General features: G+C 69.3%; 99 protein-coding genes and 2 tRNA genes (2 of these 101 cut by a window edge). 44 read left to right on the top strand and 57 right to left on the bottom strand.

The features are described from left to right. Together ACGFSB_RS24645 and ACGFSB_RS24650 are read right to left on the bottom strand one after the other, a co-directional pair. Positions 1-310: the beginning of an ABC transporter permease gene (locus ACGFSB_RS24645; protein ID WP_393403087.1), read on the bottom strand. The gene continues 2,276 nt to the left of window position 1, outside the view; only the first 310 of its 2,586 coding nucleotides appear in the window; the start codon lies at positions 308-310; the stop codon falls past the left edge of the window. Further along, on the bottom strand, positions 307-1,095 hold the full coding sequence (locus tag ACGFSB_RS24650; RefSeq protein ID WP_393403090.1) for an ABC transporter ATP-binding protein: 789 nt from the start codon (positions 1,093-1,095) through the stop codon (positions 307-309). The genes ACGFSB_RS24645 and ACGFSB_RS24650 overlap by 4 nt, the downstream gene beginning before the upstream one ends. A gap of 416 nt (positions 1,096-1,511) precedes the next feature. Here ACGFSB_RS24650 and ACGFSB_RS24655 point away from each other — a divergent pair, with 416 nt between their 5' ends. From ACGFSB_RS24655 to ACGFSB_RS24665, 3 genes are all read left to right on the top strand, one after another. Beyond that, on the top strand, positions 1,512-3,173 hold the full coding sequence (locus ACGFSB_RS24655) for an MFS transporter (protein ID WP_393403093.1): 1,662 nt from the start codon (positions 1,512-1,514) through the stop codon (positions 3,171-3,173). A 122-nt stretch (positions 3,174-3,295) separates the two neighbouring features. Continuing rightward, positions 3,296-3,793 (top strand): DUF485 domain-containing protein, encoded by a 498-nt coding sequence (locus ACGFSB_RS24660; protein WP_393403096.1) that lies wholly within the window; start codon positions 3,296-3,298, stop codon positions 3,791-3,793. Further along, the gene (locus ACGFSB_RS24665) at positions 3,775-5,412 is read left to right on the top strand and encodes a cation acetate symporter (protein WP_393403099.1); all 1,638 of its coding nucleotides are present in this window, start codon (positions 3,775-3,777) and stop codon (positions 5,410-5,412) included. Before ACGFSB_RS24660 ends, ACGFSB_RS24665 begins: the two co-directional genes overlap by 19 nt. Before the next feature lie 27 nt (positions 5,413-5,439). Here ACGFSB_RS24665 and ACGFSB_RS24670 read toward each other — a convergent pair whose 3' ends face one another. The 3 genes from ACGFSB_RS24670 to ACGFSB_RS24680 all read right to left on the bottom strand — a co-directional run bounded on the left by ACGFSB_RS24670 (position 5,440) and on the right by ACGFSB_RS24680 (position 10,083). Beyond that, positions 5,440-6,330, bottom strand: coding sequence for a cellulose-binding protein (locus ACGFSB_RS24670; RefSeq protein WP_393403102.1), 891 nt, complete (start codon positions 6,328-6,330; stop codon positions 5,440-5,442). Between the two features lie 239 nt (positions 6,331-6,569). Then, positions 6,570-9,089: an SUKH-4 family immunity protein gene (locus ACGFSB_RS24675; protein WP_393403105.1), complete on the bottom strand. Its 2,520-nt coding sequence runs from the start codon at positions 9,087-9,089 to the stop codon at positions 6,570-6,572. A gap of 7 nt (positions 9,090-9,096) precedes the next feature. Then, positions 9,097-10,083: an SMI1/KNR4 family protein gene (locus tag ACGFSB_RS24680; RefSeq protein WP_393403108.1), complete on the bottom strand. Its 987-nt coding sequence runs from the start codon at positions 10,081-10,083 to the stop codon at positions 9,097-9,099. A 249-nt stretch (positions 10,084-10,332) separates the two neighbouring features. Here ACGFSB_RS24680 and ACGFSB_RS24685 point away from each other — a divergent pair, with 249 nt between their 5' ends. Then, complete coding sequence (locus tag ACGFSB_RS24685) at positions 10,333-10,911, top strand: YwqJ-related putative deaminase (RefSeq protein WP_393403110.1); 579 nt, start codon at positions 10,333-10,335, stop codon at positions 10,909-10,911. A gap of 64 nt (positions 10,912-10,975) precedes the next feature. Further along, positions 10,976-11,500, top strand: a complete 525-nt coding sequence (locus ACGFSB_RS24690) for an SUKH-3 domain-containing protein (RefSeq protein ID WP_393403113.1) — start codon at positions 10,976-10,978, stop codon at positions 11,498-11,500. Positions 11,501-11,591: 91 nt separating this feature from the next. On the opposite strand, the gene ACGFSB_RS24695 is transcribed toward ACGFSB_RS24690, so the two are convergent. After that, a complete protein-coding gene (locus ACGFSB_RS24695; RefSeq protein WP_393403116.1) occupies positions 11,592-12,932 on the bottom strand; it encodes a sensor histidine kinase in 1,341 nt (446 codons plus the stop codon). A 391-nt stretch (positions 12,933-13,323) separates the two neighbouring features. Here ACGFSB_RS24695 and ACGFSB_RS24700 point away from each other — a divergent pair. The 6 genes from ACGFSB_RS24700 (at position 13,324) to ACGFSB_RS24725 (ending at position 18,091) form a co-directional block, all read left to right on the top strand. Continuing rightward, positions 13,324-13,395, top strand: a tRNA-Gln gene (locus ACGFSB_RS24700). A gap of 114 nt (positions 13,396-13,509) precedes the next feature. Beyond that, a complete protein-coding gene (gene glmU / locus ACGFSB_RS24705; RefSeq protein ID WP_393403119.1) occupies positions 13,510-14,967 on the top strand; it encodes a bifunctional UDP-N-acetylglucosamine diphosphorylase/glucosamine-1-phosphate N-acetyltransferase GlmU in 1,458 nt (485 codons plus the stop codon). Between the two features lie 136 nt (positions 14,968-15,103). After that, positions 15,104-16,081 (top strand): ribose-phosphate diphosphokinase, encoded by a 978-nt coding sequence (locus tag ACGFSB_RS24710; RefSeq protein ID WP_393403122.1) that lies wholly within the window; start codon positions 15,104-15,106, stop codon positions 16,079-16,081. Positions 16,082-16,271: 190 nt separating this feature from the next. Beyond that, the gene (locus ACGFSB_RS24715) at positions 16,272-16,862 is read left to right on the top strand and encodes a 50S ribosomal protein L25/general stress protein Ctc (protein ID WP_393403125.1); all 591 of its coding nucleotides are present in this window, start codon (positions 16,272-16,274) and stop codon (positions 16,860-16,862) included. A gap of 84 nt (positions 16,863-16,946) precedes the next feature. Then, positions 16,947-17,552 (top strand): aminoacyl-tRNA hydrolase, encoded by a 606-nt coding sequence (gene pth / locus ACGFSB_RS24720; RefSeq protein WP_393403128.1) that lies wholly within the window; start codon positions 16,947-16,949, stop codon positions 17,550-17,552. A 65-nt stretch (positions 17,553-17,617) separates the two neighbouring features. Beyond that, on the top strand, positions 17,618-18,091 hold the full coding sequence (locus ACGFSB_RS24725) for a hypothetical protein (protein WP_393403131.1): 474 nt from the start codon (positions 17,618-17,620) through the stop codon (positions 18,089-18,091). A 193-nt stretch (positions 18,092-18,284) separates the two neighbouring features. On the opposite strand, the gene ppc is transcribed toward ACGFSB_RS24725, so the two are convergent. Then, complete coding sequence (gene ppc, locus ACGFSB_RS24730; RefSeq protein ID WP_393403134.1) at positions 18,285-21,029, bottom strand: phosphoenolpyruvate carboxylase; 2,745 nt, start codon at positions 21,027-21,029, stop codon at positions 18,285-18,287. A gap of 300 nt (positions 21,030-21,329) precedes the next feature. Here ppc and ACGFSB_RS24735 point away from each other — a divergent pair, with 300 nt between their 5' ends. Continuing rightward, the gene (locus ACGFSB_RS24735; RefSeq protein ID WP_393403137.1) at positions 21,330-22,352 is read left to right on the top strand and encodes an acyl-CoA desaturase; all 1,023 of its coding nucleotides are present in this window, start codon (positions 21,330-21,332) and stop codon (positions 22,350-22,352) included. Beyond that, positions 22,349-23,035 (top strand): TetR/AcrR family transcriptional regulator, encoded by a 687-nt coding sequence (locus ACGFSB_RS24740; protein WP_393403139.1) that lies wholly within the window; start codon positions 22,349-22,351, stop codon positions 23,033-23,035. Before ACGFSB_RS24735 ends, ACGFSB_RS24740 begins: the two co-directional genes overlap by 4 nt. A 28-nt stretch (positions 23,036-23,063) precedes the next feature. On the opposite strand, the gene ACGFSB_RS24745 is transcribed toward ACGFSB_RS24740, so the two are convergent. The 3 genes from ACGFSB_RS24745 to ACGFSB_RS24755 form a co-directional block, all read right to left on the bottom strand. Next, positions 23,064-23,687: a Uma2 family endonuclease gene (locus ACGFSB_RS24745; protein WP_393403142.1), complete on the bottom strand. Its 624-nt coding sequence runs from the start codon at positions 23,685-23,687 to the stop codon at positions 23,064-23,066. A gap of 123 nt (positions 23,688-23,810) precedes the next feature. Next, a complete protein-coding gene (locus ACGFSB_RS24750) occupies positions 23,811-24,176 on the bottom strand; it encodes a VOC family protein (RefSeq protein ID WP_393403145.1) in 366 nt (121 codons plus the stop codon). Next, positions 24,173-25,033, bottom strand: coding sequence for a trans-aconitate 2-methyltransferase (locus ACGFSB_RS24755; RefSeq protein ID WP_393403147.1), 861 nt, complete (start codon positions 25,031-25,033; stop codon positions 24,173-24,175). Before ACGFSB_RS24755 ends, ACGFSB_RS24750 begins: the two co-directional genes overlap by 4 nt. Before the next feature lie 195 nt (positions 25,034-25,228). Between ACGFSB_RS24755 and ACGFSB_RS24760 the strand changes: the two genes are divergently transcribed. Continuing rightward, positions 25,229-25,726, top strand: a complete 498-nt coding sequence (locus ACGFSB_RS24760; RefSeq protein WP_393403150.1) for a MarR family winged helix-turn-helix transcriptional regulator — start codon at positions 25,229-25,231, stop codon at positions 25,724-25,726. Here the strand turns inward: ACGFSB_RS24760 and ACGFSB_RS24765 are convergent. Then, entirely contained in the window at positions 25,685-26,461 is a 777-nt protein-coding gene (locus ACGFSB_RS24765) for a LuxR C-terminal-related transcriptional regulator (RefSeq protein ID WP_393403153.1), read from the bottom strand. The two genes, ACGFSB_RS24760 and ACGFSB_RS24765, sit on opposite strands and share 42 nt — an antisense overlap. 276 nt (positions 26,462-26,737) lie before the next feature. On the opposite strand from ACGFSB_RS24765, the gene ACGFSB_RS24770 reads away from it, so the two are divergent. Further along, on the top strand, positions 26,738-27,181 hold the full coding sequence (locus tag ACGFSB_RS24770; protein ID WP_393403156.1) for a GNAT family N-acetyltransferase: 444 nt from the start codon (positions 26,738-26,740) through the stop codon (positions 27,179-27,181). A 19-nt stretch (positions 27,182-27,200) separates the two neighbouring features. Here ACGFSB_RS24770 and galK read toward each other — a convergent pair whose 3' ends face one another. Genes galK through galT form a run of 3 tightly spaced genes read right to left on the bottom strand, consistent with a single transcriptional unit; the run spans position 27,201 to position 30,393 of the window. Continuing rightward, positions 27,201-28,355: a galactokinase gene (gene galK, locus ACGFSB_RS24775; protein WP_393403158.1), complete on the bottom strand. Its 1,155-nt coding sequence runs from the start codon at positions 28,353-28,355 to the stop codon at positions 27,201-27,203. Positions 28,356-28,375: 20 nt separating this feature from the next. Continuing rightward, positions 28,376-29,329 carry a UDP-glucose 4-epimerase GalE gene (galE, locus tag ACGFSB_RS24780; protein WP_393403161.1) on the bottom strand — a complete coding sequence of 318 codons (954 nt, stop codon included), beginning with the start codon at positions 29,327-29,329 and terminating at the stop codon, positions 28,376-28,378. Next, positions 29,326-30,393 carry a galactose-1-phosphate uridylyltransferase gene (gene galT / locus ACGFSB_RS24785; protein ID WP_393403164.1) on the bottom strand — a complete coding sequence of 356 codons (1,068 nt, stop codon included), beginning with the start codon at positions 30,391-30,393 and terminating at the stop codon, positions 29,326-29,328. Before galT ends, galE begins: the two co-directional genes overlap by 4 nt. 238 nt (positions 30,394-30,631) lie before the next feature. Here galT and ACGFSB_RS24790 point away from each other — a divergent pair, with 238 nt between their 5' ends. Then, complete coding sequence (locus tag ACGFSB_RS24790) at positions 30,632-32,314, top strand: sodium:solute symporter family protein (RefSeq protein ID WP_393403166.1); 1,683 nt, start codon at positions 30,632-30,634, stop codon at positions 32,312-32,314. Positions 32,315-32,338: 24 nt separating this feature from the next. Beyond that, the gene (locus ACGFSB_RS24795) at positions 32,339-32,620 is read left to right on the top strand and encodes a hypothetical protein (RefSeq protein ID WP_393403169.1); all 282 of its coding nucleotides are present in this window, start codon (positions 32,339-32,341) and stop codon (positions 32,618-32,620) included. A 39-nt stretch (positions 32,621-32,659) separates the two neighbouring features. Here the strand turns inward: ACGFSB_RS24795 and ACGFSB_RS24800 are convergent, their stop codons facing one another. The 11 genes from ACGFSB_RS24800 to rsmI form a co-directional block, all read right to left on the bottom strand. Next, on the bottom strand, positions 32,660-33,415 hold the full coding sequence (locus ACGFSB_RS24800; RefSeq protein WP_393403172.1) for a LuxR C-terminal-related transcriptional regulator: 756 nt from the start codon (positions 33,413-33,415) through the stop codon (positions 32,660-32,662). Positions 33,416-33,656: 241 nt separating this feature from the next. Then, a complete protein-coding gene (locus tag ACGFSB_RS24805; protein WP_393403174.1) occupies positions 33,657-35,540 on the bottom strand; it encodes a PQQ-binding-like beta-propeller repeat protein in 1,884 nt (627 codons plus the stop codon). A 67-nt stretch (positions 35,541-35,607) separates the two neighbouring features. Continuing rightward, positions 35,608-37,428, bottom strand: coding sequence for a PQQ-binding-like beta-propeller repeat protein (locus tag ACGFSB_RS24810; protein ID WP_393403177.1), 1,821 nt, complete (start codon positions 37,426-37,428; stop codon positions 35,608-35,610). Positions 37,429-37,574: 146 nt separating this feature from the next. After that, positions 37,575-39,404 carry an ABC-F family ATP-binding cassette domain-containing protein gene (locus ACGFSB_RS24815; protein WP_393403180.1) on the bottom strand — a complete coding sequence of 610 codons (1,830 nt, stop codon included), beginning with the start codon at positions 39,402-39,404 and terminating at the stop codon, positions 37,575-37,577. Positions 39,405-39,487: 83 nt separating this feature from the next. Further along, positions 39,488-40,822, bottom strand: coding sequence for an acyltransferase (locus ACGFSB_RS24820; RefSeq protein ID WP_393403183.1), 1,335 nt, complete (start codon positions 40,820-40,822; stop codon positions 39,488-39,490). Between the two features lie 67 nt (positions 40,823-40,889). Further along, positions 40,890-41,777 carry a 4-(cytidine 5'-diphospho)-2-C-methyl-D-erythritol kinase gene (locus ACGFSB_RS24825; RefSeq protein WP_393403186.1) on the bottom strand — a complete coding sequence of 296 codons (888 nt, stop codon included), beginning with the start codon at positions 41,775-41,777 and terminating at the stop codon, positions 40,890-40,892. Then, a complete protein-coding gene (gene rsmA / locus ACGFSB_RS24830) occupies positions 41,774-42,649 on the bottom strand; it encodes a 16S rRNA (adenine(1518)-N(6)/adenine(1519)-N(6))-dimethyltransferase RsmA (RefSeq protein ID WP_393403189.1) in 876 nt (291 codons plus the stop codon). The genes ACGFSB_RS24825 and rsmA overlap by 4 nt, the downstream gene beginning before the upstream one ends. A 110-nt stretch (positions 42,650-42,759) precedes the next feature. Further along, complete coding sequence (locus ACGFSB_RS24835) at positions 42,760-44,040, bottom strand: ubiquitin-like domain-containing protein (RefSeq protein ID WP_393403192.1); 1,281 nt, start codon at positions 44,038-44,040, stop codon at positions 42,760-42,762. A gap of 131 nt (positions 44,041-44,171) precedes the next feature. Next, entirely contained in the window at positions 44,172-45,047 is an 876-nt protein-coding gene (locus ACGFSB_RS24840) for a TatD family hydrolase (protein WP_393403195.1), read from the bottom strand. Positions 45,048-45,071: 24 nt separating this feature from the next. After that, on the bottom strand, positions 45,072-45,566 hold the full coding sequence (locus ACGFSB_RS24845; RefSeq protein ID WP_393403198.1) for a hypothetical protein: 495 nt from the start codon (positions 45,564-45,566) through the stop codon (positions 45,072-45,074). A 194-nt stretch (positions 45,567-45,760) separates the two neighbouring features. Continuing rightward, entirely contained in the window at positions 45,761-46,687 is a 927-nt protein-coding gene (gene rsmI, locus ACGFSB_RS24850; protein WP_393403201.1) for a 16S rRNA (cytidine(1402)-2'-O)-methyltransferase, read from the bottom strand. 63 nt (positions 46,688-46,750) lie between these two features. Between rsmI and ACGFSB_RS24855 the strand changes: the two genes are divergently transcribed. The 5 genes from ACGFSB_RS24855 (at position 46,751) to ACGFSB_RS24875 (ending at position 53,504) form a co-directional block, all read left to right on the top strand. Then, complete coding sequence (locus ACGFSB_RS24855; protein WP_393403204.1) at positions 46,751-48,490, top strand: dolichyl-phosphate-mannose--protein mannosyltransferase; 1,740 nt, start codon at positions 46,751-46,753, stop codon at positions 48,488-48,490. A gap of 81 nt (positions 48,491-48,571) precedes the next feature. Then, a complete protein-coding gene (locus tag ACGFSB_RS24860) occupies positions 48,572-50,212 on the top strand; it encodes a penicillin-binding transpeptidase domain-containing protein (RefSeq protein WP_393403207.1) in 1,641 nt (546 codons plus the stop codon). 88 nt (positions 50,213-50,300) lie between these two features. Further along, the gene (locus tag ACGFSB_RS24865) at positions 50,301-52,067 is read left to right on the top strand and encodes a penicillin-binding transpeptidase domain-containing protein (RefSeq protein ID WP_393403517.1); all 1,767 of its coding nucleotides are present in this window, start codon (positions 50,301-50,303) and stop codon (positions 52,065-52,067) included. Between the two features lie 79 nt (positions 52,068-52,146). After that, a complete protein-coding gene (locus tag ACGFSB_RS24870; protein ID WP_393403209.1) occupies positions 52,147-52,656 on the top strand; it encodes a YbaK/EbsC family protein in 510 nt (169 codons plus the stop codon). Continuing rightward, complete coding sequence (locus tag ACGFSB_RS24875; RefSeq protein WP_393403212.1) at positions 52,653-53,504, top strand: EamA family transporter; 852 nt, start codon at positions 52,653-52,655, stop codon at positions 53,502-53,504. Before ACGFSB_RS24870 ends, ACGFSB_RS24875 begins: the two co-directional genes overlap by 4 nt. Positions 53,505-53,564: 60 nt before the next feature. On the opposite strand, the gene ACGFSB_RS24880 is transcribed toward ACGFSB_RS24875, so the two are convergent. The 4 genes from ACGFSB_RS24880 to ACGFSB_RS24895 are packed head-to-tail and all read right to left on the bottom strand — an operon-like array spanning position 53,565 to position 57,361. After that, positions 53,565-54,731 (bottom strand): serine hydrolase domain-containing protein, encoded by a 1,167-nt coding sequence (locus tag ACGFSB_RS24880; RefSeq protein WP_393403215.1) that lies wholly within the window; start codon positions 54,729-54,731, stop codon positions 53,565-53,567. Between the two features lie 35 nt (positions 54,732-54,766). Continuing rightward, positions 54,767-55,543: an energy-coupling factor ABC transporter ATP-binding protein gene (locus ACGFSB_RS24885; protein ID WP_393403218.1), complete on the bottom strand. Its 777-nt coding sequence runs from the start codon at positions 55,541-55,543 to the stop codon at positions 54,767-54,769. Then, positions 55,531-56,292: a cobalt ECF transporter T component CbiQ gene (cbiQ, locus tag ACGFSB_RS24890; protein ID WP_393403221.1), complete on the bottom strand. Its 762-nt coding sequence runs from the start codon at positions 56,290-56,292 to the stop codon at positions 55,531-55,533. The genes ACGFSB_RS24885 and cbiQ overlap by 13 nt, the downstream gene beginning before the upstream one ends. Before the next feature lies 1 nt (position 56,293). Then, the gene (locus ACGFSB_RS24895) at positions 56,294-57,361 is read right to left on the bottom strand and encodes an energy-coupling factor ABC transporter permease (RefSeq protein WP_393403224.1); all 1,068 of its coding nucleotides are present in this window, start codon (positions 57,359-57,361) and stop codon (positions 56,294-56,296) included. Positions 57,362-57,572: 211 nt separating this feature from the next. Here ACGFSB_RS24895 and ACGFSB_RS24900 point away from each other — a divergent pair, with 211 nt between their 5' ends. Beyond that, positions 57,573-57,914, top strand: a complete 342-nt coding sequence (locus ACGFSB_RS24900) for an SsgA family sporulation/cell division regulator (protein ID WP_393403227.1) — start codon at positions 57,573-57,575, stop codon at positions 57,912-57,914. Positions 57,915-57,929: 15 nt separating this feature from the next. Here the strand turns inward: ACGFSB_RS24900 and ACGFSB_RS24905 are convergent, their stop codons facing one another. After that, positions 57,930-60,185: an MMPL family transporter gene (locus tag ACGFSB_RS24905; protein ID WP_393403229.1), complete on the bottom strand. Its 2,256-nt coding sequence runs from the start codon at positions 60,183-60,185 to the stop codon at positions 57,930-57,932. A gap of 114 nt (positions 60,186-60,299) precedes the next feature. Beyond that, positions 60,300-60,890 carry a TetR/AcrR family transcriptional regulator gene (locus ACGFSB_RS24910; RefSeq protein ID WP_393403232.1) on the bottom strand — a complete coding sequence of 197 codons (591 nt, stop codon included), beginning with the start codon at positions 60,888-60,890 and terminating at the stop codon, positions 60,300-60,302. Positions 60,891-61,075: 185 nt separating this feature from the next. Here ACGFSB_RS24910 and ACGFSB_RS24915 point away from each other — a divergent pair, with 185 nt between their 5' ends. Together ACGFSB_RS24915 and ACGFSB_RS24920 are read left to right on the top strand one after the other, a co-directional pair. Continuing rightward, a complete protein-coding gene (locus tag ACGFSB_RS24915; RefSeq protein WP_393403235.1) occupies positions 61,076-64,387 on the top strand; it encodes a S41 family peptidase in 3,312 nt (1,103 codons plus the stop codon). A 98-nt stretch (positions 64,388-64,485) separates the two neighbouring features. After that, positions 64,486-64,725, top strand: coding sequence for a hypothetical protein (locus ACGFSB_RS24920; RefSeq protein WP_393403237.1), 240 nt, complete (start codon positions 64,486-64,488; stop codon positions 64,723-64,725). 306 nt (positions 64,726-65,031) lie between these two features. Here ACGFSB_RS24920 and ACGFSB_RS24925 read toward each other — a convergent pair whose 3' ends face one another. Genes ACGFSB_RS24925 through ACGFSB_RS24935 form a run of 3 tightly spaced genes read right to left on the bottom strand, consistent with a single transcriptional unit; the run spans position 65,032 to position 68,509 of the window. Further along, positions 65,032-65,910, bottom strand: a complete 879-nt coding sequence (locus ACGFSB_RS24925) for an SDR family oxidoreductase (protein ID WP_393403239.1) — start codon at positions 65,908-65,910, stop codon at positions 65,032-65,034. Continuing rightward, positions 65,907-66,887 (bottom strand): alpha/beta fold hydrolase, encoded by a 981-nt coding sequence (locus tag ACGFSB_RS24930; protein ID WP_393403242.1) that lies wholly within the window; start codon positions 66,885-66,887, stop codon positions 65,907-65,909. The genes ACGFSB_RS24925 and ACGFSB_RS24930 overlap by 4 nt, the downstream gene beginning before the upstream one ends. Next, positions 66,884-68,509 (bottom strand): flavin-containing monooxygenase, encoded by a 1,626-nt coding sequence (locus tag ACGFSB_RS24935; protein ID WP_393403244.1) that lies wholly within the window; start codon positions 68,507-68,509, stop codon positions 66,884-66,886. Before ACGFSB_RS24935 ends, ACGFSB_RS24930 begins: the two co-directional genes overlap by 4 nt. 188 nt (positions 68,510-68,697) lie before the next feature. On the opposite strand from ACGFSB_RS24935, the gene ACGFSB_RS24940 reads away from it, so the two are divergent. Continuing rightward, on the top strand, positions 68,698-69,342 hold the full coding sequence (locus tag ACGFSB_RS24940) for a MerR family transcriptional regulator (RefSeq protein WP_393403520.1): 645 nt from the start codon (positions 68,698-68,700) through the stop codon (positions 69,340-69,342). 208 nt (positions 69,343-69,550) lie between these two features. Here the strand turns inward: ACGFSB_RS24940 and ACGFSB_RS24945 are convergent, their stop codons facing one another. Both ACGFSB_RS24945 and ACGFSB_RS24950 read right to left on the bottom strand, forming a co-directional pair. Next, the gene (locus ACGFSB_RS24945; protein WP_393403247.1) at positions 69,551-70,588 is read right to left on the bottom strand and encodes a DUF6528 family protein; all 1,038 of its coding nucleotides are present in this window, start codon (positions 70,586-70,588) and stop codon (positions 69,551-69,553) included. 133 nt (positions 70,589-70,721) lie between these two features. Continuing rightward, the gene (locus ACGFSB_RS24950; RefSeq protein WP_393403250.1) at positions 70,722-71,537 is read right to left on the bottom strand and encodes an exodeoxyribonuclease III; all 816 of its coding nucleotides are present in this window, start codon (positions 71,535-71,537) and stop codon (positions 70,722-70,724) included. Between the two features lie 82 nt (positions 71,538-71,619). On the opposite strand from ACGFSB_RS24950, the gene ACGFSB_RS24955 reads away from it, so the two are divergent. From ACGFSB_RS24955 to ACGFSB_RS24965, 3 genes are all read left to right on the top strand, one after another. After that, entirely contained in the window at positions 71,620-72,123 is a 504-nt protein-coding gene (locus ACGFSB_RS24955) for a GNAT family N-acetyltransferase (protein ID WP_393403253.1), read from the top strand. A gap of 119 nt (positions 72,124-72,242) precedes the next feature. Next, positions 72,243-73,196 carry a DNA adenine methylase gene (locus ACGFSB_RS24960; protein WP_393403256.1) on the top strand — a complete coding sequence of 318 codons (954 nt, stop codon included), beginning with the start codon at positions 72,243-72,245 and terminating at the stop codon, positions 73,194-73,196. Between the two features lie 54 nt (positions 73,197-73,250). Beyond that, on the top strand, positions 73,251-73,955 hold the full coding sequence (locus ACGFSB_RS24965; RefSeq protein ID WP_393403259.1) for a hypothetical protein: 705 nt from the start codon (positions 73,251-73,253) through the stop codon (positions 73,953-73,955). A gap of 364 nt (positions 73,956-74,319) precedes the next feature. Here the strand turns inward: ACGFSB_RS24965 and ACGFSB_RS24970 are convergent, their stop codons facing one another. The 8 genes from ACGFSB_RS24970 to galU all read right to left on the bottom strand — a co-directional run bounded on the left by ACGFSB_RS24970 (position 74,320) and on the right by galU (position 80,309). Continuing rightward, positions 74,320-74,496 (bottom strand): hypothetical protein, encoded by a 177-nt coding sequence (locus ACGFSB_RS24970; protein ID WP_393403262.1) that lies wholly within the window; start codon positions 74,494-74,496, stop codon positions 74,320-74,322. 138 nt (positions 74,497-74,634) lie between these two features. Beyond that, a tRNA-Ala gene (locus ACGFSB_RS24975) sits at positions 74,635-74,708 on the bottom strand. Between the two features lie 91 nt (positions 74,709-74,799). Further along, positions 74,800-76,125, bottom strand: coding sequence for a gephyrin-like molybdotransferase receptor GlpR (gene glpR / locus ACGFSB_RS24980; RefSeq protein WP_393403265.1), 1,326 nt, complete (start codon positions 76,123-76,125; stop codon positions 74,800-74,802). A 197-nt stretch (positions 76,126-76,322) separates the two neighbouring features. Next, entirely contained in the window at positions 76,323-76,946 is a 624-nt protein-coding gene (locus ACGFSB_RS24985) for a GNAT family N-acetyltransferase (RefSeq protein WP_393403523.1), read from the bottom strand. Further along, positions 76,943-77,458: a molybdenum cofactor biosynthesis protein B gene (locus ACGFSB_RS24990; RefSeq protein WP_393403268.1), complete on the bottom strand. Its 516-nt coding sequence runs from the start codon at positions 77,456-77,458 to the stop codon at positions 76,943-76,945. The genes ACGFSB_RS24985 and ACGFSB_RS24990 overlap by 4 nt, the downstream gene beginning before the upstream one ends. Then, a complete protein-coding gene (gene moaC, locus ACGFSB_RS24995; RefSeq protein ID WP_393403271.1) occupies positions 77,455-77,946 on the bottom strand; it encodes a cyclic pyranopterin monophosphate synthase MoaC in 492 nt (163 codons plus the stop codon). The genes ACGFSB_RS24990 and moaC overlap by 4 nt, the downstream gene beginning before the upstream one ends. 88 nt (positions 77,947-78,034) lie before the next feature. Beyond that, the gene (gene glp / locus ACGFSB_RS25000; protein WP_393403274.1) at positions 78,035-79,399 is read right to left on the bottom strand and encodes a gephyrin-like molybdotransferase Glp; all 1,365 of its coding nucleotides are present in this window, start codon (positions 79,397-79,399) and stop codon (positions 78,035-78,037) included. Positions 79,400-79,403: 4 nt separating this feature from the next. Beyond that, complete coding sequence (galU, locus tag ACGFSB_RS25005; RefSeq protein WP_393403277.1) at positions 79,404-80,309, bottom strand: UTP--glucose-1-phosphate uridylyltransferase GalU; 906 nt, start codon at positions 80,307-80,309, stop codon at positions 79,404-79,406. 94 nt (positions 80,310-80,403) lie between these two features. On the opposite strand from galU, the gene ACGFSB_RS25010 reads away from it, so the two are divergent. After that, positions 80,404-81,015 (top strand): 5-formyltetrahydrofolate cyclo-ligase, encoded by a 612-nt coding sequence (locus tag ACGFSB_RS25010; RefSeq protein ID WP_393403281.1) that lies wholly within the window; start codon positions 80,404-80,406, stop codon positions 81,013-81,015. A gap of 105 nt (positions 81,016-81,120) precedes the next feature. Here ACGFSB_RS25010 and ACGFSB_RS25015 read toward each other — a convergent pair whose 3' ends face one another. After that, on the bottom strand, positions 81,121-83,883 hold the full coding sequence (locus ACGFSB_RS25015) for a penicillin acylase family protein (protein WP_393403284.1): 2,763 nt from the start codon (positions 83,881-83,883) through the stop codon (positions 81,121-81,123). A gap of 213 nt (positions 83,884-84,096) precedes the next feature. Here ACGFSB_RS25015 and ACGFSB_RS25020 point away from each other — a divergent pair, with 213 nt between their 5' ends. The 6 genes from ACGFSB_RS25020 to mscL all read left to right on the top strand — a co-directional run bounded on the left by ACGFSB_RS25020 (position 84,097) and on the right by mscL (position 89,924). Next, the gene (locus ACGFSB_RS25020) at positions 84,097-85,617 is read left to right on the top strand and encodes a potassium/proton antiporter (protein ID WP_393403525.1); all 1,521 of its coding nucleotides are present in this window, start codon (positions 84,097-84,099) and stop codon (positions 85,615-85,617) included. A gap of 293 nt (positions 85,618-85,910) precedes the next feature. Beyond that, positions 85,911-87,176 carry an MFS transporter gene (locus ACGFSB_RS25025; protein ID WP_393403287.1) on the top strand — a complete coding sequence of 422 codons (1,266 nt, stop codon included), beginning with the start codon at positions 85,911-85,913 and terminating at the stop codon, positions 87,174-87,176. A gap of 67 nt (positions 87,177-87,243) precedes the next feature. Continuing rightward, a complete protein-coding gene (locus ACGFSB_RS25030; protein ID WP_393403290.1) occupies positions 87,244-87,588 on the top strand; it encodes an FmdB family zinc ribbon protein in 345 nt (114 codons plus the stop codon). A gap of 96 nt (positions 87,589-87,684) precedes the next feature. Continuing rightward, positions 87,685-88,536: an S-methyl-5'-thioadenosine phosphorylase gene (locus ACGFSB_RS25035; protein ID WP_393403293.1), complete on the top strand. Its 852-nt coding sequence runs from the start codon at positions 87,685-87,687 to the stop codon at positions 88,534-88,536. Positions 88,537-88,745: 209 nt separating this feature from the next. Further along, positions 88,746-89,309 carry a hypothetical protein gene (locus tag ACGFSB_RS25040; RefSeq protein ID WP_393403296.1) on the top strand — a complete coding sequence of 188 codons (564 nt, stop codon included), beginning with the start codon at positions 88,746-88,748 and terminating at the stop codon, positions 89,307-89,309. A gap of 138 nt (positions 89,310-89,447) precedes the next feature. After that, entirely contained in the window at positions 89,448-89,924 is a 477-nt protein-coding gene (gene mscL, locus ACGFSB_RS25045; RefSeq protein WP_393403299.1) for a large conductance mechanosensitive channel protein MscL, read from the top strand. A gap of 7 nt (positions 89,925-89,931) precedes the next feature. On the opposite strand, the gene ACGFSB_RS25050 is transcribed toward mscL, so the two are convergent. The 4 genes from ACGFSB_RS25050 to ACGFSB_RS25065 all read right to left on the bottom strand — a co-directional run bounded on the left by ACGFSB_RS25050 (position 89,932) and on the right by ACGFSB_RS25065 (position 94,840). Beyond that, positions 89,932-90,159: a hypothetical protein gene (locus tag ACGFSB_RS25050; protein ID WP_393403302.1), complete on the bottom strand. Its 228-nt coding sequence runs from the start codon at positions 90,157-90,159 to the stop codon at positions 89,932-89,934. Between the two features lie 37 nt (positions 90,160-90,196). Continuing rightward, positions 90,197-90,997, bottom strand: coding sequence for a pyruvate formate-lyase-activating protein (gene pflA / locus ACGFSB_RS25055; RefSeq protein ID WP_393403305.1), 801 nt, complete (start codon positions 90,995-90,997; stop codon positions 90,197-90,199). Positions 90,998-91,015: 18 nt separating this feature from the next. Beyond that, positions 91,016-93,274, bottom strand: coding sequence for a formate C-acetyltransferase (pflB, locus tag ACGFSB_RS25060; protein WP_393403308.1), 2,259 nt, complete (start codon positions 93,272-93,274; stop codon positions 91,016-91,018). A 120-nt stretch (positions 93,275-93,394) separates the two neighbouring features. After that, a complete protein-coding gene (locus ACGFSB_RS25065) occupies positions 93,395-94,840 on the bottom strand; it encodes a NarK family nitrate/nitrite MFS transporter (RefSeq protein ID WP_393403311.1) in 1,446 nt (481 codons plus the stop codon). Between the two features lie 237 nt (positions 94,841-95,077). Here ACGFSB_RS25065 and ACGFSB_RS25070 point away from each other — a divergent pair, with 237 nt between their 5' ends. From ACGFSB_RS25070 to ACGFSB_RS25085, 4 genes are all read left to right on the top strand, one after another. Further along, positions 95,078-96,280 carry a low temperature requirement protein A gene (locus ACGFSB_RS25070; protein WP_393403314.1) on the top strand — a complete coding sequence of 401 codons (1,203 nt, stop codon included), beginning with the start codon at positions 95,078-95,080 and terminating at the stop codon, positions 96,278-96,280. Between the two features lie 131 nt (positions 96,281-96,411). Further along, on the top strand, positions 96,412-97,467 hold the full coding sequence (locus ACGFSB_RS25075; protein WP_393403316.1) for a P1 family peptidase: 1,056 nt from the start codon (positions 96,412-96,414) through the stop codon (positions 97,465-97,467). Positions 97,468-97,578: 111 nt separating this feature from the next. Then, a complete protein-coding gene (locus ACGFSB_RS25080; RefSeq protein WP_393403319.1) occupies positions 97,579-98,808 on the top strand; it encodes an Ig-like domain-containing protein in 1,230 nt (409 codons plus the stop codon). A gap of 140 nt (positions 98,809-98,948) precedes the next feature. Continuing rightward, a complete protein-coding gene (locus ACGFSB_RS25085) occupies positions 98,949-99,743 on the top strand; it encodes a DUF6227 family protein (protein WP_393403322.1) in 795 nt (264 codons plus the stop codon). A gap of 63 nt (positions 99,744-99,806) precedes the next feature. Here the strand turns inward: ACGFSB_RS25085 and ACGFSB_RS25090 are convergent, their stop codons facing one another. The 5 genes from ACGFSB_RS25090 to ACGFSB_RS25110 form a co-directional block, all read right to left on the bottom strand. Further along, on the bottom strand, positions 99,807-100,058 hold the full coding sequence (locus ACGFSB_RS25090) for a hypothetical protein (RefSeq protein ID WP_393403325.1): 252 nt from the start codon (positions 100,056-100,058) through the stop codon (positions 99,807-99,809). A 142-nt stretch (positions 100,059-100,200) separates the two neighbouring features. After that, entirely contained in the window at positions 100,201-102,201 is a 2,001-nt protein-coding gene (locus ACGFSB_RS25095; RefSeq protein ID WP_393403328.1) for a fructose-specific PTS transporter subunit EIIC, read from the bottom strand. Between the two features lie 73 nt (positions 102,202-102,274). Beyond that, positions 102,275-103,222, bottom strand: a complete 948-nt coding sequence (pfkB, locus tag ACGFSB_RS25100; RefSeq protein ID WP_393403527.1) for a 1-phosphofructokinase — start codon at positions 103,220-103,222, stop codon at positions 102,275-102,277. Between the two features lie 38 nt (positions 103,223-103,260). After that, positions 103,261-104,022, bottom strand: coding sequence for a DeoR/GlpR family DNA-binding transcription regulator (locus ACGFSB_RS25105; RefSeq protein WP_393403330.1), 762 nt, complete (start codon positions 104,020-104,022; stop codon positions 103,261-103,263). Between the two features lie 453 nt (positions 104,023-104,475). Next, positions 104,476-105,111: a TetR/AcrR family transcriptional regulator gene (locus tag ACGFSB_RS25110; RefSeq protein ID WP_393403333.1), complete on the bottom strand. Its 636-nt coding sequence runs from the start codon at positions 105,109-105,111 to the stop codon at positions 104,476-104,478. 158 nt (positions 105,112-105,269) lie between these two features. Between ACGFSB_RS25110 and ACGFSB_RS25115 the strand changes: the two genes are divergently transcribed. Continuing rightward, complete coding sequence (locus ACGFSB_RS25115) at positions 105,270-106,541, top strand: extracellular solute-binding protein (protein WP_393403336.1); 1,272 nt, start codon at positions 105,270-105,272, stop codon at positions 106,539-106,541. A gap of 36 nt (positions 106,542-106,577) precedes the next feature. On the opposite strand, the gene ACGFSB_RS25120 is transcribed toward ACGFSB_RS25115, so the two are convergent. Next, entirely contained in the window at positions 106,578-108,119 is a 1,542-nt protein-coding gene (locus tag ACGFSB_RS25120) for an MFS transporter (protein WP_393403339.1), read from the bottom strand. A gap of 62 nt (positions 108,120-108,181) precedes the next feature. On the opposite strand from ACGFSB_RS25120, the gene ACGFSB_RS25125 reads away from it, so the two are divergent. Continuing rightward, positions 108,182-109,204: a helix-turn-helix transcriptional regulator gene (locus ACGFSB_RS25125; protein WP_393403530.1), complete on the top strand. Its 1,023-nt coding sequence runs from the start codon at positions 108,182-108,184 to the stop codon at positions 109,202-109,204. A 283-nt stretch (positions 109,205-109,487) separates the two neighbouring features. Here the strand turns inward: ACGFSB_RS25125 and ACGFSB_RS25130 are convergent, their stop codons facing one another. Beyond that, positions 109,488-110,495, bottom strand: coding sequence for an RNA polymerase sigma factor RpoD/SigA (locus tag ACGFSB_RS25130; protein WP_393403342.1), 1,008 nt, complete (start codon positions 110,493-110,495; stop codon positions 109,488-109,490). A gap of 188 nt (positions 110,496-110,683) precedes the next feature. Between ACGFSB_RS25130 and ACGFSB_RS25135 the strand changes: the two genes are divergently transcribed. Further along, positions 110,684-111,226, top strand: coding sequence for a GNAT family N-acetyltransferase (locus ACGFSB_RS25135; RefSeq protein ID WP_393403344.1), 543 nt, complete (start codon positions 110,684-110,686; stop codon positions 111,224-111,226). A gap of 91 nt (positions 111,227-111,317) precedes the next feature. Continuing rightward, positions 111,318-112,409, top strand: a complete 1,092-nt coding sequence (locus tag ACGFSB_RS25140; protein ID WP_393403346.1) for a questin oxidase family protein — start codon at positions 111,318-111,320, stop codon at positions 112,407-112,409. Positions 112,410-112,423: 14 nt separating this feature from the next. On the opposite strand, the gene ACGFSB_RS25145 is transcribed toward ACGFSB_RS25140, so the two are convergent. Continuing rightward, positions 112,424-113,167: the 3' portion of a dioxygenase gene (locus ACGFSB_RS25145; protein WP_393403349.1), read on the bottom strand. It continues 39 nt past the right edge of the window; 744 of the gene's 783 nt are visible here — the last part of the coding sequence; the start codon falls outside the window, past its right edge — the gene reads right to left on this strand; the stop codon is at positions 112,424-112,426.

Below are 113,167 nucleotides of genomic sequence, written 5' to 3' on the forward strand. Positions count from 1 at the left end.
CGGTGCTGCTGACCGCGCCCTCGGCGGACTTCACGCCGTCCGCCTTCTTGGCCTGGCCGACGACCGAAGCCGGTATCGACTCGGGCCTGCCGCTCTCGGGGGTCTCGCCGCTGTCCTTCGCGTCCTTGGAGGTGACGGTCACATCGGCGGACGTCGCGGCGAAGAGCTTGTCGAACGTCGTGTTCATCGTGTCGGAGAAGACGAGCGTGCCGCACACGAACGCCACCGAAAGGACCACGGCCACGGCGGAGAGCGCCATGCGGCCCTTGTGCGCGAGGAAGTTGCGCATCGAGGTCTTGAGGACAGTCATGACGTACGCCCCCGCGCGTCGAAGTCCTTCATGCGGTCGAGGACGGACTCGGCGGTCGGCGCGTACATCTCGTCGACGATCCGGCCGTCCGCGAGATACAGGACGCGGTCCGCGTACGAGGCCGCCACCGGGTCGTGCGTGACCATCACCATGGTCTGGCCGAGCTCGGTCACCGACTTGCGCAGGAAGCCCAGGACCTCGGCGCCCGCACGGGAGTCGAGGTTTCCGGTCGGCTCGTCACCGAAGATGATCTCGGGGCGCGCGGCCAGGGCGCGGGCCACGGCCACACGCTGTTGCTGGCCACCGGACAGCTCGGTCGGGCGGTGCTTGAGCCGGCCCGCGAGACCGACGGTCTCCACGACCTGGTCCAGCCAGCCGCGGTCGGGCTTGCGGCCCGCGATGTCCATCGGGAGCGTGATGTTCTCGATGGCGTTCAGCGTCGGCAGGAGGTTGAAAGCCTGGAAGATGAAGCCGATCCGGTCCCGGCGGAGCTGCGTGAGCTTCTTGTCCTTCAGGCCGGTGATCTCGGTCTCGTCGAGGTAGATCTGCCCGGACGAGACGGTGTCGAGGCCCGCGAGGCAGTGCATCAGGGTCGACTTGCCGGAGCCGGAGGGGCCCATGATCGCGGTGAACTGCCCGCGGGCGATGTCCACATCGATCTCGTCGAGCGCGACGACCCGGGTCTCCCCGGATCCGTACGCCTTCACGACCTGGCGCGCCCGTGCCGCCACGGCCGTACGCCCTCCAGTGCCCCCGTGCCTGGGAATGGTTACAGCCGATGTCACGGTAAGTCTCCTAAGTCGGTTACGCGGTGGGTCAGGCGTGTTCGCTACGCATAAAGAGTCTGGTCGTCCGACGGCTCCGGCGCCCTGGTGCCCAGCGCAGTCTTTTACTGGGGAAAACCCCACCCCCGAAGGTGTGGCCGGTCCGACCCTCGAGGTGCGAGGCCCGAGGTGCGAGGCCCGACCTCGTCGGCATAAAGCCAATCTAAGAAGCGCCTGGAGCCTTCTCGTCCTCCAGCAGTACGAACAGCACCCTGTCCGTAGTACGGAGGTTCCCCTAGGGGATCTCCACCCGCCGGTGGAGCCGTTCTCGGGGTCACTCCACCCTCCTGTTGAGCGGACACCGGCCCACCTGCCGAGATGCTCTCCACCCCTGCCCCCGGCGCGCACCGGGTGAGAAGGTGACCGGAAGCAACTAGATGCAGGGGGAAGGAATCTCGGTGGGCGCGGACGGAGCGGGCGGCGCGACTGGTTCGGGCACGGATGGCATACCTTCGGGCTCGAACCACGGACGGCGGCGCGGCCCCGTCGTCGCCGCGCTCATGCTCGCCATGGCGCTCGCCGCCCTTGACTCCACCATCGTCTCGACCGCCATCCCGCAGATCGTCGGCGACCTCGGCGGCTTCTCCGTCTTCTCCTGGCTCTTCTCCGGCTATCTGCTCGCCGTCACCGTCACCCTGCCCATCTACGGCAAGCTCTCCGACACCTTCGGCCGCAAGCCCGTCCTCATCGCGGGCAGCATCCTCTTCCTGATCGGCTCGGCCCTGTGCGCCGTGGCCTGGAACATGGGGGCGCTCATCGCCTTCCGTGTCGTCCAGGGCCTGGGCGGCGGCGCACTCCAGGGAACGGTGCAGACCCTGGCCGCCGACCTCTATCCGCTCAAGGAACGCCCCAAGATCCAGGCCAAGTTGTCGACCGTATGGGCCGCTTCGTCGATCGCGGGCCCGGCCCTCGGCGGCCTCATCGCCGCGTACGCCGACTGGCGCTGGATCTTCCTCATCAATCTGCCCATCGGGGCGGTGGCCCTGTGGCTGATCGTGCGCCACCTCCACGAACCGCGGCGCGAGGCGGCGGCGCGTGGACGTACCGACTGGGCAGGCGCGTTCGCCGTCTTCGCCTGCGGCGGCGTCCTGCTCACCGCGCTCGTGCAGGGCGGCGTCGCCTGGAGCTGGCTGTCGGCGCCCTCGCTCGCGCTCTTCGCGGGCGGGCTGCTCCTCGCGGGAGCCGTCGTGGTCATCGAACGACGGGCGGCGGAGCCGATCATCCCCGGCTGGGTGTGGCGGCGGCGCACCATCGCAGCCGTCAACCTCGCCCTCGGCTCGCTCGGCCTCCTGATGGTCGCGCCCACCGTCTTCCTGCCGACGTACGCCCAGTCAGTGCTCGGCCTCGCGCCGATCGCCGCCGGATTCGTGCTCTCCGTCATGACGCTGAGCTGGCCGGTGTCGGCCGCCCTGAGCCAGCACGTCTACCGCAGGCTCGGCTTCCGCGACACGGCGCTCATCGGCATCGGCGGCGCCGCGCTCTTCCTGTTCGCCTTCCCGTTCCTGCCCTATCCGGGCCAGGCCTGGCAGCCCGCCCTGATCATGCTCCTGCTCGGCGCGGCGCTCGGCCTCTTCCAACTCCCGCTGATCATCGGCGTCCAGTCCACCGTCGGCTGGTCCGAGCGCGGCACGGCCACGGCGTCCATCCTCTTCTGCCGCCAGATAGGCCAGACCCTGGGCGCCGCCCTCTTCGGCGCGGTAGCCAACGGAGTCCTCACCTCACGGCTCGGCGGCGCGGGCTCCCTGGACTCGGTGGCACACGCCCTGGAGGACCCGGCGTCGATCGCCGACCCTGAACAACTGCGCAGGGCCGTCGACTCGGCGGTCGACACGGTGTACGTGGGGGCGGGGTGCGCGGCGGTGATCTCTTTCCTCGTACTGCTGTTTCTCGCACCCCGGAGATTTCCGGTAATCGGCGCGGGCGGACCGGAAAACGGAGCGGAAGTCGGGGTGGAAATCGCGGTGGAGGGAGCCTCGGTGAGCAGGGAGAACGCCGAACAGACCCGGCATGAACGCCACTTGAATAGACCATCCGAATAAACCGACCGAGCAGTATGTGCAAAACCCTTCGCGACTCCACTACTTACAAGTAACGTGCTCGGCTCTCACCTCTCGCTCCCTGCGGTCCCGCACCGGACCGACGCCGCGCAAGGAGAACCGGGATGTCCTACCCTCCGCACCCTCAACAACCCCATCAGCCCCATCACCCTCCGCATCCACACCGCTCCCCCTCAACCACTCCCCACGAGTCGTCCCCCTCCTACCCCACCTACCCCTGGCAGCCCGTCGCGCCCCCGCCTCCCCCACCCCCGAGGCTCCCCCGCCACCCGGCACTCGGCCGCCACAGCGATCTGCGCTACCTCCGCAGCGCCTACCGTTGGCAGCGCCGCGTCGCCACCCTCACCGCGCTCGGCTACTTCACTCTCTTCCTGGCCCTCTCCGCCTTCGCCCCGTCCCTGATGACGGGCACGGTCTCGGGCGGCCTCTCCACCGGCCTGCTGCTCGGCCTGTGCCAGGTGCCCGTCACCCTGCTCGCCATAGCGCTGTACGAGTTCACGGCGCGCCGCAGGCTCGACCCGATGGCCGAACGCCTGCGCAAGCTGGCCGAGTTGGAGGCGAACCGCGTGGAGGCGGCGAACCGATGGGAGCCGAACCGATGAACCGGGACCTCACACTCGCCACCGACTCCGCGCAGGCCATGTCCCTGGTGGCGTTCACCGCCGTCGTCACCCTCACGCTGCTCCTGTGCGTGCTGACCGGACCCGACCGCGACGACCTGGGCGAGTTCTACACGGGCTACGGCGCGCTCTCGCCGATGCGCAACGGCCTCGCCATCGCGGGCGACTACATCTCGGCGGCGAGCGTGCTCGGCACGGGGGGAGTGATCGCACTCCTCGGATACGACGGAGTGGTCCTGGCCCTGAGCACGGCACTGTCCCTGATGCTCCTGATGTTCCTGCTCGCCGAACCCCTGCGCAACGCGGGGCAGTTCACCATGGGCGACGTACTGGCCCGCCGGATGCCGGGCCGTGCCGTACGCATCACCGCGTGCGCCGCGACACTGGCCGCGCTGCTCCCCCTCATGCTGGTGCAGCTCGCGGGCGCGGGCGATCTGCTCGCCTTCATCCTCGGGTTCTCCGGCGAGGGCGTGAAGACGGGCTGCGTCGTCGCGCTCGGCGCCCTCATGATCAGCTACGCGGCGATCGGCGGCATGAAGGGCACCGCCCTCATCCAGATCCTGAAGATCGTGATGCTGCTCGGCTCCGGGGTGGTCATCGCCGCCCTGATCCTGCGCCGCTTCGACTGGGACCCGGGCGCGCTGCTCGCCGCCGCCGAGAAGGGGAGCGGGGTCGGCCCGGCCTTCCTCCGGTCAGGACTTCAGTTCTCGGGCGGACCCAACCCCCGTCTGGACATGATCAGTTCAGAACTGACGGTGGTCATCGGCGGGGCGTGCCTGCCGCACGTCACGATGCGGATGTATACGGCGCGCAGCGCACGCGAGGTGCGCCGGTCGCTGTCGTGGGCGGTGTCGTCGATCTCGCTCTTCGTCGTCATCGTCGCGATCGTCGGCTTCGGCGCGACGGCGATGATCGGCCGGGCGGCGATCGCGAAGGCGCATCCGCAGGGCAACACGGCCTACCTGATGAGCTCCAGAGCGGTGTTCGGCGTGGACGCGTCGACGGCGGAGACCCTCATCTTCACGACGGTCACCACAGCGATCTTCCTCACCCTGCTCGCCTCGGTCGCCGGAATGATCCTGGCCTGCGCCAACTCCCTGGCCCACGACGTCTTCGCGCACCTCCGCCTCCGCAAGGAGCTCACTCCGCGCCGCGAGATGACACTGGCCCGCGTCTCGGCCCTCGCCATAGGAGGCATGTCGATCGCCCTGGCGGTCATGGTCCAGCACCGCAATCTGCAACCGCTCGTCACACTCTCCTTCTGCCTGGGCGCATCGGCCCTGGCCCCGGCCCTGGTCTACAGCCTCTTCTGGCGCCGCTACACCCGCAGAGGCCTCCTCTGGACCCTGATCGGCGGCACCCTGGGCTCCGTCATCCTCATGACAGGCACCAACCTGGTCTCGGGCGCCCCCACTTCGGCGTTCCCGAACCACGACTTCAACTGGTTCCCGTTCACGACGACGGGCCTGGCCTCCATCCCGCTGGGCTTCCTCCTCGGCTGGCTCGGCACGGTGTCGTCGGGCCCGAGGGAGTCCGAGGAGCAGCGCAAGCGGTACGAGGCGGTGGAGGGCTGGATCCTGGCGGGGGTGACGAGGAAGTAGGGTTTCCCAGGCCTTTTCTTCAGCCGGTCACTCCGCGGTGGCCCGGCCGGTCAGTGCGGCGAGGCTGCTGCGGACGTGTTCCATGTGCGCCCGCACCTCGTCCCACTCCTCCCCGTGCTCCCGCAGCAACCGCTCGGTCTCTCCTGTGACGCCGTCCTCGCGGAGGCGTGCGGCGGCGAGCAGCTCCGCGGCCCGTGCCTCCGCGTCCTCCTGCCCGTGCCGTGCGGACTCCTCCGCCTCGACGGAAGCCCGCTTCGCCTCCGAGAGGCGTGCCTCGGCGGCGGCCACCAGTGAGGCCTCGTGAGCCTCTGCCTCCGCTTCCCCCGAGGCGATCTCCCGCTCGGCGGCCTCCCAGCGCTCGGCGTGCTCCTTCTCCTGCTCCTCGATGAGCGCGGCGCTCCGCTCCCGCGTCTCGCGCAGGGCGGCAAGGGCCTCGCCCCGCCACTCCTTCACGTCACGCCGGGCCGCGATCCGCGACTCGTCCGCCGTCGCACGGCAGGCGAGCAGCCGCTGCCGGGCCCGCTCCTCCGTCTCGGCGAGGAGCTCGTCGGCGTACGCGCGAGCGGCCGCACGGAGCTCCCGCGCCTCCGTGTCGGCGGCCTCCGTCACGCGCCGGACGTCGGCCTCAGCCGTCGCCCGCACGGCGGCGGCCTCCTCCTCGCTCAGGGCGAGGACGCTCCGCGCGCGCTCGCTCAGCGTCTCGTACGTCTGAGGGGCGAGCCGCGACACCACGTCCCGCAGCCGCTCCGCCTCCGCCTCCATCTCCTTGGCGAGGACGGTGAGCCGGGCGGCGCGTTCCCACGCGCCGTCGCGGTCCTGGGACAGACCGAGGGCGTACGCGTCCACCTGCTCGGGACGGTAGCCACGTCCGCGCACGGCGACGAAACCGTGCTCCGACGCCGTTGCACCGCTGCTCATCCTTGAATCCCTCCTCCGACGCACCACGCGCGTACTTACGCGATTGGCGCACATCTTGATGGATCAACCGGAAGTGCTCATAACGCGACACTCCACGTATCTCATCCGCTCAAGGATGCGCTATTTGTTGCCAGAAGTCGGAATCGGGGGTGCCACCCCTCCAGGTGCTACCCCTCCGGGAACGCACGAGGCGCCCACCCCCCGCAGGGGCAGGCGCCTCGTTCAGCAACTACCGGGGACTACAGCAAGCCGTCCCACATCTGCTCGAGCAGCACCGACCACCAGCTCTCCGGCGAAGCCAACGCCGCCGGATCGAGCGCCGCCAGCTGGCCCTGGAAGTCGACCGTCCAGCGGCCCGCCTGCTCCTGGTTCAGACCGAACCGCAACCGCCACATACGGCCGAGCAGCGCCAGACAGCGCGCGAACTCGGGCAGACCCGTGTTCACGAACTGCGGCGGCACCGGGGCGCCACCGGGACCGGCCTCCACAGGCACGGCGACAATGTTCGCCGTGCCGTACTGGACACAGATCGCGCGGCCGAAGTCACTGCCCATGACGAGATACGAACCCGCGTCCGCCGCAGGCTGCACCCCGCGCTCCTGCGCCGTCTCGGCGAGGGTCGGCACCGGGCGTCCCGGCTGGGCCTGCGCCCAGAAGAACGGTCCGAAGTCGACGGGCAGGCCCGCCACGACGAGCGTGTGCGCGACGAGGTCAGGCACACCCTGCCGGGACACCGCACGCTGATCGAAACGGAAGATGCCGGGACCGAACGCGGCCACCAGCTCCTGCGCCACACCCTCCGGCGGGACCGGCGGCGCGGGCTGCACCTGCGGCAGCGGCGCACGCACCGGCGCGGGGCGCGCGGGGCCGTCGGCGACCTGGTGCAACTCGCCCTGGTGGGCGATGAGTTGCTGCATACCGCCCTGGCGGGACGCGTGATCCCTGCCGTACGGGGCGATGCTCGTGATCCGCGCCTGCGGCCAGGTCTCGCGGATCATGCGGGCGCAGTACGCGCCGGGCAGCTCGCAGGACTCCAGCTCCGTGTGGAGTTCGAGCACCTGCTGCGGCGGCACGTTCATGCCGCGCAGCTCGTGCAGGATCTGCCACTCCGGGTGCGGAGTACCGGGCGCCGAGCGGCGGATGAGCTGCTGCTCGGAGCCGTCCTGCGCGCGATAGCGGAGTACGGCTTGGTAGCCGGGCCCGACGGTCGGCTGACCGGTGGGGGGCTGCGGGTAGCCGTAGGGCTGACCCGGAACAGGCTGACCAGGAGCAGGCTGGCCCTGGGCGGGTGGCGGCGGCAGGGGCGCGCCGGGGCCGCCGACCGCGGGACCGGCCAGCATCGTCGCGGCGTGGTGCACACCACCGGGAGGCGTACCGGGAGGAGTACCGGGAGGAGTACCCCCCGGAACTCCGGGCGGGCCGGGAGGCTGGGGCGCACCAGGCGCACCCGGCGGCTTCAGTCCGCCAGGGCCACCCAGGCTGGGGTCGGCCAGCATCGTCGCCGCATGGTGGACACCACCGGGAGGCGCACCCGGAGCACCGGGCGGCGCGGGAGGCTGCGGCCCCTCAGGGCCGAGCGCCGAGACGAGCTGTGTCGGGACGTAGCCGCCCGCCGGGGTACCCGGAGCACCGGGGCCGGACGGCGGCGTACCCGGCGGCACACCCGGAGTCCCCGGAGCACTGGGAGGCGGCGGCGTACCCGCACCGCCCCCACGAGCGCCACGGGCGCCACGCGGCGGCGACTGCGCCTTGCTGGTCGCGGCATCGGCGATGTCCCCGGCACCCTGCGGCACACCCGGCGCCGGGGCCGCGGGAGCGGAAGCGGCCGGGGCGGCCGGAGCCGCCGGGCCGCCCTGCGGATAGCCGTACGCGGAAGGGTCCGGAGCGCTCACGCCCGGAGGCGGCGGCATGTGCACCGCGGCGCCAGCGGGCGGCGGCGGCATGTTCGGGCCGGGAGCGGGCGGGGCCTGCGGCGCAGGGGCACCCGGCGGCGGCATGTTCGAGCCGTCGTACGCGGGGGCCACCGCCGTCGACGGCAGGCTGCTGCCACCCCGCATCAACGCGGTCTTGGCCTCCGGCGCCACACCGGGCGGCGGGGTGCTGCCATCGCCGCCGTCGACCAGCGGCGGCGCGAACACCGTCGCGGGCGCAGGCACCGAACGGTCGTCGCCGGACTCCGCGTTGGTGTCCCTGCCGGCCCACGGAGTGGCCCCGGCGGGCGCACCCGACGCCCCGGCCGCGGGCCACGGCGTACCGCCACCGGGCGCTTCGGGAGCAGCCGCGGCCACGGGGGCCGGAGCAGGGGCGGGGGCAGGAGCCGGAGCGGCAGGCTCCGCACTCGCCGAACCCGCGGAACCCGCCGACCCCGCCCTGCGGTCCGGAATCCCCAGCTTGTCCGCCGCCTCCTGGAGCCACTCCGGAGGGCTCAACAGGAACGACGTCTGATTCAGGTCGACACGCTCCGACGGGGCCGGAGCCGAATCCTCCGGCACCGCGTCCGGAGCGCCGTACTCCTCCTCGTACCGGCGAATCACCTCACCCACCGGCAGGCCCGGCCAGAGCGTGGCGTCGCCGCTGTCCCGCGCGATGACGAGCCGCTGACAGCCGCCGTCGGACACCGGACCGGACTCCCGGTCCTCCGCCCATACGACGAAACCCAGCTCGAACTCCCGCACCCGCACCTCACGATGCTGGTAGCCGGGCACATCGCCGTTGATCCACTCCTCGGCGCGCTCCTGCGCCTGTGCGAAGGTCACCATCGACAAGTCACTCCCCCACCGGGACGGCGCGCGCGAAGCCGCCGTCCACCATCAGGTTCGCCACGGTCTCCAGCTCCGGCGGATTCCCCGCGAGCCGGGACAAGAACGCGTCGAAGTCGTCACCGCACGGCAGCAGAAGACGCTGCACGCGCTCGGCGGGCTGCCAGGCGGCCGTTTCCGAGACATCCCGTGCGTCGTCGTACGCGCAGAACCACACCGAACCGATCCGGTCGCCCTTGACCTTCACGGCGAGAATGCCACCCTGCACGAAACCGACCGCCAAGTAGTCCTTGGTCAGATGGTCGCGCAGGCATTTGTTCACGTACACCAGGTCGTTGACCGCGGCCTCGTCCCGCACCGTGAAGAACGGCTGGTCGATCAGAAGACCGAGCTCCGCGTCGAGCGCCGTGCCGACCGGCGCGCAACCGCCCGCGGCCTTCAAGAAAGAACGGTAGGCGCCGGGCAGCCGATAGCCAAGGTCCTCCTCCGCACCGAGGATCTCCTGCTCGCTCACCGAGACCGCCGACTTCGGCAGCGCGAGATGCGCGGGGCGGGTCTCCTGGAGCGGACGCGTACCCCTCTTGTTCTGGTCCACGGGAGTCGTGGCGAGCCCGCCGTGATGCCGGAGCAGCGCCTTCACGTCGACTGGAACCAGTTCGAGACGCCTGCCGCCCGGCACGTGGTGCCAGGTCCAGCCGTGCGGGGTCGCCACCGGCGGGATCGTGTCCCACAGATCGTGATCCGCCGCGGCCAGCGCCGCGTTCGCGGAGACGTAATCCGTCAGACGCAGCTCGTCGACGCCGAAACCCTCCGGGGGCTCGGCGATCTCGGCGGCGGCACGCGCGTACGCCGAGAAGTCCGGATAGCCGTGCTCATCCATGCGCACACCTCTGGGGTGGCGCGTGGCCCGGACCGGATCCGGGAAATGCACGGTCTGCCCGGCGTAGGCCGCGTTCGGCGGCGCGGCTTGCTGCCCCAGCCGACCTGTCGTCATGGCGGTTGCCCCCTGCGGCACTGTTAACGGTTCTGCGGATATCGACAGCCTATGCGTAAGCACGACACCGGTCACCGGGCCTCCGGTTCCATGACCAGCAGCCACCGGACCGTCACCGTGCGACGAAAGCCGGGCGTGTCGCGGCGCCCCAGCTTCCGCACCACCCGCCCCATTTGGCAGGCTGTCCCCGCAACGCGGGGGCGTGGCACACGCGGTCACACCGCGAGTTGCGGGGAGGGAAGCACCACCATGCACACGGCACAGACCGGCAGGTCCGGCCAGACACCGGCAGCGACAGGGGCCTCGGCAACCTCGACGAGCCCGGCGACCGGCGAAAGCCTCGCCGATACGGGGGACCCGCGCGTCGGCTGGAGCAGCGCCTCCGCGCACGCACCCACGCTGCGTCAACGCCGCGACGGCATCCTGCCCACCGTCGCCGCCGCGCTCTCCGTACGTGACGCAACGCTCACCTGTACCGCCGGCCGCAGCGAAGAACCACCGGCCCTCCACCCACTCGTACAAGACTTCCTCGACACCCTCACCAGCGGCCAGCGCGAACGCTTCACCGGACGGTGCGCCGAAGCCATCCTCATCTCACGCCACCTCACGGCGACCGACGGAAGCCGCTCCAAACGGGCGGCGCGAAAACCGATGACCAACAGCGAAGCCCGCAAAGCCCTCAAGCACTCCAAGCTCACCACCCGCCGCATCCGCGAGGACGGCGACCCCCTGCACGGCGGCTTCGCCCGCCCCTGCCGCTCCTGCACGGCCCTCACCGCGCACTTCGGCGTACGCATCGTGGACCCGACCACCGCTCCGGAAGCCTGACCCCCTTCCCGTCGCCCACCGAGTCCCTTCCCCCACCGAGCCGCGAACCGCAACGAGGGCCGCCATGCACACGGAACAGCACGCCGACCACCACCCCGCCACCCCGGCAGCCGCGTCACCCCGCTTCCCCGTCCCCGTCGACGCCGCCCTGCGCGGGGCCGGCTGGCGCCCCGGACGCTGGGACATAAAGCAGGCCGAGATCTGGGCCGACGTCCTGCGCCGCCACACCTCACCGGCAGGCCACCAGCACGCCGTCTTCCCCGCCGCCGTGGAAGCCTGGGCCGAATTCGGCGGACTGCACATCACCCCGCAGGGCCCCGGCCGCCACATAGCACCCGCCACCGTGCACCTGGACCCCCTCTACGGCCTCCACCTGGCCCGCACACTCGGCGACCTGGGCCGCGCCCTCGACACCGAGGTCTGCCCCATAGGCGAAGAGACGGAGACCCAGTCACTCCTGGCCATCGACGCGGAGGGCCGCGTCTACAGCCTCGACCACAGCGGCGACTGGTACCTGGGCCCCCACATCGACGAAGCCCTGGCCACACTGGTCTCGGGCACCCAGCCGGAACGGCTCACGGCGGGCTGAAAGGGCGCGTACCAAAAACCATGCGCAGGAGGCTTCGCCAGACCTCCTAGGCCTCCTAGGCCCACTAGGTCTCCTAGGCCCCCTAGGTCTCCTAGGCCCCCGCGACCGCAGCCGCCGGCAGCACCGCCGACACCCGGAAACCACCCGCGTCCGTCGGCCCCGACACAAAAACACCACCCAACGCCATGACCCGCTCTTTCATCCCCACAAGCCCGTTCCCACCACTCGGCAGCCGCGCGTCCGCGGGGCCCGCCTCCGGCGGCGGCTCGTTCTCCACCTGCATCGCGATCTCCGCACCGCGATGCGCGAGCCGGACGTACGTCTTCGCGCCCGCGGCGTGCTTGTGCACATTGGTCAACGCCTCCTGCACCACGCGATAAGCCGTCTGCTCGACATCGGCCTCATAAGCACGCGACTCCCCCTGCACGGACAGATCCACCGCCATCCCCGCCGCACGGGACTGATCCACCAGCTCGTCGAGCTCGGCCAGGCACGGCCCGTCCTCATCCACCGCACGCGAGGCCGCGGCAGCGGCCGCGAACCCCACAGCGGCCAACGGCACAGCGGCCGGAGACGCCGGCACAGACCTGCCGATGCCACCTCCAGAACCCGTCTCCCCGGTCCGCAGCACCCCCAGCATCTCGCGCAGCTCCGTCAACGCCTGCCGGCCCATGTCACCGACGAGCGCGGCATTCTTGACCGCCTTCTCCGGATCCTTACGAGCCACCGCCTGCAACGCGGCCGCATGTACCACCATCAGACTCACCCGATGCGCGACGACATCATGCATATCCCGCGCGATCCGAGTCCGCTCCTCATTACGTGCCCACTCCGCCCGCTCCTCCGCCCGCTCGGCGAGAAGCTGCAACTCCCGCTCCAAGCTGTCGGCACGCTCCCGCAGGCTCTCCATCAGCCGCCGCCGCGCCCCGACATAGAGCCCGAGCAGAATCGGCGGCGCGGTGAGACCGATGGAGGTGGTGATCGCGATGAACGGTATGAACCCCTCCGCGAAACTGAGCTCCCCGCTCGCCATGTCCTGCCGCGTCCGCACCAACGTGACGATGAGCGTCCCGAGCAACGACATGCCCGCGAGCGACCCGATGATCCGCCGGGGCAGCTCCGACGCGGCAAGCGAGTACAGCCCGACGACCGTCAGGAAGATCCCCATCTGCGCAGGCGTGATCGCGATCGAGATCAGCACCACGGCGATCGGCCACCGCCGCCGCAACACCAGCGAGGACCCGGCAAGCACCCCGAATGCGACCCCCACCCCCGTGGGAATCCCCGTGTCCCGCGAAAACGCGATCCCCTCAGCCCCGCACTCCGCCGCCGAAGCCAACGCGAGCCCCACATCCAGCACGGCACTGCGCCGCCGCTCCCACCACCACGGCCCGGTCACGGCCGCCCTGTGGCTCTCCCCCGTCGTGGTCATACCGTCCAGCCTACGGGCGCGAAGCCATCCTTTTCCGGTGAGTTTCGGGCTCCGTGATCCAGCACACGAACTGTTCGACGGAAAGCGAAACCTGCCGGTATCCCTCGAACTGTTGAACCGCTCACCGTTTCCGGCCGGACGTCCGCATTCCGGACGAGTGTCGTCACATGACGGAAATCACGAGCAAGTACGCCGACTTCGAGGGGCTGCGGGAGCGGGCGGTCGCGTCGCGGCGCGAGGCAAGAACACCGGGGACGGGTACCACGGGTGCCTGATGATCTACGTACGCCAAAGCGCTGATCTTTACCGTCGCGTCGAAGGGGCTTGGTACGGCATAGTGTTGGGTGCTCACTCGGCGACCTGACCGAATGTCCGGTTTGGGTTGTTTTAATCCCCCGTGGTGTAATTGGCAGCACTGTGGCTTTTGGTGCCATCTGTCCGGGTTCAAGTCCTGGCGGGGGAGCTTCGCTCGGGTCCTGACCGCAAGGTCAGGACCCGCACTCATTTCCGCCCCACAACGCCCCGGTATCCTGCGGATGTCCACTCCCCGCACAATCCGAAGCCGAAGGGCATCCCCGTGAGCGCCAACTGCCCGGCAGCCGTCGTCGTCCTCGCAGCGGGTGAGGGCACCCGTATGAAGTCGTCCACTCCCAAGGTCCTGCATGAGATCTGTGGCCGTTCCCTCATCGGGCACGTCCTCCAGGCCGCGTACGCGCTGAGCCCGGAACGGCTCGTCACCGTCGTCGGGTTCGCCCGCGAGCAGGTCATCGCGCACCTGGGGACCATCGCCCCCGACGTACGCACCGCCTATCAGAGTGAGCAGAAGGGCACCGGGCACGCCGTCCGCATCGGCCTCGAGGAACTCGGCGGGTCCGTGGACGGGACCGTCATCGTGGTCTGCGGCGACACCCCGCTGCTCACCGGCGACACGCTGCGGGAGCTGGCCGCGACGCACAGCGGTGACGGGAACGCCGTCACGGTGCTGACCGCCGAGGTTCCGGACGCGACGGGCTACGGCCGCATCGTGCGGGACGGCGAGAGCGGCGCGGTGACCGGCATCGTCGAGCACAAGGACGCCACCGCGGCGCAGCGCGCGGTCCGTGAGATCAACTCCGGGGTCTTCGCCTTCGACGGTCAGCTGCTCGCGGACGCGCTGGGCAAGGTGCGTACGGACAACAGTCAGGGTGAGGAGTATCTGACTGATGTGCTTGGCATTCTGCGTGAGGCCGGGCATCGGGTCGGTGCGTCCGTGGCTCGTGATCACCAGGAGATCGCCGGGATCAACAACCGGGTTCAACTGGCTGAGGCCCGTCGGACGTTGAACGACCGGCTCCTGACGGAGGCCATGCTGGCCGGTGTCACGGTCGTGGACCCGGCGTCGACGTGGTTCGACGCGACGGTGACGTACGAGCAGGACGCCCTCGTGCACCCGGGTACGCAGTTGCAGGGGGCCACGCATCTCGGTGCGGGCGCGGAGGTCGGGCCCAACTGCCGACTGAGGGACACCAAGGTGGGCGCGGGGGCCCGGGTGGACAACACGGTCGCCAATGACGCCGAGGTCGGGGAGCAGGCGAGCGTCGGTCCGTACGCGTATCTGCGGCCGGGCACGCGGCTCGGTGTGAAGGCCAAGGCCGGTACGTACGTGGAGATGAAGAACGCGAAGATCGGCGAGGGCACGAAGGTCCCGCATCTGTCGTACGTGGGTGACGCGACGATCGGTGACTACACCAACATCGGTGCCGCGAGTGTCTTTGTGAACTACGACGGTGAGGCCAAGCACCACACGACGATCGGGTCGCACTGCAAGACCGGTTCGGACAACATGTTTGTGGCTCCTGTCACGGTCGGGGACGGCGCCTACACGGCGGCGGGTTCGGTCATCACGAAGGATGTTCCGGCGGGTTCGTTGGCTGTGGCCCGTGGGCAGCAACGGAATATCGACGGTTGGGTGGCCCGTAAGCGTCCCGGGTCCGCTGCCGCGAGGGCGGCGGACGCGGCGTCAGGGGACTCCAGGAATTCGGCAAGCGGAAGCTGACCGGAAACAGGTGCGTCGGACACGGCGTACCGTGATAGATGCACACCATTTCGGCCGACTCAGCGCGACGGACTGCTTTTTCCGGGCGGCGCGCGGGGGCGGCAGCGGGAAGAACTCGTCCGAGGAGACAAGTGCTGTGACCGGGATCAAGACGACCGGCGAGAAGAAGTTGATGCTCTTCTCCGGCCGCGCCCACCCCGAGTTGGCCGAGGAGGTCGCACACAGGCTGGGTGTCGGCATCGTGCCGACGAAGGCTTTCGATTTCGCCAATGGCGAGATCTATGTGCGGTATCAGGAGTCGGCTCGTGGCGCGGACTGCTTCTTGATCCAGAGCCACACGGCTCCGATCAACAAGTGGATCATGGAGCAGTTGATCATGATCGACGCGCTGAAGCGCGCGTCGGCCCGCTCCATCACCGTGATCGTGCCGTTCTACGGCTACGCACGCCAGGACAAGAAGCACCGCGGCCGTGAGCCGATCTCGGCCCGTATGGTCGCCGACCTGATGAAGACCGCGGGCGCGGACCGCATCCTCACGGTCGACCTGCACACGGACCAGATCCAGGGCTTCTTCGACGGCCCGGTGGACCACTTGTTCGCGCTGCCGATCCTCGCGGACTACGTGGGCGCGAAGGTCGACCGTTCGAAGCTGACGGTGGTCTCCCCCGACGCCGGCCGGGTGCGTGTCGCCGACCGCTGGTGCGACCGTCTGGGCGCCCCGCTGGCGATCGTGCACAAGCGCCGCGACAAGGACGTCGCCAACCAGGTCACCGTCCACGAGGTCGTGGGTGAGGTGAAGGGCCGCGTCTGCGTCCTGGTCGACGACATGATCGACACCGGTGGCACGATCTGTGCCGCCGCCGACGCCCTGTTCGCGCACGGCGCGGAGGACGTCATCGTGACGGCGACGCACGGTGTGCTCTCGGGCCCCGCCGCGGACCGTCTGAAGAACTCCAAGGTGAGCGAGTTCGTGTTCACGGACACGCTGCCCGACCCGGGTGACCTGGAGCTCGACAAGATCACGGTGCTCTCGATCGCGCCGACCATCGCGAACGCGGTGCGTGAGGTCTTCGAGGACGGTTCGGTCACGAGCCTCTTCGACGAGCAGGCGTAGCGGCTTAAAGATCCACTTTGGGCTGCGGCCTCCCCGCCGGGTAGACTCACTGAGTTGCTCGGCGAGGGAGGCCGTACTCATTGCAGTACGGCAGTCCGTTATCGACGCGCTCTTCGTAGCAGGCCAGTAGTCGCATGGCCGGGTAACCGACACCGACCCATCCGACGTTTCTGTCATACGAGGAGTGCACATGTCCGAGGTCAAGCTCGCCGCCGAGACCCGTACCGAGTTCGGCAAGGGCGCCGCCCGCCGCATCCGCCGTGAGCTCAAGGTTCCGGCCGTTGTCTACGGCCACGGTGGCGACCCCCTCCACATCACGCTTCCGGGCCACGAGCTGCACCTCGCGCTCCGTGCGTCCAACGTCCTTCTCGCTCTCGAGATCGACGGCAAGAAGCACCTGGCGATCCCGAAGGCCGTCCAGCGTGACGCCATCAAGGGCTTCCTCAAGCACGTCGACCTGCTCCTCGTCCGTCAGGGCGAGAAGGTCAACGTCGACATCTACGTCCACACCGAGGGCGAGCTCGCCCCGGGCGGCAACCTGCTCGAGTACGTCCTGAACGCGCTGCCCGTCGAGGCCGAGGCCACGCACATCCCCGAGTCGGTGACCGTCTCCATCGCCGGTCTCGAGGCCGGTGCGACCATCCTCGCCAAGGACATCCCGCTGCCCGCCGGCACGACCCTGAACGTCGAGGAAGACGTCGTCGTCCTTCAGGTCCTGGCCGCGCAGGCCGAAGAGGCCGAGGCCACCGAGGGCGAGGCCGCCCCCGCCGTCGAGGCCTGAGCCTCCGACTGAGTTCGACTCTGCCAACCGCCGCTCCGCGCTCCGTGCGCGGGGCGGCGGTTGAGCTATGAAGGAGACATGCAGATGACGACGGACCCCAGCGACCCCAGCGCGCCCTGGCTGATCGTGGGTCTGGGCAATCCGGGCCCTGGGTACGCCATGAACCGGCACAACGTGGGCTTCATGGTGGCCGATCTCCTGGCCGAGCGGATCGGGGGCTCGTTCAAGCGCAGCGGTCGTACGCAGGCGCAGGTGCTCGAGGGCCGGATCGGTCCGGTGGGTCCTGCGAACCGCCGGGTGGTCCTGGCGAAGCCGATGTCGTACATGAACGTGTCGGGTGGCCCGGTGACGGCGCTGCGCGACTTCTACAAAGTCCCGACGGCCAACATCGTCGCGGTCCACGACGAGCTGGACATCGACTACGGGACGCTGCGCCTGAAGCTGGGCGGCGGCGACAACGGCCACAACGGTCTGAAGTCGATGACGAAGGCGATGGGCCCGGACTACCACCGGGTGCGGTTCGGGATCGGGCGTCCGCCGGGGCGTATGCAGGTGGCGGACTTCGTACTGAAGGACTTCGCTTCGGTGGAGCGCAAGGAGCTCGGCTACTTCGTGGACCGGGCGGCGGACGCTGCCGAGGCGCTGGTCATCGAGGGCCTGGAGCGGGCGCAGAGCGCGTACAACTCCTGAGGTGGCTGCCGCCCGCCGCCTCCGCCTGTTGACTGAGCGCATCCCTATGGCCAAGGATCGCCGCCATGAATGCGCTGCTTCTCGTACGCCGGACGGCCATGGGCGGGCTCGCGGCGCTGCTGCTCGTCGCGGGCGTGTGGGCGTCCTGGGGGACGGCACAGCATGTGATGCTCACCGATGAGCGTGAGCGGGGCACGATGCGGGTCTCGCGGTGCTCGTCGGACGAATGCGTAGGTTCGTACGCCCCTTCGTCTTCCTCCGCCTCCTCCGGCTCCAAGCCGCGCGACCGGGTCGTGATCGACCGCTCGATCGCCGAGAAGGCAGGGGCGCGGATCCCGGTGGCGGTGAAGCCGGGCACCTCCGAGGTCGTCCGCACGGGCGGCCCCGGCTTCCTCCACGCGTGGCTGCCGCTGGGCGGAGCGCTGCTGCTGTCCGCGGTGGTGGTCGCCGGTGGGCTGCGTCTGCGGCGCACGGCGTGGGGTCTTTTCCTGGCGGGCGGCGCGCTGCTGACGGCGTCTTTCGCGACGTTGGCGTTCTGAGCAGGTCCGGCGAAGTCCGCTGCGGTCCGGGAGTGCCCTGAAGGGGCGCGGGGAACCGCGCGACCAGCCACGACGGCGCCGCAGATGATCGACAGCGCCTCGCGGTACTTCCAGCAGAGCGCTTAGTTGTCGTTCCAGCGGGGCAGAAGGGCGCCCGCCCCCTGCGAAGGGAAGGCGCCCCCGCCCGAAAGGATCAGCCGGTGTTGCGCAGCCCCGCTGCCACGCCGTTGACGGTGAGCAGCAGTGCCCGGCCAAGGAGCGGGTCCGGCTCCTCGCCCGCCGCGGCCGCGTCACGCTGGCGCTTGAGCAGCGCGACCTGGAGGTACGAGATCGGGTCCAGGTAGGCGTCACGGATGCCGAAGGTCTGCTGGAGCTCCGGGTGGGAGTCGAGCAGCTGCTCGCCGCCGGTGATGCGCAGAACCTCCTGCACCGTCAGCGCGTGCTCCGCCTCGATCACGTCGAAGACGTGCTTCAGCTCGTCGGGGACGAGCGTGTCCACGTAGTGGCGGGCGATCCGCAGGTCCGTCTTGGCCAGGGTCATCTCCACGTTCGAGATGAAGTTCTGGAAGAAGTGCCAGTGCTCCTGCATCTCGCCGAGCACCGTGTCGCCCTCTTGTCGCAGACCCCCCTCGCGCAGCGCCTTGAGGCCGGAGCCGACGCCGAACCAGCCCGGCACGATCTGCCGCGACTGCGTCCAGCCGAAGACCCACGGGATGGCGCGCAGGCCGTCGAGCGAGACGCCCGAGCCGGGGCGGCGGGAGGGGCGGGAGCCGAGGTGCAGGTCGGCGAGCTGGTCGACCGGCGTCGACGCGAGGAAGTACGTCGGCAGGTCCGGGTCCTCGACCAGCTTGCGGTACGCGGAGTGCGCGGCGTCCGACACGACGTCCATCGCCGCGTCCCAGCGGGCCAGCGCCTCGTCGGACTGGCGGGGAGCCGTATGCAGAGCGGAGGCCTGGAGCGTCGCCGCGACCGTCAGTTCCAGGTTCTCCCTGGCCAGCGAGGGCACCAGGTACTTGTCGGAGATGACCTCGCCCTGCTCGGTCACCTTGATCTCGCCCTCGAGTGTGCCCCAGGGCTGAGCCAGGATCGCGTCGTGGGACGGGCCGCCGCCACGCCCGACGGTGCCGCCACGGCCGTGGAAGAGCCGCAGCCGCACGCCGTAGCGGTGCGCGACGTCACGCAGCCTGCGCTGCGCCCGGTGGATCTCCCACTGCGAGGTGGTGATGCCGCCGAACTTGGAGGAGTCCGAGTAGCCGAGCATGACTTCCTGGACGTCGCCGCGGAGCGCGACCAGCTTGCGGTACGACGGGTCGGCGAGCATCTCGTCGAGGATGACGTCGGCGGCGCGCAGCTCGTCCGTCGTCTCCAGGAGCGGCACGATGCCGATCTTCGCCCAGCCCGCGTGCAGGTCGACGAGCCCGGCCTCGCGGGCGAGGACGGCGGCGGCGAAGACGTCGTCGGCGCCCTGGCACATCGAGATGATGTACGACTCGATGACCTCGGGCCCGAAGACCTGGAGGGCCTTCTTCACGGTGAGGAAGACCCCGAGGGTCTTCTCACCGGCGGCATCGAGGGGCGCCGGGGACGGCCCGAGCGGCCTGCGCGAACGCAGCTCCTTGGCGAGCAGCTTCTGGCGGTACTCGCGCGGCATGTCCACGTACCGCCAGGACTCCTCGCCGAGGCGGTCGAAGAGCTGGCCGAGCGCGTGGTGATGGGCGTCGGCGTGTTCCCGTACGTCCATGGTGGCGAGCTGGAGACCGAACGCGGCGAGCGTACGGATCGTGCGGTTCATCCGGCCTTCGGCGAAGAGCCCGCCCTTGTGCTCGCGCAGCGACGTCTGGACGAGGGTGAGGTCGTGCAGCAGCTCACCGGTGCCGAGATAGTCGCGCCCCTCCTCGTGGGCGGTACCGCGGGCCAGGCGCTCCTTGGTGTTCTCCAGCTTCTGCCGGATGCAGGTGGCCTTGAGGCGGTAGGGCTCTTCGGAGTTGAGCCGCTTGTACCGGGGGCTGATCTCGGGCAGCCGCTCCAGGTCGAGCTGGAGGGAGGTCTTCAGCTCTTCGGTGGCTCCGGTGTAGCGGATGGAGTTGGAGAGGTAGCCGCGCAGCTCGTCGATGAGCAGGAGGGCGTCGTTGATGCCGTGCTCGTGCTGGAGGATCAGGACGTTCCAGGTGACGTCGGGCGTCACGTTCGGGTTGCCGTCGCGGTCGCCGCCGATCCAGGTGCCGAAGGTGAGCGGCCGGGTGCCTTCGGGCAGCTCGACGCCGACGCGCTCCAGCTCGGCCGTCAGATCCTCCAGTACGTCCCCGACGGCGCCGGCGTGCAGCTCGTCCAGGTAGTAGATGGCGTTGCGTGCCTCGTCGGCGGGTTCGGGACGGACGACGCGCAGCTCGTCGGTCTGCCACACCAGGTCGATGTTCTCGGCGAGGCGGGTGTCGTGGCGGCGCCGGTCGGCCTCGATGACCGGGGTCTCCAGGAGCTCGGCGACGCGGCGCAGCTTGTTGAGGACGGAGCGGCGTGCGGCCTCGGTGGGGTGCGCGGTGAAGACGGGGCGCACGTTCAGGTGCTCCACGGTCTGGCGCAGGTGCTCGGGGTCGGCGTCCTTGAGCCGGTCCGCCGTACGGGCGAGGAGACCGCCCTCGGCGGCTCGCCGGGCGCGCAGCTCGCGGCCTCGGTGGACCTGCTCGGTCACGTTCGCCAGGTGGAAGTACGTGGAGAAGGCGCGGACCAGCTTGGCCGCGGTCTCCAGTTCGGTGCCACCGAGCAGGCGGGCGGCGGCCTCGCCGTCCTCGCGGGTCAGGCGGCGGACCTTCTCGACCAGTTCGAGGAGCTCGGAGCCCTCCTGACGTACGAGGGTCTCGCCCAGCAGGTCGCCGAGGCGGCGGATGTCAGCGCGCAGCTCGGTGCTGGCTGTGGTGGTCTGGTCGTCGGCACTGCTCACAGGTGCGGCTCCTTGCAGTGTTGAAGCACGTCAGGTCTGGGAGGGGTCCCCTGCCGGATAGGAATCCGGGTTCCGGGGGAAAGGGGAGATAGAGAGCGGACCGCGCTGTCCGACCGTTTCCGTTCCCAAGGATAGGTGTCACTTCGCGGCACGTACTCGCAGCCTCTTGCCGTCGGGTTCCGCGCTGCCATACTTACGTCGCCGTAGGTTACGGGACCGTAGATAACGCGGAGCCCGTGACCGTGCGCCCGCCGCACCTGCGCCGTGACCTCAACCCTCGACCCCACAGGGGACGTGCCCATGACCTCATCTTCCGATGCGTACTCCGACACCGATGTGATCGAAGACGCTCCGCAGGCCGCGGGTTCCCCGTCTGCCACTGCTCCGTCCGCCGCTGCTCCGTCCGCGACGCTGGGCGGTGAGCAGAAGCGGTCCATCGAACAGATCACGCTGCTCCTGTTCATCGCCGTCCCCTTCGTCGCCGTGCTCGGTGCGGTGCCGCTGGCCTGGGGCTGGGGCGTGAGCTGGCTGGACCTCGGCCTCCTGGTCTTCATGTACTACCTGGGCTGCCACGGCATCACGATCGGTTTCCACCGCTACTTCACGCACGGCGCCTTCAAGGCCAAGCGCCCGCTGCGGATCGCGCTCGCCGTGGCGGGCTCGATGGCGGTGGAGGGCCCGCTGGTCCGCTGGGTCGCGGACCACCGCAAGCATCACAAGTTCTCGGACGCGGAGGGTGACCCCCATTCGCCGTGGCGCTTCGGTGAGACGGTCCCGGCCCTGATGAAGGGCCTGTGGTGGGCGCATATCGGATGGCTGTTCGATGAGGAGCAGACATCGCAGGAGAAGTACGCACCGGACCTGATCAAGGACCCGGCGATCCGCGCGGTCTCCCGTCAGTTCCTCATGTGGACCATCGTTTCGCTGGCCGTCCCGCCGCTGGTCGGCGGCCTGGTCACGATGTCCTGGTGGGGCGCTTTCACGGCGTTCTTCTGGGGCTCGCTCGTCCGGGTGTCCCTGCTCCACCACGTCACGTGGTCGATCAACTCGATCTGCCACGCGGTGGGCAAGCGCCCCTTCAAGTCGCGGGACCGCTCGGGCAACGTGTGGTGGCTCGCGGTCCTGTCCTGCGGTGAGTCCTGGCACAACCTGCACCACGCCGACCCGACGTCGGCGCGGCACGGCGTTCTGAAGGGCCAGGTCGACTCGTCGGCGCGGATCATCCGCTGGTGCGAGCAGCTCGGCTGGGCCAGCGATGTGCGCTGGCCGTCAGAATCGCGTATCGATGCCCGCCGGAAGCACAAGTCCGTCGGCCCGGCATGATTGACGACGTGGCGACCGACTCCAGCAATACCAGCCCCTCCAGCAAAGAGAAGCAGCCCCGGCGTACGCGTCGGACCCGGATGACGGGTGCCGAGCGCCGGGAGCAGTTGCTGGACATCGGCCGCACGCTGTTCGCCGCGAAGGGCTTCGAGGGCACGTCGGTGGAGGAGATCGCGGCGAAGGCCGGCGTCTCCAAGCCTGTCGTGTACGAGCACTTCGGCGGCAAGGAGGGTCTGTACGCGGTGGTGGTGGACCGCGAGATGCGGGCACTGCTCGACGGCGTGACGGGAGCACTGACGGCGGGCCACCCGCGTGAGCTGCTCGAACAGGCGGCGTTCGCCCTCCTCGACTACATCGAGACGTACACGGACGGCTTCCGCATCCTGGTCCGCGATTCGCCGGTGGCGCAGTCGACAGGCACGTTCGCCTCGCTGATCTCCGACATCGCGACGCAGGTGGAGGACATCCTCGGCCAGGAGTTCAAGACCCGGGGCTTCGACCAGAAGCTGGCCCCTCTCTACGCCCAGGCCCTCGTCGGCATGGTCGCGCTGACGGGCCAGTGGTGGCTGGACGTCCGCAAGCCGAAGAAGGCGGAGGTGGCGGCCCACCTGGTCAACCTGGCCTGGCACGGTCTCGACGGTCTTGAGCCCAAGCCGCGGTTGATAGGGCACAGGAAGAGCTGACGCCCGGCCGCCGGTTGTGGCGGCGGGGTCAGGCGCGTCGTGTGATGGCCTCGCCGATGGCGAATCCCTTGGCGGGGCCGCTCGGGACGACAACTTCGGTGCCGTAGGGGACGCGGTGCTCGTCGTCGTACGTCGCCTTCTTGGGGTTGGGCGCGGTCAGCACGAGGACGACGCCTTCCTCGTCGAAGTCATCGACGATCACGTAGACCGGGATGCCCGCGCGCGCGTACTCGCGACGCTTGCGGACGCGGTCGCGCGCGATGCTGGCGCGGCCCGGCGAGACGACCTCGATGACCATGGGCACTCCGGCGGCGTCCACGCCGAGATCTTCCTCGTCGGGGATCTCGTCGAGGTCTTCGGGGGCCACGAAGATGTCCGGGATCCAGACCTTGCGGCGGTGGATCACATTGGCGTCCTGATGCGCGACGTAGTCACTGCCGACCAGGTGGGCGTCCAACGCCCGGCGGAGTCGGCTGATGAGCACGGCATGACGACGGCGACCGGTGGGCGACACCTCGATGGCACCCTCGATGATCTCGGCGCGGTAGCCCTCGGGGAGATCCATGGCTTTCCACGCCTGCCACAGGACCTCGTCCAAGTCGGATACCGGGTTGTTCACCACGGGGGTCACCTCATGTGCGAGAGCGGTCATCGTGCAGCACCTCCTCCATCAGTGTGGGCGCGGGCACCACTGCGGCACAAGCGACACGGGGACGCTATGGCCTTGCTGCCGCTCCCATCCGAAAAGCCCTCGCGATCACCCGAAAGGGCAAGGTCAGGCCAACGGTTCGAGGAATTCGAGCCGGTTGCCCACCGGATCCTCCGAGTAGAACCGCCGGTGCCCCGGAAGCGAGTCGTCCCAGACCACGGACGCGCCCCGCGAGGCGAGCCGCTCCGCGTACGCCGCGATGTCCCGCACTCGCAGCCCGGGGTGCGCCTTGCGGGCGGCCCGGAAGGCGGGCTCGATGCCCAGGTGCAGCGAAACCGCCCCCGCGCGGAACCAGCACCCGCCCCGCGCCGCAAGCACCGGAGGCTTCGGGATCTCCGTCATGCCGAGTACGTCGGCGTAGTACGCCCGCAGCTCCGGCTCGCTGCCGGGTGGCGCGGCGAGCTGCACATGGTCGACGGCGACGAGTGTCACGCGGTCGCCGGACGCCGGGCCACCGCGAAGACCCGCCGGAAGGGGAACACCGTGCCCCCCGCTCCCACCGGGTACGCCTTGCGGAGCAGCTCCCGGTACTCGGACAGGAAACCCTCCCTCGCCTCCGCGTCGGATGCCAGTGCCGTCAGGACCGGCCGCAGGCCCGTCCCCTTCACCCAGTCCAGGACCGGGTCCTCCCCCTCCAGGAGGTGCAGATACGTCGTCTCCCAGGCGTCCACCTCGCAGCCCAGCGAGACCAACCGTTCCAGGTACGCCGTCGGCGAGAGCACCGCGTCCGCGTGGCGGAGGTGGCCGCCGAGCCTCTCCCGCCAGCGCTCCGACTCGCTCAGCTCGCGCATCAGGACGTGGCTGGGGGCGTCGAAGTTGCCGGGGACCTGGAAGGCGAGCACTCCGCCGGGGGCGAGCGCCTCGATCCACGCGGGGAACGAGTCGGGGTGGCCCGGCACCCATTGGAGGGTCGCGTTGGAGAGGATCAGGTCGTACGTTCCCGCGGGCGGCGCCCAGCCCGACGCGTCCGCCTCGGCGAAGTCCAGGCGGCCACCGCCGGACGTGGGGCCCGCGAGGCGCTCCGCCTGCTCCAGCATCTGGGGGGAGTTGTCGAAGCCCGTGACGTGCGCCGTGGGCCAGCGTTCGGTGAGGAGGCGCGTGACGTTGCCGGGGCCGCAGCCCAGGTCGGCGATGCGGGGCGGTCGGCCGTCGGTGGCGGGGAATTCGGGGACGCGGGCCAGGAGGTCGATAAAGGGGCGGGCCCGGTGGCCGGAGTGGCGCAGGTATTGGCCCGGGTCCCAGGCGGGGGCGGGGGCGGGGGCGGAGCTGCTGCTGGGGGCGGCGGACATGAGGGCCTCCTCGATCACGGGCTTCGGGCGTCGAACCCCGGCGTTGCACTGCCTTCGCGCAGGCTTCGTACAGGCTTCGTACAGGCGTCACATCGCCTTCGCAGCGGCGCCACGGACGTCGTAACGCCATCCTCAACCCCGAAGTATCTTGACGTCAAGAGACTTCATGTCGACAGACCCTCTACACTGATCGCCATGGAGGACGAGGTCGACCGTTTGGTCGCAGCATGGCGCCGGGAGCGCCCCGACCTCGACGTGGAACCACTCGAGGTGCTCAGCCGCGTCAGCAGGCTCGCGCGGCATCTCGACCGCGCCCGTCGGCTCGCATTCTCCGAGCACAGCCTGGAGCCGTGGGAGTTCGACGTACTGACGTCGCTGCGGCGCGCGGGCGCGCCCTATCAGCTCTCCCCCGGCCAGCTGCTCACCCAGACCCTGGTCACATCCGGCACGATGACCAACCGCATCGACCGGCTCGCGAAGAAGGGCCTCGTCGAGCGGCTCCCCGACCCCAGTGACCGGCGCGGCGTGCTCGTGCGGCTCACCGAGGAAGGGCAGGACCGCGCCGACCAGGCCCTCGCCGGGCTCCTCAAGCAGGAGCGGGCCATCCTCGCCGAGCTCTCGCGCGGACAGCGGGGCGAACTGGCCGCGCTGCTACGCCAGTTGACCGCCCCGTTCGACAACATCCCTGGCTAGGTCGACCGGGCCGACCCCGGCCCTGCGAGCGAGCGCGACGGCCGCGAGCGTGGAGTGGACGCCCAGCTTCCCCAGCACGTTCTGCATGTGCGTACGCACGGTGTGCGGGGAGAGGAAGAGGCGCTCGGCCACGGCCTTCCTGCCCAGGCCCGCCACCATGCAGCGAAGCACCTCGCGCTCGCGCGGAGTCAGCGACTCCACCAGGCGCTCGGACTCCGTGCGGTGCTTGCGTGCGGCGGTCAGCTCGCGCAGGACGCCGGTGAGCAACGCGGGCGGCAGATGGGTCTCCTCCCGCAGCACGCCCCGTATGACCGTGAGGAGCCGGGACAGCGAGCAGTCCTTGGCGACCCAGCCCGAGGCACCGGCCTGTAGCGCGAGGGCGGCCCTGCGCGGGTCGTCCTTCTCGGCGAGGACCACCGTGCGGACCATCGGCTGGCCCGAACGGACCCCGGCCACCAGGGAGATGCCGTCCACCAGACCGTCCGCGTTGCCGTCCTGCACGGACGGCGCGGGGCGAACGCCCTGCATGGCGCTCGCGGATGCGCCGAGGTCGGCGTCGACGAGCAGCACGTCGTACCTGCGCCCCTCGGCGATTCCTCGCTCCATGCAGCGCAGCGCGGCCGGGCCGCTGCCCGCCGCGGACACGTCGACGTCGGGCTCCGCCGCCAGTGCCGCTGCGAGCGACTCGGCGAAGATGCGATGGTCGTCGACGACCAGGACTCGGATACGAACCACTGAAACCCCCTTCCCCAAGCTCTCGTCGGAGAGCAGGGGATACCCCATCGCCGGAGAACGCACGGTGCGGGTACGGCGCCCGGAACGAGGGTCACGGCAATCGCACGGCCGCCGCCGCGCTATGACTGCTACCCCCACGCCGGGCGTCGTACCCGACTGTCTCGCCCCCTGATCGGTGCCGGCCCCCACCGGCACTGCCACTCAGAGTAGGGCCGGACGGCAGGAGCGGAAGGTGATTTACAGAACTGATTGGCCAGCGCGTTTATGGTGAGACCTATGTTTCGTATTGAGACAGGAGTCGACAAAGAGCGATCCGCTCTGCTCCTTGCCCACCTCCAGGACTCGAACAACGCCGCATCACCCGTGATCCGTGCGATGCGCGGAACCGTCGAGGAGCGTGAAGTACCGCTGGCAGTCTGGGTGTTGGGCCGGACGGACGACCTGATCGGCGGCCTCGCCGGGCACACCTGGGGGCGCTGGCTCCATGTGAACCACCTCTGGGTCAGCGAGGACCACCAGGGCGCGGGCCTCGGCACCCGGCTGCTCGGCGAGGCGGAGCGCATCGCCCGCGAGGAGCGCGGCTGTCTCAACTCCCGCGTGGAGACATGGGACTTCCAGGCTCCCGGGTTCTATCGCGGCCAGGGCTACGACGTGGTGTCCGTCATCCCGGACTACCCGCAGGGCGCCAAGGAGTTCACCCTGACGAAGCGGCTGACCTGACGAAGCGACCGACCTGACGTCACGCCACGCGACGCGCCCCCGCCGAAGGCACCGCCGGGAACACGCGGGGCGGAGTATGTCCTGCCGACGCGAACGCCTCGACGACCGCCTTGGTGACCGCGTCCGCGTCCACCTCCTCGACCAGGACCACCGCGGAGCCGCCAAAGCCCCCACCGGTCATCCGGGCGCCGAGCGCCCCCGCCGCGTTCGCCGTGGACACCACCAGGTCCAGCTCCGGGCAGGAGATCCGCAGGTCGTCGCGGAGCGAGGCGTGGCCCTCGGTGAGGACGGGGCCGATTCCGCGTACGTCGCCCGCGTCGAGCAGGTCGATGACGCGCTCCACGCGGTGGTCGTCGGAGACGACGTGGCGGACGTAGTCACGGACGGTGTCGTCCGTCAACTTCTCCAAGGCATCGGGGAGTTCGGTGTACGGGACGTCGCGCAGATGGCTCACGCCGAGCGCCCGCGCGCCCGCCTCGCACCCGGAGCGGCGCTCGGCGTACGCGCCGTCGCCGAGCGCGTGCTTCACGCGGGTGTCGACCACCAGGAGCCGCAGCCCCTGCGCCGCGAGGTCGAAGGGAACCTGACGTATCGACAGGTCACGGCAGTCCAGGTGCAGGGCGTGGCCTTCCGTGGCGCACGCCGATGCCATCTGGTCCATGACACCGCACGGCACGCCGACGAAGTCGTTCTCGGCGCGCTGGGCGATGACCGCCAACTCCGGGTGGGTCAGGCCCAGTTCGTACAGGTCATTCAGGGCGAGCGCCATGACGACCTCCAGGGCGGCGGACGAGGAGAGGCCCGCCCCCGTCGGCACGGTCGACGCGAGGTGGACGTCGGCGCCGCCGGTCACGTCATGTCCCGCCTCCCGCAGCGCCCACGCCACGCCCGCCGGGTAGGCGGCCCAGCCGCCCTGCCCGTAAGGCGACAAGGGGGTCAGCTCGTCGACCCGCAGCTCGGCCACCGGTGCGTCGATGTCCGCCGAGTGGAGTCGCAGGACCCCGTCCGAGCGCCGCGCCACCGCCGCCACCGCGGTGTGCGGCAGTGCGAGCGGCAGTACGAAGCCTTCGTTGAAGTCCGTGTACTCGCCGATGAGGTTGACCCGGCCCGGCGCCGAGAAGACCCCGTCCGCCTCGTACCCGTACAACTCGGCGAACTGCCCCGCTACGTCCATCAGTTACCCCTTGATACCGGTCAACGCTGGGCGAATGCCCATGCGTCGGCGACGATGCCCGCGAGGTCCGCGCGGGACGGATTCCAGCCGAGGCGCTCGCGCGCGGTGGCCGCCGACGCGACGAGGACCGCCGGGTCGCCGCCGCGGCGCGGGGCCATGACCTCGGGGATCGGGTGTCCGGTGACCTGGCGGACGGTTTCGATGACCTCGCGTACGGAGAAGCCGTTTCCGTTGCCGAGGTTGCAGATCAGGTGCTCGCCCGAGGTGGCCGCCTCGACCGCGAGGAGGTGCGCCTGGGCCAGGTCGGCGACGTGGATGTAGTCGCGTACGCAGGTGCCGTCCGGGGTCGGGTAGTCGTCGCCGTAGACGTTGATTGCTTCTCGGCGGCCTTGCGCGACCTGGAGGACCAGCGGGATCAGGTGGGATTCGGGTTCGTGCCGCTCACCCTGCTCGCCGTACGCGCCCGCCACGTTGAAGTAGCGCAGCGACACCGCGCCCAGGCCGTGCGCGGCGGCCTCGCCGCTGATCATGTGGTCGACGGCCAGCTTGGAGGCGCCGTACGGGGAGGTCGGGGCGGTCGGGTCCGTCTCGGTGATGGGGGTGCTGACCGGTTCGCCGTACGTCGCCGCCGTCGAGGAGAACACCAGTTTGCGTACGTCGGCGTCGCGCATCGCGGCGAGCAGCGCCATCGTGCCGCCGACGTTGTTGTCCCAGTACTTCTCGGGCTTCACGACGGACTCGCCGACCTGCGAGAAGGCAGCGAAATGCAACACGGCGTCGAAGGAGGAGTCCAGCCACTTGGCGGCATCGCGGATGTCGCCCTCGATGAACGTCGCGCCGGACGGGACGCCCGCGCGGAACCCGGTGGAGAGGTTGTCGAGGACGGTCACCTCATGCCCGGCCTCGATCAGATGCTGGGCCACCACGCTTCCCACATAGCCCGCCCCGCCGGTGACCAGGTACTTACCGCTCATGAACTCGCTACCTCTCGCAGTCGCTGGGCCGCGGCTTCCGGCGGCACGTCGTTGATGAACACACTCATGCCGGATTCGGAACCCGCGAGGAACTTCAGCTTGCCCGAAGTGCGGCGAATGGTGAAAAGCTCGAGGTGGAGGGCGAAGTCGTCCCGATTGACGCCTTCGTGCTCTGCCAGGTCTTCCAGCGACCCGAAGGGCGCTTGGTGCCACGCCGCGATGTACGGGGTCGGCTGTTCACCTTCGCCGAAGATCCGGTCGAAGCGCCTCAACAGTTCCAGATAGACCTGGGGAAACTCTGTGCGCGTCGCTTCGTCGAGTCCGAGCAGGTCGGGCACCCGGCGCTTGGGGTAGAGGTGTACCTCGTAGGGCCAGTGCGCCGCGTACGGCACGAACGCCACCCAGTGTTCGGCTTCGAGGACCACCCGGTCGCCCGCGAGCTCATCGGCCACGACGTCGTCGAAGAGATTGCGGCCCGTCGCCTCCTTGTGCGCGGCGAGCGACCTCAGCATCAGGGACGTACGCGGAGTGGTGAAGGGATAGGCGTAGATCTGCCCGTGCGGGTGGCCCAGGGTCACGCCGATCTCGGCGCCGCGGTTCTCGAAGCAGAACACTTGCTGGACGGAGGGCAGGTGCGAGAGCTCGGCGGTCCGGTCCGTCCAGGCATCGAGGACGAGGCCCGCTTGTTCCTCCGTGAGGTCGGCGAAGGACGAGTCGTGGTCGGAGGTGAAGCAGACGACCTCGCAGCGTCCCGCGTCCCCGGCAAGGGAGGGGAAGCGGTTCTCGAAGACCGCGACGTCGTACGAGGAGTCGGGGACCTCGCTCAGCCTCTCGCCCGCCGAGGGGCAGAGCGGGCACTCGTCGGCCGGCGGGTGGTAGGTGCGGCCCTGGCGGTGCGAGGCGATGGCCACGGAGTCGCCGAGGAGCGGATCGCGGCGGATCTCCGATGTGGTGGAGATGGGGTCAAGGGGTCTCCGGTCGATGGCGTCGCGCACCGCGTCATCACGCGAGTCGTAGTAGATGAGCTCACGACCGTCTGCGAGACGGGTCGAGGTCTTCTTCACGTCCGGGGCTCCTCACCAACACCCACCCAACATAACCGAACATAACAAATCACAAGGCAACAGCATCGTCAATGCGGTGGGAGGGATGCGTCCGAGCGGCGAGCGAGCAGCGAGCAAGCGACGAGAGGGATGCGTCCGATCACAATCCAACAAAGAACACCAACAGAAGTCTTCAGTTATTGAAGCGAGAGGCGTAGGTTCCGGTCTGATTCAGTTCGCGCAACGAAGCGAGTTCCCCATGCAGTCCCCCACACAGACCCTGGCCGAGGGGCTTCGGCTGCCCACCAACGGCCTCGACTACGCGATCCTCGCGATCTACTTCGCAGTCGTCCTAGGCATCGGCTTCGCCGCCCGGCGCTCCGTGAAGACAAGCCTCGACTTCTTCCTCTCGGGCCGCTCCCTGCCCGCCTGGGTCACCGGCCTCGCGTTCGTCGCCGCGAACCTCGGTGCCACGGAGATCCTGGGCATGGCCGCGACCGGCGCCCAGTACGGCGTCGCGGTCGTCCACTGGTACTGGATCGGCGCCATCCCCGCGATGGTCTTCCTCGGCCTCGTGATGATGCCGTTCTACTACCGCAGCAAGGTCCGCTCGGTCCCCGAGTTCCTGCTCCAGCGCTTCGACAAGTCGGCGCACCTGCTGAGCTCGGTGCTCTTCGCGTTCGCCGCGATCCTCATCGCGGGCGTGAACCTCTACGCCCTGTCGATCGTCGTCGAGGCGCTCCTCGGCTGGCCGCAGTGGGTGGCGATCGTCGTCGCCGGTTTCTTCGTCCTGGCGTACATCACGATCGGCGGGCTCTCCTCGGCGATCTACAACGAGGTGCTCCAGTTCTTCGTGATCCTCGCCGCGCTGATCCCGATCTGCGTCATCGGCCTGAAGAAGGTCGGCGGCTGGGACGGTCTGTCGGGATCGATCGAGAAGTCGCACGGCGCGGACTTCATGAGCGCGTGGGGCGGCACCGGCATCGGTGACGCCAACCCGCTGGGCGCGAACTGGCTGACGATCATCCTCGGCCTCGGCTTCGTGCTCTCCTTCGGCTACTGGACGACGAACTTCGCCGAGGTGCAGCGCGCCCTGTCCGCGAAGAACCTCTCCGCCGCCCAGCGCACTCCGCTGATCGCCGCCTTCCCGAAGATCTTCATCGTCTTCCTGGTGATGATCCCGGGCCTGGTCGCGGCCGTACTGGTCCCGAAGATCGGCACGGCGGGTTCCGACCTGACGTACAACGACGCGATCCCTTACCTGATGCAGGAGCTGCTGCCCAACGGCGTGCTCGGCATCGCGGTGACCGGTCTGCTCGCGGCGTTCATGGCGGGCATGGCGGCGAACGTGTCGTCCTTCAACACCGTGTTCACGTACGACATCTGGTCCAAGTACGTGAAGACGGACAAGCCCGATGGCTACTACCTGAAGTTCGGCCGTCTGATCACCGCGATCGGCGTCCTGGCCTCCATCGGAACGGCCTTCATCGCCTCGTCGTTCTCGAACATCATGGGGTACCTCCAGACGCTGTTCTCCTTCTTCAACGTCCCGATGTTCGTGGTCTTCATCATCGGCATGTTCTGGAAGCGGGCCTCGGTGAAGTCCGGTGTGTGGGGCCTGCTCGCGGGCACGACCGCCGCGATGGTCAACTACTTCTGGATCTACAAGCAGGGCGTCATCGACATCCCGACCGACCAGGGCGCCAACTTCGTCTCGGCGATCGTCGGCTTCGTCGCGGGCGCCGTGGTGATGGTCGTGGTCACGCTGTTCACCGCGCCGAAGCCGGAGGCCGAGCTTGCCGGTCTGGTGTACGGGACGACCGCGCCGGGCATCGAGGAGCCGCCCGCCGAGGGCGACGACGCCTGGTACCGCAAGCCCGCACTGCTCGGCTGGGGCGCGATCGTGCTCGCCGCGCTCTGCTACCTGCCGTACTCGCTCTAACCCCGATCGGAGGTCTGACACACCATGTCTGAACTGCAGAACGAAGTCTCCGAGCTGGAGCGCAAGTCCGCGACGGCGGCCCGTCTCTTCGACATCCGGCGCATCATCGGCGGCCTGTTCGTCGTCTACGGAATCATCGTGACGATCGCCGGAATCTCCCCGTCCGACGCCGACCTGAAGAAGGCCGAGGACATCAACATCAACCTGTGGACGGGCCTGGCCATGCTGGCCCTCGGGCTTTTCTTCCTCGGCTGGCTGTGGCTGCGCCCGACGGTGCCGCCCGCCGAGGTGCCGGAGAGCGAGTAACTCCCCTGGACGGGGCCCGAGCCGCCACCGCGGTAGTCACTACTGCGGTGGCGGCTCGGGCCCCGTCGGCGTATCCGCGATGCCATTGATGCCATTGATGTCGTTGATGTCGTTCGCATAGCTCGACGCAGGGCGCTCCGCGCGGTCGAGGAGTCCCGTTCGCGCGGCGAGCGCGGCGGCTTCGAGCCGGGACCCGACGCCCAGTTTCATCAGGACGCGCTGCACGTGCGTACGCGCGGTGCTCGGCGCGATCCCCATCCCGGCCGCGATCAGACGGGTGTCCTCGCCGTCCGCGACCCGCACCAGGACCTCGACCTCGCGCGGCGTCAGCATCTGAAGCAGCCGCTGCCCCTCGTCGTCGGGCTGCGCGGCCGGATTGAGCAGCTCGCTGAACGCGCCCTGGAGCAGCTGCGGGGCGACGGCGGCCTCGCCCGCTCTCGCCTTCATGATGGCGCGTTCGACGCCTTCGATGCGCTCGTCATGACGTACGTATCCGGAAGCACCCGCGGCGAAGGCGGCCGCGATGCCGCGCGGACTCGGCACCGGGCCGAGCACGACCACGGCGACCTGCGGGCGCTCCCGCTTGATCTTCACAACCGGGTCGAACATGCCTGCATCGGCGGGCGTCGCCGTGCCGAGCAGACAGACCTCGGGCGCGCGGCTGATGACCAGTTCCGCCGCCCCGGCCGCGGGCGCGGCCGCGGCGAGCACCCGGTGACCACGTAGTTTCAAGGCCGAGGCGAGTGCCTCGGCGAGCAGTCGGTGGTCGTCGACCACCATGAGCCGCACACCCATCGAGCATCCCCCCACATTTCCCCGCTGATCCCCCACGGATCGAGGACCCCCCGGCCCCACACCCACTCATCCCCCGGAAGCTACACGCTTGTTCGACGTTGCGCGCCCCCTACCGGCGATAAGCCGCCCGGAATGCCGAAATCCCGGCCTTCGAGGGGTGAGGGGGAGTACGGGCGTACGCAACAGCCCCGCTCCTCTTCAGGAACGGGGCTGAACGGCGCGTACGCAGGAAGTACAGGGCCTACTTGGCGACGAAGCCCAGGGCCGAGTACTCCTTCTCGTCCTTCGAGTACGGCTTGCTGATGAGCTCCTTGCCGAGGAACAAGGTGCCGTCGCTGTAAAGGAGTTCGTTCGACTTCGGGACCAGGCTGCTGATCGCGCTGCCGACGGATTCGGCCGCGGGGGTCTCCAGGAGCTTGGTCTCCTTCAGCGTCTTGCCGTTGAGGGAGACGACCTGGGCGCCCTTGTTGTAGCCGGCATCCTTGTACGCCAGGATGTTGCCGCCGTCCATGCGGATCGGGAACATCTCGCCGTCCTCGCCCGCGTCGGCACGGTCGCCGGTGGTCTTGCCGGTGGCCAGCGAGAAGGCGACGATCTCGTTGGTCTGGCTGTAGCCGTCACCGCCGCCGTCGTGCTGGCGAGTGGGGACGTAGAGCTTGTCGTTGCCCACGGCCATCGAGCTGCAGTCGTGGACGACGTTGACCTCGCAGTTGTGGTCGTACTTGCCGTCGGGCAGCGAGATCTTGGCGCGGAGACCGCCCTTGTCATCGAGCGAGAAGGCGTCCGTGACGCCGGTCGCGGTGATGTCCTGGGTGTCCTGGCCGAAGACGACAGGCCGAGTCGAGATGATCTTGGCGTTGTCGACGCCCGGCGTCACCGGGTAGGTCCACTTGACCTTGCCGGATGTGGGGTCGAGGAGCTGGATCTTGAGCTTCTCGTCGTCGTAGTCACCGCACTTCTGGACGGCCACGAGCTGCTCGCCGCCCGCGTAGCCCTCGTCCTGGCAGGTGTCGCCCGGGGTGGGCTCCCACAGGTGCTTGCCCTTGTTGGCGATGTCGAAGGCGGCGCCGCCCGCGCTGGAACCGGCCGCGACGGTGTTGCCGCTGATGGTGAGCTCCTCGACCCGGGCGGCCTCGCTGCCCTCTTCGATGGTCTCCGTCCAGAGCTTCGTGCCGGACTTCAGGTCGATCGCGGAGATCTGCGAGCAGGTCTGGTGATCGCCCTTCTTGGTCCGCTTGGCCTCTTCGTACGCGACCGCGGCGATGCCGTCCTTGGTGACCTCGGGAGAGCCCGCGCACGTCTGGCCGGCCAGCGGCAGCGTCCACACCTGCTTGCCGGTGGTCGAGTCATAGCCGACGACCTTGTTGACGCCCGCCTTGGCGTAGATGCCGTCGTGCAGCCAGGAGCCCTTGATGCTCCATACGTCGTCCTTGGGGACCTCGGGCTGCGCGAGCTGCATGGAGACCGTGGCGCTGGTGTTGGCCGGGACCTTCTCCTTGCCGGGGTCGCTCGGGCCCTGCTCGCCGCCGCCCTTCTCGTCGCCGCCCCCGCCGCCCTTGGTGCCGCCGGACGAGCCCTCGGAGCTCGCCTCGGTGTCGTCCTTGCCGGACGTGGACGCGTAGAAGACTCCGCCGCCGACGATCAGGGCGATCGCCACGACCGCGCCGATGATGATCTTCATCTGGCCGCTGATCTTCGAGCCGCCCGAGCCGGGGGCGCCGGGCTGCGGCGCCATCGGCATCGTGGAGGGCTGCTGGTAGGCGCCGTAGGGAGGCTGCTGGCCGTACTGCGGCTGCTGCTGACCATAGGGCGCCTGACCGGGCTGCCCCGGATAGCCGTAGCCCTGCGGCTGGCCGGGAGGCGGGGTGCCGGGGGCCTGCGGTGCCTGCGGGTAGCCGTAGGTGGGCTGGCCCTGCGGCGGCGGAGGCGGGGTCGGCGGCTGGGCGGGCGGCGGGGTCTGCGGGTAGCCGTACGACGGGTTCTGGTTCTGGTTCGGCTCAGGGGCCTTGCCGAAACCGACCGGCGGCGGGTCCTGAGGTGCGCCGAAACCACCCGGCGGGGGGTCCTGGGGAGCGCCGAACCCGCCCTGCGGGGGCTCGTTGGGCGGCTGGGGCGGCTGCGTCATGACGTCGATTCCTTGGGGACGAGAGGTGAACTGGGCGACGAAGAGGGCGACTTGCCCACGGAGAAGATCACTTGCCGTAAGCCAGCATCAGCTTCTCCGGGCCCTTCGTGCTGCCCGAGAGCCGCGTGGTGGAGATGTAGAAGCGGCCGTCGACATAATCGACATCCTTCGAGTAGAAGCCGCTCTCGATCTCCGAGGTCCCCTCCGGGTTCTTCAGGAGGGTCTTCGGCTTGTGCGAACCCGAGGTCGGAATCGAGACGACCTGACCGCCGGAGTCGTACGACGGGTTGACATAGGCGACGACGGAACCGCCCTCGACCTTCATCGGCAGCATCGATTCATCGAGGGGCGACTTCGTGCGCCAGGCCTCCTTGCCGGTGGCGAGACTGATCGCCACGACCTCGTTGGCACCGGAGGTCGCCTCGGTCGGCAGGTAGAGGTTGTTGTTGTCGACCGTCGCGCCCAGGCAGCCCTGCAAGCTGCCGCCGAGGAACGTCGAGCCGTCGCACTCGGGCGCGAACTTCTCGTCGACGTTCACCTCGGAGCGGGTGTCACTGCTGTTGGGCTTCAGCGTGGTGATGTTCCACTGCTTCTTGTCCTCGTTGGTGAGGTAGACGACCGTCGGGCTCTCGGAGTAGATCCGGCCGACCTTCCAGCCCTTGGGGAACTTCTTCGTCCACACCACGTCGCCGGTCTTCGGGTTGAGCTGCTGCATCTCGTCGTGCTCGGAGGGCGAGCTGGCCCCGCAGGAGAGGGCGACGAGCAGCTTCTTGCCACCGGCGAAGCCGCTGGGGAAGCAGGTGCCCTCGTCCTTCTTGCCCGCGACGAAGAGCTGCTTGCCGTCCTTCATCCGCAGTGCCGTGCCGGACTGGGAACGGCCGACCATCAGTGTGTCGCCCGTGAGGGAGAGGTCCGTGGAGAGGGACATGTCGAAGAGCCCCTCCTCCTCGACGGGCTTCTTCCAGCCCTTGCCGCCCGTCTTCAGGTCGACGACCTGAATCTGGTTGCACTTGGCGTCGTCCTTGAGCCCGTCCTTGTACGCGACGACGATCTTGCCGTCGTCCGTCATCTGCGGGGTGGCGCCACAGATCTTCTGCGGGAACTTGATCGTCGGCCAGGCCGATTCGCCCGTCTTGACGTTGTAGGCCGTGATCTCCTTGTACGCCGCCTTGACCGCGATGTCGCCCTTGACCCACATGCCGTCGGCGTCGGCACCGGAACCGGGCGCCTTGGGCGCCTCCTTGTACCAGAGCACCTTCGACTCGCCCGGCTGGCGGCCCGCGTTGAGGTCTTCCTGCTTCGCGCCGTCGCCGTCACCGTTGCCCGGGTTGACCGGGGCGGAGCCGCTGGCCTTGGGGTCGTCGCTCTTCTCGGCGACCGGCTTCTTCTTGCCGTCGTCGTCACCGCCGACGACCGCCCAGGCGACGCCTCCGATGACGAGGGCCGCCGCGGCCGCGGCCGCGATGATCAGACCCGGCTTGCCCTTGAAGGGGTTCTTGCCGCCACCGCCGGCCGGACCACCGGGTGCACCGGGGCCACCGGGGCCACCGGGGAACTGCGGCTGCTGCTGCGGGTACCCGTACTGGGGCTGGCCGTAGGGACCCGGCTGACCGGGCTGGCCGTAAGGTCCGGGCTGGCTGTACGGACCGGCCTGCTGGCCCGGCTGCTGCGGGTAGCCGTAGCCAGGCTGGGGCGCGGGCGGAGCCTGCGGGTAGCCGTAGCCGGGCTGCGGCGCGGGCGGAGTCTGCGGGGCTCCGGGCGGCGGGGCCTGCGGCGGCTGACCGGGCATCTGCGGTGGCTGGCCCGGTGGCTGCGGAGCGGCCCCCTGCTGCGGATCCTGCGGAGCTCCGAAACCGCCGGACGGCGGTTGGTTGGGCGGCTGAGTCATCAGCGCTTCCCCCTTCACTGATTTTTCGGCACGCCAAGTGGTGCTCAGGCGGACCTTTCTATCACCCTGACCCCGTAGCACAACGGACCGGTCCATCCCCTGTACCCAAGGGAGGACCGGCCCGTGATGAGTCTGTTACTGGACCTCTACGCGCTCTCCGCCAGCTCGAGCCAGCGCATCTCCAACTCGTCGCGCTCGCTGACGAGTTCACGCAACTCGGCGTCCAGTTCGGCCACCTTTCCGAAGTTGGTGGCGTTATCGGCGATTTGGGCGTGCAGCCAGGTTTCCTTCGTGGACATCTTGTCCAGCTGTCGCTCGATCTTCTGAAGTTCCTTCTTGGCGGCGCGCGCGTCGGCGGAGGAGACCGTCTTCTGCGCGGCGGCCGGCGCCGCGGCCGAAGAGCCGACCGCGGCGAGCGGGGCCGCCGGGACACCGGCCGCCGCCATCCGCTTGCGCCGCTCCAGGTACTCGTCGATGCCGCGCGGCAGCATCCGCATCGTGGCGTCGCCGAGCAGCGCGAACACCTTGTCGGTGGTGCGCTCGAGGAAGAACCGGTCGTGGGAGATCACGACCATGGACCCCGGCCACCCGTCAAGAACGTCCTCGAGCTGAGTCAAGGTCTCAATATCAAGGTCGTTCGTAGGCTCATCGAGGAAGAGCACATTCGGCTCGTCCATCAACAGCCGCAACAACTGCAGCCGCCGCCGCTCGCCACCGGACAGATCACCGACGGGCGTCCACTGCTTCTCCTTGTTGAACCCGAACGTCTCGCAGAGCTGCCCGGCGGTCATCTCCCGGCCCTTGCCAAGGTCCACCCGCTCGCGCACCTGCTGCACGGCCTGCAACACCCGCAGTGTCGGGGAGAGCTCGGCCACCTCCTGCGACAGATAGGCCAGCTTCACGGTCTTGCCGACCACGACACGCCCCGCCTCGGGCTGCACGTCGCCATCGGAGCGCTGCGCCTCGGCCATCGCCTTGAGCAGCGAGGTCTTACCGGCGCCATTGACACCCACCAGACCGATCCGGTCACCGGGTCCGAGCTGCCAGGTCAGATGCTTCAACAGCAGCTTGGGCCCGGCCTGGACGGTCACGTCCTCCAGATCGAAAACGGTCTTGCCGAGCCGCGTCGTCGCGAACTTCATCAGCTCGCTGCTGTCCCGGGGCGGCGGCACATCGGCGATGAGTTCGTTCGCGGCCTCGATGCGGTAGCGCGGCTTGCTGGTACGGGCGGGGGCACCGCGCCGCAGCCAGGCCAGCTCCTTGCGCATCAGGTTCTTGCGCTTGGTCTCCTCGGTGGACGCGATGCGCTCGCGCTCGGCACGGGCGAAGACGTAATCGGAGTACCCACCCTCGTACTCGAAGACAGACCCGCTCTGTACGTCCCACATGCGCGTGCACACCTGGTCCAGGAACCAGCGGTCGTGCGTGACGCAGACGAGCGCCGAGCGCCGCGTCCGCAGGTGCTCGGCGAGCCAGGCGATGCCCTCGACGTCCAAATGGTTCGTGGGCTCGTCGAGCACGATCAGGTCGGGCTCACCGATGAGCAGCTTCGCGAGCGCGATACGCCGCCGCTCGCCACCGGAGAGGGGCGCGATGACCGTATCGAGCCCCTGCGGGAATCCGGGCATGTCAAGACCACCGAAAAGACCGGTGAGCACATCCCGGATCTTGGCGTTACCCGCCCACTCATGATCGGCGAGATCACCGATGACCTCGTGCCGGACGGTGGCCTCGGGATCAAGGGAGTCATGCTGGGTCAGCACGCCGAGCTGAAGGCCGCCGTTGTGCGTGACCCGCCCGGAGTCCGTCTCCTCCAGCTTGGCGAGCATCCGGATGAGGGTCGTCTTCCCGTCTCCGTTGCGCCCCACGACGCCGATCCGGTCCCCCTCGGACACGCCGAGGGATACACCGTCGAGCAGGGCACGGGTGCCGTACACCTTGCTGACTGCCTCGACATTGACCAGGTTGACGGCCATTAACGCTCCAGGGAAGGGGATGGATCGACCTCCAGGGTAGTCGGAGACGGCGACTGTCAGCCCGGCGGCCGATGCGGACGCGATCAGCCCGCCCGGCGCCGCCCCGCCCGCTCCACCAGCAGCCACCCCACCAGCGCCATCCCCACGGCCGTCGGCGCCGTCATCCGTACGGCCACCACCATCGCCGTACGCCCCTCAAGCAGTCCCCCGAACCCGACCATGGAGATCCCGAGCACCCCGAAGAGACACAGAGCGACCCCGACCGCGGCGGCCGGCCCGGAGAGCACGCCCGGCGCAACGGGCAACTCCCTCGCCCCTCCCGGCCTTTCGAAGCGCCGGAACGCCGCGACCAGCAGCCCGGTGAGCACCACGGCGGCCGCCATGCGCAGCGGCACCTGAGTCCACCACTCCGCCGTAGCGGGCTCGGGCAGCCGCACGTGCATCGCGAGCAGCGCCCCGTACACCCCGAGCATCGCCGTCAGGTGCCACAGGAACGCCGTCATCGAGACCCCGTTCGCCGCCACCACGCCCCGCCACACCCGCGGTCGCGCGAGCCACCGCACAGCGGGACCCCGGAGCAGCTCGACCGCCCCGACCAGCCACACCCCGTGGCAGAGCAGGGCGAAGGTGGGCGGGGCCATGTTCGAGACGCGCTCGCCGGGCATCCCGACCATGGAGAGCGGATACGGGCCGAAGGCCACCAGAGCCGCGGCTCCCGCGAGCCCCGCCGCCGCCATGGCAGCAGGCACCCGCAGCCTCCCGTCCGCCCGCAGGAACCCGAGCTGATGCACCGCGAGCCACACGAAGGCGAAGTTCAGGAATTCCACGTACGGCACCCCGAAGGCGAACCGCGCGAAGTCCACACCCCCCGCGGCAAGCACGAGCCCCCCGAACGCACCCCACCCGTACCGATCGTGCAGCCCCAACAACAACGGCGTGAACGCGACCATCGCCAGATAAATACCGATGAACCACAGCGGCTGAGCGACAAGCCGAAGGGAAACATCCAGCAACGCCCCGCCCTCACCCGCGAGTTGGACCACCAGCGCGGCAACACCCCACACCCCGATGAACACCATCGTGGGCCGCAGCAGCCGCTGAAGCCGGGCCCGCAGGAACGCCGCGTAGACGGAGCCCGGGGCTTTCCGGCTCAGCGAGCGGTACGACAGCGCGTGCGAGAAGCCGCCGACGAAGAAGAACACCGGCATGATCTGCAACGCCCAGGTGAGCAGCTGAAGGCCGGGCACGACGGCGAGAAGATTCCCGACCTCGGTACGCCCGTCATCGCCGACCGTCACCGCCGCCATCAGCCAGTGCCCGATGACGACCGTGCCGAGCGAGGCGACCCGCAGCAGGTCGATGTACCGGTCACGCCCGGCGGGCGTCTTCTCGGCCAGTTCGTGAACGCGTGATCCCATACGCATACGGTCGCGCCCACGACATGCCCCGCATCAGCGCGAACGTACTCAGATCCGCACCTGAGTACTACAGGACCGTCGCACCGGCCGCGGGCGAGCCCGCGACCCGAGCCGTCCGACAGGTACCAGAGGCCACAAGAGCTTCAGCGATCAACCGCGCGGACCCGGCATCCGCGGCCAGGAACGCCGTCGTAGGCCCGGAACCAGAGACAAGCGCGGCAAGGGCGCCCGCGTCGGTGCCCGCGGCGAGGGTGTCGACGAGCGACGGAAACAACGAAAGAGCCGCGGCCTGAAGATCATTGGCAACAGCGCCGCCAAGAGCTCCGGCATCCCCCTCCCGCAGGGCGTCGAGCAGCACGCGCGACGCCTCGGGCTCGGGGGCGTCCGGGGTCAGACGGTCGAACTCCCGATACACCGCGGGCGTCGAAAGCCCACCGTCGGCCACGGCGAACACCCAGTGGAAGTCCCCTCCCACCTCAAGCGGCTCAAGCTTCTCGCCCCGCCCCGTGCCGAGCGCCGCCCCGCCCACCAGGCTGAACGGCACATCGCTGCCCAACTCGGCGCAGATCTCGATCAGTTCACCCCGCGAGGCACCGGTCCCCCACAGCGCGTCGCACGCCACGAGCGCACCCGCGCCGTCGGCACTACCGCCCGCCATACCGCCCGCCACGGGAATGTCTTTGGCGATGTGGATATGCACATCGGGCGTACGTCCGTACCGCGCACCCAGCAACTCAACAGCGCGCGCGGCCAGATTCGTACGATCCAAAGGCACTTGCCCCGCATCCGGCCCGGCACAGGTGACCCGCAGCGACTCAGCCGGCGTCACCGTGACCTCGTCATAAAGGCCGACAGCGAGAAAAACATTGGCAAGGTCATGGAAGCCGTCCGCGCGCGCGGCACCGACAGCGAGCTGAACATTGACCTTGGCAGGAACCCGCACGGTCACGCTCACGCGTCCGCTCCCTTGTGCTTGTGCTCGGCGATCCGCGCGAACTCCTCCACCGTCAGCGCCTCGCCGCGTGCCTGCGGCGAGACTCCGGCGGCGACGAGCGCCGCCTCAGCTGCCGGGGCCGAGCCCGCCCATCCGGTGAGCGCGGCCCGCAGGGTCTTGCGGCGCTGGGCGAAGGCGGCGTCGACGACGGCGAAGACTTCCTTCTTCGAAGCGGTGGTCTTCACCGGCTCCGCGCGCCGCACCAGCGAGACGAGCCCCGAGTCGACGTTCGGCGCGGGCCAGAAGACGTTCCGCCCGATGGACCCGGCGCGCTTCACCTCCGCGTACCAGTTCGCCTTCACCGAGGGCACGCCGTACACCTTCGACCCCGGCGCGGCGGCGAGCCGGTCGGCGACCTCCGCCTGAACCATGACGAGCGTGCGCTCGATGCTGGGGAAGGTGTCGAGCATGTGCAGAAGCACCGGCACAGCCACGTTGTACGGAAGATTGGCGACGAGCGCGGTCGGGGCGGACCCCGGCAGCTCGCGCACGAGCATGGCGTCACGGTGCACCAGCTCGAACGAACCGGCCTTCGCCGGAAGCCGCGCCTCGATGGTCGCCGGAAGCGCCCCGGCGAGAACGTCATCGATCTCGACCGCGATGACACGCTCCGCGGTCTCCAGCAAGGCCAGGGTCAGCGAACCGAGCCCCGGCCCGACCTCGACGACCACATCCTCCGGGCCGACATCCGCGGTGCGGACGATACGGCGGACGGTGTTGGCGTCGATGACGAAGTTCTGACCGCGCTGCTTGGTCGGGCGTACGCCCAAGGCAGCGGCCAGCTCGCGGATGTCGGCGGCACCGAGGAGGACGCCGGGCTCAATATTGCTCACCACCCCAGGTTACGGTCCCACCCGCCCCTCGATTGCCCCGCAGTGTTGGTGGTCCCGCCCGGAGCACGGTTCCCAGAACCCCCACCCGCCACAGGCGCCGCAGGCCTCCCCTACAACCGCCCCCCACAATGCGGCCAAGGACTCGCTCCCCGCTGCACATACAACTTCTTGGCCCGAAACGTCTGCTCCCCCGCCGGCGCGTCCTGAGGCCGCCCCGCCCCACCCAGCGCCTGCCACGTCCGCGTATCGAACTGGTACAGCCCCCCGTACGTCCCCGACCCGTCCACCGCGTTCGGCCGCCCGCCCGACTCGCAGTGCGCGAGCGAGCCCCAGTTCAGGCCGTCCGCCCCCGCCACCGAATTCGGCAGCCGCTTCGTCCCCACCTTCACGATCCGCGTCTGCGGCTCCCGTGCGACCTCCGACCGCACCCGCCGCGGCTTCTGCTTGACGCCGTTGACCGTGCGCAGTGCGTACGTCACCCGCCGAGTCCCCTGGTGCCCCGCCCGCTCGACCACTTCAGTACCGGCGAACAGCGTCGGATCGTCCGTCCGCCGCACATCGAACGGGATCGGCTCCTCCCGCACCTCCTTGTGCCCGGAGATCCGCATGACGGTGACCGTCTGCCCGTCGCGCGGAAAGCTGTCGGGGGCGACGGACGTCGTGTCCTGGCCGTTGAGGCTGATTCCCGACTCCGCGACCGCCTCACGCACCGTCGCCGCGTTCGTACGGATGGTCCGCTCACGCCCGTCCGCCATGATCGTCACGGTGCGCTCGGTGCGTACGGCCAGCTCAAGGCCGCCCCGCTCGATCCGCTTGCTCCGCGAGGCCGACAGATAGGCGCCCTCGGCCCGCACCCCGAGCTGCCGCAGCGCGCCGTCCACCGTGCGCGCCGTCGTCCACACCTCGCGCCGCTGCCCGTCGAGGGTGAGCTTGACGGGCCGCCCGTAGCGGACGGCGATCTCGTCGCCGCTGGCCAGGGCCTCGTCGGCGGACGGGGCCACGATGTCGTGGGCGCCGAAGTCCACGCCCTCGTCCGCGAGCAGCTCGCCCACGTCGTCGGCGAAGGTGTGCAGGGTCCGGGACTCACCGTCGACGGTCAGCTCCACGGCCTTGTCGTCGGCGACGAAGGCGGAGGTGCCGCCCGCGAGGAAGGCGACGACCAGGGCCTGCGGCAACAGGCGCCGCAACGCGTCGGGCCGTTCGGACGACGGCCCCCTCGACCCCTTCGTCTTCTTCCGCCGAGCGGCCCGCCCCCCTTCGGAGCGGTGACCCACCACAGGCGCGGTCCCGGTGGACTGCCGGGGAAAACACTCCCCCGACCCGAGCTCAGGCCCAGGCTCATAGGTCGTGCCGCCCCCATAAGACGTCTCGTACTGCGGCGCATGACTCACGACAACGCTCCAGCGTTCTGGTTCCCGTTCCGATCCGGATCGGGCGAGGCGGACCAGAACCTAGCGGAGCAACCGTCACTCTCCAAAGCCGCCCCACTACGCAGTGTCGCGACAGCCGCGGGCGTTATCGGTCAGTAATCAAAGGCACGTGCCGTATTCGCCGAGATCGCCCCGGCCATGGCGTCCTCACCGATCCCGCGCACCTCGGCCATGGCCCGCAATGTGACCGGAATGAGATACGGCGCGTTAGGCCGTCCGCGGTAGGGAGCAGGCGTGAGGAAGGGCGCATCCGTCTCGACGAGGACCAGTTCGAGCGGGGCGACCGCTATCGCGTCCCGGAGACCCTGCGCGTTCTTGAACGTGATGTTGCCCGCGAAGGACATGAAGTACCCGTGCTCCGCGCACACTTGGGCCATCGCCGCGTCACCGGAGTAGCAGTGGAAGACGGTGCGCTCGGGGGCGCCCTCCTCCTTCAGGATGCGCAGCACATCCTCGTGGGCCTCGCGATCGTGGATGACCAGGGCCTTGCCGTGCCGCTTGGCGATCTCGATGTGGGCGCGGAAGGACCGCTCCTGGGCGGCCTTGCCCTCGGGTCCGGTGCGGAAGTAGTCGAGGCCGGTCTCGCCCACGCCCTTGACCTGCGGCAGCGCGGCGAGACGGTCGATCTCGGCGAGGGCCGCGTCGAGCGCCCCCTCACCACCCGCCTCGCGCGCGCCCTGCCGGGACCAGCCGTCGGGGTCGCCGAGCACGATGCGCGGCGCCTCATTGGGATGCAGGGCGACGGTGGCGTGCACGCTGCCGTGCACGGCGGCCGTCTCCGCGGCCCAGCGCGAGCCCGCCACGTCGCAGCCCACCTGCACGACCGTCGTCACGCCCACCGCCGCTGCCTTGGCGAGGCCCTCGTCCACCGTCCCCGACTGCATGTCGAGGTGGGTGTGGGAGTCGGCGACCGGAACCCTCAGGGGCTCGGGCAGCGGCGGAGCGGCGTTCTTGGCGTCGGAAGACATGCCCCCGATCTTACGAAAGGGAGGTCATCCCGCCTTGCGGTGGTGGAAGGGATGCAGAAGCGCCGACAGATGCCAGTGGTGGTGATGCTTGGGCTCACGGGGTTCCGCCGCCCCGGAGTCGGAGTCGTCCGCCTGCACGCCCGCCGCCCGCGGAGCGTGATGCCGATGCATCAGATCGAGCACCGACGACACCTGCCCGGACCGCATGATCCGCACGACATGGCCGCCGCAGTTCAGGCACGTCGGCCGGGTCAGCGGCGACGGCACACGCAGGCCGTCCGCGACGTACACCACGAATTCCTTGCCCTTGCCGTCGACGTGATGCTCGATCGAGTACGACTGCTCCCAGCCGTGCCCGCACCGCATACAAGCGAAGGCGTACGACTCGTGAACTGTGTTCGTCGCTGTAGCCGCGGTAACCGCAGTAGTCGCGTCGGACGCACCGAGCGCACGCGCATCGACGGCGTTTATCGCGTTGGACGCCGCGGCGTGATGACCGGTGTCGGCGAACTCACTCATGCCAGCTCCTCTTGTCCGCTGGACAAGCGCCACCGGACCGGGAATTTCCTCCCGGCCGGAAGCGTGGGGACGGGTGCGTCCCTTCGACCAGTGGACGCCTTTCCCGGAGCGAACGCATCAGACCTGTCGACAGTTGAAGGCGATTTGGCCTTTCCTTAGCTTTCAGGCCTGGTGCGCGGCCCGCACTTTGCTTTTCACGATAGTCCTTTGCCCTCCGATGGGGCGGCCTGAGCCGCATTCTTTGCCGCCACGACCGCATCGAATACGTCTCGTTTGGGTAGCCCGGCATCAGCGGCGACGGCGGCGATGGCCTCCTTGCGCCGCTCCCCCGCCTCCTCGCGCACCCGCACCCTGCGCACCAGCTCGTCGGGACCGAGCTCACCAGCGCTTTTCTCCGGTGCGCCCTCGACGACGACGGTGATCTCACCGCGTACGCCGTCGGCCGCCCACTCGGCGAGTTCCTTCAGCGAACCGCGCTTGACCTCTTCGTACGTCTTGGTCAGCTCGCGGCAGACAGCCGCCCTGCGCTCTTCGCCGAACACCTCGGCCATCGCGGCGAGTGTGTCGTCGATGCGGTGCGTCGCCTCGAAGTAGACGAGGGTGCGGCGGTCCTCGGCGACCTCGCGCAGCCGCGAGAGCCGCTCGCCCGCCTTGCGCGGCAGGAAACCCTCGAAACAGAAGCGGTCCACCGGGAGACCGGACAGCGCGAGCGCGGTGAGCACGGCGGAAGGCCCCGGCACCGCGGTAACTCGGATGTCCTTCTCCACGGCCGCGGCGACAAGGCGATATCCGGGGTCGGACACCGACGGCATCCCCGCATCGGTCACGAGCAGCACCCGCGCACCGCCCACCAGGGCCTCGACGAGGTCAGGCGTACGCGCGCTCTCATTGCCCTCGAAGTACGACACGACGCGCCCGCCCACCTGCACGCCGAGCGCCTGCGTGAGCCTGCGGAGGCGCCGCGTGTCCTCGGCGGCCACGACATCGGCCGACTCCAGCTCGGCGGCGAGCCGTGGCGGCGCGTCCGCGACATCGCCGATGGGGGTGCCCGCGAGAACGAGGGTTCCGGGGGACGGGTTTCCGGGAGACTGGTTTTTGGGAGAATCTGCGCTTCCTGTCACGGTTCCATCCTCGCAGGGGCCTGGGGACGGGACTCACACAGTCGGGTTCCCTACGATGGCGCGGTGACCAGTACCGCGTCTTCCCCGGATACCCGCCAGGGCCAGGCAGCCGAGGAGCAGCAGCCGTCGTGGCAGCGCAGGCTGCGCCGCTTCGGATATGTGGCGCGGCCCAGAGCTGATGTCCGGGCCCGGCTCGTGCCCGCGTACGCCGAGCCGAGCCCCCGGCTCTGGGCGTCGATCGGCATGTCGAAGCAGTACGCGGGGCAGCTGGTCCGGTGGTCGGGCTGGATCGGCCCGGTGCTGATCACGCTCGTCGCCGGGCTCACCCGGTTCTGGAATCTCGGCAGCCCGAAGGCCGTGATATTCGACGAGACGTACTACGCCAAGGACGCCTGGGCGCTGATTCACCGGGGCTTCGAGGTCAACTGGCCCGAGAAGGTCAACGACACCGTCCTTGAACAGGGTTCGAGCATCACGATCCCCACGGACGCCGCGTACGTCGTGCATCCGCCGGTCGGCAAGTACGTCATCGGTGTCGGCGAGTGGATGTTCGGCTTCGATCCCTTCGGCTGGCGCTTCATGACGGCGGTGCTCGGCACCCTGTCGGTCCTGATGCTGTGCCGGATCGGGCGGCGGCTCTTCCGCTCGACGTTCCTGGGCTGCCTCGCGGGCGGGCTGCTCGCGGTCGACGGGCTGCACTTCGTGATGAGCCGCACCGCGCTGCTCGACCAGATCCTGATGTTCTTCGTGCTCGCCGCGTTCGGCTGCCTGCTGATCGACCGGGACAGGGCTCGGGAGAAACTCGCGGCCGCGCTGCCGACGGACGAGGACGGGGTGGTCCGTCCCGACGCGTACGTCGCCGAGACACTGCGCCTTGGCTGGCGGCCCTGGCGCTGGGCGGCCGGGCTCTGTATGGGTCTCGCCTTCGGCACCAAGTGGAACGGGCTGTACATCATGGTCTTCTTCTGCTTGATGACCGTCCTGTGGGACGTGGGCAGCCGCCGCGTCGCCGGCGCCGAGCGCCCGTACCGCGCGGTCCTGAAGCGAGACGTGTTCCCGGCGTTCGTGTCGACGGTGCCGGTCGCGATCGGTACGTACGTCCTGTCCTGGCTCGGCTGGATCCTCTCCCCGACCGACGGCACAGGCGGCTACTACCGCAACTGGGCGGCCACGGACGGCAAGGGCGGCTCCTGGACGCTCCTGCCGGACTGGCTGCGCAGCCTCTGGCACTACGAACACGCGGTGTACGACTTCCACGTCGGACTGTCCTCTCCGCACACCTACCAGTCGAACCCGTGGAGCTGGATCGTCGACGGGCGCCCCGTCTCGTACTTCTACGAGTCGCCGCTGCCCGGCAAGGGCGGCTGTCCCTCCGGCACCACCGAGAAGTGCGCCCGCGAGGTCCTCGCGCTCGGCACTCCCATGCTGTGGTGGGCGGGGGCGTTCGCGCTGCTCTACGTGCTGTGGCGGTGGCTCTTCCGCAGGGACTGGCGCGCGGGAGCGATCGTGTGCGGGATCGCGGCGGGATATCTGCCGTGGTTCATGTACCAGGAACGGACGATCTTCTTCTTCTACGCCGTCGTCTTCGTGCCGTTCCTCTGTCTTGCCGTGGCGATGATGATCGGCGCGATCCTCGGTCCGCCGGGATCCAGTGAGCGGCGGCGGGTGGTGGGTGCGGCGGCTTCGGGCGCCCTGGTGCTGCTGATCCTCTGGAACTTCATCTGGTTCTGGCCGATCTACACCGGCCAGGCGATTCCGATCGATTCCTGGCGGGCCAGAATGATCCTGGATACGTGGGTGTAGACCTGCCTCCGCCCCTTAAGGTTCGGGGCGAGCGACCCTCCCGAATTCATTCGGGAGGGCTCCTGGGGAGGGGATCGCGGAATGCGCAAAGGGGTAAAGGTCACTCTTGTCGGTGGAGTGTTCGCCGTCATAGTGGGGGGCGCCGGCTACGGCGCGTACAACGTGGTGAACGGCGTGACCGGGGGCGGCGGTTCGGCGGGTTCCGGGCCCGAGGCGGTGAAGACGGGGCCGCCGACGAGCGGCGAGATCACCGAGGCGACGGACAAGTTCCTCACGGCATGGGCCAAGGGCGACGGCAGGACGGCCGCCAAGTACACGAACAACGCGGAAGCGGCCTCGCCGCTCCTGACCGGCTACCGCGCCGACGCCCATCTGACGAAGGTGAAGCTCACGCCGGGCAGGGCGGCGGGCACCCGCGTCCCGTTCTCCGTCGAGGCCACGGTGTCGTACAAGGGGAAGAGCAAGCCCTTCGCGTACGACTCCGAACTCACCGTCGTGCGCGGCGTCAGCACCGGCCGCGCGCTCGTCGACTGGGACGCGTCGGTCGTGCACCCCGATCTGGAGAAGGGCGACACCCTCCACACCGGCGAGGCGGTCACGCCGCCCATCGAGGCGGTCGACAGGAACGGCGAGGTCCTGGACAAGAAGGACCATCCCTCGCTCGGCCCGGTCCTCGACCAACTGCGCGCAAAGTACGGCGACAAGGCGGGCGGCACACCCGGCGTCGAGCTCTACGCCCAGCACGAGAGCGCGGACGATGGAACCGCAGCTACGAAGACGCTCCTGACCCTGGCCAAGGGCAAGGCGGGCCAGTTGCGGACGACGCTGAGCGCGCCCGCGCAGCAGGCCGCCGAGAAGGCGGTGGCGGGGCACGCGAACTCGTCCGTGGTCGCCGTGCGGCCGAGCTCGGGAGAGATCCTCGCGGTGGCCAACCACCGCGAGGACCAGTTCAACGCGGCGTTCGAGGGCAAAATGGCCCCCGGCTCGACGATGAAGATCGTCTCGGCGGCGATGCTCATCGACAAGGGCGTGACGAAGGCGAGCGGCCCCGCGCCCTGCCCGGACACGGCGACCTGGCAGAGCAACACCGTCAAGAACCTGCCGGGCCTGGCCCCTGACGAGAACGCGACCCTGTCGGACAGCTTCGCGCGCTCCTGCAACACGGCCTTCGTGAAGCTGGTCGACGAGGAGGGCGTCACGGACGAGTCGCTCACCGAGGAGGCACAGAAGCGGTTCGGCCTCGGCCTCGACTGGAAGACCGGCATCCGGACGACCGACGGCTCGGTCCCGGCGTCCGGCGGACCCGACCGCGCGCAGAACATGATCGGCCAGGGCCAGGTCCAGCTGAACCCGCTCAACCTCGCCTCGGTCACGGCGACCGCGATGACGGGGGACTTCCGGCAGCCGGTCATCGTGGACCCGGGCCTGGACAACCGTGAACTCGCGCAGGCGGACGGCCTGCCCGCGTCCACCGTCCAGCAGCTGCGCCAGATGATGAACCGCACGGCGGTCAGCGGCACCGGCGCCCCCGCCATGTCCGGGCTCAGCGGCAGCATCGGCGCGAAGACAGGCTCCGCGGAGGTGGACGGCCAGGCGAAGCCCAACAGCTGGTTCAGCGGCTATCGAGGCGATGTGGCGGCGGCAGCGGTCGCCCAGGAGGGCGGCCACGGCGGAGATACGGCGGGTCCTATCGTGGCGGCGGTGCTTGCCGCAGGCACTTGAGACATGTGGTCGGGGCGTTCATGAAAGCCCCCTAGGGTGGGGCCGTCCAGTGCGGAGCATGGGGGCTCTGGCGAACTGCGGAGGGTTTGTGGGCAAGCGAGGGCGCGCCAGCGAGCGCAAGGGCATCAAGAACATCACGGGCACATCGGGCGTCCTGGGCGCGATGAGCGCCAAGGTGCATCCGGGCGTGCTCGGCGGCGCGGCTGCCGTGGTCGTGTGCGGCGTGGGCATCGCCGCGTACAGCCTGATCGGCGGCGGCGGCTCGTCCGGTGACGGCGACTCGACGGTCGACGAGAAGCCGGTGGCCTCGGGCCCGCCGACGGCCGCCGAGGTCCGTGCCACCACGCAGGACTTCCTCGCCGCGTGGGAGAAGGGCGACGTGCCGCGGGCTGCCGCGGTCACGGACGACCGGGCGGCGGCGAAGACCGCGCTCACCGCGTACGCCAAGGACTCCCACCTCACGAAGGTGAAGCTGACGCCGGGCAAGCGGGCGGGCGCGAAGGTGCCGTTCTCGGTCACGTCCACGGTCTCTTACGAGGGAAAGAGCAAGCCCTTCGCCTACGAGTCCGAGCTCACCGTCGTACGAAGAAAGCACGACGGCAAGACACTGATCGGCTGGCAGCCCTCCGTCGTCCACCCCGAGCTGAAGGACGGCGACCGCCTGGTCACCGGCGAGGCGGGAGACCCGCCGATCAAGGCGGTGGACCGCGACGGTGCCGAGCTGACGGCGGCGAAGTACCCCTCCCTCGGCACGGTGCTTGACAGCCTGCGCGAGAAGTACGGCGAGAAGGCGGGCGGCACGGCGGGCGTCGAGCTGCGCGTCGTACGCAAGAACGCCGAGAAATCTGCGAAGTCCGCCGAGAACGAGAAGTCGGCGTCGACGAAGGACGACTCCAAGGCGACGCCCGACAAGACGCTGCTCACTCTGTCCCCCGGCACCCCGGGCACCCTGAAGACGACCTTCGACGCCTCGCTCCAGGCGACGGCGGAGAAGGAGACGGGGAAGCGGAAGCAGGCGGCGGTTGTCCTGGTGAAGCCCAGCACGGGCGAGATCCTGGCCGCGGCCAATTCGACTCCGGGCGGCTTCAACACGGCGTTCCAGGGCTCGCTGGCCCCCGGCTCGACGATGAAGGTCATCACGTCGTCCCTGCTCCTCGAGAAGAAGCTCGCGGGGGTCGACAAGAAGCACCCGTGTCCGAAGCACGTGACGTACGGCGGCTGGAAGTTCCAGAACGACGACAAGTTCCAGATCAAGGACGGCACGTTCCGCGCGAGCTTCGCCCGGTCCTGCAACACGGCCTTCATCAGCCAGGCCAAGAAGCTCGACAACGACTCCCTGACCAAGGAGGCGCAGGAGGTCTTCGGGCTCGGCCGCGACAACTGGTCGATCGGCGTCCCGTCCTTCGACGGCGCGATCCCGGTGCAGAGCGACGCGCAGATGGCGGCCTCGCTGATCGGGCAGGGCGCGGTCCGCATGAACCCCCTGAACATGGCGTCGGTGTCGGCCACCGTGAAGTCGGGCACGTTCAAGCAGCCCTACCTGGTCTCACCGGACGTCGACAAGCGCACGCTGGCGACGGCGTCACGGAAGATGCCCAGCGGGACGGCGGCGGCGCTGCGGGACCTGATGCACTACACCGCTGTCGCGGGGACCGCGGTGGAACCCATGTCGGGCCTCGGCTCCGACATGGGCGCGAAGACCGGCTCCGCGGAGGTCGACGGCCAGAAGAAGCCCAACGGCTGGTTCACGGCGTACCGCGGCGATCTGGCCGCGGGAGCGGTGGTGCAGGCGGGCGGGCACGGTGGGGATTCGGCGGGGCCGTTGGTGCGGGCGATGTTCTTGGCGGGGCAGTAGTCGCTCTTAGCAGCACCTCCCGTCCGGTATGCGGATACGTGGTCGCGTGCCTCGTACACGGACCGCTAGCGTGCCGGGCATGAGCGCTACGGATTCCTCCGCTTCATCCCCCGCCCACCCCCGATTCGCCGAGGCCCTGCGCGATCTGGGCCTCGCCGACCTCGTCAGCGAGGTCCGCCGCTTCCCCGAGGCGACCCGCACCGCCCAGGAAGCGGCCGCGGCCATCGGCTGCGAGCTGAGCCAGATCTGCAAGTCGCTGATCTTCGCTGCGGACGGTGTCCCGGTCCTGGTCCTGATGGACGGTGCGTCGCGGGTCGATCTGGAGCTCGTACGGCAGGAGTTGGGCGCGGAGAAGGTGACGCGCGCGAAGGCGGACGTGGTCCGGGAGACCACGGGTTACGCGATCGGCGGCGTACCGCCCTTCGGCCACGCGACGAAGACGCGCGTCCTCGCGGACCGCTCGCTCCTGGACCACGACGTGGTGTGGGCGGCGGCGGGCACCCCCTACGCGGTCTTCCCGATGGCACCCAAGACGCTGATCACCCACGCGACCGGCGCCTTGGTGGACGTGCGCGAGCTGTCCGAGTGACCCCGCTGGTCACGGCGGCGGTCCTGCTGGCCGCCGTCACACACGCGAGCTGGAACGCGATCGCGCACCACATCACGGACAAGCTGGTCGGCTTCACCCTGATATCCGGCGGCGGATTGCTGATCGGCCTGCTCATCGCCCCGTTCGCGGCGGTACCGGCCGCGGGCGCATGGCCGTACCTGATCCTCTCCGCGGTCATTCACATCGGCTACTACGCCCTGCTCATGAAGTCGTTCAAACTGGGCGACTTCGGCCAGGCGTATCCGATCGCGCGCGGCACCGCACCGCTGGTGGTGACGGTCCTCGCGGCGGTCTTCGCGGGCGAGGTGCCTGACGGCTGGCAGGCGGCGGGCGTCGCGGTCTCCTGCGCGGGCCTGACGGGCCTCGCCCTCTGGGGCATACGGGGATCGGGGCGGCGCCCCGACTGGGCGGCGATCGGCGCGGCGCTTGCCACGGGCGTCTCGATCGCGGCGTACACGGTGGTGGACGGGCTCGGCGTCCGTGAGTCGGGGTCCTCGATGGGCTACATCGCGTGGCTGATGATTCTGGAGGGGTTGGCGATTCCCTTGTACGCGGCGTACCGCTGGCGGGGTGAACTCGTGGGGCGGCTGCGGCCGTTCGCGGCGGTGGGGCTGCTGGGGGCGGCGTTGTCCGTGGCCGCGTACGGCCTGGTCCTGTGGGCCCAGACGAAGGCGGAGCTCGCGCCGATCTCTGCGCTGCGGGAGTCGTCGATCATTGTGGGGGCGGGGATCGGGGCGGTCTTCTTCAAGGAGAAGTTCGGTGCGCCCCGGCTTGTGGCGGCGGGGTTGATGGTGGCGGGAATCGGGTTGATGTTGCACGCGGGGTAGTTGCCGCCGGGGCCGGTGGGCTTGCTCGGTACCGGGGCCGCCCGGTTGTCCTGAGGCTGCTTACACAGCCTCGCGCAGCGCCCGTATCAGCGCCTGGGCACGCGGGTCCGCCGTGACGCCCTTGTTCATGCCGTTGGTGACGTAGCCGAAGGCCATGCCCGACTCCGGATCGGCGAAGCCGAGCGCGCCCCCGCGGCCGGGGTGCCCGAACGAACCGGGCGACAGCAACGGTGAAGCCCCGCCGTGCAGCATGTAGCCGAGACCGAAGCGTGTGTTCACGACCAGGACCCGGTCCGCCCCCGCGGACACCTCACCTCGCGCCAGCTCGACGGTGGAGGGAGTGAACAGCCTTGCCCCGCCGTCCACTTCGCCTGTCAGCGCCGCGTAGAAGCGCGCGAGGGAGGCGGCCGTGGCGATCCCGTTGGATGCCGGAAGGACCGCCGCCCGATACCCCGCGTCGTTCTCGTCCGGCCCCGGGCTTATCGCCCCGAAGGCTCGCTGCGTGAGGGACTCGGGGTCCGCGTACGCCGCGGCCACGTTCCGCCGGGGGCGCGTCTTGAGGCCGCCCGCGGTGGTGGGCGGGGCGATGCGCCCGATCCGGCCGACCCGGTCCGCCTCCGGCGCCGGGAGGCCGATCCACAGGTCGAGGTTCAAGGGCCCGGCGATCTCCGTGGCCACCCACTCCCCCAGCGAGCGCCCCGTCACCCGGCGCACCAGCTCTCCGGTGAGCCAGCTGTACGTCTGCGCGTGGTAGCCGTGGTCCTGCCCCGGCTCCCAGAACGGGGTCTGCGCCGCGACCACCGCCGCTGCGAGATCCGGGTCGAGTGCCTCGGACGGTGTCAGCGGTCGGTCGAGCGCCGGCACCCCCGCCCGGTGCGCCAGCACATCGCGGACCCGTGCCCGCTCCTTGCCGTGCGCCTTGAACTCCGGCCAGTACGAGCCGACGGGCGCGTCGAGGTCCAGCTCGCCGCGCTGGTGGAGCAGGAGCAGGACGGAGGCGGCCACGCCCTTGGTGGACGAGCGGACCACCTGCGCGGTGCCGTGCTGCCAGGGGCCGCCGCCCCCGTCGACATCCTTCGTGCCGCCCCACAAATCCACTACCGGCCGCCCGTCGCGGTACACCACGACGGCCGCACCCTGCTCACCGAGCTCGCGGAAGTTCCGGGTGAAGGCCTCACGGACCGGTTCGAATCCGTCGGCTACCGTGCCGTGCACATCAACGTCCATGACAAGACCAACCGTGGCCCGCTGCCATGGATTCCCTATCGGTTCACCTTCACCGTCTTCGGATCGAAGCCGAACGGCAGCTCCAGCCGGTGTGCGCCCATCAGGTCATCGTCCGCGAGGAGCTCGCCCGTGGGGCCGTCCGCTGCGATCACGCCTTCGCTCAGGATCAGGGCCCGGGGGCACAGTTCGAGCGCGTACGGAAGATCATGCGTGACCATGAGCACCGTCACGTCCAACGACCGCAGGATGTCGGCCAGTTCGCGGCGCGAGGCCGGGTCCAGGTTGGAGGAGGGCTCGTCGAGGACGAGAATCTCGGGCTCCATCGCAAGGACCGTCGCCACCGCGACCCGCCTGCGCTGGCCGAAGGAGAGGTGGTGCGGGGGACGGTCCGCGAACTCCGCCATGCCGACCTGGGAGAGGGCCTTCTCCACGCGAGCCTCAAGCTCCGGCCCGCGCATCCCGGCCGCCGCCGGGCCGAACGCCACGTCCTCCCGGACCGTCGGCATGAACAGCTGGTCGTCCGGGTCCTGGAAGACGATGCCGACCCTGCGCCTGATCTCCGCCATGTGCTTCTTGCCTACGGGGAGGCCCGCGACGGTGACCGTGCCCGCGCCGCCCGTCAGGATGCCGTTCAGGTGCAGGACGAGGGTCGTCTTGCCCGCGCCGTTCGGGCCCAGGAGCGCCACCCGCTCGCCGCGGCCGATCGTCATGTCTACGCCGAAAAGCGCCTGATGCCCGTCGGGATAGGCGAAGGCGAGGCCGGAGACGTCGAGAGAGGCGGGAACAGAAGCAGAAGCAGTCACAGGGTCCATCCCAGCAGGCAGACAACAAGAGCGGCGCCCGGCAGGGCGAAGGCGTACGTCCACTGTGCGCGCGAGGCGGTCACCTCGTCGATCACCGGCATCGAACCGGCGTACCCCCGGCTCACCATCGCCAGATGCACCCGCTCGCCCCTCTCGTACGAGCGGATGAAGAGCGCACCCGCGGACTTCGCGAGGACGCCCCACTGGCTCACGCCCCGCGCCTCGAAGCCGCGCGACTCACGTGCGATCTTCATGCGGCGCATCTCGTCCGTGATCACATCGCCGTAGCGGATCATGAACGAGGCGATCTGGACGAGCAGCGGTGGCAGCTTGAGGCGCTGGAGGCCCAGGAGCAGCTCTCGCAGTTCGGTCGTGGAGGCGAGGAGCACCGATGCCGCGACGCCCAGCGTGCCCTTGGCCAGGACGTTCCAGGCGCCCCAGAGGCCGTTCACGCTCAGGGACATGCCGAGTACGTCGACCCGCTCGCCCTCCGCCACGAACGGCATGAGCACCGCGAACGCCACGAACGGGACCTCGATCAGCAGCCGTTTGAGGAGGAAGGGGAGCGGGACCCGGGACGCGTACGCCACCGTGCCGAGCAGCACCGCGTACCCGCCGAACGCCCACATCGCCTCGCGTGGCGTGGAGACCACGACGATCACGAAGCAGAAGGTGGCCGCCAGCTTGGTGTGCGGAGGCAGTGCGTGCACCGGCGAGTGGCCGTGCCGGTAGAGCCGGTGGGCGTGGCCCGCGCCCATGTCAGGCGTTCTCCGACATCGAGGTGACGGACGCGGTGGACGCCGGGTCCGTGTCCGTCGTACGGCGGCGGCGCAGCGCCCAGAAGACCGCCGAGCCCGCGACGACGGTGACGCCGACGCCGATCACACCCGCGAGGCCGCCGGAGAGGCGGGAGTCGGAGATGTCCTTGACGCCGTAGTCGGCGAGCGGGGAGTCCGAGTTGGCGTGCTCCTCGGCCTTCTTGTCGATGCCCTTGTCCGCCGCGACCTTCTCCAGGCCGTCGGGGTTCGCGGAGGCGTAGAAGCTGACGAAGCCCGCGAGGACCAGGGAGGCGACCAGGCCCGCGATCCACACCTTGCGGTGCGAGCGGGCTGCTACGGGGGCGGGCTCCGCGGCGGGCGCGTCGACCAGTTCGCCGCCGACCCGGAGCTTGAGCTGCTGGGTCAGGCCGCGGGCGCCGTGGACCAGGTCGGGGCGGACCGCGATGACCGCGCCGACCGTGAGGGCGGTGATCGCCGCCTCGCCGATGCCGATGAGGACGTGCACGCCGACCATGGCCGTGGCGACCTTGCCGATGGAGACGTCGGTGGTGCCGCCGAGCGCGTAGATGAACGTGAACGCGACCGCGGCGGCGGGCACGGAGAGCAGCGCGGCGACGAAGGCCGATGCGGTGATGGAGCGGCGGGTGCGGGGAAGCACCTTCACCAGGCCGCGGAAGACCGCGTAGGCCACGACGGTCGTGACGATCGCCATGTCCGTGATGTTCACGCCGAGTGCCGTCAGGCCGCCGTCCGCGAAGAGGACGCCCTGCATGAGGAGTACGACGGACACGCAGAGGACACCCGTGTACGGACCGACGAGTATCGCGGCGAGCGCGCCGCCCAGGAGGTGTCCGCTGGTGCCGGCCGCGACCGGGAAGTTCAGCATCTGCACCGCGAAGATGAACGCGGCCACCAGACCGGCGAGCGGAGCCGTCCGCTCGTCGAGCTCGCGCCGTGCGCCGCGGAGGCTGACCGCGACCGCACCGGCGGCGATGACCCCGGTCACGGCCGAGACGGGTGCGTTGATGAATCCGTCGGGGACATGCATGCGCGCGCTCCTGGGCAGGACAGGGAGAGGAAGGCAGTGGAAGGCAGTGGAAGGCAGAGCGGATCGCTCGTGAACCGTTCAATGATAGTGCCTTGTTGCGAATGCTTCGCAAGAGCACCGCATACCCAACTAACCGGGCCAACCCTGGAGCAAAACCCATAGATATGGGACATTAGAGGACAGAGTGGGAACGAAGGCGAGGAGTCTGACGATGGCCGCAGTCGAGCAGTTCACCCGCGCCCACATCGTCACGGACTCGGCCGAAGGCCACTGTGCCGCCCCGGTCGCCCTGCGCTACGACGCGGAGACCGACCCGCACTCGGTGCGGATCGGCCTCCCTGGCGGTCGCGAGTGGACCTTCGCGCGTCAGCTGATCGAGCAGGGCCTGGTGTCCCCGGTCACCAGCGGCGACGTACGCGTCTGGCCCTGCGGCCGGGTGCAACTCGTCGTGGAGTTCCACTCGGCGGAGGGGGTGGAAGTGGTCCAGTTCGACTCATCGGCACTGATCCGCTTCCTGCGCCGCACGTACGCGGCCACTCCTGTGGCCCACTGACCCGGGTCGGATGAGTCAGACGCGCTCGAGCTCCCGGTCGTCGTCCGGACCCTGAGCAGCGCCCGTGGTCCCCAGATCGCGCAGCCCCTCGCCCTCGACGTCGACATTCGGCAGCGCGCGGTCCAGCCACTTCGGCAGCCACCACGCCTTCTTGCCGAGCAGCGCGAGCACGGCCGGGACCAGCGCCATCCGCACGATGAACGCGTCGAAGAAGACGGCGATCGCGAGACCGAAGCCGATCATCTTCACCATCTGCTCGCTCGAGCCGATGAATCCCGCGAAGACCGCCATCATGATCACTGCCGCCGCCGAGACCACGCGCGCCCCGTGCCGGAAGCCGGTCACGACCGCCTGACCCGGCCGCTCCCCGTGGACGTACGCCTCTCGCATCCGCGTCACGAGGAACACCTCGTAGTCCATCGCGAGGCCGAAGACGACGCCCACCATGAAGATCGGCATCATGCTCATGATCGGGCCGGTCTGTTCGACGCCGAAGAGCGAGCCGAGCCAGCCCCACTGGAAGACCGCGACGACCGCGCCCAGGGCCGCGAGGACCGAGAGCAGGAAGCCGAGTGCCGCCTTGAGCGGGACCAGGATCGACCGGAAGACGACGATCAGGAGGAGGAAGGCGAGGCCGACGACGAGTGCCAGGTAGGGCACCAGGGCGTCGTTGAGCTTCTCGGAGACGTCGATGTTCATGGCCGTCGAGCCGGTGACCATGACGCTCGCACCGGTGTCGGACTTGATCTCGGCGCCCGCGTCACGGATCGAGTGCACGAGGTTCTCGGTCTCGATGCCGCTGGGCTTGGAGGACGGGACGACGCTGATGATCGCCGTGTCGCCCGCCTTGTTGATCATCGGCGGGGCGACCGAGAGCACGTCGTCGAGCCCGGAGATCGTCTTGGTGATCTCGCCTGCCGCGGCCTTCGGGTCGTCGGCGCCGTCGAGGTCGGCGACCGTCATCAGCGGGCCGTTGAAACCGGGCCCGAATCCGTCGGAGACCAGGTCGTACGCCTTGCGCTGGGTCGTGGACGTCGGCTGCGAGCCGTCGTCCGGGAGGCCCAGTTCGAGGGAGGAGACGGGCAGCGCGGCTGCGCCGAGGCCGATGACGCCGATGAGCAGGACCGTGAGCGGGCGGCGGACGACGAAGCGGGCCCAGCGGGTGCCGAGGTTGTCCTTCGGCTGCTTCTTCTCAGTGGCGCCCACGGAGGCCGTGGCGGCCTTCTTCCTGCCGCCGCCGAGCACCTTGCTCTTCTCGCCCGCCGGCTTGACCTTCTTGCCCGCGTAACCGAGCAGCGCCGGGATCAGGGTGAGCGCGATGAGGACGGCGATGACCACCGTGCCCGCCGCCGCGAAGCCCATCTTCGTGAGCATCGGGATGTTCACCACGGCCAGGCCGACAAGCGCGATCACGACGGTGAGCCCGGCGAAGACGACCGCCGAACCCGCCGTCCCCACCGCACGGCCTGCCGCGTCCTCGCGGTCCCTGCCGTCGGCGAGTTCACCGCGGTAGCGGGAGACGATGAACAGCGCGTAGTCGATGCCGACCGCGAGGCCGATCATCATGGCGAGCGTGGAGGTGGTCGTACCCAGGTCGAGCGCGCTGGCGAGCGCGGTGATCGAGGAGACGCCGATGCCTACGCCGATCAGCGCGGTCAGGAGCGGAAGTCCCGCCGCGATCAGCGAGCCGAAGGTGATGACGAGGACCACGGCCGCGATCGCGATACCGATGACCTCGGTGGCCCCCGTCTCCGGCATGGCCTGAAGGGCGTCGCCGCCGACCTCGACCGTGAGCCCGGACTCGCGCGCCTGGTCGGTGGTCTTCTCCAGGGCGTCACGGCTGTCGTCGGTCAGCTCCATGGAGGTGACCTTGTACGACACCGACGCGTACGCCGTGCTGCCGTCCTTGCTGACCGTCTTGGCCTGGAAGGGGCTGTCCGCCCTCGCGACGTCGTCCGAACCGGACTTGAGTGCGGAGACGGTCTTCTGGATCTCGGCCTTGTTGGCCGGGTCCGTGACCTTCTCACCGTCCGGTGCCTTGAAGACGACCCGGGCGGTCGCGCCGTCGGCGCTGGCTTCGGGCACACGGTCCTCGAGCAGGTCGAAGGCCTTCTGGGCCTCCGTCCCCGGAATGGAGAAGGAGCTGGAGGCGGCGGTGGGCGCGGACGCGGCGCCGACTCCGGCGAGCGTCAGGAGCGCCACCCATATCAGGGCGACGAAGTGCCGTCGCCTGAAGGCGAGCCGGCCGAGTTTATAGAGGAACGTGGCCACGAGGGCGTACTCCCGGTCAGGTCGTGGGGTCTACAGGGCAGGGGGGATCAGCCCGACGACGTGAGCGGTCGCGTCAGGTGGAACGTACGGGCTAGGAAAGGGAGTTGGGGTTGTTCAGACGCCGAGGGCGGGGAGAATCACGGCGTCGATATAGGAACGGAGGAACTCACCGTCGACCGTGCACTCCTCGATCAGGTCACGGGCGACGAAGCCGCCGACCATCATGTGGATGACGTAGCCCAGCGCGGGGTTGTCCGCGGCCACTTCACCGCGCTCCACGGCCCTGCGCAGCAGTGCGTTCAGGCCGGTGATCTCCGGCTCGATGAGCAACTGCCGCAGCGCATGGTGGAGTTCGGGGTTTCCGTGGATGACGTGGAACAGGCTCCGCATCAGCGCGGCGTCCTGTTCCATCTGACAGTCGCTCGAACGGTTCACGGACTCCAGGAGGTCACCGCGGAGCGACCCGGTGTCGATGTCCGCCATGGACACCGGCTTGTTGTGCCGCAGGGCCCTGGCGATCAGCTCCGGCTTGCTCCCCCACTGGCGGTAGAGGGTGGCCTTGCTGGATTTCGTGCGGGCCGCGATGGCGTCCATCGTGAGCGCTTCGTACCCGACCTCGCGGAGCAGGTCGAGCACGGCCGCGTACAGCTCGGCCTCGCGCTCGGGTGTGATCCGGCTGCGCCGCACCGTTGCCGCCTCAGTCATGATCCCCCCACTCCTTGTCGAAATCTGGCTATCGAAACTGTTCCGTACGCCATGACGATACCCCCACCTCTAACGAAACGAAACCGTTTCGTACGTGTGCTGAGTCACGCACACCCGAGCCCCGGAACCCGTCTCACCCTGTTGTACGAGTTGCCGCACCCTCCGCCCCGGAAAAGCATGGTGAAGTGACCGACGCTCGCGATGAAGCCCATGCTGACCTCTCCGCCGACCACGCTGATGCCCTCTCCTACCTGCGCTTTCCGCACCTCAGCGGCGACCGCCTCTGTTTCGCGGCCGAGGACGATCTCTGGGTGGCCCCGCTGACCCCGGACGGCGCACCGGCGGGCCGGGCCTGGCGGGTCACCGTCGACCGGACCAAGGTGAGCCATCCACGCTTCTCCCCGGACGGCCGCCACATCGCGTACACGACCTGGCGCAGCCTCGACCCGGAGGTCCACCTGGCCCCGGTGGACGGCGGCCCGGCCCGGCGCCTGACCTACTGGGGCAGCACGGATACCCGGGTCTGCGGCTGGTCCCCCGACGGCGACATCCTCGCCGTCTCCTCGCACAGCCAGCCCTTCTCGTACTTCTGCTGGGCCTACAGCGTGCCCACCGACGGCTCACCCGGCGGCAAGCTGCCCTGGGGGCCGGTGTCCGACATCGCGGTTATCGATGTCGACAACGAACGCAAGACACTCCTGCTCACCGGAAAGCCCCCGCACGAGCCCGCGGCCTGGAAGCGCTACCGGGGCGGGGCGATGGGCCGCCTGTGGATGCACGGGGAGCAGATCCTGCCCGACCTCGACGGACATCTGGACGCCCCGATGTTCGTGGGAGGACGGATCGCCTTCCTCTCCGACCACCAAGGCATCGGCAACCTCTACTCCTGCCTGCCCGACGGCTCCGACCTGCGGCGGCACACCGACCACGACGCGTTCTACGCCCGGCATGCGTCAAGCGACGGCACCCGCGTCGTCTACCAGTGCGCGGGCGAGATCTGGCTGGTGGACGACCTGTCCGCCGCGTCCGTGCCGCGCAAGCTCGACGTACGGCTCGGCGGTCCGCGGGCCGGGCGGCGGATCTATCAGGTGCCGGCCGGGCGACACGTCGACTCGCTCTCCGTGGACGCGACGGGCCGGGCCAGCGCCGTCGTCGTACGCGGCAGCCTGTACTGGCTCACGCACCGGGACGGCCCGGCCCGCACCATCACGGACACCCCTGGCGTACGGGTCAGGCTGCCGGAGATGCTCGGCACCGGCGGGCAGGTCGCCTACGTCACCGATGCCGAGGGCGAGGACGCCGTCGAGATCGCCTATCTGCCGCGGGCCAGCGGCGAACGCGCGCCACGGCGGCTCGCCCAGGGGAAGCTCGGCCGGGTCCTCGAGCTGCTCTCCGACCCGGAAGGCGAGCGGCTCGCGATCGCGTCGAACGACGGCCGCCTCCTCCTCATCGACGCCACGGAGCAGTCCGAGGAGTCCGACGGCGAGGTGACGGAGCTGATCCGCTCCCTCAACGGCCCGGTGCGGGATCTCGCCTTCTCCCCGGACGGGGCATGGCTGACCTGGTCGCATCCGGGCATCGGCCGGTCCCTGCGGCAGATCAAGATGGCCCGGATCGAGGGTCCGGGCGCCCGCACGATCGTCGATGTCACCAACGGCCGCTTCGAGGACGAGAACCCGGTCTTCACGCGGGACGGCCGCTATCTGGCCTTCCTGTCGTGGCGGGGCTTCGACCCGGTCTACGACGTGCACACCGGCGACCTGTCCTTCCCGCTCGGCTGCCGCCCCTACCTCGTCCCCCTCTCATCGGCGACCCCGTCCCCCTTCGCGCTCTCCCCCGACGGCCGCCCGGCGGCGGGCGGGCTCGACCCGGACGACGGCGGGTCGGACGACGGCACCGTCATCGTGGAGGTGGAGGGCCTGGAGAGCAGGGTCACGCCGTTCCCGGTCTCGGCGTCGAAGTACTCGGCCCTGCACCCCGTCAGCGGCGGCGGCCTGGTCTGGCTGCGCTGGCCGATCTCGGGAGCGCTCGGCGAGACGTTCGCCAACCCGGCGGACACTTCGGGCCGCCCCACGCTCGAGTACTTCAACATCACCAAGGCGAAGAAGTCCCAACTGGTCGAGCACCTCGACTGGTTCGCGCTCAGCGGCGACGGCTCGCGCCTTGTCGTGGTCGACGAGGGCGACCTGAGCGCCGTGCCCTCCACGGAGGTCGGCGACGGCGACACGACCGTCTGGATCGACCTGCGCCGCATCCTGCACGAGGTCGACCCGGCGGCCGAGTGGCGCCAGTCCTACGACGAGGCGGGCCGCCTCATCCGCGCCTACTACTGGGAACCGGACATGTGCGGCATCGACTGGCCCGCGATCCTCGACCAGTACCGCCCTCTCCTCGACCGGGTCGCGTCCCCCGACGAGTTCGCGGATCTGCTCCGCGAGGTCCTGGGCGAGCTTGGCACGTCTCATGCGTACGTCTCCCCCGCGCGCCGCAACGAAGGGCCACCCCACTACCAGCGGGCGATGGGCCTCCTCGGCGCGAACCTGATCTGCCGGGACGGTAGTTGGCTGGTGAACCGGATCCTCCCCGGCGACTCGTCCGACTCCAAGGCGCGCTCGCCCCTCGCGGGTGCGGGCATCCGGGAGGGCGCGGTCCTCACCCACATCGACGGCCGCCCGGTGGATGGGGTGACGGGCCCCTACCCCCTCCTGTCGGCGGCGGGCGGCACGACGGTCGAGCTGACGTTCCAGCCGGCGGAGGGGGAGGGCAGACCGAGGAGGGTGGCGATCGTCCCCCTCATCAACGAACGCCCCCTGCGCTATCAGGACTGGGTGGCCAAACGGCGTGAGGTGGTACGGGAGTTGAGCGCCGGGAGGTGCGGCTACCTGCACATCCCGGACATGGGAGGCTCGGGCTGGGCCCAGTTCAACCGGGACCTGCGCCTTGAGGTGTCGCGTCCCGCGCTGATCGTGGACGTACGGGGAAACGCGGGCGGTCACATCAGCGAGCTGGTGATCGAGAAGCTGACGCGGAAGATCCTGGGCTGGGACCTGACACGGAACGCCCAGCCGGTGTCGTACGCGACGAACGCCCCACGGGGACCTGTGGTGGCCCTGGCCGACGAGGCGACGTCATCGGACGGCGACATGATCACGGCCGCCTTCAAGCTGCTCGGGCTCGGCCCTGTGGTGGGGCAGCGGACGTGGGGCGGCGTGGTGGGGATGACCGGGCGGCACGCACTGGGCGACGGGACGGTCATCACCGTGCCGATGAACGCCGGGTGGTTCGACGCGTACGGCTGGACCGTGGAGAACCACGGCGTGACACCGGACCTGGAGGTGCTCCGCACGCCCCTGGACTGGGCGGAGGGCCGCTACGCGCAGCTCGACGACGCAGTGGGGGTGGCGCTGGACCTCCTGGACCGGAGCCCGGCTGCGACGCCGCCGGGCTACGCGGACGTGCCGGACCGGAGACGCCCGAAGCTGCCGCCGCGCGACTAGCTCCGTAACTGCCGGTTATTGATCGAAATGCGAGGAAAGTCCCCCCATGTCAGTCTGGTCGAGGCCCTTCCAATCTCACCCTCTAGGAGTGAACCCGCATGGGCATCAAGGACCAGTTCCAGGACAAGGCCGGCGAGCTGCAGGACCAGGCCAAGAAGGCCATGGGCAGCGCCAAGGACAAGGCGGGCGAGCGCGGCTCGCAGGGCCGTGACGACATGCAGGAGCGTGGCCAGCAGGGCCAGGAAGAGGCGAGCGAGCGCTCATCGCAGGCCCCCGACGAGGCTCAGCGCGCCGCGCAGGAGCAGCAGGACAAGTTCAACCAGGACTACGACGCCTGACGCTGCGCTGAGCTTGACCCAGTGAGGCCCCCCGGGACGCCGGGGGGCCTCGTTGCGTGGGGGCCTCGCTGCTGCGGAGGGGGGCGTTGCGGTCAGCTGTCGCTCGGTGGGGGCTTTCCCGTCTCGCCGCTTCGCGGCGGATCTTCCCCACCCACCCACCCGATCACCCTGCGGGTAACGGGTGGGTGGGAGTGATCCGCCGCGAAGCGGCGGGCCAGAGTCCGTCCCACGACGGGACAGGCCCCCCCCGACAGGACAGGCCCACCCGCAGGGTAAAGCCCCCCGGGGGACACCCCGGCGTATCAACTACCGCCCGCTACGCCCCTGTTCATCGGCGGAGCCCCCCGCTCCGACAAGCCCCGTCGAGACCGTCCCGAGCCGCGGCTCGAAGCGCCGCATCTCACGCTGGCCGACCGAGCCGATCACCCCCGGCAGGTATCCCCGGATGCCCTGCATCCCCCGCAGCCACCACTGCGCGTAGACGTGACTCGACCGCCGCTCGATCCCGGCGACTATCCTGTCGACGGCCGGACCCAGCGGGTACGTCTTGTTGGACGGCCACGGCAGCCGCTGCCGCAACTCCCGCATCACATCGTCCTGGTCGGCGCCCCGCACCATGTCCGTGTCCGTCCAGGACAGGTAACCGACGCCCACCTTCACGCCCTTGTAGCCGACCTCGGCCCGCAGACAGTGGGCGTACGCCTCGACGCCCGACTTCGACGCGCAGTACGCCGTCATCATCGGCGCCGGCGTGATCGCCGCCAGCGAGGCGATCTGGAGGAGATACCCCCGGCTCTCCATCAGGACCGGCAGGAACGCCCGCCCCGTCACCGCGCTGCCGATGAGGTTGACCTCGATGACCCGGCGCCACGCATCGGGGTCGGACTCGACGAAAGGACCACCGTTGGCCACGCCCGCGTTGGCGACGACGATGTCGACCTTGCCGAACCGCTCCTTGACCTCCTGGGCCACCCGCGCCATCGCGACATGATCCGTCACGTCCACGTGCCAGGCCTCGGCCTCGGTGTGCAGCCGCCCGGCCACCTGCTTCAACTCGTCCGGCTCCAGGCCGAGGAGCGCGATCTTCGCGCCCCGCGCCGACAGTTTCCGCGCGAGCAGCTCGCCCACGCCGCGCGCGGCACCGGTGACGACCGCGACCTGCCCCTCCAGGCTGACCTTGCTCATGCACTGCTCCCCTCAAGCCCCTGAACCTGCGGCTGCACCTTCGACTGCGACTGCGGCTCGTCCACTCGTACGTACCTCTCCACCAGATCCCTGATCCCCGCGATGACCACCTCAGGCGCCTCGACCGGCGTCATATGGCCGATCCCCGGCAACTCGGTGAGGCCGGACGCCTCCGGCAGCATCGCCGCCAAGCGCCTCGCGTGGGTGACGGGCGTCATCCGGTCGACCGTGCCCGCGATGATCGCGGTCGGGACCGTCAACTCCAGTACGCCCGCGTCGAGTTCGAGCTCATCGAGCACATGGGACCAGCGGTAGCGCACCACCCTGGGGCACCCGTGCACGATCCGCGCGCACACCTCGACCCGCTCCGGCGCCGAACCCGGCCCCATCGTCGCGTACTTGAGGATCTTGCGGGCGAGCGGCGTCACAGGCCCGAGCGGCGCCTTCGCCCCGAGCACCGACCGCGTGATCCGCGTCCGCACCCGCCCGGCCCGCATCGGCACCACGCGCGACTCGGGAACGAGCCGCGAACTCCCCGTGCTGCACAGCAGAACCGCCGCCGCGTGCTCCCGGAAGCCGGGCCGCGTGCTCGTGGCCATCATCGTCATGCCGCCCATGGAGTGCCCGACGAGCACGGCCCGCTCCCCCGGCTCCAGCGTCGCCGCGAGCACGGCCTCGAGGTCGTCGGCGAGGGCGGTCGTGCTGTACCCCTCAACGCCCGCCGGCGCGGCACTGCGCCCGTGGCCCCGCTGGTCGTACGCGATCACTCGGTGGTCGATGGCCAGGTCACGTATCTGCGCCGCCCAGAAGGCGGTCGAGCAGGTCCACCCGTGCGCGAGGACCACGGCGGGCGCGCCGTCGGGACCGTGCACCTCGGCGTGCAGCCGCGCGCCGTCCGCCGACACGACGGTCAGTTCCCGCGCGGCGGGAGGCGGCGCGAAGGGCCCGCTCGTCGTCACCTGCGTCAGCCTGCTCATGCTGCCTCGACCTTCTTCGTCGTACGCGACTTGTTCTTCCCCGCCGCACGCGGCTTCGACACCGCGTCCGCATCCACCTTCGGCGGCCGCACCACCTCGTACTCGGCGAGATCCACCCGCCGTGTGGCGCCCCGGAACTCGGTCGTCGTACCCGGCCAGATGGTCGTGTTGACGCCGTTCTCGTCGAGGTACCAGCTGTTGCAGCCACCGGTGTTCCACACGGTGCGCTTCATCCGCTCCTGCACCTTGTCGTTCCAGGCGTGCACGGCGCTGGTCCGCACGGCGAGCGCGGCACGATCGCCCAGAACGTTCAACTGCCGCATGTAGTCGGCGAGATAGTTCAGCTGGGACTCGATCATCAGGATCATCGAGGAGTTGCCGAGACCGGTGTTCGGGCCGATGACCGTCATGAAGTTGGGGAAGCCCGCGGCGGTCGCGCCGCGCAGCGACTTCATCCCGTCCTTCCAGGACTCCATCAGCGTCCCGCCGTCCGCACCCACCACGCGGTCGGCGATCGGCATGTCCGTGACATGGAATCCCGTACCGAAGATGATCACGTCGACCTCGGCCTCGGTGCCGTCCGCCCCGACGACGGTGTTGCCGCGCACCTCACTGAGCCCGCTCGCGACGACGTCGACATTGGGCGCGGCAAGCGCCGGATAGTACGTGTTGGAGAGCAGGATCCGCTTGCAGCCGATGCGGTACGACGGCGTCACCTTGGCCCGGAGCGCCGGATCCTTGATGGCGCGGGCGATGTTCCGCTTGGCGATCTGCTCGACCGCGCCGAGCTCGTTCGGCCGCTTGGTGAACGCCTGGACCTGCAACTCCCGGATGCCCCACAGGATTCCGCGCCGGGCCTGTGTGGTGAACGGAAGCTGGCGGTGCACCCAGCGCTCGGCCTTGCTGATGGCGCGGTCCATGCGCGGCATCACCCAGGGCGGGGTGCGCTGGAAGAGCGTGAGCCTGCCGACCTCGCGCTGGATCGCGGGCACGATCTGGATGGCGGAAGCGCCGGTGCCGATCATGGCGACGCGCTTGCCGCGCAGGTCGTAGTCGTGGTCCCAGCGCGCGGAGTGGAAGACCTCGCCCTCGAAGGTGTCGAGGCCGGGGATGTCAGGGAGCTTGGGGTCGGAGAGCGGCCCGGTGGCGGAGACGACGACATCGGCGGTGAGGGTGCCGTTGCTGGTCTCGACCTCCCACCACAGCTTCTCCGCGTCCCAGCGCAGCTGCGTCACCTCGGTGTTGAGGCGGATGTGCGAGCGGAGGCGGAAGGTGTCGGCGACCTGCTCCAGGTACTCCCAGATGTGCTCCTGGCCGGAGAAGGTGCGCGGCCAGTCCGGGTTGGGGGCGAAGGAGAACGAGTACAGGTGCGAGGGCACGTCGCACGCGCAGCCCGGATAGCTGTTGTCCCGCCAGGTGCCGCCCACGGCGCCGGCCCGCTCGAGGACGACGAAGTCGGTGACGCCTTCCCGGCGCAGCCGGACGGCGGCGCCGATCCCGCCGAAGCCGGACCCGATCACTGCCACCCGCACATGCTCGTGTCCGCGACCCTGCTGGAGCTCCCGCTCACGCCCCTGCCCGCGCCCCTGCCCGCTCTCCTGCTGGCGCTCGTCCTCGGCCATGCCGCCGCCTCCCGAACTACTGCTTCACGACTCTGCCAGTGACCACTGGCGCAATGGGAGCGTAGAACAGCGCCGTACTGATGGGTAGGGGTCTGGCATCCCGAGTTACCGCCGGTAGAACACGCGCACGATCCGGCACCACATAGGCTGCTGCCGTGGCAGAGACACGGGAATCACGGGAATACCGCATGGAGGAGCTGGCCAAGGCGGCCGGCATCACGGTGCGCACCGTGCGCTTCTACCGTGAGCGCGGCCTGATCCCACCACCCCGCCGCGAGGGCCGCATCGCCTGGTACGACGACCACCACCTGGCCAGGCTGCGCACGATCGCCGCACTCCTGGACCGCGGCCACACCCTGAGCGGCATCGCGGAGCTCGCGGAGGCCTTCGAGAACGGCCGTGACGTGGGCGAACTCCTGGGCATCGGCGAACCCACCGAGGAGACCCCGGTCCGCCTCACCCCCGAGGAACTGGCCGACCACTTCGCGGGCGAGGTCACCCCCGAGAACCTCGCCGCGGCCATGGACCTCGGCTACCTGGGCACGGACGGCGAGGAGATCGTCCACGTCAGCCGCCGCCTCCTGGACGTCTCATCGGCCCTGGTCCGCGAGGGCATCCCACTGGCGGCGGTCCTGGAGGCGGGCCAACGCGTACGGGAACACGCGGACGCACTGGCCGAGTTGTTCATCACGACCATCCGCGCCCACACACCGCCGGAGACGGGCGACGTGAACATCGAGCGCTTGCGCCCCTTGGCGAAGAGCGTGGTGGAGGCGGAACTGTCGATGGCGCTGGACCGCCGCTTGGCTTCGGAGAAGCCGGAGGCCGTTTAGCCCCCAGGCGCATCTCAGCCCGTCCGGCGTTTGAGGACGAACTCGGCGAAGCCGGTGATGACGGCACGCAAAGACCGGCGAAGCCGGCCCGCGGCAGAGCCGCAAATGTCACAGCCGGGAAGGGGCGGGTTCGGGGAAAGAACCGCCGGAGGCAGGACCTCAGCCCCCTCCCGCCCGCACCCGCACCCGCACCCGCACCCGAGCGCCCCTACCTCGGCAAGAACCACCGAGCCTTATAGATCCCGCCGCCCACCAACTCGTACTCCCCCCGCGGCCGATCAACACTGACCCTCGTCGTCCACCACGTCTCCTCAAGACCGCTCTCCGGGACCGTGGTGAGGACCTGCCCCGTGCGCGGATCGTCGCCGATCGCCTTGACCGACTTCCGGGCGATCTCCTCGACCCCCGCGAAGTCCTGCACAAAGGCCCGGCCACCGATGTCGTACTGGAAGACGGACGCGTTCGTCGTCACCCAGAGCCGCCGCCCCCGGCGCCCCGCCACGGGGAAGAGGTCATGCCCCCCAGGAGTCTTGCCCGGCGTACCGACCGGCAGCCCGACGGAGGACCGCCGCGTCAGAGAAGGCCGCGCCCGCGTACCCCCCACGGCATACGTCACCAGCTCATCGTCACCGATGGCCCACAGCACCTCACGCGCACCGTCCCAGTGCAGCCCGTGCGCCCCCTTGAGCTCCACCTCCGCGAACCGCGCGGCATGGGGCCCCTGTGAGGCCGCGTACAGCCTGACCAGCGCACCCGTACTGCACGCCACCGCGACATTGCCGTCGGGCAGGATCTCCGCGCTGTGCGGATTGAAGAGGTCGTCGCCGGGCCCTATGGCCGTGCCCCAGTACCGCCTGCCCGACGGGTAGTCGACGACGGCGACGAATCCGAAGGACGCGGTCGTCAGGACGTACGTACGCCCTCCCGTCCTCCGCACCTTCGACTCACTCGGATACACCCAGCTGACGTCAGGCTGAAGGTCCTCGTACCCCGAGTGCCGCATCGGCGAGAACGCCCACCGCACGACGGACGGATCGGCCTCCGGGTCCCAGACCCTGCGCCGCGGATCGAGTACGAGAATCTGCTGGGTCGCCTGCTCCGTGAGGAGCACGGGCGGAGTACCCCGGGGTGCCCCGCCCGAAGCGGCGGCGGGTGAGGCGGCGGCGGGCGAAGCGGCGGCCAACGGCAGCCCCGCCCCGATCCCGGCCCCCAGAGCCCCGAGCAGCACACCCCGCCGAGACGGCACCGACGTAGACGTGGACGCAGACGTAGACGCACCGAACATACCGAACATACCGAACATGAAGTCTCCCCCACACGGCTGACAGTTGAGTCATTGTCAGGTACGCGTCCTCAACAAGCCATGCCGCCACGCAGCCTCACATGTCGTAGACCACCGTGACGGGCGCATGGTCCGACCACCGCTCGTCGTGACTCGCCGCCCGCTCCACGAACCCCTTGGCCGCGCGCTCCGCGAGCCCCCGCGTCGCCACGTGGTAGTCGATGCGCCACCCCGTGTTGTTGTCAAAGGCGCGCCCCCGGTAGGACCACCAGGAGTAGGGCCCTTCGACGTCGGGATGCAGCGCCCGCATCACATCGACGTACCCGGTGGCGCCCTCCCCGCCCTCCCCGTCGAAGACCTCCCTGAGCCAGGCCCGCTCCTCGGGCAGGAAGCCGGAGTTCTTCTTGTTGCCCTTCCAGTTCTTGAGGTCGGCCTCCTGGTGGGCGATGTTCCAGTCGCCGCAGACCACGACCTGGCGCCCCTCGGCGGCGGCCCGGACCTTCAGCCCCTTCAGGTACGTGAGGAACTCCCCCATGAAGCGGATCTTCTCGTCCTGCCGCTCCGTACCGACCTCACCGGAGGGCAGATACAGGCTCGCGACCGTGACACCGGGCAGATCGGCCTCGACGTAGCGCCCGCTGCCGTCGAACTCCTCCGACCCGAAACCGACCTGCACACGGTCCGGCTCACGCCGCGTATAGAGGGAGACGCCCGCGCGCCCCTTCGCGGCCGCCGGCGCGTGCACGACGTGCCAGCCTTCGGGCTCCCGCACCTCGTCCGGCAGCTGCTGCGGCTCGGCCCGCACCTCCTGGAGGCAGAGCACGTCGGCGGAGGTCTCGGCGAGCCACTCCACGAAGCCCTTCTTGGCGGCGGCGCGCAGCCCGTTCACATTCACACTGGTCACTTGGAGCATCCCGGCACGATACCGGCACACTGAAAAGGCACCCCAATTAATGGATACCGGAACACCTCCGCATAGAAGTACGATGTAACGCATGACTATCCAGCATCTTCAGCGCATCGAGCTGCGCCCCACGCCCTACGACCACCCCGACGCGGTCAAGCTCAACGACCGCGTCCAGCTCGAGTACGCGGAGCGGTACGGCGACGAGGGTGACGTCACGCCCCTCGACCCGACCATGTTCGAGCACCCTCGCGGCGTGTACTTCGTCGCGTACGACGAGAACGGCACCCCGCTGGCCACCGGCGGCTGGCGCGGGCACGAGGCGAACGACGAGGGGTACGCGGACGGCGACGCCGAGATCAAGCGCATGTACGTCACCCCGGAGGCCCGCGGCCTCGGCCTGGCCCGCCGCATCCTGGCGGCCCTGGAGGACGACGCGCGATCGACGGGCCGCACCCGCATGGTCCTGGAGACGGGCACCAAGCAGCCGGAGGCGATAGCTCTCTACACATCGACCGGTTACACCCCGGCCCCCGCCAAGTTCGGCCACTACCGCTTCGACGACCTGAGCCGCTGCTTCGTGAAGGCCCTGTAGCACCCGTCCGATTCAGAGCAACGACAGCGGACGCTGAGGGTGCGACTGCTGCGACTGCTGCGACGTCAGAAATACCACGACTACCAAGAGTGACTTCTTGGATCGATAGACTGCATCGCATGACACTGGCACCCTTGACCGCATCACTCCCTGCATCCGCGCCATGGAAGACTGACGGACCAAGGGTGGTCGCTCAAGCGTTCCCGTACCAAGGAAGCAAGCGCATCCTTGCAAGCAAGATCCTCTCCCTCTTTCCGGCTCAAGGGATCTCACGACTAATCGAACCTTTCGCAGGGTCGGCAGCGATCTCAGTGGCAGCACGCCACTATGACCTCGCAAGCACTGTGCATATTTCAGACGTTAATGCTCCGCTGATCGCACTGTGGGACAGAATCATCGAAGATCCCAACGAATTGATCTCCACCTACACCCAAATGTGGAACGATCAACTAGATGACCCGCGGTCCTTCTACTTGAAAACACGGGAAGAATTTAACGCTTCGAAGAAGCCCGAACTCCTCCTCTATTTGCTCTGCCGCTGCGTAAAGGCGGCCGTTCGATACAGCAAGAGCGGAGATTTCAACCAGGGCGCCGACCATCGCCGCCTAGGAGCTCGACCGGCAAATATCGCAGAACGCATCACTTCCGCTTCAAAGCTGATGAAGACTGCAACGACATCCACAGAGTCTTACGTAGGTCCACTGACTGGCGCCAGTCGAGACGAAGTGGTTTACATGGACCCCCCTTATCAGGGAACAAGCGATGTGCCAGATCACCGATATCTCACAGGGCTACAACGCGCCCCGTTCTCAGAGGCTCTCCAGACGGCTGTAGACAACAACGTATCGTTCATTGTCTCCTATGATGTGGTGACGGATGACAATAAGTATGGAATGGCCCTGCCTTCCGAACTAGGGCTGCTTCATAAGCATGTATCCGCTGGCGTTTCCTCCCAAGCCACACTCCAAGGGAAGAAGCAGGTGACGGTCGAGTCGCTATACATCTCGCCTGCCCTCGTGGAGCGCCTCGGCGGGGCATCGGAGATCGACAAGCGTCTTGACCTGTACCCTTGAGAACAATGTGAACTCATGTGACAGGTGTGCCACATGTTTGGCTAGAGTAGCCAGATGCCGATATACAGCTCTGAGTTCGTCTCATGGATCAAGGCCCTACCCATGTCGAGCCGCGCGGCGCGGGCTAGAGACCATCTTCTAGAGTATGGATCTTTGACTACTGAGCAACTGTCAGAAATGGGCTACGTTCACCCACCGCGCGCAATTGGCGATCTCAAGGATGCTGGCGCCACCATTGAAGGTGACAGCGTAAAAGGATCCACCGGGCGAACGATCAGAAGATACACGCTGATCGAACAAATGAGCATGGGGAAAGCCGGGCGCGTAGGGATCCCTAAGAGATTTAGGGACGCACTGAATGCGGAATTCAACTTTCGGTGCGGAATTTGTCATGGCCAATTCGAAGCACGTGAACTGCAGGCCGATCACCGCGTGCCATTTATCGTGGCAGGCGATAAGTCTGATCTTAAGATCAAAGATTTCATGCCACTTTGCGCTTCGGACAATCGCTCGAAATCTTGGTCATGTGAGAACTGTCAGAATCTAGCTTCTCGCGATGAATCGGTTTGCGAAAGCTGCTTCTGGGCGCATCCCGAAAACTACACTCATGTGGCGACAAAACAGGAACGAAGAGTCAATCTCACCTTCCAGGGGGATGAGATCGCTACCTCCTATGAAGCCATCAAAGAAGCAGCACATTCTGAGGGTCTATCTATCGAAGAGTGGCTGAAAGGAAAGTTCAGCACCGACCACGATTGAGGTCGGCGGAGCGGCTTTGGCCGGTGTCCTGCCGGGGCTGTCCCGAGGCCGGCCGGTAGTGCAGGTGACGCCGTCTGGGCTCTGCGACCGCAGCAGCAGGCGGTGGTCGCGTTGCAGGGTTTTCACCTCGAACAGGCTGGTCTCGCTGTTCCAGCGCTCCGTGTTCAGGGGTGGCGGTGATGTCGGCGTCCACCACCCGCACCGCGACGCCGTGCGGGTGGCCCGGTGGCAGGCGCCGGTTGCAGAAGCGCAAGGCGGCCTGGCGCTGGCCGGAGGCCCGGTCCGCAACGCTGAGTCGGCGCCGCAGGCGGCGATGCGGGCGGCGATGCGGGCAAGGACGTCGTGGCCGTGAAAGGCCGGTCCATCAGCACGAGTTGCCCGCCGGACAGGGCAGGGTCGGAATGGTGGCCAGCTGCTTGGCCAGCGCGACCTCGTTGTCCCGGCGCGGACCCAAAAGCGCGTCGAGAATGCCGCGGGTGCAGCAGGCGATCAGCAGGACGAGCCTGACCTGGGGATGGTGTCCGACCGATGCGACGCTCAAGGCACTGCGGAAGCTCGGCAAGCACCTCGACGGCAAAGATCGGAAGTAGTCGTTGCTGTACTTCGTTGCTGTACTTCGTTGCTGTACGACGCCAAAGAGCCCCAGCCGGATCTCTCCGACTGGGGCTCTGAGCTGCGGTGGACCTGTGGGGATTTGAACCCCAGACCCCCTCGATGCGAACGAGGTGCGCTACCAGACTGCGCCACAGGCCCTTGCAACGAGTGAAACTCTAGCATCCCGATCCGGGTGCTCGGAAATCCGTTCCTGGCTGGTGACGTGGCTGGTCACCCGGCTGGTCAGGCCTCACTCGTTGGCGGCTCGCGGCCGCTCCCTGTCCTCGTACTGATCGAAGAGCGGCGTACGTCCGCGCTCGCGGGCCCGGCGCGCGGACGCGGCACGGCGCGCGTCACTGCGGCCGCCGACTCCGTCCACGCCATCCATGCCCTCGCCGTCGCCCGCTTCCTCGGCGAACTCGGCGTACTCGCCGTACTCGCTCTCGTCCGCCTCGTCCGCCTCGTCGGCGGCAGGCTCCACGGTGCTCGACCGCGCCGAGCTCCAGGCGTCGGGTGCGCCCAAGTCGACGTCACCGGTGGCCCGCGGGGCGACCGGTGCGGTCACGTACGTCGGCAGCGGCACCGGGACCGGGTCCCAGCTGTCACCGTGGCCGGGGCGGCGCTGCCGCTCGCGCTGCTGGTCGACCCACTCCGCGTGGTCCGTCTGCTCAACCAGGGCGCGGCGGTCGGCGGCGAGCGCGGACAGGCCGGTCTCCGTGTCGGGGGCCGGTCCTTCCTCCGCGTCGTCGGTGACCGCTTCCGCGCCGCCCGAGGCCCGCCTGCGCGGCTGGCGCTCACGCAGCCGCTGCGCCGCGACCTCGGCCCGGCGCCGGTCCATGGTGTAGGTGAAGCGGCGCCGCTCCTGGCCTCGGAGATAGACGATGTACGCGCTCAGGAGCGCGGCCGGTGCGGCGGGCGCCCAGAGGAAGCCGAGCCCGCCCACCGCGGCGACGACCGCGCCGAGTGTGAAGACGACGAACAGCATCGCCGTCGTACGCCGACGGCGCGCGAGCACCTTCGTACGCCGGGCGCGCGCGGCGGCTTCCGCCGACGCGGACCGCTGGGCGGGCGACTGCTTGGACCGCGCGGCGGGCTGGACCGGGTCCGGCACCGTGGGCGCCTGGGGCGCCTGGGGCGTCGGCGCGTGCACCTGGGCCTTCACGGAAGGCCGCGCCGGAGACTTCACCGCGGGCTGCGCCTGCCCCTGCGACCGGGCCGGAGGCTGCTGCCCCTGCGACCGGGCCGGAGGCTGCTGCGCGGGTGGTCTCGCCGAGGGCTGCTGCGCCTGGGGTTTGGCCGGCGCCCGATGCGGAGGCGCGACGAAGGACCGGACGTCCACCGAGCCGGTGGCGTTGTCCGGTCCGCGCGACTCCTCCTCTTCAGGCGAGCGCGCTTGCAGGTCCTTGGCGTATCGGCGCTCCATCCCCGCCCTTCCGGACAGAAGCCGGATGGCGGTGCTGAAGCGTTCCGTCGGACGGGCTTCATTGAGCTCGTCCTGCCTACGGAGCCACATCGGCACCAAGTAGGCGGCCCAGGCCCCGACGATGACTGCGTAGATGAGGCCGCTGCTGCTCACGCCTCACACGGTAGAGGGGTTTCGTTGAGGCCATCTGCCAATTGGGCCGGTGTGTCGCACGATCTGGCTGATATCTCGAACTTTTTTTGTGACTGATGCGATCAACAGGCCGCCGAGACCGTGAAATTAATGCCTGAGAGGGACCAAGTCAGGTCCCAGACGGTCGATCACCGATAAATTTCAAACACTTATTCTATTTACGCGGTGTTCCGAGGTCGCGCCTGGTGCCAGCGCCGCAGCAACCCTTCCGGCACCTCTTCCGCGGTGAGCGCGAAGACAAGATGGTCACGCCAGGCACCATCGATGTGGAGATAGCGTGGACGAAGCCCCTCGTCGCGGAATCCGAGTTTCTCCACGACCCTGCGACTCGGCCCGTTCTCGGGGCGAATACAGACCTCGATACGGTGCAGCCCGACCGAGCGGAAGCAATGGTCGACCGCGAGAGCGACGGCGGTCGGCATCACACCGCGGCCCGCGACCGACTGGTCGACCCAGTAGCCGACATGGCCCGAGCACATCGATCCCCAGGTGATCCCGGCGACCGTCAACTGCCCGACGAGCCGCCCCTGGTACTCGATGACGAAAGGCAACATGCGCCCGGCGTGCGCCTCGGCGCGCAGATGCCGGACCATCTGCCGGTACGTCGGGCGGTGCACGATCGGACCGCTGGGCGTGGGCGGCGGAATGGTCGCCTCCCAGGGGCGCAGCCAGTCCCGGTTGCGCCGGTTGACCTCACGCCATGGCCGCTGGTCGCGCATCTTTATCGGACGGAGGGCGACATCGCCGTCCGTCAGCTCGACGGGCCAGGAGGGGCTGTTCAGCTCGCACCGCCTGGGGGTCTGGGGTGGTCGCCGCCCCTGAGCTGCTCGACGGCGTGCGTCAGGAGGGGCTCGAGGACGGCGAGTCCGTCCCGTACGCCGCCGGTGGAACCCGGCAGGTTCACGATGAGCGTGCGTCCCGCGACTCCGGCGAGACCGCGGGACAGCGCGGCCGTGGGCACCTTCTCCCTGCCGTACGCGCGAATCGCCTCCGGAATGCCCGGCACTTCGTGGTCGATGACGCTTCGGGTGGCCTCGGGGGTGCGGTCGGTGGGCGAGATGCCGGTGCCGCCTGTGGTGAGGATCACGTCGTATCCGGCGTCGGCTCCGGCTCGCAGGGCCTGCTCGACCGGGTCGCCGTCGGGGACGACCTGGGGGCCTTCGACCTCGAAGCCGAGCGCGGTGAGCGCCTCGGCGATGACCGGGCCACCGCGGTCGGCGTAGACACCGGCGGCTGCACGGTTGGAGGCGGTGACCACAAGAGCGCGGTACGCCGTCACGCTCCCGCCCGTCACGCCCCGGCTCCTTCGCGGCTCCAGTTCCCGGATTTGCCGCCCGTCTTCTCTTCCACGCGTACGTCCGTGATGATCGCGCCCTTGTCGACGGCCTTGACCATGTCGATCACCGTGAGGGCCGCGACGGTGACCGCTGTGAGGGCCTCCATCTCGACGCCCGTACGGTCCGTCGTCTTCACCGTGGCGAGGATCTCGACGGCATCGTCCGCTACGGAGAGGTCGAGTTTCACTCCGGAGACGGCCAGCGGGTGGCAGAGCGGGATCAGGTCGGGCGTGCGCTTGGCGCCCATGATGCCCGCGATCCGCGCGGTGGCCAGGGCGTCCCCCTTGGGGACCCCCTCCCCACGCAGCAGCTCGATCACGCGGGGCGCGACCAGGACACGGCCGCTCGCGCGGGCGGTGCGCGCGGTCACGTCCTTCGCGGATACGTCGACCATGCGGGCGGCACCCGCTTCATCGATGTGCGTCAGTCGCTGCTGCGTACTCATGTGCTGTGGCGCTCCCGGTCCCTGGCCCCGCGCGGTGCGGCGCGCGCGGGCCTGTCGTGCGCGACACCGTACCGCGCGCGGGGGCCTCTCAGCCGAGCAGGACCACCGTGATGTCGGCTTCGGGTTCCACCGATGTGGTGTCCTCCGGGACGACGATCAGTGCGTTCGCGTGCGCGAGGGCCGCGACCAGGTGGGAACCCGACCCGCCCACGGGCCGCACTCGGCCCGCATCGGCGTCGTACCGGCCGCGCAGGAACTGCCGCTTCCCGGCGGGCGATGTCAGGGCCTTGTCGGCGTCGAGCACCGCACTCGCGGTGGCCCGGTGGACGTCCGGAAGGCCCATGAGGGCGCGCACGGCGGGCCGTACGAAGATCTCGAAGGAGACGTACGACGACACCGGGTTGCCCGGCAGTGCGAGCAGGGGCGTGTGGTCGGGGCCGATGGTGCCGAAGCCCTGCGGCTTGCCCGGCTGCATGGCGAGCTTGCGGAACTCGATGCCGCTGCCCGTCGAGTCCACCTCCCCGTCGCCCTCCCCGTCACCGTCCCCGCCGTATCCCACGGAGGAGAGGGCTTCCTTCACGACGTCGTACGCGCCGACGCTGACGCCGCCCGTGGTGACGATGAGGTCGGCGCGGATCAGCTGGTCCTCGATGGTGGAGCGCAGCGTCTCGACGTCGTCGGCGACCGCTCCCACGCGGTAGGCGATCGCTCCGGCGTCCCGGGCGGCGGCGGTGAGCGCGAAACTGTTGGAGTCGTAGATCTGCCCCTTGGCCAACTCCTCGCCGGGCTGGATCAGTTCGCTGCCGGTGGACATGACGACCACGCGCGGGCGCGGGCGCACTGTGACCGTGCCCCGGCCGATCGCGGCGAGCAGGGCGATCTGCGGCGCCCCGAGGACCGTGCCCGCGGCCAGGGCGCGGTCGCCCGCCTGGACGTCACTGCCACGCGCCCGCACGTGCGCGCGTGCCTCCGCGGGGCGGTGCACGCGGACCTCGCCTGAGGCGCCGTCGGGGGCGGCGCTGTGCGCGCGCATCCCGGAGACGGGCCCTCCGCCGAGGCCTCCGTCGGTCCACTCCACGGGGACGACGGCCTCGGCGCCGGGCGGCAGCGGGGCGCCGGTCATGATGCGGGCGGCCTGGCCGGCCCTGACGGTGGGCTGCTCTCCCTGGCCCGCGGCCACGTCGCCGATGACCGTCAGGACGGCGGGGAACTCCTCGCTCGCGCCCGCGATGTCGGCGACCCGGACCGCGTACCCGTCCATGGAGCTGTTGTCGAAGGGCGGCAGCGAGACGGGCACCGTGACGTCCTCGACGAGGACGCAGCCCTGGGCGTCGAGGAGTTGGAGCTCGATGGGCTCCAGAGGCCGGACGGTTCCGAGGATGTCGTCCAGGTGCTCGCTCACCGACCAGATGGGGTCCTGGCCGGTGGCTTCGGTCGTCGCGCTGCTGCTCAAAGTGCTACATCTCCTCGGACACGTAACTGCGAAGCCAGGCCTGGAAGTCCGGGCCCAGGTCTTCACGTTCGCACGCGAGTCTGACAATGGCACGCAGATAGTCGCCGCGGTCACCGGTGTCATAGCGGCGGCCCTTGAAGACGACGCCGTGCACCGGGCCGCCGACCTTCTCGTCGGCCGCGAGCTGCTGGAGTGCGTCGGTGAGCTGGATCTCGCCGCCGCGGCCCGGCTCGGTCTTGCGCAGTATGTCGAAGACGTGGGGGTCGAGGACGTAGCGGCCGATGATGGCGTAGTTGCTGGGGGCGTCCGCCGCGTCGGGCTTCTCGACCAGGCCGGTCACCTTGACGACGTCGCCCTCGTCCGTGACGTCCACGGCCGCGCAGCCGTAGAGGTGGATCTGCTCCGGGGCCACCTCCATGAGGGCGATGACGCTGCCGCCGTGCCGCTCCTGGACCTCGACCATGCGGGCGAGCAGGGGGTCGCGCGGGTCGATCAGGTCGTCACCGAGGAGGACCGCGAAGGGTTCGTCGCCGACGTGCGGGGCGGCGCACAGGACGGCGTGACCGAGCCCCTTGGGGTCACCCTGGCGTACGTAGTGCATGGTCGCGAGGTCGCTGGACTCCTGGACCTTCGCCAGTCTCGCCTCGTCGCCCTTCTTCAGAAGGGCCGACTCCAGCTCGTAGTTGCGGTCGAAGTGATCCTCGAGCGGGCGCTTGTTGCGGCCCGTGATCATGAGGACATCGTCGAGGCCCGCGGAGGCGGCCTCTTCGACCACGTACTGAATCGCCGGCTTGTCGACGACCGGCAGCATCTCCTTCGGAGTGGCCTTGGTGGCCGGCAGGAACCGGGTGCCTAGACCTGCTGCGGGAATGACAGCCTTGCTGATCCTGGGGGGGTGAGACTCAGTCATGTCCGTAACCATAACCGGTGTGTATGTGCGGAATCTGTGGGTCCGGACATTTATTTCTCATATGAGCGTGACTGGAAGGGTTTGTGAGCACGTCATGGAAGAAACCGGCTCTGACCAGCCAACCAAGCGCACGTTGCGAGGAGAATTCCTCGCAGTGAGAAGCCGGTTGACTAGGGATGACGCACAGAAGACCGCTGCGGTTCTCGCCGAGAGGGCATTGGAACTTCCGGAGCTCGCCGGGGCGCGCACGATCGCGGCGTACGTCTCCGTGGGGAGCGAACCGGGCACGCGCGCGCTCCTCGACGCCCTGCACGCGCGCGGGGTGCGGGTTCTGCTGCCGGTACTTCTCGCCGACAACGACCTGGACTGGGCGGTGTACGACGGCGAGGGTTCGCTCGCCCGCGTGCAACACCCGGGAAAGATGGCTCTGTCGGAGCCCTCAGGACCGCGGCTCGGACCCGATGCCGTCGTGGAGGCGGACGCCGTACTGCTGCCGGGCCTCGCCGTGGACGAGCGCGGGATGCGCCTTGGACGCGGCGGCGGGTCCTACGACCGGGTGCTCGCGCGGCTCGGGCGGGCCGGGGCCGATCCTGCCCTGGTGGTGCTCCTGTACGACACGGAGGTCGTCGCACACGTCCCCCAGGAGGCACACGACAAGCCGGTGCACGCCGTCGTCACGCCGTCGGGAGTACGCCGCTTCCGCTGATAGGTCCGTGACGCCGAAAGGGCCCTCCACGCGTGCGTGGAGGGCCCTTTCACTTTTTCGTACGGCTTCACTGTTCCGTACGGCGGCGGTCCGTACCGCTTCGGCTCAGGGCCGCAGCACCAGGGTGTCCTTCGTGCTGCCCTTCACGCCCTTCTCGGAGAAGGACCACGGCAGCAGTTCGCCCTTGACCCACTTGCTCGTCTGGTCGGTGTAGTGCGCGCTGTAGGCGTGCCCCGAAGCGCCGGTGAGGTTGATCCACTTGGACTTGTCGAGGTCGTCGAGGTTCACCACCATGCGCATCGACGGCACCCACTGCACTCCGTAGCCGCCCGCCGCGTTCCAGCCGGTCGCGTTGACCGCCGCCTCGCCGCCTCCCAGCTTGAACGGGCCGCGGTTGAGCATGAACTGGAGCCAGCCGGGGCCTTCGACGCCCAGGGTCTGGTTCTTCAGGGTCAGCCGGTGCAGGCGGCCCCAGCTCCAGGTGTCGACGTCCTTGCCGAGCTTGGCGGTCAGATCCCAGCGCGCGTCCTCCATGGCCCGCGCGAACAGCTGGTCGCGGGTCTTGGTCTCGGCGTCCGTGCGGGTCTTCGGCGACTTCCACCAGTCGTTGTCCTCGTCGTCGAGGATCGACCGGATCACTTCGTAGTAGCGGTCGCCGCCGTCGGGCTGCGCGGATTCCGCGTCACGCTGCCCGCACTCGCGCACCGGCTCGGCCTCGTCGGCGGGGCCGGTGTTCCCGGCCGGCTCGACGTTCAGGCACTGGCCCTTGACCCGCAGCTCCTTGGGCAGCTTGTTGCCGATGGAGAGCTTGAGGATGTTGCGCCACACCGAGTTGAAGTACGCGGCAGCCGCCGAGTCGGGATCCTGGGTGTAGTCCCATCCCTCAAGGAGCTTCTGCGCCTCACGGACGTACGAATCCTTGACGTCGATCTTGAGCAGCTTGGGCACGAGCAGCTTGGCGATCTCGCTGCTGTTGTCCATCTGCATCGTGCGCATGTCCTCGGTGGAGACCTTCCCACCGTTCTTGGTCTTCGACTGGATCAGGTCGGTGATCCGCTGGCTGCGTGCCCCGTAGCCCCAGTCCGACGTGAGCTTGTACGGGTACTTGTCCTTGTCGATGACGGCCTGGTTGGCGGTCACGATGTAACCGCGCTTGGGGTCGTACTCGTAGGGCAGTGCGGCCTGCGGGATGTAGCCGGTCCAGCGGTAGTCGGAGTCCCAGCCGGGCGCCGGAAGCGCGCCGTCGCCCTTGCCGCGGACCGGGATCTTGCCCGGTGCCTGGTAGCCGATGTGGCCCTTGGTGTCGGCGTAGATCAGGTTCTGCGAGGGCACTTCAAAAGAAGAGGCGGCCTTGCGGAAGTCCTTGAAGTCCTTCGCCTTGTTGAGCTCGAAGACGGCGTCCATCGACTTGCCCGGCTGGAGCGCTGTCCAGCGCAGCGAGACTCCGTAGCCGTCGCCCCGGTCGGGGGCGGCGCTGTCGACGGTGGCCTTCTTGCCGACCTTGACCAGTTCGTCGTCGCGGTCGGACAGCAGGGGTCCGTTGCCGGTCTCTCTGACGGTGATCTTCTTGGACTTGCCGCCCGCGACCTTGATCGTCTCCACGCGGGACTTGAAGGGCAGCACCTTGTCGTCGTACGAGTAGCCGTCGCCCTCGAACTTCTCGAGGTAGAGGTCGGTGACGTCGGCGCCCAGATTCGTCATGCCCCAGGCGATGTCCTGGTTGTGGCCGATGACCACGCCGGGCATCCCGGCGAAGGTGTAGCCGGAGACGTCGTACTGGCAGTTCTTGGAGACCGTCCGGCAGTGCAGGCCCATCTGGTACCAGGTGGAGGGCAGCTGCGGTGACAGGTGCGGGTCATTGGCGAGGAGTGGTTTCCCGGTGATCGTGTGGTCACCTGAGACCACCCAGGAATTGGATCCGATGCCGTTGCCGTTCGGCCCGAGGCCCGCGTCCGGGACGCTGTCCAGGATGTCGGAGAGGCCCGACAGCTGGGACTGCAGCCCATCGGGGGCCTGAGCGTTGCCCGCGAGGCCCGTGCCGGCGGCACCGCCGGTCCCTGACTGCGACTGACTGCCGCCCGCGCCGCCCTTGCCCTCGTACTTCTTGGTGACGCTGTTGTAGGCGCCCTCCTGGACGATGGGCTTGTTCCGGTCGTACGGGTACTCCGGGTACAGGTCCTTGATCTGGGACGGGCCGAGGCGACTGGTCATCAAGGAGCGGTCGATCTCGTCCTGCATGTTGCCGCGCAGGTCCCAGGCCATGGCCTTGAGCCAGGCCACGGAGTCGACGGGGGTCCACTCCTGGGGCTTGTAGTCGTTGGTGAAGCCGAGGGCGGCGTACTCCAAGGAGATGTCCTTGCCGTCCTTGCCCTTCAGGTAGGAGTTGACTCCCTTGGCGTACGCCTGGAGGTACTTCTTCGTCTCCGGCGAGAGCTTGGAGTCGTACTCCTTCTGCGCCGTCCGGTGCCAGCCGAGCGTCCGCAGGAATTCATCGGTCTTTACCTGGCTCTTCCCGAACATTTCGGAGAGCCGACCGGAGGTCGTATGGCGGCGGACGTCCATCTCCCAGAAGCGGTCCTGCGCCTGGACGAAGCCCTGAGCCATGAACAGGTCGGCGTCGGACTCGGCGTAGATCTGCGGGATTCCGTTGCCGTCACGCTTCACGTCGACGGGCCCCGAGAGGCCGTCGAGCTTGATCGTTCCCTTGGTCTGCGGGAAGGAGGCACGCACCGTACTGATGCTCCAGTACGCGCCGTAGCCGATGCCCGCCACGATGGCCAGGACCAGGACGATCACGATGAGTCGGGCTCGGCGCCCCTTCTTCTTGCCGGACTTATGACCGGAAGAGGCGGTGGTATTCGAGGGCATCGCTGTCCTTGCTGTCCTTACGCGAGCGGCAGGGCTGGCTGGGCGGTGGTGGGAGCGCTGGAGCAACCATAGGCGCAGGGCAGTACGGCCCCGGACGCGGAGTCAGGAACGTACATCGCGAGGCATCGGATGAGTGTTCGATCACATCAAGGAAGCGTTAACAATTAGGTAAGGTAACGAAGTGCCTGGCCCACTCGAAGTAAGGAACGGCCCCTGACTGTCCATCACCTCAACCAGCTTCTGCTCATCTGCTCGCTCGTCCTGCTCGTCGCGGTCGCGGCGGTCCGCATCTCGTCGCGCAGTGGGCTCCCGAGCCTGCTCCTGTACCTGGGCATCGGCATTGCCATGGGCCAGGACGGAATCGGCAACGTCACCTTCAACAACGCCGAACTGACGCAGGTCATCGGCTATGCGGCGCTCGTCGTGATCCTGGCCGAGGGCGGCCTCGGCACGAAGTGGAAAGAGATCAAACCCGCGCTGCCCGCGGCCGCCGCCCTGTCGCTCGCCGGCATCGCGGTGAGCGTCGGCGTGACGGCTGCCGCTGCCCACTACCTGGTCGGCCTCGAGTGGCGCCAGGCGCTCATCATCGGCGCGGTGGTCTCATCGACGGACGCGGCAGCGGTCTTCTCCGTGCTGCGGAAGGTGCCACTGCCCTCGCGGGTGACGGGCATCCTGGAAGCGGAGTCGGGGTTCAACGACGCCCCTGTGGTGATCCTGGTCGTGGCCTTCTCCACAGCGGGCCCTGTGGAGCACTGGTACCTCCTCATCGGCGAGATCGCCCTGGAACTGGCCATCGGGGCCGCGATCGGCCTCGCGGTGGGCTGGCTGGGCGCCTACGGCCTGCGGCACGTGGCGCTGCCCGCGTCCGGCCTCTACCCCATCGCCGTGATGGCCATCGCGGTCGCCGCCTACGCGGCCGGAGCCATGGCGCACGGCAGTGGATTCCTCGCCGTCTATCTGGCCGCGATGGTCCTCGGCAACGCGAAGCTGCCGCACTGGCCCGCCACCCGCGGCTTCGCCGAAGGGCTCGGCTGGATCGCGCAGATCGGCATGTTCGTCCTGCTCGGCCTCCTGGTCACCCCGCACGACCTGCTGGACGACACCTGGCCCGCGATCGTCATCGGCCTGATCCTCACCATGGTCGCCAGGCCCCTGGGCGTCCTCATCAGCCTGCTGCCGTTCCGCCTGCCCTGGCAGGAGAAGGCCCTGATGTCCTGGGCGGGCCTGCGCGGCGCCGTGCCCATCATCCTGGCCACGATCCCGATGGTGAACGGCGTCGACGACAGCCAGCGGATCTTCAACATCGTCTTCGTCCTGGTCGTCGTCTACACCCTCATCCAGGGCCCTACGCTGCCGTGGCTGGCCAGGAAGCTGGGTCTCGGCGCCGCCTCGGGCCCCGCCGACCTGGGCGTCGAGTCGGCACCCCTGGAGCGCCTTCGCGGGCACCTGCTCTCGGTCTCGATCCCGAAGGGGTCGCGGATGCACGGCGTCGAGGTGGGCGAGCTGCGGATGCCCGCGGGGGCGGCGGTCACGCTCGTCGTTCGCGACGGCGAATCGTTCGTGCCGCTGCCGACGACGGTGCTGCGGCTCGGGGACGAGCTCCTCGTGGTGGCCACCGACCCCGTACGGGACGCCGCGGAACAGCGGCTGCGCGCGGTCGGACAGGGCGGAAAACTGGCAGGATGGCTGGGAACGACCGGCCAGGAACCGCGAGAGCGCGGCAATCGCAGGTGACGGTCGCCTCATTCTCTGCATTCGCAGGCCGAATGAGCCCGTTCCCTGTACGATGAAGGCACACTTGATGAAGGCGTACTTCGCGCACTTCATCTGAACCACGCACTTCATCTGAACCAATTGATCGAACCAACTCTGTCTGAAGCAGAGCTGGCGCCGACCGTATGGCGGCCGCACGTCCTCGCAGTGGGCACCCGGCATCTACCGCAGTTCCGCGCAAGAGGACAGCTCTCGGCGCCGTCGCCCTGAAAAAAAGGGGGGCCGCGCTACCAGGCGGCAGAAAGGCACGGGCCGTGGCATCCACGGTCACCTCCCGCCCGGGATACGGACAGCTGCTGCGCACCCGCGGCGCCTGGACGTTTCTCCTGCCCGGCTTCGCGGCACGACAGCCCTTCGCGATGCTGACGATCTCCATCGTCCTGCTCGTACAGCACACCACCGGGTCGTACGGCGTCGCGGGCGCCGTATCGGCCGTCACCGGCGTCTCCATGGCGGTGTTCGCCCCCTTCAGCGGCAAGCTCGCCGACCGTTTCGGCCAGCGGGCCGTGCTGCTGCCCGGCGTGCTCGTGCACACGGTGTCGGTGCTCGCCCTGACGATGCTCGCGCTCTCGGACGCCCCCTTGTGGGCACTTTTCGTGGCGGCGGTGCCCACCGGCGCCTCGCAGCCGCAGATCAGCCCCATGGTGCGGGCCCGCTGGGGCGTCAAGCTCCAGGACTCCCCGCTGGCCGGTACGGCGGCCGCCTTCGAGTCGGTCACGGACGAGCTGACGTTCGTCCTCGGCCCGCTCTTCGCGACCGCGCTGTGCACCACCATCGACCCGGCGGCCGGACTCTTCACGGAGGCCGGCCTCACGCTGGTGGGCGGCCTGCTGTTCGCCGCGCAGAAGAGCACGCAGCCGAAGCCCGCCTCACGCGAGGAGCACGCGCGCGTGGAGCACGTCTCCGCGCTGCGGGTCCCCGGTGTGCGGGTGCTGATCGCGACCTTCCTGGGCATCGGCGCCGTCTTCGGCGGTATGCAGGTCTCGCTCGCCGCCTTCACCGAGTCCATCGGCGAACCGGGCCTGAACGGCGTCCTGTACGGCACGTTCGCGGCGGGCAACATGCTCTCCGGGCTCGTGTGCGGAGCCATCGCCTGGAAGATCGCCCCGCAGCGCCGTCTCCTCGTCGGCTACACGGCACTGACGGTGACCGCCGCCGGGCTCTGGGCCGCGCACTCCGTGGTGCTGCTCGCGGGGCTCGGACTCCTGGTCGGCATCTGCATCGCGCCCGCACTGATCACCGGCTACACGCTGGTGGACCGTCTGGTCTCGCCGACCGGCAGGACCGAGGCGTTCACCTGGCTCACCGGTGCCGTCGCGCTCGGGCAGGCGGCCGCCGTCACCGTAGCCGGACAACTGGAGGACCGCCTCTGGGACGGCGCCGGTTTCCTGGTCCCGCTGGGCGGTACGGCACTGGCGCTCACGGTGCTCGTCACCCTGCGTTCGCGGCTCGTACCGCGGTCCATCGGGCGCACCGTGGCACGTGGCGTCGGTCACCGCGAGCCGGTCACGGTGGACTGATCTCAAGGAATACGTCAGTATGGACCGTCGTTAGCACTCATCGAGTGAGAGTGCCAGGAGGAAGCAAGTGCCGACGTACCAGTACCAGTGCACCGAATGCGGCGAGGGCCTCGAGGCGGTGCAGAAGTTCACCGATGACGCCCTGACCGTGTGCCCCAGCTGCGACGGACGCCTCAAGAAGGTGTTCTCGGCGGTCGGCATCGTCTTCAAGGGATCCGGCTTCTACCGCAACGACAGCCGCGGCTCGTCGTCGAGCAGCACGCCGTCGCCGGCGTCCGCGTCGAAGGACTCCAAGCCGTCGGATTCCAAGTCCTCGGCGGGAGCTTCGTCGTCCTCCTCGTCCTCGGACTCGAAGTCGTCCGGCTCCTCCTCGGGCTCGTCGACCAGCTCTTCCAGCTCGTCGGCCGCCTAGGGCAGACCCGCCCCGCACACGCCTTTCTTCCAGGTCCCCGCTGTCGGACGACAGCGGGGACCTCGGCGTTTTCATGCCCCGGCTACTGTGCTCGGCATGGCGAATACGGCGAACGCGACGCGGGCCGGCATCGGTGTCATCGGCGGCTCCGGCTTCTACTCCTTCCTCGACAACGTGACCGAGCTCCAGGTCGACACTCCCTACGGAGCGCCGAGCGACTCCCTCTTCCTCGGTGAGATCGCCGGGCGACGGGTCGCGTTCCTGCCCCGGCACGGCCGCGGTCACCATCTGCCGCCGCACCGCATCAACTACCGGGCCAACCTCTGGGCGTTGCGCTCCGTGGGCGTACGGCAGGTTCTCGGGCCGTGCGCGGTGGGCGGGCTGCGGCCCGAGTTCGGGCCGGGGACACTCCTGGTGCCAGATCAGCTCGTGGACCGCACCAAGACGCGTACGCAGACGTACTTCGACGGGGTGCCGCTGCCGGACGGAAGCATCCCCAACGTCGTGCACGTGTCCCTTGCCGACCCGTACTGCCCCGTCGGGCGGAGTGCCGCGTTGAAGGCCGCACGCGGCCGTGAATGGGAGCCCGTGGACGGCGGAACGCTGGTCGTGGTCGAGGGGCCGCGGTTCTCGACCCGTGCCGAATCGCGCTGGCACGCGGCGCAGGGCTGGTCGGTGGTGGGCATGACCGGGCATCCCGAGGCCGTGCTCGCCCGTGAACTCGAGCTCTGCTACACGTCGTTGACCCTGGTCACGGACCTGGACGCGGGGGCGGAGAGTGGCGAGGGCGTCTCGCACGACGAGGTGCTCCAGGTGTTCGCGGCGAATGTGGACCGGCTGCGGACGGTGCTGTTCGACGCGGTCGCCGCGTTGCCGGCGGAGGGCGAGCGGGATTGTCTGTGCGCGGGGGCGCTGGGTGGGATGGAGCCGGGGATTCGACTGCCGTAGGGGGTTGGGAGGGCGATCGGAGGAGGTCCGTAGGGCGATCGGCAGGCGCTCGAGACCCTCCAGGGGCCGGAACTCCCCCTTCGGGTGAGGGAGTTGTCCACAACTCGTGAGTTGTGCACGGGGCTCAGCAGGATTCGGCGCGGGCCTGCATCGTGAGAGCGGACGCAAGATCCTCGTCCTCGACCCTCTCTCCGCAGGCGGTGGCCGTCATGGCGCACGTTCCCTCCGACATCCCCTCCTCTTCTTCCCCTCCCCCGCCCTGCCCGGTTCCGCACTTCGCCCCCGTGCGGGTTCGCGGCGGGCAGCGTCGGCTGCGGCGGCTCCTGAGGCACAGACGGCGGGCCATGGCCGCGGGGCTCGCGGTGACGGCGGCCGCGCTGGTGGCCGCCGGTCCGCGGGATGCCGAGCGAGCGCGGCCACCGGAGCATCCGGCGGCGGCTGCCGCGCCCTCACCGGAGCGTCGGGAGCAGGATCGTCGGGAACAGGAGCCCCGGGCCGCCGCTTTGGTGACGGCGCCGGTACGGATCGCGGACGCTGAGACCGTGCGCCTGCTGCACCGGGGCGACCGGGTCGATGTCGTCGCCGCCGACGGATCGGCGTCGCGGGTCGTGGCCGCGGGGGCCAGGGTCGCCGAGGTGCCCGAGCCTCAAGGGGGCGCGGCCGAAAGCGCCGCCGAGAGCGGGGCGTTGGTCGTGCTTTCCGTACCCCGCGCGACGGCGGCACGACTCGCCGGAGCCGGTGCGCGGGCACGTCTGGCGGTGACGCTGTGCTGAATCACGACTTGTGCAACTGCACTGACATGCTGTCAAGTCGCTCATTCGTGTCACCCAATTGGACAGGCCTGGCACGCCCTGCCGTAGGTTGCGAAGCTGTCTGTTTCACGACCTGCATTCGCAACGAAAGGCCTCGTGGTGAGCGAGAAGAACGAACCGGGTCTCTGGGAGGGCTTCAAAGCCTTCCTGATGCGCGGCAATGTCGTCGACCTGGCGGTCGCGGTGGTCATCGGCGCCGCGTTCACGAACATCGTGAACTCCGTGGTGAAGGGTGTCATCAACCCGCTGGTCGGTGCCTTCGGTACGAAGGATCTCGACCACTACAGCTCGTGTCTGAAAGACCCGTGCGTGACGAAGGCCGACGGCACGGTCGAGAGCGGCATCCCGATCATGTGGGGCACGGTCCTCAGCGCGACCCTCAGCTTCATCATCACGGCGGCCGTCGTCTACTTCCTGATGGTGCTGCCCATGGCCAAGTACCTGGCGAAGCAGGCCGCGCGGAAGGCGGCCAAGGAGGGCACGCAGGAGGTCATCGAGCTCTCGGAGCTGGAGGTCCTCAAGGAGATCCGCGACGCCCTGGTGGCACAGCGCGGCTCTGGGCACGACGAGCGGTAGCGGCCGCTCAGAGGTGGTGGGGCGGCTTCTCGTCGAGGAAGCGCGCCAGGTCGGCGGCGCTGTCGCCGCCGGCCGGAGGCCGCTCGCCCCATCCCCGGTCCGTGTCGTCCGAAGACTGCTGCGACAGGGGGTCGTCGAAGACCAGGGCGCTCTTCGGCTTCTTCGGCGCCTCAGAGCCCTTCGGGGTCCCCGATTCCTTCGGATCGCGCGGTTCGGGGGCGGGGGCGGTGCTCATGTATCCAGGGTACGTCCGTGGGGCGCCGCAGCGAGCGTCAGACGGCCGTCAGTCCCTGAGCTGCGAAGATCTTCTTGGCGGCGGCCACTTGGCCAAGGGTCGGCGAGGGCGTGCCGCGGAGGACGAAGTCCTTGCCGAGTGCGTCCCACTTCGCCTCGCCCAGCTTGTGGAAGGGCAGTACGTCAACGCGCGAGACATTGCCGAGCGACGCGGCGAAGCGGGCGACGCCCTCGATGTTCTCCGGGTCGTCGGTCAGGCCGGGGACGAGGACGAAGCGCACCCAGACGTCCTTGCCGAGGTCGGCGAGGCGGTGGGCGAAGTCGAGAGTGGGCCGCAGGGGCCGCCCGGTCACCTTCTTGTACGTCTCACGGTCCCAGGACTTGATGTCGAGCAGCACGAGGTCGACATCACGGAGCAGCGCGTCGGTGGCGCGCACGCCGAGAAACCCGGAGGTGTCGAGGGCGGTGTGCAGGCCGAGGTCGTGCTTGAGGCGGTGCAGGAGTTCGCCGGTGAAGACGGGCTGCAGGAGGGGTTCGCCGCCGCTCACGGTCGCTCCGCCGCCCGCCGCCGATATGAACCCGGTGTACTTGGCGGCTTCCGCGATCACGTCGTCGGCCGTGGTCCGCTTGCCGTCGCGCATCCGCCAGGTGTCGGGGTTGTGGCAGTACAGGCAGGTCAGCGGGCAGCCCGAGAGAAACGTGACGAAGCGGGAGCCGGGGCCGTCGACGCCGGTGGACAGGTCCCAGGAGTGGATGGATCCGGTGACGGGGCGCCGGGTGACGGCGGCCGCCGGGGTCGCCGTGTCGAATGCCGTCGCCGTGTCGAGCAGAGCAGTCATGGCAGGGCTCCAGGTGGCTCAGAGGGAGCCGTGGAAGGTGCGGTTGATGACGTCGAGCTGCTGGTCCCGGGTCAGGCGGATGAAGTTGACCGCGTAGCCGGAGACCCGGATGGTCAGCTGCGGGTAGTTCTCCGGGTGCTCCATGGCGTCCTGAAGGGTCGCCTTGTCGAGCACGTTCACGTTCATGTGGAAGCCGTCGGAAGCCGTGAAGCCGTCGAGGACTCCGGAGAGGTTCTGGATCCGCTCACCGGGGGTGCGGCCCAGGGCGTCGGGGGTGATGGTGTTGGTCAGCGAGATGCCGTCCTCCGCGTCGTCGTAGTCGAGCTTGGCGACGGACAGCGCGGAGGCGATGTAGCCGTGCTCGTCCCGGCCGTTCATCGGGTTGGCGCCGGGGGCGAACGGCTCGCCCGCGCGGCGGCCGTCGGGGGTGTTGCCGGTCTTCTTGCCGTAGACGACGTTCGAGGTGATCGTCAGAACCGACTGGGTGTGCACCGCGTTCCGGTAGGCCGGGTGCCGGCGGATCTTGCCCATGAAGTCGGAGACGATCCGCTGCGCTATGTGGTCGGCCCGCTCGTCGTTGTTGCCGTAGGCGGGGTAGTCGCCCTCGATCTCGTAGTCGACGGCGAGGCCCGTCGCGTCGCGGATGACCTTGACCCTGGCGTGCTTGATGGCGGAGAGCGAGTCGGTGGCTACCGAGAGTCCCGCGATGCCGCAGGCCATCGTGCGCAGGATCTCCTGGTCGTGCAGCGCCATCTCGATGCGCTCGTAGGCGTACTTGTCGTGCATGTAGTGGATGACGTTCAGCGCGTGGACGTACGTCTTGGCGAGCCAGCCGAGCATCGCGTCATAGCGCTCGACGACGGTCTCGTAGTCCAGGTGATCGCCCTCAATGGGCTCGAAGCCCTCGACGACGCGCTTGCCTGTCATCTCGTCGCGACCGCCGTTGATCGCGTAGAGCAGGGCCTTGGCGACGTTCACGCGGGCGCCGAAGAACTGCATCTGCTTGCCGACTGCCATCGCCGAGACACAGCAGGCGATCGCGGTGTCGTCGCCGTACTTGGGACGCATCAGGTCGTCGGACTCGAACTGGATGGCCGAGGTGTCGATGGCGACCTTGGCCGCGAAGTCCTTGAATCCCCTGGGCAGTTCCCGCGACCAGAAGACCGTCAGGTTCGGCTCGGGGGCCGGGCCCAGGTTGTAGAGGGTCTGCAAGGCGCGGAACGTCGTGCGGGAGACCAGCGGGCGGCCGTCTGCGCCGACGCCGGCCATGGACCAGGTGACCCAGGTCGGGTCACCGGAGTAGAGCTCGTTGTACTCGGGGGTGCGCAGGAAGCGGACGATGCGGAGCTTGATGACGAAGTCGTCGATGAACTCCTGGGCATCGGCCTCGGTGATGCGGCCGGACTCGATGTCGCGCTGGAGGTAGATGTCGAGGAAGTTGTCGATGCGGCCGATCGACATGGCAGCGCCGTTCTGCTCCTTCACGGCGGCCAGGTAGGCGAAGTACAGCCACTGGACGGCCTCGCGGCCTGTGGTGGCGGGGGCCGAGATGTCGTAGCCGTACGACATCGCCATGGCCTTCAGTTCCCTCAGGGCCTTGATCTGCTCGGAGGTCTCCTCGCGGGCACGGATGGTGTCCTCGGTGGCCCACTCCTCGCCCAGGAGCGTCTTGTCGGCCTCCTTCGCGGCGATCAGGCGGTCGACTCCGTAGAGCGCGACGCGGCGGTAGTCGCCGATGATACGGCCGCGGCCGTAGGCGTCGGGCAGGCCGGTGATGATGCCGGAGGAGCGGCAGGCGCGGATCTCGGGCGTGTAGGCGTCGAAGACACCTTCGTTGTGGGTCTTGCGGAGGTGTGTGTAGACGTCCCTGACCTCGGGGTCTGCCGCGTAGCCGTAGGCGTTGAGCGCGCCTTCGACCATGCGCCAGCCGCCGTTCGGCATGATGGCGCGGCGCAGCGGGGCGTCGGTCTGGAGGCCGACGATGAGGTCCAGGCGGTGGTCGATGTAGCCGGGCCTGAAGGCGTCGATGCGGGAGGGGGTGTGGATGTCGACGTCGTAGATGCCGCGCTCGTTCTCCGTCGGGAACATCGACAGGAGCTTCTGCCAGACCTGGGTGGTGCGTGCGGTCGGACCGGCGAGGAAGGAGTCGTCACCCTCGTACGGGGTGTAGTTCCGCTGGACGAAGTCGCGGACGTCGATGGCGTCCCGCCACAGGCCTCCTTCGAAGCCGTCCCATGCCTCGCCGTGCACTGTCGTTTCCGCGGGAGTGGCAGTCATCGTCGACACCTTCCGAATCGCCTTTTCGCTCTGTGTCCATTGCACTGCGATTTGATCGATCAGCGGCTCCGCAATGGTCCCTATTTCAGGGCCGGAAGTCCCCTCTCGCCGCTCGGGGTGTCAGCTTGGCGACTCCGCGCCCTTGCGGGCGTAGAACCACCAGCAGACCGCGACGCAGCTCGCGTAGAAGGCCACGAAGCCCCACATCGCGCTGGTGACCGGGAAGTTGGCGAACATCGCCGGGATGAAGAAGAAGCCGTACGCGGCGATGGCGGAGGTGAAGCCGGTGACGGCGCCCGCCTCCATCTCGGACTGCTTCAGCGCCTTCGCGTACGCGGGCGTGCCTTCCGTCAGGCCCTTCAGGTGCTGTTCGCGGAAGATCACCGGGATCTGGCGGAACGTCGAGCCGTTGCCGATGCCCGAGAAGAAGAACGCGCTCAGGAAGCAGGCGAGGAAGCCGTAGAAGTTGCCGCTGTCGCCGCCGGAGGGCAAGAAATTGATCACGCCGATGATCGAGAGCGCCATGCCGACGAACGAGATGATGGTGACCCTGGCGCCGCCGATCTTGTCGGCGATCCAGCCGCCGGCCCAGCGGGCGAGCGCGCCCACGGCCGGGCCCATCCAGGCGTACGTCGCCGCGGAGTAGGCCGCGTCGATCGGCGTGAACGTGGTCTTGATGAGCATCGGCAGGGCTGCTGCGAAGCCGATGAAGGAGCCGAACGTGCCGACGTAGAGCCAGGTCATCAGCCAGTTGTGCTTGCGCTTGAAGATGATCTTCTGCTGACTGAAGGGGGTCGAAGCGACCTTCAGGTCGTTCTGTCCGAACCACGCGATGACGGCCAGGATCACCAGGACGGGCACCCACAGGAACGCGGCGTTCTGCAGCCACACGGGCGTGCCGTCCGCCTTGTGCTGGGCCGAGCCGACCGCGAGGACCGAGCTGGTGATGACGATCGGGGTGACCAGCTGGACGACGGAGACGCCGAGGTTGCCGAGGCCGCCGTTGATGCCGGTGGCGTTGCCCTTGTCCTTCTTCGGGAAGAAGAAGCCGATGTTGGCCAGGGACGAGGCGAAGTTGGCGCCGCCGACACCGCAGAGGGCGGCGATGGCGACCATCACGCCGTACGAGGTGTCCGGGTCCTGGACCGCGATGCCGAGCCAGATCAGCGGGACGACGAGCACGATCGTGGAGAGCGCGGTGAAGCGGCGCTGGCCGATCATCGGGCCGAGGAACGTGTAGAGGACGCGCGCGGTGCCGCCGGTGATGCCGGGGACGGCCGTCAGCCAGAACAGCTGCGAGGTGGAGAAGCCGAAGCCGACGTCCTTCAGGTTGGTCGCCGTGACCGACCACACCTGCCAGACGACGAAGGCGACCAGGAGTGCGGGGACGGCGATCCACAGGTTGCGGGCGGCGACCTTCTTGCCGATGGACTTCCAGAAGAGTTCGTTCTCCGGCTCCCAGTCGGTGATGGTCCTGCCGGGGCGGTACTGCGCGGCGTCGTACGTCGTGCCCGCTGGTGCGGTCCGCGCTTCTTGAGCGGCAGGGGCAGAGGCGGGGGATCTCATATTGGTTCCCAGTTCGCTACCGGTCCCGACCTTGCTCCGGGGCCTGACATTTCCACGCTCCCGTGCGCGGCTCTTCGGGGGCAGAGTCGTAGGGCACCCTCCGACCAGCCCAAAGACACAAAAGTCAGGGGGCCTTCAGGCCTCGTGGACCACCGGCGGTACAGCGGCCGAGTGTCACTGCCGACCCGCTGGGTGCCGCAGCGCGCTTCGGCGGAAGCCGTCTGGTGTGCTGACCCCATGACGTCCGCACCGGCCCCCGAGCCGACACCAGCGCCTCCCGCATCCGCCACCCTGCGGCCCCTCAGCTCCCGCGGGCGCGAGGAAGCGCATCGGGCCGCGACTCCGCTTGAGCTCTTCTTCGACCTCTGCTTCGTCGTGGCGGTCGCGCAGGCCGGGGGCGAGCTCGTGCACGCGGTCGCCGAAGGGCACACGGGCGAGGGCGTGCTCAATTACGCGATGGTGTTCTTCGCGCTGTTCTGGGCGTGGGTCAACTTCTCGTGGTTCGCGTCGGCGTACGACAACGACGACGTGCTCTACCGGGTGGTCACGCTCGTACAGATCGCCGGTGTGCTCGTGTTCGCCGCGGGGGTCGCGAAGGGCTTCGAGGAGCATGACTTCCTCCTCATCTGGCTCGGCTACCTGATCATGCGCATCGCGCTCACCACCCAGTGGCTGCGCGTGGCCAGATCGAGCACAGGCGCCGAGCGCGCCACAGCGCTGCGGTACGCGTTCGGTGTGCTGGTCTGTCAGATCGGCTGGTCGGGGCTGCTGTTCCTGCCCGAAGGCGGCCGGTCCTGGCTGTTCCTGGGGATGGCGGTCCTCGAGATGTGCGTGCCGGTGTACGCGGAGCGGGCGTACACCACGGCCTGGCATCCGCATCACATCTCCGAGCGGTACGGCCTGTTCACCATCATCGTGCTCGGCGAGACCATCGCGGCGGCCACCGTCGCCGTGAAGTCCGGCATCGACGAGAACGACGCGCTCGGCGAGCTGCTTCCCATCGGGGCGGGCGGTCTCCTGATGGTCTTCGCCGCCTGGTGGATCTACTTCGTCGTGCCGATCCACGGCCGCCTGAGCGCCAACCGCCAGGCCTTCCTGTGGGGCTACGGCCACTACTTCATCCTCGGCGCCGCCGCGGCGATCGGCGCCGGTATCGAGGTCGCCGTCGAGGAGGCCGTCGGCAAGGCGCACATCTCGACGCTCGCGGCGTCCGCCGCGGTGACCGTTCCGATGGCGCTGTATCTCTTCACCGTGTGGCTGCTGCACTCCCGCTACTACAAGGTGGGTGTCGCCCAGCAACTCGTCCTGCCGACGGCCGCGTTGGCGACTCTGGCGAGCACGTTCGCCGGGAGCTGGGCGGTCCTGGTCGCGGGGCTCGTGGCGACGGCCACCGTGGCGACCGGCGTGACGCTCACCAACCTGGCGGCTCGCCGTGCGTGAACAGCCGCGCGTGAATCGCATCACGTATCGGCACGTATCCATCGGCACGTATCCATCGGCCGGTATCCATCAGCCGGTATCCGTCGGCACGTATCCATACGTAACTCTCCACGCGTGATACGCAGTTCGGTATGACCACCTCCGATTCCCTCACCTCCCTCACCGACGTATCCGGCCTTCGCGTGGGCCACGCGACGCTCACCGCGCCGACTCATCCGGGGCACCTCACCGGCACCACCGTCGTGCTCGCCCCGGCGGGCGGCGCGGTGGCGGCCGTGGACGTGCGAGGCGGCGGCCCCGGCACCCGCGAGACGGACGCCCTGGACCCACGCAACCTGGTGCAGCGCGTCGAGGCCGTCGTGCTGACCGGCGGCAGCGCGTACGGCCTGGACTCCGCGACCGGCGTGATGGCGTGGCTAGAGGAGCAGCACCGCGGCGTGCGGGTCGGCCCCGATCCCTCCCACGTCGTTCCCGTGGTCCCGGCGGCCTGCGTCTTCGACCTCGGCCGCGGCGGCGACTTCACGGCGCGCCCCGACGCCATGACGGGCCACGCCGCGGTGGAGGCCGCCGCGGGCACCAAGCCCTTCACCCCCGTCGAGCAAGGGAACGTCGGTGCGGGCGCCGGAGCCGTGGTCGGCAAGGTCAAGGGCGGCATCGGCAGCGCGAGCGTCAGACTCGACTCGGGGATCACGGTCGCCGCCCTCGTCGTGGCGAACGCCGCGGGTTCGGGGGTCGATCCGGAGACGGGCGCGCTGTACGGGCGGTACTTCGAGGGGCGGCATGTCGCCCACCCCGCCCCCGAGGTCCACCAGGAGGCCCGGCGCCGCCTGGCCGAAGCCGCCGCCAAGAACGGCCCGCCGCCGCTCAACACCACCCTCGCCGTGGTCGCCACGGACGCCGAACTCACCAAGGCCCAGGCACAGAAGCTCGCCGGTACGTCGCACGACGGCATGGCACGCGCCGTGCGCCCCGTCCATCTCCTCAACGACGGGGACACCGTCTTCGCCCTCGCGACCGGCGAGCACCCCCTGGCCTCCGACAACCCGCTCGCCCTCAACGAGATCCTCGCGGCGGGCGCGGACTTGGTGACCACCGCGATCGTGCGGGCGCTCCTCGCCGCGGAATCCGTGGAGACACCGGGCGGCAGCTTCCCCTCCTACACCGACCTCTACAGCACAGCCCGTTGAGCCACCGGCGGGCACGCCCATGTGCCCGCCCTCACACCAAGCGGAAGGAACCTTTCCGCCCGCAGGCCGCTCTTAACTCGTACTCACTCAGAACGCGCACTTCGCACAAAGATGGAGCAGCCCGTGACAACGTCGCACATAGCCGAGCCTCGGCGACGCACTCTCCTCGCGGCCACCGCGCTCGCCGCCGTGGGTGCACTCGCCCTCACGGCCTGCGGCGGCGACGCGGACGCCAACAGCGACGGCAAGGACGGCAAGTCCACGCTCAAGGGCACCGACATCACCATTTCGGCGAAGGACGGCTCGACCGGCGCCTCCATCAACGCCACCGACGTCAAGGTCAAGGGCGGCAAGCTGACCGACGTGAAGATGACGCTGGTCTCCACCGGCGCGGCCGTCGACGGCACGCTCTCCGCCGACGGTTCGAGCTGGAAGCCCAAGGCCCAGCTGGAACGCGGCATGAAGTACAAGATCACGGCTGACGCGAAGGACGCCAAGGGCAAGGAAGCGACCGAGAACTCGATCTTCACGACGGTCTCGAAGGCCAACAGCTTCATCGGCAGTTACACCCCCGACGGCGGCTCCAAGGTCGGCGTCGGTATGCCGGTCTCCTTCAACTTCGACAAGGCGATCACCGAGAAGCAGTCCGTCCAGTCGCACATCAAGGTCACCTCCGACAGCGGCCAGAAGATCGTGGGCCACTGGTTCGGCGGCCAGCGCCTCGACTTCAGGCCCGAGGAGTACTGGAAGGCCGGCTCCAAGGTCACGATGAAGATCGACCTGGAGGGCGTGAAGGGCGCGGACGGCGCCACCGGCGTGCAGAACAAGACGGTCACCTTCACCATCGGCCGCGCGCAGGTCTCCACGGTCGACGTCGGCGCCAAGAAGATGACGGCCGAGCGGGACGGCAAGGTCATCAAGACCATCCCGATCTCCGCGGGCAGCCCGTCGAACCCCACGTACAACGGCAAGATGGTGATCGCCGAGAAGTTCACCCAGACCCGGATGAATGGTTCCACGGTCGGCTTCGGCGGCGAGTACGACATCAAGGACGTCCCGCACGCGATGCGCCTCTCGTCCTCCGGCACCTTCATCCACGGCAACTACTGGGGCTCGCCCTCGATCTTCGGCAGCTCCAATACCAGCCACGGCTGCGTCGGCCTCCAGGACGCGCAGGGCGCGGGCGACTCCAGCACGCCGGGCGCCTGGTTCTACGACAACTCCCTGATCGGAGACGTCGTGACGGTCAAGGGCTCGCCGGACAAGACCGTCGCCCCTGACAACGGCCTGAACGGTTGGAACATGTCCTGGAGCGAGTGGACCGCGGGCAGCGCAGGCTAGTCAGCAGCCCCCTCAACACCACGAGCCGCACGGGAACTTGCCGTGCGGCTCGTACGTTTTCCCGTTCCCGGGCATGATGTCCGACGCAGGGGCTACGGTATGCACTCACCAGGTGACATGCAGCAACGCCGGGAGAAACCTTGAGCGTTCCGTACGAGTACGAGACCGCGTACGAACCACCCGAGTCGCCCGAGCAGACGCCCCCGCACTCTCCGCAGGAGCATCTCGAGCGGCTTCTTCGCCGCGCCCTGAACTCCTTCGACCTGCCGGACGAGACGATACGCCGTCTGGACTCCGCCCTGGCGTACGACAGTTCGCTGCACTCCGCGCACCACAGCGCGGGCCTGCACCGCGAGACGTACCGGCACACGTGGCTGCTCGCCGACGCGGGAGCGCTCACCCTCTGGGAGCTCGTACACAACACCGGCCCCGGCCATCACGCCCAGCACGAGCTGTACGCGGACGAGGAGGAGGCCGGTGTCGCCACCTCGCGCCTGCCGCTCCCGCCCGACACCCCCGCCGGCGCCTGCGAGCAGCCCGTCGTGCTCCAGCTCCCGGTCGAGTACGAGCCCCGGCACACGTACGTCCCCGACGACTCGGCGGACCACGCGCGCAGGCTGCTGCGCCGCGCGGAGAACACGATGGACGCGGGACGGCCCGGCGAGGACATCGAGCGGCTGCTGCGCTCGGCGTTCGCGCACCAGATCACGCAGGCCTTCGGCCGCCCCCGCCTGGCGGGTGAGGCCCGGCTCTGCTTCTCGCTCTACGAACACGCGTTCCTGCTCTTCGACGGCAGCGAGCTCAGCCTCTGGGAGGTCGAGCACACGGTCACGCCGGACAAGCGGCACAGGTGCGAGGTGTACGCCAGCGAGGACTCGGCCCGCGCGGCGATGGAGCAGCGCGCGCGGAGCATCCCGCGGCAGCGCACGAAGTAAGCGCAGGCGCCACGTCAGGCACCGGCACTAACGATGGGGACGCAGAAAAGGCGACGACCGCTGCTAGCGGCCGTCGCCGAACTGCCGTACAAGACCCGCGAAAGCGGCCCGCTCGTCCGCCGTCAGCTCCACCGTCTCGGTGCGCGGCGGACCCGTCTGCGCGGGCAGCGCGCGCAGCGCCTGAGCCTGGGGCCAGACATCCACATCGAACCGGTCGCGCCGTAGCACCCGCATCAGGCCCACGGCCCAGACGACGGTCGCGGCGGCGAGCACGGCCACGCCTATCTGCTGGGGGATCGAGACATTCTGGAGCATGACGCACAGTAGACAACACGTTCCGGGACTTCCGACAGGGGAATCATGGGACTTACGTCCTGAAGTGACGCATGTCGCACAACCCATCCCATAGGGCCCGAACAGCCAGCCGCGGAAGGACTCAGGAAGACTGAGAAGGGGCTCAGACGACCGCGACCGGGACCCGCTCGGCCTCCTCCACGGCTTCCCCGTCCGCGGCGACGCCCTCCGAAGGAGCCGTCTTCCGAGCCCCCTTGAGCAGAATGACCGCCACGGTCGAGACGCCGACTCCAGCCGCGATCGCCACCAGATACAGCAGCGGCTGCCCGATGAGCGGCACCACGAAGATGCCGCCGTGCGGAGCCCGCAGCGTGCAGTCGAAGGCCATCGACAGAGCGCCGGTGACCGCGCCGCCCGCCATCGACGCGGGGATCACCCGCAGCGGATCGGCCGCGGCGAACGGGATCGCGCCCTCGGTGATGAAGGAGGCGCCGAGGAACCAGGCCGCCTTGCCGTTCTCGCGCTCGGTCTTGGTGAAGAGCCGGCCACGGACGGTCGTGGCGAGAGCCATGGCGAGCGGCGGCACCATACCGGCGGCCATCACCGCGGCCATCACCTTGAGGCTGCCGTCGGTCGGGTGGGTGAGACCGCCGACGGCGAAGGCGTACGCGACCTTGTTCAGCGGGCCGCCGAGGTCGAAGCACATCATCAGGCCCAAGATCACGCCGAGAACGATGGCGTTGGCGCCGGACAGACCCTCCAGCCAGTCCGTGAGGGCGCTCTGCAACGAGGCGATGGGCTTCCCGATGACGAGAAACATCAGGAAGCCGACGACAGCGGACGAGATCAGCGGGATCACGACCACCGGCATGATGCCGCGCAGGACGGCTGGAATCCGTACCCGCTGGATGCCCATGACGACGGCACCCGCGATCAAGCCCGCCGCGAGACCGCCGAGGAAGCCCGCATTGATGGTGACGGCGACGGAGCCGCCGACGAAGCCCGGCACCAGACCCGGCCGGTCGGCCATTCCGTACGCGATGTAGCCCGCGAGGACCGGCACCAGGAAGGCGAAGGCGAGCCCGCCGATCTGGAAGAGGAGCGCGGCCCAGCTGGTGGAGTCCGCCCACGCGAAGTGTTCGGCGACGGACGGCGCCTTGTCGATCTTCCAGCCGCCGATGGCGAACCCTAGCGCGATGAGGAGGCCGCCCGCGGCGACGAACGGGACCATGTAACTGACGCCGGACATCAGCCACTTGCGCAGCTTGGTGCCGTAGCCGTCGCCGCTTTCGCCCGCGTGGTCGACGGGGCTCGCCCCGGCGCCCGCGGTGATCTCACCGCGCGCGGCCTTCTCCCGCACCTCCGCGATGAGCGCGGCGGGCTTGCTGATGCCTGCCTTGACCCCCACATCGACGATGGGCTTACCGGCGAACCGGCCCTTCTCCCGTACGGGAACGTCGTGCGCGAAGATGACGCCGTCGGCGGCGGCGATGACCGCCGGGTCGATGCGGGTGAAGCCCGCTGACCCCTGGGTCTCCACCGTCAGCTCTACGCCTGCCTCGCGGGCGGCGTTCTCGAGGGACTCGGCCGCCATGTAGGTGTGGGCGATGCCCGTGGGGCAGGAGGTGACCGCCACGATGCGGAACGGCTCCGCCGGGGGTGGGTCGTTTCTCGGGTGCGGGTCGGTGGGTTCTTCTGTTGATTCCCCACCCGCCCGACCATTACCCCGGATCAAGTCCGTCGCCGTCTCCGCATCCTCGGCCCCCCGCAGCGCGCTCGTGAACTCCTCGTCCATCAACTGCCGTGCCAGCGACGACAGAATGGCCAGGTGGGCATCATCAGCGCCCTCTGGCGCCGCGATCAGGAAGATCAGATCGGCGGGCCCGTCCGGCGCCCCGAAGTCGATGCCGTCGGCCGATCGGCCGAACGCCAGGGTCGGCTCCGTGACGTGGGCGCTGCGGCAGTGCGGGATGCCGATGCCGCCGTCCAGGCCGGTCGGCATCTGCGCCTCGCGGGCCGCCACATCGGCGAGGAACCCCTCCAGATCGGTCACCCGGCCCAGGGCCACCATGCGCTCGGCGAGGGCACGGGCCGCCGCTTCCTTGGTTCCGGCGGACCGGTCGATTTCGAGGTCGACCAGTTCCGCGGTGATCATCTCGCTCATCGCGGGCTCCTTCGCACGCGTATCGCCCGGAGGGCGGGGTGGGGACGGGTGATGCGGGGGACAGGGGTGCGGGTCATGACGCCGGCTCCGTCAGTACGCGGTTCAACGGGATGTCCGTCGTGACCGTGACCGCGGCCGGGGCCAGGTCGGACGGGGTCGGCATCGCGCTGCCGGGGAGCTGGACCGCGGCGGCGCCGTGCGCGACAGCGGAGGCCAGGGCGTCGGCCCCAGTGCCTCCAGCGATGAGGAAACCGGCCAGGGAGGAGTCACCGGCGCCGACGTTGCTGCGTACGGCGTCGACCTGGGCGCTGCCGAAGTACGCGCCCGACGCGTCGACCAGGAGCTGACCGTCCGCCCCCAGGCTGGCGAGCACGGCACGTGCGCCAAGCTCCCGCAGCTCCTCGGCGGCCTTCAAGGCGTCACCGACGGTGGCGAGCGGGCGGCCGACCGCTTCGGCGAGCTCCTCCGCGTTCGGCTTGACGACGTCCGGCCGCTCGGCGAGCGCGGCGAGCAGCGCAGGTCCCGATGTGTCCAGGGCGATCCGGGCTCCGGCGGCATGTGCGCGGGCCACCAACTCGGCGTACCAGGAGGGCGCGAGACCGCGCGGCAGGCTGCCGCAGCAGGCGATCCAGTCGGCCCCGCCGGACCGCTCCCGCACCACGGACAACAGCAACTCAGCCTCATCCGCGGTCACTTCAGGACCCGGCGCATTGATCTTGGTGAGCGTGCCGGCAGGCTCGGCGACCGCGATATTGGAACGGGTCTGACCCGCCACCGGGACCGGCGCGACCTCGATGCCCTGCTCGTCCAGAAGCTGGGCGACCAGCGCGCCGGGCGCGCCGCCGAGCGGCAGGACGGCGAGCGTCGCCGCACCCGCCGCCGCGACCGCCCTCGATACGTTGACGCCCTTGCCGCCCGGATCCATCCGCTCGCCGGTGGCCCGGATGACCTCGCCGCGGTCCAGCGAGGGGACCTCGTAGGTGCGGTCGAGGGAGGGGTTCGGGGTGACGGTGAGGATCATGCGAGTACGTACCGTTTCCTTGCTCATGCTCTGGCCGCTCATGCGCGGATCACTTCGGTGCCGCCGCTCTCGATCGCGGCGGCATCCTCCACGCTGAGCCCGCTGTCGGTGATCAGAAGATCCACGTCGCCCAGATCACCGAAGCGCGCGAAGTGCTCCTGCCCGTGCTTGGTGGAGTCCGCGAGGAGCACGACCCGGCGGGCCGCGCCGATCGCGGCGCGCTTGACGGCGGCCTCGGCGAGATCGGGGGTGGTGAGACCGGCCTCGGCGGAGAAGCCGTTCGCGGCCACGAAGAGCACGTCGGCCCTGATCTCTCCGTACGCCCGCAGCGCCCACGCGTCGACGGCCGCGCGCGTACGGCTGCGGACCCGGCCCCCGATGAGGTGCAGCTGGATGCCGGGGTGATCGGCGAGGCGGGCCGCGATGGGCAGGCCGTGTGTGACGACGGTGAACGTCGCTTCCAGCGGGAGGGAGTCCGCGAGCCGGGCGACGGTCGAGCCCGCGTCGAGGATGACGCTGCCCTCGGCGGGCAGCTCGGCGAGCGCTGCGCGTGCGATGCGGTCCTTCTCGTCGGCCGCCGTGCCTTCGCGCTCGGCGAGGTCGGGCTCGAAGTCGAGGCGCCCGGCGGGGATGGCACCGCCGTGCACTCGCCGTACGAGACCGGCCCGGTCAAGGGCCTTCAGGTCGCGCCGGACGGTCTCGGCGGTGACCTGAAACGCCTCGGCCAACGACAGGACATCAACCCGCCCCCCATCCCGGGCCAGCCGGAGAATCTCCTGCTGCCGCTCCGGTGCGTACATGTCGCCTCCGCGTATGCCCGAGTCTGTGGGTTCACCCCGGATGCTACGGCCGCATTCCACCAAAGTAAACAAGCTCGGGCATCCAACAGACCCAAACGGACTTCCACCCGCATAAGCAAGGCGCACGCCCTTCAACCTTGCCGAACAGGCTTTCCCACCCTCCCCCAAGCTCTTAAAGAGCAGGGGGGACCCCATCCCGATTGCCCCGCAGTGAACACGCCCCTGCCGTGGGGGCTCGGCTCCGATGCACCCGCTGTCGGCAGCGGACCCGCGGGGTCGTGTCGGTATTTCCGCCCGGAGCACGGTTCCCAGAACTCCAGAACCGAAGAAGCCCGACGCTCAGACCGTGATGGCGAGGACGGACATACCGGCGCGGCCCCGCTGCCACCGACAGACCGATGCCGCGTCGCCAACCCCCACCCAACGAGCCACAGGCGCCGCAGGCACCCCCACCTACGGCCAGCGGAAGCCCTCAAGCCTGTCCACGCACACCACAGCGAGAGCCGCAGGGCCGGCCGGGCCCTCAGCCGGATCGTCGCCCGCAGCCCACGTCTCCACCGCCACCCGCACCGCCGCACTCGCGACCCCCGCCACAAGACGAAGCTCCAGCGAGGGCGAGGCAGAGGGCGAGGGCGAGGGAGTGCCGACGCCACCCTCCCGCTCGGCGAGTACCGAGATCAGCGTCTCCTCCGAGGCATGGCAGGCGTCGGACCACACCGCCCGCAACGCCGCACTCTCCCCCGCCATCCGCAGCAACGACCGCACCCACTCCAACGCCTCCGCATCCCCGTCAGGGACCAGCGCCCGCGCCGCCGCATGGCGCAGCGCATCCCGTACGGAGAGCCCGGCAGGCGCCCCCCGCACCGCCTCGGCCCACTGCTGCGCACCGGCGGCGAAGAGCGGCGCGACCGCCTCCTCCTTTGTAGCGAAATAGCGGTAGAAGGTACGCGGCGCGACCCCCGCCGCGCGGGCGATGTCCTCGGCGCGGGTGGCGCGGAGCCCGTTCTCGATGAAGAGCGAGGCGGCCGTGCGGGCGATGTCCAGGCGCGTCTCGGCCTTACGACGGTCGGTCAGCGAACTTCCGGGCATGCGAGGCAGGTTATGCCAGCGGGCCTCAAGGCATGTCATGCCTGTATGGCAGAATCTGCCACCGTCGTCCGAGCACAACCACGAGGCACGGCCAAGAGCACGACCAAGAGCACGATCACGAGCACGGCCAAGAGCACGATCACGAGCACAACCAAGAGGTGGCAACAGCAGTGCGCCGTCGGCAGTTCCTTCTCCGCTCGGCCGGTCTCACCGGCGCCTCCGCACTGGGCCTTGGCGGCCTCAGCGCCTGCGGATCCGGCAGCGACACCACCACCCTCAGCCTCCTCGTCGCCAGCTACGACGAAAGTGTCGGCTCCTCCATCGGCGACCAGTGGGGCGGCCTCGTCGCCACCTTCGAGAAGACGCACCCCACCGTCAAGATCGCCCTGGAGCGCGTCCCCTTCGACAAGCTCGACCGGACGCTCGCCCGCCGCGTGAAGGACGGCAACGCACCCGACATGGCGCAGTCGAACGTCTTCGCGCCCTACGCCGAGGACGACCAGCTCTACAGCGCGTCCGACCTCTTCGAGATCCGCACCGAGGCCGACTTCACCCGGTCGTACGCCGAGGCGGGATCGGTCAAGCACATCCAGTACGGCATCCCGTTCCTGGCCAGCACCCCGCGCCTCTTCTACAACAGGGCCCTCTTCAAGCAGGCCGGCATCAGCGGCGCCCCCACCTCCTGGGACGAGCTGCGGTCGGCGGCCCAGGCCCTGAAGGGGATCGGCGTGAAGACGCCGTACGGCCTGCAACTGGGCCCCGAAGCGGCCGAGGACGAGACCCTCTCCTGGCTGCTCGCGGACGAAGGCGGCTACTCCGCCCTGAGCGGCTACGACTTCGCCACCCCCGGCAACACCGAGACGCTGACCTGGATCCGGGACGAGCTGGTGGCGAAGGGGCTCGCGGGCGCGAACCCGGCGGGGCTCAACAGGACAGCGGCGTACGCGCAGTTCATGCGAGGCCATATCGGGATGCTGGTCGCGCACCCGGTGCTCATGGGCGCCGCGGACAAGGTCAAGTTCCCTTACGCCCATGCCGCGTTCCCGGCGCGGCGGGGCGGGGCCGCGGCCCCGGTTGGGCTGAGCGACTGGTTGATGGCGTTCAAGCAGAACGGCCACGTCACGGAGTGCGGCCAGTTCCTCAGCCACCTCTACGGCCGTAAGTCGGCGAAGGCGTACGGAGGCGGCCAGACCGCACTCCCGGTGACCAGCTCCGCATCGGCGGCGCTGCGCGCGGACGCGGCACAGCGTCCACTGTGGAAGTTCATCGACCAGATGCCGCAGGCGCGGTTCCAGCCGGTCAGCCTGCGGTCGTGGCCGACGGTACGGGCGGCCATCCGCAAGGAGATCGGGCCCGCCGTAATGAAGGGCGGCAACCCCAAGGCCGTACTCGAGTCCCTGGACACGGCAGCGGCCCAGGCAGAGCTCTAGGCTCCACCCGGGCCGCACCCGCCGATCCGACACCGCTCAGGGAGTCAACGCGGGCTCCCGCTGCTCCCGCTCCGGCAGTTCACCGGCTTCCTCAGACACCTCATCGCCGCCCTCGACATGCTGTCGCGCCTTGCTCGGCAGGGCGAACATCAGCAGGAAGATGACGACGAGCACACCGACGACCCACCACAGCGAGTTCTGGAACGCGCCCGCGATCTCCAGGGGCACCTCACTCCGCGCCGCCTTCTCGTCGATCATGCCGAAGAACACCACGGAGACCAGGCCGAGCCCGAGCGCCGTACCCATCTGCTGCACGGTGTTGAGCAGCCCGGACGCGGAGCCCGAGTGCTCACGCGGCACGTCCGACAGGATGGCGTCCGTGAGGGGCGCGACGATGAACCCCATACCGGCACCCATCACGGCCAGCGGAAGCGCCATCTGCCAGGACGCGATGCCCGCGCCGTACCGGTCCGCCTCCCAGATGTAGAGCAGCACTCCGGCCGCCATGATGAGCGCGCCGCCCTGCAACACCTTGCGCCCGAACCGCGGCACGAGCAGCTGCACGGACATACCGGCCGCCGCCGAGACGCCGATCGAGAACGGGATCCCGGTCGTGCCGGCCCGCAGCGCGCTCCAGCCGAGCCCCGTCTGCATATAGATCGTCCAGACCAGGAAGAAGATGCCCATCGCGATACCGAACACGGTCTGCACCGCGATGCCCGCGGCGAAACTCTTCACCTTGAACAGGGAAAGCTCCACGAGCGGCGAACCGTCCTTGGCTGCCTTCGCCTTCTCGTACGCGATGAGCGCGCCGAAGACGACGAGTCCGCCCGCCATCATGGCGTAACCCCACAGAGGCCAGTCCAACTCCCGCCCACGGGTGAGCGGGTAGAGCACCATCAACATGCCGAGCGTAACGAGGACGACGCCGACGAGGTCGAGCTTGAGGGCCTTCGGCGCCTTGGACTCACTGATGAACTTGCGCCCCAGGATCAGCCCCGCGATACCGACGGGCAGATTGATCAGGAAGATCGGCCGCCACTCGAGCCCGAACAGATTCCACTGGGTCAGCAGCGCGCCGAGCAGCGGCCCCGATACGGCGCCGAGCCCCACGACCATCCCGAAGAGCCCGAAGACCTTGCCCCGCTCGTGCGCGGGGAAGGTGGCGTGCACGATCGACAGGACCTGCGGCACCATCATCGCGGCCATGCCGCCCTGGAGGATCCGGGACGCGACGAGCATCTCCGGGTTGGCGGCGAAGCCGCAGAGGGCCGAGGCGAGCGTGAAGCCGCCGATCCCGATCAGGAACATCCGCTTGCGCCCGTGGATGTCGCCGAGCCGCCCGCCGGTGATGAGCCCGGCCGCGAACGCGAGCGCGTAGCCCGCGGTGATCCACTGGATCTGGCTGTACGAGGCGCCTGCGTTCTCCTGGATGGACGGGATCGCGATGTTGACGATGGTGACGTCCACGAGGTCCATGAAGGCCGCGGTCATCACGATGGCGAGTGCGAGCCAGCGGCGCCGGTCGGCGGCATCGACCGTTCCGGGCGGTGGTGTGGCGGGGCTGCTGTAAGTCATGAGAGGAGACTAGAAGCCATATAGGTCAGATCATGTCCTAGATGAGGAGCATCCTGAACGACATGACGACGACGCCAGGCACGGACACTCCGAGCACGCCGAACACTCCGAACACCCCGAACACCCCGAACACCCCGGCAAGGCTCCTCCAGCTGTTGTCTCTCCTCCAGACTCCCCGGGAGTGGCCCGGCGGGGAGTTGTCCGATCGGCTCGGGGTCAGCCGCCGTACGGTGCGGCGCGATGTCGACCGGCTGCGGGACCTCGGCTACCCGGTCCAGGCGAGCCAGGGGGCGACCGGCGGCTACCGCCTGGTCGCGGGCAAGGCGATGCCTCCGCTGGTCCTGGACGACGAGGAGGCGGTGGCGATCGCGGTGGGCCTGCGGGCGGGGGCGGGCCACGCGGTGGAGGGGATCGAGGAGGCGTCGGTCCGGGCCCTTGCCAAGCTGGAGCAGGTCCTGCCGTCCCGCCTGCGCCACCGGGTCCAGACGCTCCAGATCGCCACCACGCCCCTCACCAGCGGGGACGGGGCGAGCATCGCCCCCGAGACGCTGACGGTGATGGCGTCCGCCGCGGCGGGCCAGGAACGGCTGCGCTTCGCGTACCGCGCCAAGGACGGCACGGAGTCCCGCCGCCTGACGGAGCCGTACCGCCTCGTGTCGACGGGGCGGCGCTGGTATTTGGTCGCGTACGACATCGACCGCGACGATTGGCGCACGTTCCGCGTGGACCGGGTGTCGACGCCCTTTGCGACGGGCGCGCGCTTCATTCCGCGGGAGTTGCCGACGGGGGATGCGGCGGAGTTCATCCGCCGGTCCATGTGGCGGGGGCAGCCGTCGTACGCGATCGACGTGACGTTCGAGGCGTCCGCGGAATCCATCGCGGCGATGTTCCCCGCGGGTCTTGGCACGCCGGAGGCGCTGACGGCCACGAGGTGCCGCCTCCGCTCGACGGTGACGGACTCCGTCGAATGGCTGGCGGTCCGGCTGGCCACGGTCGGCTGCCCCTTCACGGCCCACGAGCCCCCGGAACTGGTGACGTCCCTACGGGAGCTGGGCTCCCGCCTGACCCGGGCCGCAGGGGCGTGAGGGTGGGTCCCCCTGGGCCAGCCGCCCCACCGCGGCCCGCTGGATGCGGGCCCGCGCTTCGCGCGAAAGAACTGTCCCGCGCTTCACGCGGAGGTCTCCCACCCACCCGATTACCCCGGGGTAATGGGTGGGTGGGTGGGAAAGATCCGCGCGAAGCGCGGGAAAGAACCCCCACCCCACCCGCAAGAGAAACGAAAAAAGAGCCCCGGTGCCGGGGGGGGATGGCACCGAGGCTCAGCTACAGGGGACCCGTCAGCTATGAGGGACCCGTAAGGCAGGCCGCCTAGGCCGCCGCGTCGAAGCCCGTGTCCCGAGCCAGCTTCTTCAGTTCCAGCAACGCGTGCTTCTCGATCTGCCGGATCCTCTCCCGCGTCAGACCATGCTGCTTGCCGACCTCCGTCAGCGTCCGCTCACGGCCGTCCTCGATGCCGTACCGCATCTTGATGATGGAGGCCGTGCGCTGGTCGAGGCGGCCGATCAGGTCGTCCAGTTCCTCGCTGCGCAGCAGCGTCAGGACGGACTGCTCGGGCGAGACCGCGGAGGTGTCCTCGAGGAGGTCACCGAACTGCGTGTCGCCGCTGTCGTCCACGCCCATGTTGAGCGAGACCGGGTCGCGCGCCCAGTCCAGGACGTCTATGACCCGCGCCGGAGTGGAGTCGAGCTCCGCGGCGACCTCTTCGGGCTCCGGGTCGCGTCCGTGCTTGCGGTTGAACTCACGCATGACGCGGCGGATCCGCCCCAGCTCCTCCACCAGGTGGACGGGGAGCCGGATGGTGCGGGACTGGTCGGCGATGGAGCGGGTGATGGCCTGACGGATCCACCATGTCGCGTACGTGGAGAACTTGAAGCCCTTGGCGTAGTCGAACTTCTCGACCGCGCGCACCAGGCCCGCGTTCCCCTCCTGGATCAGGTCGAGGAGCGGCAGACCACTCCTCGGATAGCGGCGCGCCACAGCCACGACGAGCCGCAGATTGGACCGGATGAAGACATCCTTCGCCCGCTCGCCATCGGCGACCAGCGTGTCGAGCTCCTCGCGGGACGCCTTCGCGCCCGCGCCGGAGCTTTCGACCTCGCCGTCGATTATTTTGCGGGCGAAGACACCCGCCTCAATGATCTGGGACAGCTCGACTTCCTTGGCGGCGTCGAGCAGCGGTGTACGCGCGATCTCGTCGAGGTACATGCCGACCAGGTCGCGGTCGGCGATCTCCCCGCCTACGGCGCGAACACTGCGTGCCCCGTCGGTCTCGCCGGAGGCGGCGGACTTACGACGGGCGACGGCACGGGTTGCCATGCGTGCTCCCTTGCGATGGTTGTCCTGGTCGGCCCTGCTCAAGGACCGGGCCTCTGTGGTGGAAACCACACCCTTCCGGGTGCCCTGCTTCCGATGGAAACAACGACTGGAATCCGGACAGAATTCCCAAGCCGCGCATCTATTTTCCTGGCGTTGCAGTACCCTGTGCCGCCACAAAGGGAGGCCAGATGCCGTCGAAACGTACAGAGGTGCAGGTCAGGCCGGGCGCGGAGGCGGACCTCGGGGCGCTGACCGACATCTACAACCACTATGTACGTGAGACGGCGATCACCTTCGACACAACCGTCTTCCTGCCGGAAGAGCGCCGCCCTTGGCTGCTCTCCCACCCTGAAGACGGCCCTCACCGCCTGAAGGTTGCCCAGGAGCGGGATTCCGGCCGCATCCTGGGCTACGCCACCAGTAGCCCTTTCCGAGCGAAGCCCGCGTACGCCACTTCAGTGGAAGTAACCGTCTACTGCGCTCCGGACACCGGTGGCCGCGGCATCGGCACGCTTCTCTACAAGGCGCTCTTCGAGGCCCTGGAAGGCGAAGACCTGCACCGCGCCTACGCCGGGATCGCCCAGCCGAACGACGCGTCGGCCCGCCTCCACGCACGCTTCGGCTTCCGGCACATCGGCACGTACAAAGAAGTGGGCCGGAAGTTCGGCCGCTACTGGGACGTCGCCTGGTACGAGCGTCCCATCGGCCCGCTGTCCCGGGCAGAGTCCTAGGTCCCGAGCAGAGTCCTAGGTCCTGAGCCTGGGCTCGCCCTAATCCCCAAGGCCGTTACGCCCCCACCGGCACCCCGCCTACCGTGCCCCCATGGACGCCACAGCCGACACCGCAGCCGATCCCACAAGCGACCCCGCAGGCGACCCCACAGCCGATCCCGCGGGCACCCTCGACGAAGCCCTCCAGCGCCTGCACACCTCGGGCCCCGAGCGCCTGGGACGCCTCACCAACCACGCCCCGATGGCCGTCGAGGCGCTCGCCGCGCACGGGCGGTCCGGCGCGGTCCACCGCTGGCTCGATCTGTACGCGCCGAAGCTGGAGGAGTTCCCGAGCCCGGTCGAGCCGGTCACCGGGGACAACTGGCGCGAAGCCCTCGGTGATCCGCGGCGCGCGGCGGACTGGATCGCGTACTTCGGCAGGCAGACCGGAACCGGCGAACGCCCGTGGCGCGACGTCCTCGCCGAGTGGTGGCCTCGTCTGCTGCCCGGTATGTACGGCGGCTCCATGCACCCGGTGATCCGGGTCGGCCACGCGGTCCGCACGCTCCTCGCGAGCGAACCGGGTGACGAGACCGAACCCCGTATCGCCGAACTCGCCCACGGCCTCGGCTACTGGGCCGCCCGTCACCACCCCGTCACCGGCATCGCACCCCTGCCGCAGAAGCCCGGCACCGCGGCCGCCGCCCTGGACGCCGTCGAGCCGATCACCGAGAGGGACAGCGGCAGCTTCCCCGCCAGGCTCGGCCGGGTCGCGGGCCTCCCCGAGTGGGCGTCCGGCGTGACGGACCCCGACGAGGCGCACCGCGCGCTCACCGACCTGGTGCGTGCGGCGACGCACCGGTACGCGACCCACGGCCACGGCGAGGAGACGATGCTGGTGCACGCGTCGACCGCGCCCAACGCGGTGCTGCGCGCCCTGCCCGCGCTCCCCCGCACCCTGTGGGTGCCGAGCCTGCACGCCGCGTGGACGGCATCGGCCGCCGTGACCTCGATGTACGCCCCGGACGCCCCGGTCGCGTACACCGCACCCGGCACCTTCGCCCCCGAAGAGGTCTTCGAGCGGGCCCTGGCGCACGGCGACGAGCACGTCATCAAGTTCGCGGACACGGCACTGGACGTGGGTGACGAGCAGGCCCTGACGGCGGCCCTGCGAGCGATCGAGATCAGCGAGCCGCTCACGTAACGCGGATAAATCCCTCAGCCGAACTGCACCGACCGCTTCGCGAGCCCCATCCAGAACCCGTCGATCACACTCCGCTGCCCGCCGAGGTCCCCCGAGGCCTCCGCGGCCCCCAGCGTCACGAACAAGGGCGCGAAGTGCTCCGTGCGCGGATGCGCGAGCTCGCCCGCCGGGGACTTGTGCCGGAAGTCGAGGAGACCGTCCACATCGCCGGTGTCGAGCGCCTCGTGACCCCACGCGTCGAACTCCACCGACCACGACGGCGTACCTCCGTGGCGCAGCGCCGCCAGGTTGTGCGTGAAGAAGCCGCTGCCGACGATCAGGACGCCCTCGTCCCGCAGCGGCGCCAGCTTGCGGCCGATGTCCATCAGGCGTCGCGGGTCGAGGGTCGGCAGGGAGATCTGGAGCACGGGGATGTCCGCGCCGGGATACATCTCGACCAGCGGGACATACGCTCCGTGGTCGAGCCCGCGATCCGGGATGTCCTGCACCGGCGTACCTGCCCCGCGCAGCAATTTACGTACGGAGTCGGCCAGTTGGGGTGCGCCGGGAGCGGCGTACGTCACCTGGTAGTAGTGCTCGGGGAAGCCCCAGAAGTCGTAGACGAGAGGCGTCGTCTCCGTCGCGCCGAGTGCGAGCGGGGCCTCCTCCCAGTGGGCGGAGACCATGAGGATCGCCTTGGGGCGCGGCAGTTCGGTCGACCAGGACCTGAGCTGACCGGGCCAGAGTGCGTCATCGGCGAGCGGCGGTGCGCCGTGGCT

It is taken from the genome of Streptomyces sp. NPDC048441 (assembly GCF_043200235.1).
Lineage (GTDB): Bacteria > Actinomycetota > Actinomycetes > Streptomycetales > Streptomycetaceae > Streptomyces.

Excerpts from the sequence above, each read along its gene's own strand:
- ACGFSB_RS24655 (WP_393403093.1), top strand. The coding sequence starts at position 1,512 with ATGCAGGGGGAAGGAATCTCGGTGGGCGCGGACGGAGCGGGCGGCGCG.
- ACGFSB_RS24660 (WP_393403096.1), top strand. The coding sequence starts at position 3,296 with ATGTCCTACCCTCCGCACCCTCAACAACCCCATCAGCCCCATCACCCT.
- ACGFSB_RS24665 (WP_393403099.1), top strand. The coding sequence starts at position 3,775 with ATGGGAGCCGAACCGATGAACCGGGACCTCACACTCGCCACCGACTCC.
- ACGFSB_RS24670 (WP_393403102.1), bottom strand. The coding sequence starts at position 6,330 with ATGAGCAGCGGTGCAACGGCGTCGGAGCACGGTTTCGTCGCCGTGCGC.
- ACGFSB_RS24675 (WP_393403105.1), bottom strand. The coding sequence starts at position 9,089 with ATGGTGACCTTCGCACAGGCGCAGGAGCGCGCCGAGGAGTGGATCAAC.
- ACGFSB_RS24680 (WP_393403108.1), bottom strand. The coding sequence starts at position 10,083 with ATGACGACAGGTCGGCTGGGGCAGCAAGCCGCGCCGCCGAACGCGGCC.
- ACGFSB_RS24685 (WP_393403110.1), top strand. The coding sequence starts at position 10,333 with ATGCACACGGCACAGACCGGCAGGTCCGGCCAGACACCGGCAGCGACA.
- ACGFSB_RS24690 (WP_393403113.1), top strand. The coding sequence starts at position 10,976 with ATGCACACGGAACAGCACGCCGACCACCACCCCGCCACCCCGGCAGCC.
- ACGFSB_RS24695 (WP_393403116.1), bottom strand. The coding sequence starts at position 12,932 with ATGACCACGACGGGGGAGAGCCACAGGGCGGCCGTGACCGGGCCGTGG.
- ACGFSB_RS24715 (WP_393403125.1), top strand. The coding sequence starts at position 16,272 with ATGTCCGAGGTCAAGCTCGCCGCCGAGACCCGTACCGAGTTCGGCAAG.
- pth (WP_393403128.1), top strand. The coding sequence starts at position 16,947 with ATGACGACGGACCCCAGCGACCCCAGCGCGCCCTGGCTGATCGTGGGT.
- ACGFSB_RS24725 (WP_393403131.1), top strand. The coding sequence starts at position 17,618 with ATGAATGCGCTGCTTCTCGTACGCCGGACGGCCATGGGCGGGCTCGCG.
- ACGFSB_RS24735 (WP_393403137.1), top strand. The coding sequence starts at position 21,330 with ATGACCTCATCTTCCGATGCGTACTCCGACACCGATGTGATCGAAGAC.
- ACGFSB_RS24740 (WP_393403139.1), top strand. The coding sequence starts at position 22,349 with ATGATTGACGACGTGGCGACCGACTCCAGCAATACCAGCCCCTCCAGC.
- ACGFSB_RS24745 (WP_393403142.1), bottom strand. The coding sequence starts at position 23,687 with ATGACCGCTCTCGCACATGAGGTGACCCCCGTGGTGAACAACCCGGTA.
- ACGFSB_RS24755 (WP_393403147.1), bottom strand. The coding sequence starts at position 25,033 with ATGTCCGCCGCCCCCAGCAGCAGCTCCGCCCCCGCCCCCGCCCCCGCC.
- ACGFSB_RS24760 (WP_393403150.1), top strand. The coding sequence starts at position 25,229 with ATGGAGGACGAGGTCGACCGTTTGGTCGCAGCATGGCGCCGGGAGCGC.
- ACGFSB_RS24770 (WP_393403156.1), top strand. The coding sequence starts at position 26,738 with ATGTTTCGTATTGAGACAGGAGTCGACAAAGAGCGATCCGCTCTGCTC.
- galK (WP_393403158.1), bottom strand. The coding sequence starts at position 28,355 with ATGGACGTAGCGGGGCAGTTCGCCGAGTTGTACGGGTACGAGGCGGAC.
- galE (WP_393403161.1), bottom strand. The coding sequence starts at position 29,329 with ATGAGCGGTAAGTACCTGGTCACCGGCGGGGCGGGCTATGTGGGAAGC.
- ACGFSB_RS24790 (WP_393403166.1), top strand. The coding sequence starts at position 30,632 with ATGCAGTCCCCCACACAGACCCTGGCCGAGGGGCTTCGGCTGCCCACC.
- ACGFSB_RS24795 (WP_393403169.1), top strand. The coding sequence starts at position 32,339 with ATGTCTGAACTGCAGAACGAAGTCTCCGAGCTGGAGCGCAAGTCCGCG.
- ACGFSB_RS24800 (WP_393403172.1), bottom strand. The coding sequence starts at position 33,415 with ATGGGTGTGCGGCTCATGGTGGTCGACGACCACCGACTGCTCGCCGAG.
- ACGFSB_RS24805 (WP_393403174.1), bottom strand. The coding sequence starts at position 35,540 with ATGACGCAGCCGCCCCAGCCGCCCAACGAGCCCCCGCAGGGCGGGTTC.
- ACGFSB_RS24810 (WP_393403177.1), bottom strand. The coding sequence starts at position 37,428 with ATGACTCAGCCGCCCAACCAACCGCCGTCCGGCGGTTTCGGAGCTCCG.
- ACGFSB_RS24815 (WP_393403180.1), bottom strand. The coding sequence starts at position 39,404 with ATGGCCGTCAACCTGGTCAATGTCGAGGCAGTCAGCAAGGTGTACGGC.
- ACGFSB_RS24820 (WP_393403183.1), bottom strand. The coding sequence starts at position 40,822 with ATGGGATCACGCGTTCACGAACTGGCCGAGAAGACGCCCGCCGGGCGT.
- ACGFSB_RS24840 (WP_393403195.1), bottom strand. The coding sequence starts at position 45,047 with ATGTCTTCCGACGCCAAGAACGCCGCTCCGCCGCTGCCCGAGCCCCTG.
- ACGFSB_RS24845 (WP_393403198.1), bottom strand. The coding sequence starts at position 45,566 with ATGAGTGAGTTCGCCGACACCGGTCATCACGCCGCGGCGTCCAACGCG.
- ACGFSB_RS24860 (WP_393403207.1), top strand. The coding sequence starts at position 48,572 with ATGCGCAAAGGGGTAAAGGTCACTCTTGTCGGTGGAGTGTTCGCCGTC.
- ACGFSB_RS24870 (WP_393403209.1), top strand. The coding sequence starts at position 52,147 with ATGAGCGCTACGGATTCCTCCGCTTCATCCCCCGCCCACCCCCGATTC.
- ACGFSB_RS24880 (WP_393403215.1), bottom strand. The coding sequence starts at position 54,731 with ATGGACGTTGATGTGCACGGCACGGTAGCCGACGGATTCGAACCGGTC.
- ACGFSB_RS24885 (WP_393403218.1), bottom strand. The coding sequence starts at position 55,543 with ATGGACCCTGTGACTGCTTCTGCTTCTGTTCCCGCCTCTCTCGACGTC.
- cbiQ (WP_393403221.1), bottom strand. The coding sequence starts at position 56,292 with ATGGGCGCGGGCCACGCCCACCGGCTCTACCGGCACGGCCACTCGCCG.
- ACGFSB_RS24895 (WP_393403224.1), bottom strand. The coding sequence starts at position 57,361 with ATGCATGTCCCCGACGGATTCATCAACGCACCCGTCTCGGCCGTGACC.
- ACGFSB_RS24900 (WP_393403227.1), top strand. The coding sequence starts at position 57,573 with ATGGCCGCAGTCGAGCAGTTCACCCGCGCCCACATCGTCACGGACTCG.
- ACGFSB_RS24910 (WP_393403232.1), bottom strand. The coding sequence starts at position 60,890 with ATGACTGAGGCGGCAACGGTGCGGCGCAGCCGGATCACACCCGAGCGC.
- ACGFSB_RS24920 (WP_393403237.1), top strand. The coding sequence starts at position 64,486 with ATGGGCATCAAGGACCAGTTCCAGGACAAGGCCGGCGAGCTGCAGGAC.
- ACGFSB_RS24925 (WP_393403239.1), bottom strand. The coding sequence starts at position 65,910 with ATGAGCAAGGTCAGCCTGGAGGGGCAGGTCGCGGTCGTCACCGGTGCC.
- ACGFSB_RS24930 (WP_393403242.1), bottom strand. The coding sequence starts at position 66,887 with ATGAGCAGGCTGACGCAGGTGACGACGAGCGGGCCCTTCGCGCCGCCT.
- ACGFSB_RS24935 (WP_393403244.1), bottom strand. The coding sequence starts at position 68,509 with ATGGCCGAGGACGAGCGCCAGCAGGAGAGCGGGCAGGGGCGCGGGCAG.
- ACGFSB_RS24940 (WP_393403520.1), top strand. The coding sequence starts at position 68,698 with ATGGAGGAGCTGGCCAAGGCGGCCGGCATCACGGTGCGCACCGTGCGC.
- ACGFSB_RS24950 (WP_393403250.1), bottom strand. The coding sequence starts at position 71,537 with ATGCTCCAAGTGACCAGTGTGAATGTGAACGGGCTGCGCGCCGCCGCC.
- ACGFSB_RS24955 (WP_393403253.1), top strand. The coding sequence starts at position 71,620 with ATGACTATCCAGCATCTTCAGCGCATCGAGCTGCGCCCCACGCCCTAC.
- ACGFSB_RS24960 (WP_393403256.1), top strand. The coding sequence starts at position 72,243 with ATGACACTGGCACCCTTGACCGCATCACTCCCTGCATCCGCGCCATGG.
- ACGFSB_RS24965 (WP_393403259.1), top strand. The coding sequence starts at position 73,251 with ATGCCGATATACAGCTCTGAGTTCGTCTCATGGATCAAGGCCCTACCC.
- moaC (WP_393403271.1), bottom strand. The coding sequence starts at position 77,946 with ATGAGTACGCAGCAGCGACTGACGCACATCGATGAAGCGGGTGCCGCC.
- galU (WP_393403277.1), bottom strand. The coding sequence starts at position 80,309 with ATGACTGAGTCTCACCCCCCCAGGATCAGCAAGGCTGTCATTCCCGCA.
- ACGFSB_RS25010 (WP_393403281.1), top strand. The coding sequence starts at position 80,404 with ATGGAAGAAACCGGCTCTGACCAGCCAACCAAGCGCACGTTGCGAGGA.
- ACGFSB_RS25015 (WP_393403284.1), bottom strand. The coding sequence starts at position 83,883 with ATGCCCTCGAATACCACCGCCTCTTCCGGTCATAAGTCCGGCAAGAAG.
- ACGFSB_RS25035 (WP_393403293.1), top strand. The coding sequence starts at position 87,685 with ATGGCGAATACGGCGAACGCGACGCGGGCCGGCATCGGTGTCATCGGC.
- ACGFSB_RS25040 (WP_393403296.1), top strand. The coding sequence starts at position 88,746 with ATGGCGCACGTTCCCTCCGACATCCCCTCCTCTTCTTCCCCTCCCCCG.
- ACGFSB_RS25050 (WP_393403302.1), bottom strand. The coding sequence starts at position 90,159 with ATGAGCACCGCCCCCGCCCCCGAACCGCGCGATCCGAAGGAATCGGGG.
- pflA (WP_393403305.1), bottom strand. The coding sequence starts at position 90,997 with ATGACTGCTCTGCTCGACACGGCGACGGCATTCGACACGGCGACCCCG.
- pflB (WP_393403308.1), bottom strand. The coding sequence starts at position 93,274 with ATGACTGCCACTCCCGCGGAAACGACAGTGCACGGCGAGGCATGGGAC.
- ACGFSB_RS25065 (WP_393403311.1), bottom strand. The coding sequence starts at position 94,840 with ATGAGATCCCCCGCCTCTGCCCCTGCCGCTCAAGAAGCGCGGACCGCA.
- ACGFSB_RS25070 (WP_393403314.1), top strand. The coding sequence starts at position 95,078 with ATGACGTCCGCACCGGCCCCCGAGCCGACACCAGCGCCTCCCGCATCC.
- ACGFSB_RS25075 (WP_393403316.1), top strand. The coding sequence starts at position 96,412 with ATGACCACCTCCGATTCCCTCACCTCCCTCACCGACGTATCCGGCCTT.
- ACGFSB_RS25080 (WP_393403319.1), top strand. The coding sequence starts at position 97,579 with ATGGAGCAGCCCGTGACAACGTCGCACATAGCCGAGCCTCGGCGACGC.
- ACGFSB_RS25090 (WP_393403325.1), bottom strand. The coding sequence starts at position 100,058 with ATGCTCCAGAATGTCTCGATCCCCCAGCAGATAGGCGTGGCCGTGCTC.
- ACGFSB_RS25095 (WP_393403328.1), bottom strand. The coding sequence starts at position 102,201 with ATGAGCGAGATGATCACCGCGGAACTGGTCGACCTCGAAATCGACCGG.
- pfkB (WP_393403527.1), bottom strand. The coding sequence starts at position 103,222 with ATGATCCTCACCGTCACCCCGAACCCCTCCCTCGACCGCACCTACGAG.
- ACGFSB_RS25105 (WP_393403330.1), bottom strand. The coding sequence starts at position 104,022 with ATGTACGCACCGGAGCGGCAGCAGGAGATTCTCCGGCTGGCCCGGGAT.
- ACGFSB_RS25110 (WP_393403333.1), bottom strand. The coding sequence starts at position 105,111 with ATGCCCGGAAGTTCGCTGACCGACCGTCGTAAGGCCGAGACGCGCCTG.
- ACGFSB_RS25120 (WP_393403339.1), bottom strand. The coding sequence starts at position 108,119 with ATGACTTACAGCAGCCCCGCCACACCACCGCCCGGAACGGTCGATGCC.
- ACGFSB_RS25125 (WP_393403530.1), top strand. The coding sequence starts at position 108,182 with ATGACGACGACGCCAGGCACGGACACTCCGAGCACGCCGAACACTCCG.
- ACGFSB_RS25130 (WP_393403342.1), bottom strand. The coding sequence starts at position 110,495 with ATGGCAACCCGTGCCGTCGCCCGTCGTAAGTCCGCCGCCTCCGGCGAG.
- ACGFSB_RS25135 (WP_393403344.1), top strand. The coding sequence starts at position 110,684 with ATGCCGTCGAAACGTACAGAGGTGCAGGTCAGGCCGGGCGCGGAGGCG.
- ACGFSB_RS25140 (WP_393403346.1), top strand. The coding sequence starts at position 111,318 with ATGGACGCCACAGCCGACACCGCAGCCGATCCCACAAGCGACCCCGCA.